Origin of the sequence: Candidatus Solirubrobacter pratensis (assembly GCF_000425945.1) — a bacterium.
Lineage (GTDB): Bacteria > Actinomycetota > Thermoleophilia > Solirubrobacterales > Solirubrobacteraceae > Solirubrobacter > Solirubrobacter pratensis.
Genome location: NZ_AUEK01000008.1, coordinates 390,289 through 500,268, shown reverse-complemented (window position 1 = coordinate 500,268; position 109,980 = coordinate 390,289). Strand labels below are relative to the sequence as shown.

The following is a 109,980-nucleotide window of genomic DNA, read 5'->3' as shown; positions in this document are numbered from 1 at the left end:
GAGCTCGATGAGTGATTCCATGTCGAGAAGCTCTGACCGGCTCCGCTCACAAGGTGAAGGGCCACGACAGGCGCGGCCCGCGACACCAGGAGACCACCATGCCGAAGTACCTGCTCCTCAAGCGCTACCGCGGCGGCCCGGAGCCGCACCATCCCTTCCCCCCGATGGACCAGTGGGCCCCCGAGGACGTCGAGGCGCATATGGCCTTCCAGAAGCACGTCAGCGAGCTGCTGGAGGAGAACGGCGAGTACGTCGACGCGCGGGCGCTCACGCCGGCGCGCACGTGGGTGAGCTACGGCGGCCCGGACGCCGCGCCGGTCACCACCGACGGCCCGCATCCCGAGACGAGCGACCTGGTCGCCGGCTGGTACATGATCGACGTGGAGTGCCGCGAGCGTGCGCTCGAGCTCGCGGCCTACGTCTCCTCCGCGCCCGGCCCCGGCGGCGAGCCGCTGTGCGAGTGGATCGACGTCCGGGAGGTCATGTGGGAGCGTCCCCGGACGACTGACGCGGCGTGATCGACGAGCCGACGCGACGGCTGGACGAGGGCGCGCTGCGCGGGTTCGGGCGGGATCTCATTCCTCAGGTGCTCGCGGGCCTGGTCCGGCGGGGCGAGGACTTCGACGCCGCCGAGGACGCGCTGCAGGAGGCGCTGCTGGAGGCGCTGCGGGTGTGGCCCGAGCACCCGCCGCGCGACCCGCGCGCGTGGCTGGCGACGGTCGCGACCCGGCGGCTCGTCGACGCCCGCCGCAGCGAGGCCGCCCGTCACCGCCGCGAGGAGGCGACGTACGCCGAGCCGCGGGCCGCCGCCACCGAGGAGGGCGACGACACTCTCTTCCTGCTCTTCTGCTGCTGCCACCCCGAGCTCGCGCCCGCCTCCCAGGTGGCGCTGACCCTGCGCGCGGTCGGCGGCCTCAGCACCCGGGAGATCGCCGACGCCTTCTACGTGCCGGAGGCGACGATGGCGCAGCGGATCAGCCGGGCCAAGCGTGCCTTGAAGGGGCGCCGCCTGGACCAGCCGGGCGACCTCGCCGTCGTGCTGCGCGTGCTCTACCTCGTCTACACGGCCGGGCATATCGGCCCGCCCACCCGGGTGGACCTGGCCGGCGAGGCGATCCGGCTCGCCCGCCAGCTCACCCTCGCCACCGAGGAGCCGGAGGCGCGCGGGCTGCTCGCGCTGATGCTCCTCAACCACGCCCGCCTCCCGGCGCGACTCGACTCAGAGGGTCGCATCGTCACGCTCGACCGCCAGGACCGCGGCCTGTGGGACACCCGCGCGATCGCCGAGGGCGTGCGCGTCCTGCAGTCGGCGCTGGCCGTTCAGCGCCCCGGGCGCTACCAGATCGAGGCCGCCATCGCCGCCCTGCACGACGACGCGGCAAGCGCCGAGGAGACCGACTGGCCGCAGATCCTCGCCTGGTACGACGACCTCGTCGCCCTCACCGACGACCCGGTGCACCAGGACCCCGCCGCCGTGCTCGGCCGTGCGGTCGCGGTCGGCCACGTCCTCGGTCCCGCCGCGGGGCTGCGCGAGACCGACCGGCTGCGCGAGGTGCTCGGCGACCGCCACCGGTGGCATGCGGTCCGCGGCCATCTGCACGAGCTCGCCGGCGATCTGCCGGCCGCCGGCGCCGCGTACGCGGATGCCGCCCGCCGGGCCACGGACGTCGCCGAGCGCGACCACCTGGTCCGTCAGGCCGCCCGCGCCCGGGCCGGCGAGCTATGAACGAACAGTCGTCTCACTGAGCGTCCTCCCAGTCGACGACATCGACGCCGTCGTCGTGGCCGCCAACCGCCTCCCGCGTCAGTGGTCGCTCCGGGCAGGATGCTCAGATGGGGCGCCGACCGCTCCGGCTGCCGGGATTGATGCGGAAATCTCCCACGTCGCTCGCGCGGAGCGGAGGGGGCGGGATTCGAACCCGCGGTCCGCGTGAACGGACTCCGGTTTTCAAGACCGGTGCATTCGGCCGCTCTGCCACCCCTCCGGGGGGCTACAAGCGTACGAGTTTGTCCCGTCGCCGTACGCCACGGCTCCGCGACGGCGAGCTCGGCACCCGGCCCGGCGCCGGCTTCGGGCCCGGCGATGGTGCCGGTCGTGATCCGAGACGAGGCGGAGCGCCCGCTGCGTCACGACGTGTCACGGTCACGACCGAGCGCTGACCCGGTCAGATCCCGCCCTCGCTGCGCGCTCCGTGGCTCCCCCCGGGCATCCATGCGGTCGAGCCGGCGTGGCGGGAGCGTGACGCGTCGCCGCTCCTGCACCGGTTCTTGGAGCTCGCGGGGCCCTCGTGTGCTTGAGTGAGCCGGCGAATGTCCTGGAACGGACTCTTCCGGGCGTCGGGTCGGCGGCGCTCCCCAGTCTCACGCCTCCGCTCCGGGGGCGACATCGCCGTCGACCTCGGCACGGCCAACACCGTCGTCTACGTGCGCGGGCGCGGCATCGTGCTCTCGGAGCCGTCCGTGGTCGCGATCGACCAGAGGACCGGCGAGGTCCACGCCGTGGGCGCCGACGCCCAGCGGATGATCGGCCGCACCCCCGCGACCATCTCCGCCGACCGGCCGCTGCGCCACGGCGTGATCGCGGACTTCGAGATCACCGAGGCGATGCTGCGGCAGTTCGTCGACAAGGTCCTGTCGAGCCGCTTCTCGCGCCCGCGGATGGTCATCTGCGCCCCATCGGGCATCACCGAGGTCGAGCGCCGCGCGGTGGAGGAGGCGACGTTGAGCGCGGGCGCGCGCGAGGTGCATCTGATCGAGGAGTCCCTGGCCGCCGCCATCGGCGCCGGGATCGACATCGCCGAGCCCGTCGGCCGCATGGTCGTGGACGTCGGCGGCGGCACGTCGGAGGTCGCCGTCATCTCGCTCGGCGGCCTGGTCGTCGCGCGGTCGCTGCGCGTCGGCGGCTACGACCTCGACGACGCGATCACGACCCACATCCGCCTCGAGCACCGGATGGCGATCGGCTCGCAGAGCGCCGAGGCGATCAAGCTGGCGGCCGGGAGCGCAACGCCGCTCACCGAGGAGATCGAGACGTCGATCCGCGGCCGCGACCTCGCCTCCGGCCTCCCGCGCGAGCTGGTCCTTACCTCCGACGAGGTACGCCAGGCGATCGCCGCGCCGCTCGCGGAGATCATGACCGCGATCCACGCGACCCTGGAGGAGACGCCGCCGGAGCTCGCCGCCGACATCACCTCCGAGGGCATCCTCCTGGCGGGCGGAGGCTCGCTCCTGCGGGGGTTCGAGAGCCGCGTCGCGGCGGAGACCGGGATGCCCGTCCGGATCGCCGACGACCCCCTCGCCTGCGTCGCCACCGGCGCCGGGATGTCGCTCGAGGAGCTCGACTCGATGGGGCGCGGACGCCGCAATCACACCGGTTGACCGCCCGATCTCTACACTCCGGGAACCCGCGGACAGGTGGCCGAGTGGCTGAAGGCACTCGCCTGCTAAGCGAGTATGGGGTTTATAGCTCCATCGCGGGTTCGAATCCCGCCCTGTCCGCCTGCATCACGGCCCGGCTAAACTGGTCGGCCGCACCAACTTGCGCCCGTAGCTCAGCTGGATAGAGCGTCGGTCTACGGAACCGAAGGTCAGAGGTTCGAATCCTCTCGGGCGCGTCACGAAAGCCCCGCTGATCGCGGGGTTTTCTCGTTTCAGGGCTCGTCAACAGCGGTCTCGGCCTGGCGCTAGCTCCGGACGACCAGCGAGAGCGTGGCTCGGTCTCGCCCGGATGCCTGCTTCGCCTGGCGGAGCAGGCGCCAACGACGCCATCGACGCCGGCCCCGCCGAACCAACGCTCCGTGAACTGCGCCACTCACGGCTCAAGCTCATAGCGCCGTGCTCGACCTCGCTTGGCGCTGTTGTCTCATCCCGAGAATCCGTCCCTCGCGTGCGCTGCGGAGCGGCGCGCCGAGCGGCTTCGGCGCGAGCGGTTGTGTCCGAGAAAGGGCATTCTCGGACGTGTTCGCTGCCCAGTGCTGCCCATTGCTCACGGCGTGGTTGTGGATCCAGGGCCGGTGAGCGGCTTGTCCTCGCCGGGCGGCGCCTCGTCGTCGCTGACGGCGCGGCGCAGCCAGAGCGTCATGGTGGGGGGACTGCGCTGGGTGATGGCGAGCCGTCCATTTTCGGCGTGAGCGAGCGCCTGTGCGAGGGCGAGGCCGATGCCGTGCCCGTCACGCGATGCGGTTCGGCGGGTGAAGACGTGGTCGCCGCCATCGGTGAAGCCGGGGCCCTGGTCGCTGACGTCAATGGCGAGCCAGTGATTGATGGCGCGAACGGTGATCGTGACAGGGCCGTGGCCGTGGCGGTGGGCGTTGTCGAGCAGTACGTCGAGGATCTCGGTGACGACGGCCGGGGTGGCGCGGGCGACGGGATGGCCGGTGCGTGTGAGTAGGTGGATCGGTCGGGCGTCGGCGGCGAGTGGGCCGCGCCAGCGGGTCTCGATGTCGCTGAGCAGCGCGGCGAGGTCGGTGTGCGCGGTGGGGCGCGGGGCGTCGCGCGCGACGGCGAGGAGCGTGTCGATGGTGGCTTGGAGGCGGTCGACCTGCGCGAGCGCGCCGGCCAGCTCGGGTGGGGGTTCGCCGCGCAGCTCGATCGCCTCGAGCTCGATGCGCAGCGCTGCGAGCGGGGTGCGCAGCTGGTGAGAGGCGTCGGCGCTGAAGGTGCGCTCGCGCGCGATGAGGCTGCCCAGCCGACGGGCGGTGTCGTCGAGCGCGGCGGCGATCTGGTCGGCTTCGAGCACGCCGCCGCGCGGTGCCCGGGCCGCGAAGTCGCCGTCGCCGAGGCGCCGGGCGGCCGCGGCGAGCCGCTCGAGCGGCCGTGCCAGGCGCCGGCCGAGAAGGGAGGCGGCGAGCACGGCGAGCGCGACGACGATCGCCGCCAGGCCGGCGAGCGCCAGCCAGGCGCGGTGCGTGTCGCGCATCGCGCCGGCGTCGCTGCGCTGCGCGCGCACGGCCCCGGTTACGCGCTCGCGCACGAGCAGGGGGACCGCGGCGAGCAGGCGCCCATCCTGGGCGCGGTCGGCGGGCGAGGCGGTGCGCAGCACCGCCCGCACGAGCTCGTCGGCGCGGGCGGGGCCGCTGCCGGCGACGCGCTGGCCGGCGGCGTTGTAGACGGCGAGCTGGTCGCGGGTGGGGGGCAGCTCGATGGGATCGCGGCCGGGGGCACCGAGGTCGATGGCGCGGGTGGCGGCGATCGTGTCGCGCTGCAGCCGCAGAAGCTCCTCATTGCGGTAGCTGCGTTGCAGCACGAGCGCCAGCGGGAGCGCGAAGAGCATGACCGCCGCGGCGGCGACGCCCGCGATGGCGATCATCAGGCGGCGCCTCATCGAGTCTCCAGGCGGTAGCCGACGCCGCGCAGCGTCGTGATCGCCTCGGCGCCCAGCTTATGGCGCAGCGCGAGCACGTGGGTGTCGAGCGTCTTGGTGGAGCCCAGCCAGTCGGTGTCCCAGATCTCGCGCATGATTCGTTCACGGGTGACGACGCGGCCGGCCTCGGCGACGAGCAGCGCCAGCAGCTCGAACTCCCTGGGGCGCAGCACCAGTTCGTCACCGTCTCGCCACGCGCGCCGCGCGCCGCGGTCGACCGTGACGGCGCCGGCGCGCAACGGCTCCTCGGCGCCGGGCCCGGCGGCGCCGCGGCGCAGGTGCGCGCGCACCCGGGCGAGCAGTTCGGCAAGGCGAAACGGCTTGACGAGGTAGTCGTCGGCGCCGGCGTCCAGGCCGGCGACGACGTCGAGCTCCTGGTCACGGGCGGTGAGGATGAGGATCGCCAGCTCGGGCCGAGCCGTGCGCAGGCGCCGGCAGACGTCGATGCCGTCAGCGTCGGGCAGCCCGAGGTCGAGGATGACCAGGCTCACCTCGCCGTCGGCGGCGGCGAGCGCGGGGCCGCCGCGCGCCAGCCGCCGCACGGCGTAGCCCTGGCTCTCCAGGACGCGCACGAGGCTGGAGGCGATCGCCTCGTCGTCTTCGACGAGCAGGATGCCGGAAGGGCTCACGGATGCTCGACGGTACCGGCGGGCGCTCGGTTTCTCGCGAGGTTTGACCTGACGTTGACCTGGCGAAGGCGGGGCGTTGACCCGTGTCTCCTACGGTCGCCGCACCATGCAGAACGCGTCCGATCGAGGAGTTCACATGTCCAAGCGCACAGCGCTCGCCGTAGGTGCGGCGATCGTGGTGATCGGCGCCGCCGGCTGTGGCGCCTCGTCGTCCGCGGGCGGCGGCCAGGCGCCTCAGACGGCGACCGCCAACGCCCCCGAGGTCAACCCGGCGGGCGACATCCCCGACAACCAGGCCTACGTCGCCTACGCGCCGCCCGGCGGTGGGTTCACGGTCAAGGTGCCCGAGGGCTGGTCGCGCAGCGCCACCGCCGGCGCTGTGGTCTTCACGGACAAGCTGAACACGATCCGCGTCGAGACCAAGGCGGCGCAGGCGCCGCTCACCGCGCGTGACGCCCGCCAGACCGAGCTTCCGAAGCTGGCGTCCTCGGTGTCCGGGTACCAGCCCGGCACGGTCAGCACGGTCGCGCGTAAGGCGGGCACCGCCGTGCGCATCACCTACCTAGCGAAGGCCAAGCCCGACCCGGTCACCGGCAAGACCGGTGTCGACGCCGTCGAGCGCTACGTGTTCTTCCACAACGGCAAGGACGTCATCCTCACGCTCTCTGGGCCGAAGGGCGCCGACAATGTCGACCCGTGGAAGATCGTCACCGACTCCGTGACGTGGTCGCGATGAGCGGCCTTCTGCAGGCCGAGAACCTGTACCGGTTCTTTCACGCCGGCGACGACGAGACGCTCGCGCTGCAAGGGGTGTCGCTCGCGATCCAGGGCGGCGAGGTCGTCGCCGTCACCGGACCCTCAGGATCGGGCAAGTCGACGCTGCTGGCCTGCCTGGCAGGCCTCGACGAGCCCGACGGCGGCATGGTCCGCGTTGACGGCGAGCGACTGTCGCGGCGCTCTGAGGAAGCGCGGGCGCGAGTCCGGAGCCGGCGCATCGGCATGCTCTTCCAGCAGGCCAACCTCGTCGGTCACCTCTCGGTGACCGACAACGTCGCCCTGGTGCGGCGGCTCGCCGGCTCCTCGACCACGCCGGCCTGGCGCGACGAGGTGCTCGAGTGCTGCGGGCTCACCGCGCGCGCCCACGCCCGTCCCGGTCAGCTGTCGGGCGGTGAGCTGGCCCGCGCCGGCCTGGCGGTCGCGCTGGCCAACGACCCCAAGGTCCTGCTCGCCGACGAGCCCACCGGCGAGCTGGACACGGTCACCGCCCGGCGCGTGCTCGACCTGCTGCATGATCGCGCCGCCGAGGGCGCCGCCGTGCTGATCGTCACCCACAGCCCCGAGGTCGCCGCCATCTCCGATCGGGAGATCCGCCTGCGCGACGGGAGGGTCCAGGCATGACCACCACCTCCGTGGACGTACTCGTGCTCTGCGAGGGTGCGGCGCGCACCTACGGCGACGGCAGCACCGCGACCGTCGCGCTGCAGCCGACCGACTGTCTGATCGCCCCGCGCGACCGGGTCGCCCTGATAGGCCCGTCGGGCTCGGGGAAGTCCACGCTGCTGCACCTGATGGCAGGGCTGGACGATCCGACCGTCGGCACGGTCAGCTGGCCGGGAATCGGACAGCGCGACAGCTTGCGGCCCGGACCGGTGGCCGTGATCTTCCAAGGGCCCAGCCTGCTGGCGCCCCTGACCGTCGAAGAGAACGTCGCGCTGCCGCTGATCCTCGGCGGCAGCGCCGACCGGCCAGCGCACTCGGCCGCGCGCGAAGCGCTCGCGCGGCTCGAGCTCGCCGAGCTCGCCGACAAGCTGCCGGAGGAGATCTCCGGCGGCCAGGCCCAGCGCGTCGCCGTCGCGCGGGCACTGGCGGGCGAGCCGAGCCTGATCCTGGCCGACGAGCCGACCGGGCAGCTGGACCGCGCCAACGGCGCGATCGTCGTCGACGTGCTGCTAGCCGCCGCCGCTCACGCCGGGGCGGCGCTGGTGGTCTCCACGCACGACCCGACGGTCGCCGAACGGCTGCCCGACGTGTGGGAGATCCACAGCGGGCGCCTCACCACCACCCGTCCGAAGGAGGCAGCATGGTCGCGCTGACCTGGCTGCGCGGACTGCTCGCCCACCGCCGCAGCCGCCTGCTGTCCACCGCCCTCGGCGTCGCCGTCGGCGTCGCGCTGCTCGCCTCGATCGGGACGTTCCTGTCGGCGACGACGTCGCAGATGACCCAGCGGGCGATCGCCCAGGTCCCCGTCGACTGGCAGGTCGAAACCCAGACCGGCGCCAACCCCGCCGCCATCCTGGCCAAGACGCGCCACCAGACCGGCGTCGCGCGCGCGCTGCCGGTGACGTTCGCGTCCACCACCGGACTGCAGGCCTCGACCGGCGGCTCGACCCAGCAGACCGGCCCCGGCCGCGTGCTCGGACTGCCCGACGGCTACGGCAAGGCGTTCCCCGGCGTCATCCGCGGACTCTCGGGCTCGCCCACCGGCGTCCTGCTCTATCAACAGACCGCCGCCAATCTGCACGCCAAGCCCGGCGACAGGATCACCATCGGACTCGCCGGCGGCAAGTCCGCCACTGTCAAGGTCGACGGCGTCGTCGACCTTCCGAGCATCGACTCGCTGTTCCAGAAGGTCGGCGCACCGGTTGGCGCCCAGCCGCAAGCGCCGCCGGACAACGTCGTCCTTCTGCCTCAACGCGCCTTCGCCGGCATCGAGCGCGACGCACCCGTCATCACGCAGATCCACGCGCAGCTGTCACACCGGCTGCCCGCTAGCCCGACCGCCGCGTTCACGCGGGTCTCGGGCACCGCGCGCAACCTCGAGACGCAGCTGACCGGCGGCGGCCTGGTCGGCGACAACCTCGGCACCGCACTGGACAGCGCCCGCCAGGATGCCCTCTACGCCGAGCTGCTGTTCCTGTTCCTCGGCGTCCCCGGCGCGATCCTCGCCGGCCTGGTAACCGCCTCGATCGCCTCGGCCGGCGCCGACCGCCGGCGCCGCGACGCGGCGCTGCTGCGCACCCGCGGCGCCTCCACCCGCCAGCTCGTGCGCGTCGCGCTCAGCGAGACCGCGCTCAGCGGCGGCGCCGGCGTGACGGTCGGACTGGCGGCGGCGCTGATCATCGGCTCCGCGGCGTTCGGAACCGCCAGCTTCGGCGCGTCGACGCTCTCCGCCGCGCTGTGGGCGGGCGGCGCCGCGCTCGCCGGGCTGCTGATCGCGACCAGCTCGATCGCCCTGCCCGCGTGGCGCGACGCCCGCTCGCTCACCGTCGCCGGTCAACGCGCGCAGCTCGGCCGCCGTGACCGAGCGCCGTGGTGGGCCCGCTACGGCTTGGACTTCGTCGCCCTGGCCGGCTCGGTGTTCGTGCTCTGGCAGGCGTCCAAGAACGGCTACAACCTCGTCCTGGTCCCCGAGGGGATCCCGCAGGTATCGGTCAACTGGTACGCGCTGCTGGCCCCGGTGCTCGGCTGGGTCGGCCTCGGCCTGCTCGCCTACCGCATCGCTGACCTCGTCCTCGTCCGCGGCCGCACGCCGCTCGCGCGGCTCCTGCGTCCGCTCGCCGGGGAGCTCGCGCCGACGGTCGCCGCGACGATGGGACGGCAGCGGCGGATGCTCGCGAAGGCGGTGACGCTGGTGGCGTTGACCGGCGCGTTCGCCGGTTCCACCGCGGTGTTCAACTCCACCTACCAGCAGCAGGCCGAAGCCGACGCGCGCCTGTCCAACGGCGCCGACGTCACGGTCACCGAGTCGCCGGGCGTGCAGGTCGGCCCGCAGGGCGCGGCGCGCCTGACCACGGTCGCGGGCGTCAAGAGCGTCGAGCCGCTCCAACACCGCTTCGCCTACGTCGGCGCCGATCTCCAGGACCTCTACGGTGTGCGGCCGCAGAGCATCGGCGCCGCCGGCAAGCTCCAGAACGGATGGTTCCAGGGCGGCAGCGCCAGGCAGCTCATGAGCGACCTGGGCCGGCGGCCCGACGGGATCCTCGTCTCCGCCGAGACAGTCAAGGACTTCCAGCTCACCCAGGGCGACCTGATCCGGCTCCGGCTCCAGGACGGCCGGACCAAGCAGTTCAAGACCGTCCCGTTTCATTACGTCGGCGTGGCCAAGGAGTTCCCGACCGCGCCGAAGGACTCGTTCTTCGTCGCCAACCAGAGCTACGTGACCAGGGCGACCGGCAGCGACGCGGTCGGCGCCTTCCTGGTCCAGACCGACGGCACCAACCCCGGCGTCGTGGCCCAGCGCCTGCGCACCCGGCTGGGCACCAGCGCCCAGGTCACCGACATCGTCAACCAGCGCAAGGTGATCGGCTCCAACCTGACCGCCGTCGAGCTGTCGGGCCTGACCAAGGTCGAGCTCGGCTTCGCGCTGGCGCTCGCCATCGCGGCGTCCGGCCTGACGCTCGGCCTCGGCTTCCAGGAACGCCGCCGAACGTTCGCCATCGCAAGCGCACTGGGAGCGAAGACCCGGCAACTCGGCGGCTTCGTGTGGGGCGAATCAGCATTTGTCACTGCGGGCGGCCTGATCCTCGGGACCGTGGCCGCCGTGGCGATCTCCGACATGCTCGTCAAAGTCCTCACCGGCGTCTTCGACCCGCCGCCCGACACGCTCTCGGTGCCGTGGGTCTACCTGGGCGGGGTGATCGTGCTGACCGTCGGCGCGGTCGGCGCGGCCGGGACCGCGACCCTGCGCGCACTCCGCCGGCCCGCCATCGAAGAGCTCCGCGACCTGTAACGGCGTGACTTCGATGCGGTGCCGCCTCCATCCCGCCGGCGCCCGAGCTCGCCGCCACGCCGCGTGCTCATCGGCCCCGAGAGGCTGTCGACGACGCGTTCGTGTTTCCGGGTCGCGCCGGCGGTGCATCCGATCAGGGCAGCCTGCGCCGCCGGGTGCTCGTGCCCGGAGCCCGACGGGCGGGCCTGTCGGGCGCGCCGTAGGAGGCGCTGCTCCACGGTTTCTTGGCTATTCCTCTCGAAGCGTGGTGTTGTTCCCCTGTCGGTCATCGGCGGGGCGCCGCGCGGCGGGTAGTTGCACCGTGACGCAGAGCCCGCCTGCGGCCCGGGGGGTGAGGGTGAGGGTTCCGTCGTGGGCTTCGGCGATGCTTTTGACGATGGCCAGGCCGAGGCCGACGCCTGCGTGGTCGGTGCGTATGCGGTTGGAGCCGCGCTGGAACGGCTCGGCGAGCATGGCGACCAGCGGCGGGGTGAGCTGCTCGCCCGTGTTCTCGACGGCGAGCACCACGGCCTTGGGGTGAGCGCTGGTCGTGACCCACACGGTGCCCTGTTCGGGCAGGTTGTAGATGATCGCGTTGTGCACGAGGTTCGTAGCCATCTGCACCAGGAGCGCGGGTGAGCCGATGGTGGGGGTCACGTCGCCGGAGGCCTCGATGGCGACGCCGCGCTCTTCGGCAAAGGGGAGGAGCGTCTCGGTGGCCTCTTCGGCGATGAGCGACAGGTCGACGTGTTCTGGGGCGAAGGACCGCTGGTCGGCGCGGCTGAGCAGGAGCAATGCTTCGGTGAGGTGGATCGCCCGGGTGTTGACGGCGTGGAGGCGGTCGACGAGCTCGTCGTTGCCGCGGCGCTGATCGTTGCGGGCGACGTCGAGCAGGGTTTGCGTGATCGCCAGCGGGGTGCGCAGTTCGTGCGAGGCGTTGGCGGCAAATCTCTGCTGTTCGGCTGCGAATCTCTGCTGTTCAGCGACGTGTGCCTCGAGCCGGGCGAGCATGGCATCGAAGGCGTCGGAGAGCTCGCGAAACTCGTCGCTGCGGCCGGGTAGCCGGATCCGGTGGGCAAGCGATCCAGTCGCGGCGACGCGTGTGGCGTCGGTGATCCGGTCCAGGGGAGCGAGCATCCGTCCGGCGAGAAACCACCCTCCCAGGAGACCGAATACCAGCAGGAACGCCAGCACTACGACTGCCGCCGAGCCGAAGGCGGCTGGGCCGAAGTTGTGTGGGTCGAGGGCGAGCGGGAAGTTGGAGAGCTTGGGAACGAGCCTGCTGGCGGGCACGCCTCGCAGCAGGAACACCCATACAGCGGCGAGCAGCAGGGCGCCTGCGAGCATGAGGAAGCCGGCGTAGCTGAGGGTGAGCTTGAGGCGAACGCTCAACCCGGGAGATCTATCCACGGCCTTGCCCCTCGGTCGCGGTATCGATGCGGTACCCGGCGCCGGCGACGAGGACCTCAAGCACGGCGAACTGTTTGCGAGTCAGCGTGACGTAACGGTCGTCGCGGTGGGCCTCTCGGCGGAAAGGGTCGAGCCGCAGGCCGGCGATCTCGTCACCGGATGGCCCGGAGATGTCTCGGTCGAGGACGGCGATGTCGTAGGCGTTGACGCTCAGCAGCTCCAGCGCCGTGTCGACGTCTCCGGCGATGTCGGCCGCGATCGCTTCCAGGCGCAGGCCGTCGCGGATCGCGCCCGCCATCAGGGGCTCGTCCTCAACCAGCAACACGCGCATGCGCCAAAGCTACGGGCTGGAACATATCGCCGGCATATCGAAAATCGCATACGTGCCGGCAACGCCACGCTGCGTTCACTGGCGCCGTGGCCTACACCGAGCGAGCACGAACAGCGCCCCGCCGGACCCGGATTCGCAAGTCCCGAGTCGCCGGCCTACTCGTCGTCATGGCGGCGATCACCGCCCTGAGCCTTGAGTGGCGTGCGTCGTCGTCGTCGAGGGATGCCTCGTCCTCCACGGCGGAAGCACCCATTCATGTCCACCGAGGTGAGCGCCCTGGTTCACCGAGTGAGACTGGCGGTGGCGCCTCCACCGGTCGCCTCGGGCTTGGCGAGGCTGACGGTGCCATCCCCGACGACACGACGGTCTTCGACGACGAGATTCCGGGCGTTGCCAAGCTGAACTCGGATCTGCTCGGTGCCGTACGCCGAGCAGCAACCGACGCGGCAGACGTCGGGGTCCAGTTCTACGTCGATAGCGGCTGGCGTTCCCCGGAGTACCAGGAGCGACTCCTCCGCGAGGCGGTCTCGAAGTACGGCTCAGAAGCGGAAGCGACCCGATGGGTCGCCACCCCGAACACGTCCGCGCACGTGAAGGGGGACGCCGTCGACATCGGGCCTTCCGCGGCCGCAGCGTGGCTGTCCGAGCACGGCGCCGCGTACGGGCTGTGCCAGATCTACGGCAACGAACCCTGGCACTACGAGCTGCGCCCCGAGGCCATCGCGCACGGTTGCTCTGCCATGTACGCCGACCCGACGCACGATCCAAGGATGCATCAATGACCAGGCACGCTCGCGATAGCGGCAACCCCGGGTCGAAGGGGTCGTCGGCGCCGGGGACGCTGCCGCCGAGAGGGTCCTCGGGGTGAAGGGGTCGCCGCTCGCGCCGGCGTCCTCTACGCACGCATCAAGGATGCAGCAGCGGACCGGCAAGCGTTCGCAAAGAACCGCTGACAACGCAACCCCTCATACATCTGGAGCAAACATGACTAGAAGACTGCGACCGTTGGTCGCTCTTTCGCTCGCCGGCCTGATTGGCCTGGTCAGCGCGGGCTGCGGATCGAACGCATCTTCCGAGACCGGCACCCCGAGCAGCACCGACACCACCGGTAGCACCAGCAGTTCGGGCACCAGCAGCACCGGCGACACCGGCAGCGATGCTGAGAAGAAGCTCACCAAACAGGAGAAGGCGGTGAAGTTCGCCGAGTGCATGCGGGCCAATGGCGTCCCCCATTTTCCGGACCCAGACGCGAACGGCGACTCCAACTTCGGGGTCGACGTGAGCAGAGAGGTGTGGCTGAAGGCCGTCGACGCATGTAAGGCCCTGAAGCCACCGGGCGCGTTGAGCTCAAAGCGGACTCCCAAGGAGCAGTCGGCGAGCCTGAGGTTCGCTCAGTGCGTTCGCGACAACGGCGTGAAGGACTTTCCGGACCCGGTCAACGGTGAGCCGCTGATCGACACCTACAAGATCCCGTCCTCCAATAAGCCCGGTGGCATGACCATTCTCAATGCCGCGACGCACAAGTGCGGTGGCATCCTGAAGTCGGCAGCCGGAGGCCAGGGGTGACGCGCAAGCGCTGGACGCCGGCCGCAGCGGCCGTGCTGGTCGCGGGGGTCTGCGGCGTGGTCGCGAGGTCGGGTGCGGAGCACCCGGCCGCGGCCGCCCAGCCGGCGGCTGACACCGAGAAGGTGGAGAAGGGCGAGCTCTCGGCACTGGTCTCCGGGGCCGGGACCCTGACATACCGCGCGCGGTCGGACGGCTCGCCGTACGCCGTAGTCAACCAGGCCGGCGGCGTGTACACCCAGCTACCCGAGGCCGGGGACAAGGTCGGCTGCGGCGGCGTGCTCTACCGGGTGGACAACCGGCCGGTGGTGCTGCTGTGCGGCACGATCCCGGCCTACCGCGCTCTGCACGTGGGCGTCACGGGCCCGGGCGTGCGTCAGCTCAACCGCAACCTGCACCAGCTCGGCTACGACACCGACGCCCATGTCCGCATCGACCCCGCCGGCAGCGCCTTCACGTCGAAGACGGAGCAGGCGCTCAGGGTGCTCCAGCGCAAGAAGGGCGTTGGCGTGACCGGCAAGCTCGCGACGGGTGACGCGGTCTTCCTGCCTGAGGCCATCCGGATCGCCAAGGTCACCGGCCAGCTCGGGGGATCGGCCCGGCCGGGCGCTCCGGTGCTGAGCGCCACCTCGGACAAGTTGCACGTTCGGGTGGACCTCGATGCGTCTCAGCAGGGCGAGGTCCACAAGGGCGACCGAGTCCAGATCACACTGCCGGGCAACACGCCGGTGACGGGACGCGTCAAGGGCTTCGGACGAGTCGCCCAGGCTGAACAAGGAAGTCAGGCGGCCGACGCGACCGTCCCGACCTTTATCGACCTCGACGACCCGGCCAAAGCGGACGGACTCGACCAGGCCCCGGTCGAGGTGGACATCACCACCAAGGGCGTCGACAACGCTCTGAGCGTCCCGGTCACCGCGCTGGTCGGCAAGTCCGGCGGCGGCTTTGCCGTCGAGGTGGTACGCCCTGGTGGGCGGCGCGAGCTGGTCGCCGTGAAGCTGGGCCTGTTCGACACCGGCGGCGGACGAGTCCAGGTCGACGGCGCTCTCCGCGCAGGCGATTCGGTGGCGGTGCCGTCAATATGAGCGACGCAGTCCTGGAGCTGGACGAGGTCACCAAGGTCTACGGCGACGAACCCCCGGTGTTCGCGTTGCGAGGTGTGTCCTTCTCCGTGGGGCGCGGCGAGCTGGTCGCGATCGTCGGGCCCTCCGGGTCTGGCAAGTCCACGCTGCTGCACGTCATCGGGACCCTCGAGCGGCCCAGCAGCGGCGTGGTCCGCATCGGCGCGATCGACGCGGCGGGCCTCGACGATCGCGAGGTGTCGCGACTGCGCGCCCGGGAGATCGGATTCGTCTTTCAGCAGTTCTTCCTGGCCGAACACGCCACGGTGCGCGAGAACGTCGCCGACGGGCTGCTCTACGCCGGCGCCCCCGCCGCCGAGCGGCACGCGCGCGCCGACGAGGCGCTTGAACGGGTCGGACTCTCCCACCGCGCGACGTTCAAGCCGACCAAGCTCTCCGGTGGCGAGCGCCAGCGGGTCGCGATCGCGCGGGCCCTCGTCGGGCGTCCCGCGGTCCTGCTCGCCGACGAGCCGACCGGCAACCTCGACAGCACCACCGGCGCGTCGATCATGGCGCTCGTCCGCGAGCTCAACGCTGCCGGCGCCACGATCGTCATGATCACCCACGACGCGGGCCTCGCCGACCAGCTGCCGCGCCAGATCCGGATGCTGGACGGCGAGGTGGTGTCCGACACCGCCCGTGACCGCAACGCCCCCGCGGCGCCCGTGGCGACGGAGGGACAGACGTCATGAGCGCCGACGCGGGACGCTTGCGCCTGAACGATGCGCTGCGGGTGACCAGCGTCGGCCTGCGCGCCCGGCCGCTGCGCGCCGCGCTGTCAGCGCTGGGAATCGCGATCGGCACGGCAGCGATCGTGGCGGTCCTCGGACTGTCGTCCTCCTCGCAAGCCGGGCTGCTCGTTGAGATCGACCGGCTCGGCACGAACATGCTGACCCTCGAGGCCGGCCAGAGCATCACCGGACAGCAAGCGCAGCTGCCGCGCGAAGCACCCGGGCGGATCACCCTCCTCGACAACGTCGAACAGGTCGCGCACACCGCGCTGATCAAGGACAAGGGCGTCTACCGGAGCCGGCTGATCCCGGCAACCGACACCGGGGGACTGCAGGTACGCGCCACCAGCCTGAACCTGCTCTCCGTCCTCAACACCGGCGTAGCGCGCGGCGCCTGGCTCAATCCCGGGACCGCCCGCGAGCCGGTCGCCGTGCTCGGTCGGGTCGCCGCGCAACGGCTGGGCATCGACCGGACCTTCCCCGACCAACGGATCTGGCTGGGAGGCCAGTGGTTCAACGTCGCAGGCGTTCTGCAGTCCTCACCGTTGGAGTCCGACATCGACAACAGCGCCTTGATCGGCTACCCGGCCGCCCAGCGGTACCTCGGCTACCTCAGCCTCGTCCAGGGTGAGCGGAAGGCCGGCCCGCCGAGCTCGATCTACGTGCGCTCGGACACCGACCACGTCGCCGAGGTGCAGGCGCTGCTCGCGCCGACCGCCAACCCCCAGGCAGCCGACGAGGTCAACGTCAGCCAGCCCTCAGACGCGCTCACCGCCCGCGCTGCCGCTGCTGGAGCGTTCGACAGCCTCTTCCTCGGACTCGGCATCGTCGCCCTGATCGTCGGCGCCGTCGGCGTCGCCAACATCATGATCATCTCCGTGCTGGAACGACGCTCGGAGATCGGCCTCCGTCGCGCCCTCGGCGCGACCAAGAACCAGATCCGCACCCAGTTCCTCGGCGAATCGATCCTGCTCGCCGCCGTCGGCGGCATCGTCGGCGTGCTCGCCGGAGTCACAGCAACGGTCATCTATGCCGGCTCGAAGAACTGGGCCATCGTAATCCCCGTCGAAGCGTGGACGGGCGGCATCGCCTCAGCCATCCTCATTGGCGCGGTCGCCGGCCTGACGCCGGCCATCCGAGCCTCCCGGCTACCGCCCACCGTGGCATTGCGGACGGCCTGAACTTGGTGCCAGCGGTCGAGCTCGACCTTGTCGAACGACCCGATTGCCGCCATCGCGGCGGCGTGGACGAGGACGTCGCACCTGCTGTGGGGCTCCAGCACCAGTCCAGCAGCTCGGCGCACGTCGTCGGCGTCGCCCTAGGTCGACGACCACATCTCCCGTGCGGTCGAGGACGACGACTGTGTGAGTGGATGCGAGCCGCGCTGCGATCGCCCCATCCATGGCGCCCGGCGCCGCCGGTCACGACTGCCACGCGATGCGGGCCATGGTCAGGCACCGGGCTCTCCTACCTGAGCCGGCGGTGCGGACGCGTACACCGGAGTGACGTCGATGTAGGTCCGGTAGTCCGCGACGGAGCCATTTCGTAGCCGGAACACGTTGCAGCAGGGGACGCTGACCTCTCTCCCGTCGAGGCGGATGTAGTGGACGTCAAGCTCCGCGATCAAGGTGTCGCCGTCGCGCCACACGTCGATGACATCGTGCCGGAAGCCCGCCACCGAGGCGAAGAAGCCGTTCACCGCTTCGGCGAATGCGGACTTGCCCGCGACCGTCTCCGCGTTCCCGAGGCGCAGGCGAACGTCGTCGCTCATGAGCGACCACAGCGCCGAGACATCTTTCGCGTCGAAGGCCTCGAAGATGGCGCGGGCGTGAGCGATCGCTTCGGCGTCATCGACTCGGGCTCGGCCGCTGTTGTCGAGGCGGTGCATATCGATGAGATCGAGGCCGAGCGCCTCGAGCCGAGCCAGTGCGCCGTAGAGCGCGGCGCTATCGGGCAGTTCGCCGGTGAGCGTTGTGATCGAGCCATCGATGTGACTCGCGAACTCGGGGAATGCGCCGAGCATAATCACGCCGAGGCCTCCGGCGACTCGGATCGTGTACCAGCTGCCTGACATGTGTCCAGGTTGCGATCACCGCGGGTGAGCGAGCGTCACGCGAATCGCGTGATCTGCGGTGGCGAGTGTCCTGAATCAAAAATTCGACGCGACTGGGCGGCGCCGAATTCCCGACTCAGGACACTAGCTGCGCGGCGAGCCGCCGAGCAGGCCGAGCGAGCGGGCCCGGTCGACCGCCTCGGAACGCGTGTGCCCGCCGAGCTTTGCGTAGATGTGGCGGATGTGGGTCCTGACGGTGTTGACCGAGAGGTACGGCTCGGCGGCGATCTCGGGCGTCGAGAGGTTGCTTGGCAGGTAGCCGAGGACCTTGAGCTCGCCTGCGCTGAGGGGTTCGTCGAGCGGATCGGCTACGGGCCTCCGCCGCGCGCGCCACGAGCGTGTGCGCCTGTACCGTCGTGAACTCGTGAATCAGCGGGGCGATTCCGTCGAAGATCGGTTGGAAGCTCAGCGCCTGGCCGCTGGCGATTCGCGTCGGCCACTGCCATCGCCTGGGCCGCGTTCATCCCAACTCGTTGACCCCATGTCTGAGGTAGGGGATGACGTCGCGACCCATCACCTCGAGTGGCCGGAGCCGCTCGCAGCCCCGCACGGTCCCGATGACGTGGTCGATGCCCAGCGCCTCGAGCTCCTCGAGGTGACGGAGGATCGGTCCTGAACGCTCACCACGGTCGCCGGGGTCCATGTGCGACACGACCGTCTTCTCGACGTCGTCGTAATCGCGATCAACAGCCTCGCAATGCCGACGTAGGACGCGGAGCTTGCGCGGAAGCTCGGGCGTGTCGAACAGGTTGCAGGCGTCGGCGTACTCCGCGACAAGGCGCAACGTCTTGCGCTCGCCGGAACCGCCGATGAGGATCGGCGGTCGCGGCCGGCGCACCGGCTGGGGAGAGTTGAGCGTGCGGCCGAGGCGGTAGTGGCGGCCCAAGTAGGGGTCCTGCGAGCCGCCCCACATCTGGAGACAGATCTGCAACGCCTCCTCCAGCCGCTCAAAGCGCTCGGTCAGCGGCGGGAACGGCAACCCCAGGCCATCCGCCTCACCCACATTGACCGGCGCGCCGGTGCCGATTCCCAGCATCGCCCGGCCGCCGGAGAGCACGTCCAGCGTCGTGGCGATCTTGGCCAGAAGGCCCGGCTCGCGATAGACCGCGGCAGTCACGAGCGTGAGCAGTTCCACGCGTGAGGTGCACGCGGCGAGGAAGCCGAGCGTGGTGTAGCCCTCGAGCATCTCCTCCTCGGCGACGGCGGGCGAGCCGACCTGCCAAAGGTGGTCCATCACCGCGATGCGGGTGAAGCCGACGTCCTCCGCCGCGACGCTGACAGCCCGCAGCGTCGCCGCGATGTCCTCCGTCCCGCCGGGCCAGCGGAAGTCTGCGATGGCAAGTCCGAGGTTCATTGCTCCCAACGGTGCCTGCCGCCTGGGTGACCCGACGTCACGCTATTCGCGTGATCGGGCGCATGGCCCCTGTGCGCGCCGGCGGAAGAGCCCATTGCGTGGCCGGCCGGTCGCCTCGGCCCGCAACGACCGAGATCACGCAGTTGACGTGAGGCGGCCTCACCCACCTCCGCCGCAACCTCAGCGTCGTAAGGCCCCGCCAACGCCGAACCAGGAGAACACGGTGACCGCCGTCACTTCCACCCCCGTTCCCGCCGCCACTCGCTGGACTCTCGACAAGGTCCATTCTTCCGTGGGATTCGCGGTCAAGCACATGATCGTCTCGACCTACCGCGGCCAGTTCGACGAGTACGACGCGACCCTCACGGCGAACCCGGACGGCACCCTCCGCCTTGATGGCGGCGTCAAGCCCGCCTCGATCGTCGTCAAGGACGAGAACCTCGCCGGCCACCTGGCGTCGCCGGACTTCTTCGACATCGCCAACCATCCCGAGATCCGCTTCAGCTCGACGTTGGTGCGCGTGGAGGGCGGCGTGCTGATGGTCGACGGCGAGCTCGCGATCAAGGGCCATACGCGTCCGATCGAGGCGCGCGGCACGATCACCGGGCCGGTCGTCGCGCTCGGCGACGTCGTCAAGCTCGGCATCACGCTCGAGGCGATCGTCGACCGCACCGAGTACGGCCTGACCTGGAACGCGCCGCTGCCCAAGGGCGGCCTCGCGCTCGCCAACGACGTCCAGCTCATCGCCGAGCTGCAGTTCGCCCAGGAGTGATTCGCATGAAGGTCCTGGGTCTATCCGGCAGCTTGCGCGCCGACTCCCACAACTCCCGGCTCCTGCGCGCGGCGGCGGAACTGCTGCCGCCGGGAGCGGAGCTGATCGTGTTCGGCGGGCTGAAGGCGATCCCGCCGTACGACCAGGACGACGAGCCCGCCGGGCACCAGGCCGTCGATGCGCTGCGCGCGGCGATCGTCGACGCCGACGCGGTACTCGTCGCGACGCCGGAGTACAACCACTCCCTCCCCGGCCACTTCAAGAATGCGCTGGACTGGGTGTCGCGGCCGATCACCGAATCGCCGCTACGTAGCAAGCCGACTGCAGTGGTCGGCGCCTCGACCGGCCTGTTGGGCGCCGTCTGGGCACAGGCGGAGGCCCGCAAGGTGCTCGCCGCGCTCGGCGCGCGCGTGATCGACCGCGAGCTACCCGCCGAGCTGAGCGTCGACGGCTCCTGGCTTCCATGCCCGTTGCCGAGTTCGCGGGCGATCTCGACGCTGAGATCCGCGTGGCAGCCGCGCTGTTCGCCGCCGGCGCACCGGTCGTCCCGCCGCTTTCGAACGTGCCCGCGGAAGTGTGGCGGTCGGCGCGTGGCGTCCTGCACGCGGCGGCGCGACGCATCTGGTTCACTGCTGCGCGTGAACGCGGAGGCCGTATATCCAAGCCTCGAGGGCCGCCGGGTGCTGGTCACCGGCGGCGGCTCCGGGATCGGCGCGGAAATGGTCCGCGGCTTCGCCCGCAACGGCTCGCAGGTGGCGGTCCTCGACATCGACCGCGAAGCGGGCGAGGCGGTGGCGGAGGAGCTCGGGCCGCGGGTGCGGTTCGTCGAGTGCGACATCACGGACGTCGGTGCCCTGCGCTCCGCTGCGGCGGACGCAGGCCCCGTCACGGTCCTGATCAACAACGCGGCCGACGACCAGCGCTATGAGTTCGAGGACATCACGCCGGAGCAGTGGGACGCCGCCCAGGCGGTCAACCTGCGCCACCAGTTCTTCATGGCGCAGGCGGTCGGCCCAGGGATGCGGGCCGCCGGCGGCGGGTCGATCGTGAATCTGTCCTCAGTCGCTTGGCGGCGTGGCCCCAGCGACCTCTTGACGTATGCGACGGCCAAGGCGGGGGTGATCGGCTTGACCAACGCGCTCGCCACCGCGCTGGGCGGCGACCGGATCCGCGTCAACGCCATCGCCCCGGGCGCTGTGATGACGCCCCGGCAGATGCGGCTCTGGCACACCCCCGAGAGCCGCGAGCGGCTGGTCGCCGCTCAGGCGATCCCGCGCGACGTCACCGAGCGCGACATCGCCGCGGCGGCCCTGTTCCTCGCCGCCGACGACTCAGGCATGATCACGCGCCAGTGCCTCTACGTCGACGGCGGCCTGGGGTGAAGCCGCCGGCGCCGGCCGCGCCGCCGGAGGAGGAGGAAGTGACGGCGCGGACCGGCGACGACGTTCGGGGGGGCGGCGCCGTGCCGCAGGTCGAACCAGTCGAAAAGGCGAGCAGGTCCTTGCGGTAGGCGTCGACGAGCCAGTGATCGAAGGATCCGGGTTGAACCCGGGCAGGATGAAGTTGTGCATCACTACCGGACGAGCGCCGCGACTCCGGGACGCCGCCGCGACACCGCGTCGATCGTCGCCGCGAGGATGAGCACACCGCCGGTCACCATGAACGTGATGCCGGCCGAGAGCCCCAGCAGGCCGAGCCCGTTGGTGATCATCGAGATCAGCAGCGCGCCGACCGCCGCCTGGGCCAGCCGGCCACGGCCGCCGAAGAGGCTGACGCCGCCGACCACCGCCGCGCCGACGCCGGACAGCACGATGTCCCGGCCGGTCGCGGCCTGGACGACGCCGACCTGGCTCACGGTGAACAGGCCGGAGATCACGGCCAGGGTGGAGCACACCAAGAAGCAGGCGATCCGGACCCGGGCCACGTTGATCCCCGCGCGCCGCGCCGCCTCGGGGTTCCCGCCCACGGCGAACATGTGAAGGCCGAAGCGCGAGCGATCGAGGACCGACTGTCCGATCCACACGATGCCGAGCGCGATCGGCACCACGATCGGCACCCCCTGGATCGGGAACACGCCGCTCGAGCGGTCCTGGCTCAGGAACCCGACGGCCAGCCCGCCCAGCACGATCCAGAGCCCCACGCGGATCCACAGCAGGGCGATCGGCCGCACCGCCACCCCGGCTGCGAGCCGGCGACGGCGGTCGTAGAGGCCGGTGCCCAGCGAGATCGCCACGACGACGGCCAGCATCGCCCAGCCGAGCCACACCGCCATCGGCTTGTTCATGATCGCGACGACCGCGGGGGTCTCGATGCGGTAGGTGCCGGCGCTGCCGAGCAGGACGAGCATGAGGCCCTGCAGGCCGAGGAAAAGGCCGAGGGTGATGACGAACGACGGGATGCCCACCTTGGCCACGAACACGCCGATCGACAGTCCGAGCGCGGCGCCGCAGAGGAGGGCGACGACCAGCGCCAGGACCCAGTTCCAGTGATGCGTGTTGACCAGCAGGATGAACACGGCCATCCCGAGCCCGCTGGTGACGCCGGCCGACAGGTCGATCTCGGCGATCACGATCACGAACGTGAGCGCGACCGACAGCATCATCAGCGCCCCCGTCTGCGTCAGCAGGTTCGCCACATTGGCCTTCGTGAGGAAGACCGAGCTCAGCGACGTGAACAGGACGCCGAGCACGACCAGGCCGGCGAGCGCGGGCAGCATGCCCATGTCGCCGCCGCGCACGCGTTGGACGTAGGCGCGCAACTGCTCGTTGAGCGTCCCCTCGTGCCCCGTGCCGATCAGCGGCGCGTCGGCCTGTGGAGTGTCGGTCTCGAGCGTGTGCTCAGCGCGGACGGTCGGCGGGTTCGTCGACTTCTCGTACTTGGTCACAGCGCCGGCTCCTCGAGCAACTGGTCCCGGATCTTGGTTCCCGTGATGTAGCCGACGACCTCGTCGCGGTTCGTCTTCGCCGCTTCGAGGCTGGCCACCATCTGGCCCAGGTAGAGGACGTTGATGTGGTCGGCCACCGCGAACACGTCGGCCAGGTTGTGGCTGATGATCAGCACGCCCACGCCGGAGTCGGCGAGCCGCCGCACGAGCTCCAGGACCTGCTCAGTCTGCACGACGCCGAGCGCGGCGGTCGGCTCGTCGAGAATGACGACGCGGGCCTTCTGGAGCACCGAGCGGGCGATCGCCACGGTCTGGCGCTGCCCGCCCGACAGCAAGGAGACCTTCTGGCGCACGGACTTGATCGTCCGCACCGAGAGCGACGCGAGCGTCGCCGCCGCGTGCCTCTCCATCTCCGGGCCGTTGAGCATGCGCTGGTGCATCTCCTCGCGCCCGAGGAACATGTTCTGGACGATGTCCAGGTTCTCGCACAGCGCGAGGTCCTGATAGACGACCTCGATGCCGAGCGCCGCGGCGTCGTGCGGTGAGCTCAGCGTGACCGGCTGCCCGTCGAAGAAGACTTCGCCCGAGTCATAGGACTGGGCACCCGCGAGCCCCTTGATCAACGTCGACTTGCCGGCGCCGTTGTCGCCGACCAGCGCGCTCACCCGCCCGGGGTGGACCTCCATGTCCACCCCCTTGAGCACCTCGACCGGGCCGAAGCTCTTGCGGATGTCACGCAGCTCGATGAGAGCCGTCATGGACGTGTCCTCAGCGCTACTGGATGTTGTACTTCGCGCAGGCCGACTTGACCGCGCTGGTGCACACGTCGGACGCCTTGGCGTTGCCGTCGTCGAACACCTTCTGCATGTTGTCGGTCGTCACGACGATGGGCGTCTCGGCGATGAACGGCGTCCCGTCAGGCGCCTTCTTGTCGATGGTCGGCTTCTCGCCGGCCGCCAGCTTCTTGGCCAGCTCCACGGTCTCCTGCGCCTCGAGCTGGAACGGCTTGTACACCGTGCCCACCTGCTTGCCCAGGAGCACGTTCTGCAGCCCTGGCGGCGTGGCGTCCTGGCCGCTCACCGGCAGCTTCTTGCCGTTCTTGTCGAGCACCGTGATGGCGGAGGCCGCGTTGGTGTCATTGGCCGCCCAGACTGCATCGACCTTGCCGTGCAGCGCCGTGTAGGCCTGCTCGAAGGACGTCTGCGCCTTGGTCTGATCCCAGGTGCCGGGCGTCTTGAACGCCGGCTTGATCCCCGCGGCCTTCATCACCTTGTCAGCGCCGCCGAGGAACTGCGCGGCATTGCCGTCGGTCGGGTCGCCGCCGAGATAGACGACCTTGGCGGTGGCCGGGTCCTTGCCCGCGGCCTTGAGCCCGTCGACGACCATCTGGCCCTCGAGCTCGCCGACGTGGAAGTTGTCGAACGAGATGTAGTAGTCGGCGCCCTTGATCGGCCGGTCGTACGCGATCACCGGGATGCCCTGGTTGTGCGCCTGCTGGGTGACCTGGATGCCGGCGCCGTTGAGGTCCGTGAGGACCATCACGGTGCACTTCGTGGCCAGTTCCTGCTGGGCGATCGTCGCGTACTTGTTCGTGTCGTTCTCGGCGTTCTGGATCGTCACCGTGTACCCGGCCGCCGTGAACTGCTTCTGCAGCGCGGGCGTGTCGCCGTTCACCCAGCGGCTCGAGCTGTCGGCGTCGGGCATGATCACGCATGCCCGCTTCGGCTTGGCCGCCGTCTTCTGCCCGCCGCCGCTGCTCGCAGAGCCGCCGTTGTCGCTGCTGCCGCAAGCCGCCACGGCCATCGCGCCGGCAGCCGCGAGCACAGCCATGCCCCCGAACGTGGACATGCTCATGTGGACCTCTCCTCCTCCGACGAACCAGTCGCACACTCTCGAAATGTGTCGAAAGTGTTTCGGTGGCAACGTATCCGCACCGCCGAGATCTGTCAAGGCCAAGCGCCAAAGGCCTCGAAACCTTTTCGCAGTTGATAACGTCGCTCGCATGAGTGCATCGGAGGCCGGAGGGCCGAAGCGCGCCACGCTGCGCGTCGTCGCCCGCGCGGCCGGCGTCTCCACGGCGACCGCCTCCAAGGTGCTCAACCACCGGCCCGACGTGGCGGAGGACACCCGCCGGCGCGTCGAGGCCGCCCTCAGAGAGCACGGCTACGAGCCCACGACCGGGCCGCGCGGACCCCGCGCCGACCAGGTCGTCAGCCTCGTGCTCGACACGCTGGAGAACACCTACTCGACGCAGGTCCTCCGCGGCGTCCTCGCCGCCGCCCAGGAGATGGAGATGGGCGTCATGGTGGAGGAGCTCTGCCCGGTCGACCGCGCCCGCGACGACGACCCGGGCGCGAGGCTGACGCCCGCCTGGATCCGCACGGCGGTGCGGCGACGCCGATTCGGGGTGCTCGCCGTCACGACCGCGCTCCAGCCCGCGCAGGTGCGAACGTTCGCGCGGGCCGGCCTCCCGCTGGTGGCCATCGACCCCCCGAGCTCCGACGGCTCCGTGGTCGGCGTCGCGTCGACCAACTTCACCGGCGGCGAGGAGGCGGCGAAGCACCTCGTGGAGCTCGGGCACCGCCGGATCGGCCTGGCCGGCGGCCCGGAGGGCTCCGTCACGGCGCGCGAGCGCAACCACGGCTATCGCAGCGCGCTGGAGACCGCGGGCATCCTTCCGGACGAGGCGCTGATGCTTCAGGGCGCGTACACCTACGAGGCGGGTGTCGCGATGGGTCTCGAGCTGCTCGGCCGCGACGCGCCGCCATCGGCCATCTTCGCCGCGTCCGACCTCACCGCCCTCGGTGTGCTCGAGGCCGCCCGCCAAGCAGGCCTGCGGGTGCCGCGCGACCTCTCCGTCGTCGGCTTCGACGACACGCCGGCGGCGCTGTGGAGTGCACCGCCGCTCACCACGGTCCGGCAGAACATGACCGGACTGGGCCGGGTCGCGCTGCGCACACTCGTCGAGCTGGCCGAAGGGCAGGAGCCGGTCTCGCACCGCATCGAGCTGGCGACGAGCCTCGTGCAGCGGCAGTCCACCGCCCCACCCCGGCCGGTTCGCCTCGCGAGCCGGCGGCGCAAGCGGATGGAACCTGCGCAATGAAGTTCAACGACGGCTACTGGCTGCTGCGCGACGGGGTCACTGCCCGCTACGCCACCGAGGCGCAGGACGTCCGGCCCGAAGCGGAGCGCTGCTCGATCGCCGTGCTGACCAAGCCCTTCGAGCACAGCGGATCCCACCTCGACACGCCGACGATCGCCGTCGCGCACGGCCTCGAGCAGCTCGCCGAGGGCTGGGCTCTGCGCTGGGTGACGGGTCCGCGGGGAGCGGGGCGCGGGCCGGCGGTGCGCGGCACGTCGAGCGAGCTGGAGCTGTCGCTGCGATGACGCTCGCCATCGGCCTCAATCCCTACGGCCTGACCTACACGCTCGGCCTGCAGGCCAATCCCCGCGGCACTGGCCTCGAGGGCTTCCTCGCCATCGCGGAGGAGATCGGTGCCCGCGTCGCGGAGCTCCATCAGCCGTGGCTCGCCGGGATGGACCTCGCTGCGCTCGCTGAGCGGCTGCAGGCGCTCGGGCTGACTCCCGTCGTCAGCTGCGGCCTGGACCCGGCGGACGACGACGCCGCGCTCGAGTGCGCAGCGCTCCTGCGCGCCCGCGTCGTGCGCATGGCGCTCACCCGGGTGCTGCAGGGCGACCGACACGCGGTCGACTGGCCACGGCTCGTCGACGGCGTCCGCGCGCGGCTGGCGCGCGTCGCCCCCCGGGCCGCCGCGGCGGGGCTGAGCGTCGCCATCGAGAACCACCAGGACTTCACGAGCGCCGACCTGATGGAGCTGTGCGAGGAGGCCGGCGAGGCCGTGGGGATCGCGCTCGATACCGGCAACGCGTTCGCTGTCGGCGAGGCGCCGCTCGAGTTCGCGCGCACCGTCGCCCCGCGGACGCGGCACGTGCACCTCAAGGACTACCGGGTGCAGCCCACCGACGAGGGATACCGCCTCGTGCGCTGCGCGATCGGCGACGGCGCGGTCCCGTTCCGAGAGCTCCTGCAGATCCTCGGCCGCGACCTGTCCGCCTCGCTGGAGCCGGGCGCGCTCGAGGCGCGCCACATCCGGCTGTTCACCGAGGAGTGGTGGCGCGGCTACCCGCCGGTGGACGCCCGCCGGCTCGCCGCGGCGCTGCGGGCCGCGCGCGTCAACCGTCTCGGAGAGGACGAGGACCACCGGACGCCGTGGGAGCGTGGCGACACCGGCAACGAGCTGATCCGATACGAGCGAGACATGATGCGAAGCAGCGCCGCGAACCTGCGTGCGCTCGGACTCATGGAGTGAGATGACAGACAGACCCCTGGCTGGCAGGATCGCCTTCGTCACCGGCTCGGGGCGCGGTCTCGGGCGCGCGATGGCGGACAAGCTGGCGGCGCTGGGCGCCGACGTGGCCATTCACGACCGGGACGCCGCGCAGCCCGCCAAGTACGGCGAGGCGAGCGGCCTCGACGAGGTGGCCCGGGAGATCGGCCGCCACGGCGGCCGGGTCACCGCGGTGCTGGGCACCATCGGCGACCCGGCGGCGGTGGACGCGATGTCGCGCACGATCGCCGCCGAGCTCGGCAGCGTGGACATCCTGGTGAACTGCGCCGGCGGCGACATCGGCGCCGCGGGCGGCAAGCCGGAGCCCAACAACGCGCTCGACGTCGCACTCGAGGACATCCAGGCCGAGACGACGAACAACCTGATCGGCACGATGCTGGTCACGCAAGCCTTCGTGCGCCCGATGCGCGACCGGCGCAGCGGCTGCGTGGTGAACATCGCGTCCGCGGCGGCCCATATGGGCCACACGCCCGAGGTCGTGTACTCCACGCTGAAGGCCGCCGTCGTGCACTACACCCGGTGCCTGGCCAGCGAGCTGCGGCCGTACGGCGTGCGCGTGAACGCGGTCAGCCCCGGGCCGACGAAGACGGCGCGCTTCCAGGCGACGCGCAAGACCGACCCCCAGAAGATGCGGGCCAACGGCTCTCTGGACCGCTACGCCGAGCCCGAGGAGATCGCGGATGCGGTGGCGTTCCTCGCCGGCCCGCAGGCGCGGTTCGTCAACGGGCAGATCCTGCGCGTGGACGGCGGCCTGACCCTGTACCCGGGCTGATGGCCGGCTCCCTGTTCGACCTGAACGGCCGGCGCGCGCTGATCACCGGCTCCTCGCAGGGCATCGGGCTCGCGCTGGCCCGCGGGCTCGCCGAGATGGGCGCGTCGGTGATCCTCAACGGCCGCGATCCGGACAAGCTCGCCGCCGCGGCCGCGGAGATCCCGCGCGCGGCAGTGCTCGCCTTCGACGTCACCGACCACTCTGCCGTCGCACAGGCCGTTGACGCGGCGGAGGCGGCGGACGGGGCGATCGACATCCTGGTCAACAATGCCGGCCTCCAGCACCGAGCCCCGCTCGAGGACTTCCCGCCGGATGCGTTCGCCCGATTGCTGGCGACGAACATCACCGGCGTCTTCAACGTCGCTCAGGCGTGCGCCCGCCATATGCTCCCGCGCGGCCGGGGAAAGATCGTCAACATCGCCTCCGTCAACGCGGCGCTGGCGCGGGCGACCATCGCGCCCTACACCGCTACCAAGGGGGCCGTGGCGAATCTGACGAAGGGCATGGCGACCGACTGGGCGCGCCACGGACTCAACTGCAACGCGATCGCGCCGGGATACATGAAGACCCCGTTGAACGAGGCCCTGTGGTCCGATCCCGCGTTCAACCAGTGGCTGGAGCACCGTACTCCGGCCGGCCGCTGGGGCGCCTCGGAGGAGCTCGTCGGCGCCTGTGTGTTCCTCGCCTCGGATGCCGCGTCGTTCGTCAACGGCCATGTCCTCTACGTCGACGGGGGTCTCACAGCCGCGCTCTGACCCACACCTCTCGGTCAGAGCCTCGAGCTGATCAATGCTGATCGACCGAGCTCGAAGTCAGAACCCGAGGCCGCGCGCCTCACGCGAGGCGCTCGAGATCGCCCGCGGTGACCGCGTGCGCGAACGGCTGCCCGGCGGCATAGCGTTCGATCTCCTCGATCGCCGCGTGCCCGAGGCGGTGCAGCTCGACGCCGAGGGCGCCCGCGATGTGCGGCGTCAGCACGACGTTGGGCAGGTCATAGAGGGGCGAGTCCGATGGGAGCACCTCGGGCTCGGTGACGTCGATGACGGCGTCGATCCGTCCCGACGTCAGCTCGGCGACGAGCGCGTCCTGATCGACGAGCGAGCCGCGAGCGGTGTTGATCAGGGTCGCGCCGTCGCGGAGAAGAGCGAGCCGGCGCGCGTCGAGCAGGTGCCGCGTCGAGGGCAGCGCGGGAGCGTGGAGGCTGACGACGTCGGAGGCGGCGAGCAGATCGTCGAGCTCGCGCCGCGCGACGCCGAGTCGCGCGGCCGTGTCGTCGTCGAGGTAGGGGTCGCTCGCGATCACATCGAGCTCGAACGGGCGCAGCAGCGCGATCAGGCGGCGGCCGATCCGCGACGCGCCGACGATGCCGACCGTCTTCCCGCGATTGCCGACCTCGGGGAACTCGGCGAGCAGGTCGATCCGAGTCCGTCGCTCGCGGTACGTCCGCGCCATCCGGTCGGCGGCCTTGTTGGCCAGCAGGATCCGGGAGAGGGTGTATTCGGCGACCGGCACGGCGTTCGCCGCGACGGCGGTCGAGACGCGGATCCCGCGCTCCCAGCAGGCGGGCGTGACATGGCCCTTCACGCCGCCGGCGGCGTGGACGATCGCGCGCAGTGCCGGCGCGGCCTCGAGAACATGCTCGTCGATCGGCGGGCAGCCCCAGCCGCTCAGGATGATCTGGGCCCGCTCAAGCTGCGCGCGGGCCGCGGGCGAGCGCAGGTCGCTGAGCACCAGCCGCGGGTCGACGGCGGCCACGGATCGCAGCCGCTCCATGGCGGCGGCCGAGAAGAGCCGCCGCGGCAGTCCCGGCTGCATGGCGAGCACCGTCTCAGGCTTGGTCGCGGCGGACATCCTCGAGCAACTGGACGAGCGTGCGAGCCTCCTCGGCGATCAGCGCCGGATCGTCGTCGGGAATGAACTCGAGCAGCGCGTCGACCGGGGCGCCGCGCAACGCGAGACACCCGAACGCAGTTCGCCAGAGGCCGGGGCGCTCGGCGAGGCGGCGCCGCGTGCTCCCCGGCCACCACGAGAACACGTGGACCGCCGAGACGTGCTCGAGCAGGCCTTGGAGCCCGGCCAGCGCATCGGGGTCGGGCAGATCCTCGGGCGGCTGCCAGTAGCTGTGGGCGCGACCGGGCCCCGGGCGCGCCTGCGCGACGGCCTTGAGCAATCCGAGCGCCGACTGCACCTCGTCGGTCAGCGTCCCGCCGTGGAATTCGAACGCGACCTCGATGCCTTCGGCGGCGGCCCGGTCAACAGCGTCGCGAGCCGCGACCGCCACTGCCGCGCGCTCGGCCGGCGCGGCGCCGGCCGAGGCGACGTCGCCGGCCCAGATGCGGATGCGGGGCGCGGCGAGTTCGCGGGCACTGCTCAGCACCGGCGCGAAGTCCGCCGGGTCATCGCGTCCCGCGCGGTAGTAAGAGCCGTACGAGGCGACTCGCAGCCCCGCGGCCGCGGTCGCCTCGCGAGCCGCCCGCGCGGCACCCCTGTCGCCCGGCGGGACATGGACGTCGGCGCCCCACTCGATGCCTTCTAGCCCGGCACCGGCGGCGACCGCGACGACGTCGTCGACCGCGAGCGCGCGCAGCGTCACCGAGCAGAGGCCGGTCGTGATCACCCGGGCAGCGTATTCGGCGCGGTCCCGTTCCGCGATCGTGGCAGTGCTCGCCCGCAGCGTGCGGGCGCAGGCTCGACATGGCGGCCGATGCGTTCGGATGGCTGCGGGCGTGGACGGCACGGGCGTTCTCTGTCTTGCGCGAGGCGGGCTAGGTCGCGTCGAGCCCGGCGGGTAGGCCCGGCAGGCGCCGCCCGCTAGCCTTCCAGGCAGCAGTCGTACGTGAGTGGTTTTCGCTCCTTCTCTCTTGCGCGCGAGACGTCGGCGAAGGAGCAGCGAGGATCGTCCTGGCATGACGACGCCCCCACCACCCCAACGCGCGCAGGCGGGCACCGCCTCCGAGCCAGTCGGCCGGCGGCCGCGAAGCCGCTTCCTCACGCCGGCGGGTAGCGCGTTGCGGCACGCCCAGAGCTCGCTGGCCGCCGCGCGGGCCCGCCTCGCGCAGCCGCCGCGGCCGGCGGCCGACCTACGTCCGCTCGTCGAGCGCATGGACGCGCTCGAGGCCATGATTGAAGGACTTCAGGACGCGGTAGATCGCGAATCGCGGCGCCACGACGCTCGGCTGGAAGAACTCACACGACGTCTCGAGCCCGCCGAGTTGGCCCGAGTGCTCAGCGAGGACGCCCGCAGGCGCGGCCTCTGAAGTGAGGAGTTCAACGGCGAGAGCCGACAGATCGTCGAGCGCGGGCGCGCTCCAACCGGACGCGTCGCACACGCAACCACGCGTGCGCCGGCCCCGCAGTCGATCCTGTTCGCCTCGGGGCGCGTTGCCTTGGCGCGTGGAAGCGGGTCGGCGTATCACCGCTCCGGGGCCGGGATCGTGGCCGCAGGGCCAGTAGCTGGAGGCTACTCCTTTCCTACGCCGACGCGCCGCGCCGCGTACTCTCTCGCCGGTACACACTTTCAGAGTCCGAGCCGTGCCCACCTTCCCTGTGCATCAGAATCAGTCGCCGCCCGAGCCCTCGGGGCCGTCCTACAGCGCCCGCGTGGCGCTGCGTTGCGAGCAGGGCCACGCGCCCGGGCAGGTGCTTCACGGTGTCCAGGAGCTGCGCGCGGTGATCGATGACCGGCTGCGCGGAGACCTCGGCGACCGCTATGACCAGCACCGGGCGCAATCCGCGGGCACCGACAAGCTGACCGTCACCTTCATGCTTCGTGCCGCCACGCCGGCGGAGGCCATTCGGTCGGCGGGGCTGGCGGCCGCGACGCTAGCCGAGCTCCTCGCGGCCAACAGCGCCGCCGTCGACCTCTCGGGCGTCGCACTCATCGTCCGAGCGCAGTAACGCCGCCGCACCACCGGTGGGGGTCGCGGTCGGCTCTTTTAGATCCGGACGCAGGGATACGCGTCGCGGATGTGGGCGCTGAAGTAGCGACCGACGCTGATGGCCGCGATCAGCTCGTTGCGCACGTACAGCGGCACGCCCGAGTACTGGTAGACCTCGCCGCTGTCCCTGAACTCGATTTCGAGGAGCATCGTGCGGGCGTCGTAGCCGATGCTCGCGATGCTGGAGGAGATGACGGGCCGGCGCTCCATCGGCGGGCATCTTCGCCCATCAGGGCGCCGTGCGAGACTCCCCGCCCGCATGCCTCCCGGTGACACGGCCCGCCTCTATCACCGCCTGACCTCGTACGCGCCCGAGCGGGAGTGGATGACCGCGATCGACGACCCGCGCGTGATGCAGGGGTTCGTCCAGAACGACATGGCCACGGTGCCCGAGCCGTGCAAGGCGTATCCGGCAGGGCTGCCGGCCGTCGAGCTGCCCCGCGAGTGGCCGGAGGTCTCCGCTCGGGCGACGGAGGTCCTCGGCGGCCGGTGCGCCGAGCCGTCGCCGCTCGATGTCCCCGCGCTGGCGCGGCTGCTGTACCTCTCCTCCGGTGTCGTGCGCGTCGCCGAGCGGCACGCGCGCCGGTGGCTCTTCCGTGCCGCGGGCTCGGCCGGCGGGCGCTTCCCGCTGGAGCTGTACGTGGCGGCCCGTGGCGTCGAAGGCGTCCCGGACGCCGTGTACTGGTACGACCCGGTCGGCCATGCGCTGCTGCAGATAGGCCCGGCTGCCGCCGGAGAGGCCACGACGCTCGTCGCGACCGGCGTGCCGTGGCGCACCGGCTGGCGCTACGCGGAGCGCGGCTTCCGCCATATCTACTGGGACGCCGGCACGATGCTGGCGCAGGCGCTGATGCTCGCCGGCTCGGGCGGTCTGCGGCCGCGGCTGTTCACGCGCTTCGCGGACGCGGACGTCGCGCGGCTGGTGGGCGCCGACGGCACGCACGAGTTCCCGGTGGCGGTCGTGGTCCTCGGGGACGGCGAGCCGGCGATCGAGCCGCAGGCCGATGCGGCGCGCGGCGCCGTCGACGCGGAGCCGCTGGAGTTCCCGCTCGTCACGCTCGCCCAGCACGCCGGCGACGCGGACGCGCTCGGCGAGCCGTGGCCGGAGGGAGCCCCGCTCGGCGGCGACGCTCCGCCGTCCGCCACGCTCGACGAGATCATCCTGCGGCGCGGCTCGACCCGCATCATGGACCCGGCCGCGACGATCCCGCGCGCCGTGCTCGACTTCTCCCTCGCCGCGTCGCTGCGGAGCACGCGGGTGCCGCACTTCATCGCGGTCCACGGCGTGGAGGGGCTCGCGCCGGGCCTCTACCGCTGGCCCGACCTGGACGCCCCGCGCCGTCACGGCAACCTGCGTGAGCAGGTGTTCCGCATCTGCATGGAGCAGGACCTGGCCCGCGACGCCGCGTTCGTCGTCATGGCCGCCGCCGACCTCGACCGACTCGACGACCGCGGCTACCGCGAGGCGCAGCTCGACGCCGGCCTGGTGGAGGGCCGCCTGCATCTCGCCGCGTATGCGCTCGGGATCGGCGCATCCGGGATGACGTTCTTCGACTCCGAGATCCCCACGCTGCTCGGCAAGCCGCTCTCCGCCCTGCTCTTCACCTGCATCGGCGTGCCCACCTACCGACACAAGGACGGCGGCCGGCCCGGCGAGCCGTCCACGGTCGTCCTGCCCCGGTCGCGCTGACCCGTAGCTCGCCGTCGATGTAGCCGGCCGCGTCGCGTGCACCGGCGAGCGTGCCGCGCAGGTATGAAGCGAAGTCGGGCTGCGCCGCCCGCCTCAGCGCGCCCCTTCGGCTCCTCTCAGTCCTCCTGGCGCCCGGGCGCCGTGAGGTCGAGGAAGGAGTAGAGACGCCGCGGGCGGCCGGATTCAACGGGTGAGCACGTCGACCAGGCCTGGGAAGCAGGCCTCGAGGTCATCGCGGCGCAGCGTGATCAGCCGCTGCGTGCCCTCGGCGCGCGCCCGCGTGATGCCGGCCTCGCGCAGGAGCTTGAGGTGATACGAGCAGGTCGACACCGGCTGCCCCATCGCGCCCGAGATCTCGCTGCACATGCGCGGCTCGTCGTCGGCCAGCAGACGCACGATGTCGAGCCGCACGGGATCGCCGAGCGTGCGCATGATCGTCGCAAGCTCGAGCGACTCGATCGAGGGGTGGTGGATCTTCTCGCGGGTTGCGCTCACGAAATCCCATGGTAGCCTGCTTCGAAACTTCGACGATCTTGGAACTATCGAAATGACGAACCGCACGCTCTCACCCGCCGCCGCCTACGGGCTCGTGGCCGCCGTGATCGGCCTGGCGCTGTTCGCCTCAGGCACGCCGTCTCCGCTCTACACCACGTATCGCGAGCTGTGGGGCTTCTCGCCCGCCGTCCTCACGCTCGTGTACGCGACGTACGCCTTCGGCGTGCTCGCCTCGCTGGTCCTCGCCGGTCGCGTCTCGGATGAAGTCGGGCGCCGCCCCGTCCTGCTGACCGCCCTAGCCACCCTGATGGGCGCGACCGTGGTGTTCATGCTCGCCGACTCGGTCGCCTGGCTGTTCGTCGCGCGCGGCATCCAGGGCCTCGCCACCGGCCTCGCGCTCGGCGCCGCCAGCGCCGCCCTGCTCGATCTTCATCCCCGCCGGGACGCCGCCGGGGTCGGATTGACCAACGGCGTCGTGAGCGCGGGCGGCATGGGGCTCGGCGTGCTCGTCTCCTCGGCGCTGGTCGAGCTCGCGCCCGCCCCGCGTGTGCTGCCCTACGTCGCGCTGCTGGTCCTCTTCGCGATCGTCTTCGCCGGTGCGCTGGCGATGCCGGAGCCGGTCCGGCGGACCGCAGGTCGCGCACGCCTGACGCCGCAGCGCCCGAGCGTGCCGCCGGCGGTGCGGCGCCCGTTCCTGCTCGCCGCGCTCGGCGTCGTCTCCTCGTGGTCGATCGGCGGGCTCTTCCTGTCGCTCGGCCCGCAGCTGTCAGCCGCCGTGTTCCACTCCACCGACCACTTCGTGACCGGCATCGGGATCTTCCTTCTCGCCGGCGCGGGGGCCGTCGCGCAGCTGCTCTTCGGCCGCGCCGCGCCCTGGCTGTGCGCGTCGCTCGGCTCGATCGCGCTGTCGGCCGGCATGGTGCTGATCGTGCTCGCCGCCGGCGCGGAGTCCGCCGCGCTTTACCTCGCCGGCGCCGTGGTCGGCGGCGGCGGCTTCGGCGTCGCGTTCCTCGGCGGCCTGCGGGTGCTGAGCGCCGCGATCCCGCCGGCGCACCGCGCGCAGGTGATGTCGGCGTTCTACATCGTCGCCTATGGCGCGATCTCGCTGCCGGCCGTCGCCGCGGGCATCGCCGTCACGCCGCTCGGCCTGCAGTCGACGTTCGAGATCTTCGGCAGCGTCGTCGCGGCGCTCGCGCTCGTCGTCGCGATCGAGGCCTACCGGCAGCGCCCGCAGGTCGCGCTCAGCCCGGCCTAACCCCCGAGCGGCGACGGAGGGATGCGGGTCTGCCCGGTGATCTGGGGGATCCGCATCCCGACCTCGTCCTCGTAGCACCAGCACCAGTCCTCGCCCGGCTCGAGCGAGCGGATGATCGGGTGCCCGCTGCCGCCCGCGTGCGCGGTCGCGTGGCGGTTGGGAGAGTCGTCGCAGCAGCCGACGTGCCCGCACGACAGGCAGAGGCGCAGGTGCAGCCACGCGCCGCCCGAGCGCAGGCAGTCCTCGCAGCCGTCGACCGACTCGGGGAGCTCGGTGATCTCGATCGAATCCAGGTGTGTGCAGGTGGGCATCAGCGAGCAGTGTCCTCGATCGGGAGCCAGACATGGAAGACGGTCCCGCTCTCGCCGGTGTCGACGCCGATCGAGCCGCGGTGGCGGTCCTCGACGATGCGCCGGCAGGTGTCCAGCCCGAGCCCGGTGCCGGTGCCGGCGGCCTTGGTGGTGAAGAAGGGATCGAAGATGTGACCGCGTGCGGTGTCGGGGATGCCGGGGCCGTCGTCGCCGATGTCGACCCGGACGCACGGGCCGTCGAGGCTCGTGCGGATCGTGATCGTTCCGGTCTCGCCGAGCGCCTGGATCGCGTTGTGGATCATGTTCGTCCACACCTGGTTGAGCTCGGAGCCGTGCACGGTCAGCTTCGGCAGCGACTTGTCGTAGTCGCGCACGAGCTTGATCTTCGTGTGCTTGAGCTTGTGGCCCATCATCACGATCGTCGACTCCAGCCCCTCATGGATGTCGGCCGTGACGAGCCCGCCGCGGTCCATGTAGGCGTAGGTCTTGACCGCCGCGACCAGCGTGCTCATGCGGCCCGTCGAGTCCAGCAGCTCGTCGGCGAGCTCGTTGGCGGTGACCGTCGCGGCGACCCAGCGCAGCGCCTTGGACGTCACGGGCCCGGCGACGGCATGAATGCGCTGCACCCAGTCGCCGTCGAGGAAGGCGAGCGGCTCCGCGAGGCGCCACGCTTCGTCGACGCCCAGGTCCTCGAGCAGGTCGAGCATCTCGTCCTCGGCGTCGGCGGCGGCGACCGCTTCGAGCGGCTCGCGCGTCTTGGCCCGCTCGATCGCCTCGCGCTGGAGCTCGAGCAGCCGCGCGGCGTCGGCGCGCTCGATCCCGCCCTCGACGAACGACTCGAGCGCGTGAGTCACGACCTCGAGCACGTCGACCAGCTCGCTCGCGGCGCGCTTGGCGGCGGCGGCCGGGTTGTTGAGCTCGTGCGCGAGCCCGGCCGCCATCGTGCCGAGCGAGGCGAGCCGCTCGCGGTTGGCCTCGCGCGCGCTGAGCCGGTTCATCACCGGCGCGACGCGGCGCATGATGCGCTTGTGGACGTCGCGGTTGCCGAAGACGAGCTCGACGAACGCCTCGCGCGGGATCAGCGCCACGCGGCAGTCGTCGGTCGCCTTGACGCCGACGGGCAGCGGGTCCCCGGTGAGCGAGGAGATCGCCGCGACCCACGTGGGCGCGATCTGGCGCGCGCTGGGCTCGAGCCGCCCGTCGGCGTCCGAGACCATGTCCAGCGTCCCCTCGAGCAGCAGGAACAGCCCGGCGGGGACGTCATGGATCTCGCTCAGCATCTCGCCCGGCTCGACCTCCAGCGGCTCGGCGGCGGCGAGCCACGGCTCGAGCTCCTCGTCGGTGCAGCCGTCGAACAGGTCGACGCTGCGCAGGTCCTCGCGCGTGATCGCCGCGGTGGTCACGGCGCCGCCAGGTACTCGTGGATCAGCGAGACGGCCATCGAGCCCTCGCCGACGGCGCTCGCGACGCGCTTGATCGACCGCGATCGCACGTCGCCCGCGACGAACACGCCCGGCACGCTCGTCTCCAGCACATAGGGATCGCGCTGCAACGACCAGCCGGCGACCTTGGCGTCGGCGCCGGCGAGGATGAAGCCGCGTTCGTCGCGCGCCACGACGCCGTCCAGCCAGCCGGTCCGCGGCGCGGCGCCGATGAACACGAAGCAGGCGTCGACCTGCTCCTCGGCCTCGCCGTTCTCGTCGCGGATGCGCAGGGAGTCGAGGCGGTCGTCGCCGTATGCCGCGATCACCTCGGCCTTGGTGCGCACGTGGATGTTCGGGATCGCGGCGATCTGCTCGATCAGGTAGTGCGACATCGACTTGCCGAGGCTGCCGGCGCGCACGACCATCGTCACCTTGCGGGCGAACGCGCTGAAGTGCACGGCGGCCTGGCCGGCGGAGTTGGCGCCGCCGATCACGACGACATGCTGGTTCTGGCAGGCGCGCGCCTCGCTCAGCGCGGCGCCGTAGTAGATGCCCTTGCCGTTGAGCTCGTCGAAGCCGGGGCACACGAGCTGGCGGTAGGAGACGCCGGACGCGACGAGCACGCAGTTCGCGCTGAGCATCTCGCCGCGCGAGAGCTCGACGAGCCGGCCCGCGCCCTCGACGTGGAGCGCGACGGCGTCCTGCACCGAGAGCAGCTCGGCGCCGAGCCGGCGCGCCTGGTCGGTCGCGCGGCGCGCGAGGTCGGAGCCCGAGAGGCCCGTGGGGAAGCCGAGGTAGTTCTCGATCCGGCTCGACATGCCGGCCTGGCCGCCGGGCGCCTCGCGCTCGACCATCACGGTGCGCAGGCCTTCGCTGGCGCCGTAGACGGCGGCCGCGAGGCCGGCGGGGCCGCCGCCCACGATTACGAGGTCGTAGTGGTCCACCGAGGGCCGCGCGGAGACGCCGAGGCGCTCGGCGAGCTCCAGCACGGTCGGCTTCTCCAGCACCGTGCCGTCCTCGAGCAGCGCGACCGGCAGGCCCTCGTCGCTGATGCCGGCGACGACCAGGAGCTCGCGCGCCTCGCCGTCGCGCTCGATGTCGAGGAAGCGGCCGGGGACGCGATTGCGGGCGAGGAAGTCGCGCAGGTCGTGCGAGTGGGAGGAGAAGCGGTGGCCGACGACGCGCACGCCGCCCGCCTCCAGCGCGGCGCCCGCCTCCCACGTCGTGAGCAGGTCCTCGACGACCGGGTACAGGCCCTCCTCGGGCGGATCCCACGGCTTGAGCAGGTAGTAGTCGAGCGCGACCTCGTTGATCGCCTGGATCGCCGCCTCGGTGTCGGCGTAGGCGGTCAGCAGCACGCGCTTGGCGGTCGGGACGATCCGTCGCGCATGGACCAGGTACTCGGTGCCCGCCATCCCGGGCATCCGCTGATCGGCGACCAGCAGCGCGACCTGCTCGCCGCGCGCGACGAGCTCCCTGAGCGCCTGGAGCGCCTCGTCGCCCGAATGCGCGCGGACGATCCGGTACTGCTCTCCGAACCGGCGCCGCAGGTCGCGCGCGACCGCCGCGAGCACCGCGGGCTCGTCGTCGACGGCGACGATCGCAGGCCGCCGCCGCCGCGCCTCGGGCTCGGCCTCGGCGGTGGGAGCGGTCTGCGCTGTCATGTGGGTGACGGTACCGAAGTCGATCGGCGGCTCCGGCGATCGCGTCGATCGCAGGCGCGTCGCTCACCAGGCCCGCGAGCTACGGGGCGAGCCAGCGCAGCAGCTGCTCGTGCACCGCGGGGTGGTTGAGCAGCGCGAGGTGATGCGTGCCGCCGAGCGCGAGGCCCGTCTCGTCCTCGAACAGGCGGCGCGCCTTGGAGCGGCCCGAGGCGCTGGGGGCGAGCACGAGCATGTCGCCGAGCAGGCGCCCGACGGGGTGGTCCGCCGAGCGCGTGATGGTGGCGGCGACGAAGCAGTGCGTCGCGCCCTCGAGCAACGGCACCTCGGCGAGCGCGCGGGCGCGCAGGGCGTCCGGGTCCTGGTCGCGCCAGTCCTCGTCGACGAGCGAGCCGCGGCGCAGGTCGCGGATGCCGGCGCTGCGGCGGCGCAGGAGGCGGGCGAACGGGCGTGTCTCGGGGACGGCGTGCAGCCCGGCGCTGGCGACGTGCACCAGCTGCTCGAGCGGCGCGCCGAAGTGGGGGGAGCCGAGCGAGACGGTCACGCGCATGCGCTTGGTCCACTCGCCGCCGACATGGCACGCGCTGCGCGCCACCAGGCCGCCCATCGAGTGGCCGATCAGCGCGATCTCCTCCGCGTCGACGTCCTCGAGCAGCGCCGCGAGCGACGCGCCGTTCTCGGAGATGTGGCGGCCCGTGTTGTACCGGAGGTACGCCGGCGTCCAGCCGGGCAGGCGGTCGCCGTAGGGCTCGCGGCCCCACGCGAACTCGGTCTCGCCGAGGCCGTGGACGAAGACGGCGAGGCGCTGCGCCGAGGGCAGCGCGACCGGCTCGCCGCCGCGACGGGCGCTCATCGGGAGCGCGAGCGGGCTGCCCTCGCGCTCCAGCACGTCGCCGCGCACGGCGTTGACCGCGGCGATCACTGCGGCACCGCGCGGCGTGGTGGAAAGCGGCGCCGCGCCGCACCAGCCCGCGCCGGCCGCACGGCCCGCGACCGTCATCCCCGCCCGCACGCCGAAGTAGCTCCCGCGCATGATGCCGTCGTGGAGCACGCGGACCGGCTCGGCCGCGGGACCGAGCGCGGAGAACACGCGCGACGCGATCGCCGCGTGCACGTTGCCGATCCCCCCGGGTGCGGCGGCCGCCTCGTCGGTCAGCAGTCGTGCGAGCGCGCGTCGCTCGGCATCAGCCATCGAGCTTCACATCTACCCACAACTCGGTCTTCGGATCGCCCTGCGCCTCGCCGATTCCGCTCCTTCGGGTGCCGCGCAGGAGCACGTCGACCGGCGCCGGCGACTTCAGGTTGCGCCACCAGACCTTCTTCTCCGGCCAGTCGATGTGGATCCGCAGGTGATCGGGCGCGTCCTGCTCGTAGGCGCACGGGAACGAGTGCCGCTTGCCGGTGCGCCGGCCCGTGACGGTCATCTCCACGAGCCGGCCGCTGAGCATGGAATGCGCGGGCGAGCGCAGGATCGCCTTCACCGCATGGTTGATCGTGCGGTTGTAGAAGGCGAATTGTGCGTGACCTTTAGGCATCGCTCGATTGCTGCCAGATGTTGATGCCGGACTCTACGGCGAACGTGTCGATCTCGGCGAGCTCGTCCGGCGTGAAGTCGAGCCGCTGCAGCGCCGCGACGTTGGCCTCGAGCTGACGCACCGACGACGCGCCGATCAGAGCGGACGTCACGCGCTCGTCGCGCAGCACCCAGGAGAGCGCCATCGCGGCGAGCGTCTGCTCGCGCCGCTGCGCGATCTCGTTCAGCCCGCGGACGCGAGCGAGGTTGTCCTCGTTGACGAAGTCGCGCTTGAGGAAGCCGTCCTTGGCGGCGCGCGAGTCCTCGGGGATGCCGTGGAGGTAGCGGTCGGTGAGCAGCCCCTGCCCGAGCGGCGAGAACGCGATGATGCCGAGCCCCTCCTCGCCGCAGGTCTCGAGCAGCTCCGGCTCGATCCAGCGGTTGAGCATCGAGTACGACGGCTGGTGGATCACGAGCGGGATGCGCGCCGTGCGGGCGATCGCGAGCGCCTCCTCGGTGCGCTCGGCCGAGTAGGACGAGATGCCGACGTAGAGCGCCTTGCCCTGGTGGACGGCGGTCTCCAGCGCGCCGATCGTCTCCTCCAGCGGCGTGTCGGGATCGAAGCGGTGCGAGTAGAAGATGTCGACGTAGTCCAGGCCCATGCGCGACAGGCTCTGGTCGAGGCTCGCGAGCAGGTACTTGCGCGAGCCCCATTCCCCGTACGGCCCGGGCCACATGTCGTAGCCCGCCTTGGTGGAGATGATCAGCTCGTCGCGGTACGGCGCGAGGTCCTCCTTGAAGACGCGGCCGAAGTTGATCTCGGCCGAGCCGGCCGGCGGGCCGTAGTTGTTCGCCAGGTCGATGTGCGTGATGCCGAGATCGAAGGCGCGGCGGATGATGTCGCGCTGCATCTGCAGCGGGCGGTCGTCGCCGAAGTTGTTCCAGAGGCCGAGCGAGATCGCCGGCAGCTTCAGGCCGCTGCGGCCGCAGCGGCGGTAGGGCATGTGGTCGTATCGATCCTCAGCGGCGGCGTATGGCATGCGGGGATTCTGACCAACGGCCCCCGCCTCGCCATCCCACGTGCACGATGTACATCGCCGCGAGGCCCTGCCATGGCCTGTAGCGGTCGAGGACCGCGGCGAACTCGTCCTCGGTCACGCTTCCGGTGCGCCGGCCCGAGATGCGGGCGTAGGCGTTGCGCATGCCGACGTCCTGCTCGAGCGCGACGTCATAGACGCCGCGGCCGAACAGGTCGAGGTGCGCGAGCGTCCACGGGCCGATGCCGGGGATCGCCTGCAGGCGCGCGCGGTCAGCGCTGCCCGGCGGCGCGCCGGGATCGATCTCTCCCCGCGCGACGGCGCGGGCGACGCGGGCGAGCGTGCGAGCGCGGGCGGGAGCGAGCCCGGCGCGCACGAGCGCGGGCGGGTTGTCGAGCGCGTCCGGCGCCGGGGCGATCCACGGGCCCATCGGGTGCCGGCGGCCGAGGGCGCGCGTGAGCGCCCAGACGATGTTCCCCGCCGCCTGGGTGTCGATCAGCTGCTCGCAGATCGCGTTGGCGAGCGCCTCGAACGGCGCCGGCTTGCGCAGCACGCGCAGCCGCGGGCCGGCCTTGATGGCGTGGCCGAGCAGCGGATCGGCGCGGAAGGCGCGGTGGAACGGCGCGAGGTCGTCGTCGAGGGCGAGGACGAACCGCAGCCGCCGTAGCGCGTCGCGCGCCTGCGCCTCGCTCTCCGCCTCGGCGCGCAGCAGCACCTCCGGCCCGCGCCAGGCGGCCTGGGCCAGCGCGCCCGACGGCATGGCGCGCGACACGACGTCGCCGCGGATCTGCAGGAGCCCGCCGGGTCCCGCGGAGCGCGGCGCCTCGCTCGGCCATACGGGCCGGACCACGTCTTCGAGCACCTGCATCCGTCTATGGTGCCGCGCATGGAAGCCGTCACCGAGCCGCTTGCCGTGGGCGGCTTCTCACTGGAGCTGAGCCAGGACCAGAAGGACGTGGTCGACTGGGTCCACGGCTTCGCCGCCAACGTCATCCGCCCCGCCGCCGCCGAGTGGGACGAGCACGAGGAGACGCCCTGGCCCCTGATCCAGGAGGCGGCCAAGATCGGGCTGTACTCGTTCGACGCGCTGGCCCAGTTCTACGCCGACGAGACGGGCCTGCTGCTGCCGATGGTCAACGAGGAGCTGTTCTGGGGCGACGCCGGCATCGGCATGTCGATCATGGGCACGACGCTCGCGGTCGCCGCGATCTTCTCCTCCGGCACCGGCGAGCAGCTCGGCGAGTGGGTCCCGCAGTGCTACGGGACGCCGGAGGATCCGAAGGTCGGCGCGTTCTGCGTCAGCGAGCCCGACGCCGGCTCCGACGTGTCCTCCCTGCGCACCCGCGCGCGCTACGAGGAGGCCAAGGACGAGTGGGTCATCAACGGCCAGAAGGCGTGGGCCACCAACGGCGGGATCGCCGACGTGCACGTCGTCGTCGCGTCCGTCGACCCCGAGCTCGGCGCCCGCGGCCAGGGGGCGTTCGTCATCCCGCCCGGCACGCCGGGCCTGGTGATGGGGACCAAGGTCAAGAAGCACGGCCTGCGCGCCTCGCACACCGCCGACGTCTTCCTCGACGACTGCCGCATCCCCGGCCGCTGCCTGCTCGGCGGCAAGGAGAAGCTCGACGAGCGTCTCGCGCGGGCGCGCGAGGGCTCCAGCGCCAAGGGGCAGGCGGCGATGGCGACGTTCGAGGCGACCCGGCCGACGGTCGGCGCGCAGGCGATCGGCATCGCCCGCGCCGCCTACGAGTACGCGCTCGGCTACGCGAAGGAGCGCACGCAGTTCGGCCGCCCGATCATCGAGAACCAGGCGATCGCGTTCACGCTGGCCGACATGAAGATGGAGATCGACGCGGCGCGGCTGCTGGTCTGGCGCGCCTCGTGGATGGGGCGGACCGGCCGTCCGTTCACAGCGGCCGAGGGCTCGATGAGCAAGCTCAAGGCCGGCGAGGTCGCGGTCTGGAGCACCGAGCGGGCGATCCAGATCCTCGGCGGCAACGGCTACACGCGCGAGTACCCGGTCGAGCGGATGCACCGCGACGCGAAGATCTACACGATCTTCGAGGGCACCTCGGAGATCCAGCGCCTCGTGATCGCCCGCGCGATCTCGGGCGTCCAGATCAGATGAGTTGCGCCTGCAAGGCGACCCGAGCCTTCGGCGTCGCCGGCCTTCGGCGAAGATACCGCGATGGACCTCGATCCCGTTGAGGTGCGCGTGCTCGGCTGCCTCATCGAGAAGCAGCGCACCACGCCCGACCAGTACCCGCTCAGCCTCAACGCGCTGAGGCTGGCCTGCAACCAGACGACCAACCGCGATCCGGTCGCGCAGTACGACGAGGAGACGATCCGCGGCAGCCTGCACCGGCTGGGCCGCCGCCGGTTCACCCGGCTCGCGAGCGGCCACTCGAGCCGCGCGGCCAAGTACCGCCACCTGCTCGATGACGAGCTGCATCTGGACCCCGCCGAGCAGGCCGTCCTCGCGGTGCTGATGCTGCGTGGGCCGCAGACGCCGGGCGAGCTCAAGCAGCGCACAGAGCGGATGCAGAGCTTCGCGGGCATCGCCGAGCTCCACGAGGTGCTGACGCGGCTGATCGACAAGCAGCTCGTCCACGAGCTGACGCGGCGACCGGGGCAGAAGGAGGAGCGCTACCAGCACCGGCTTTCCGAGGACCTCGAGGGCGAGGAGATCGCCGCCGCCCCGGCCCCGGCCGCGGTCGTGCCCCCACCGCCGCGGCGCGACGAGCGGCTCGAGCGGCTGGAGGCCGAGGTCGCCTCGCTGCGGGAGGAGATCGCCGCGATCAAGGCGGAGCTGGGGGTGTAGGGACCCGCGTTGTACGCTCGTGCCGAAGGGTCACTGCTACGGAGGGAAGTGGTCGTTGTGAAGGTCGGGCTGTCGTTCGCCAGGCGGCACGCGCTCGGTGCTGCCGCGCTGTTCATCGCGCTCGGAGGAACGTCCTACGCCGTCACCGGCGACATGACGCAGAAGCAGTCCAAGACGTACTACGCGTGCGTGACGGCGCACTTCCACACGCTCAATCTCTCGACCGAGAAGGGCAAGTGCGGGTCGGGAGAGCGCAAGATCTCCTTCAGCGCCGCGGGTCCGCGCGGCGAGAAGGGCGCTGCGGGCGCGCGTGGGCTCCAGGGCCTCGCGGGTCCGGGCGGCCCGTCGGGCGCCAAGGGCGACGCCGGCGAGCAGGGACCTCCCGGGCCGACGACGAGCGTGCTCGGCTCACCGGGCTCACCCGGCGCGAAGGGCGAGAAGGGCGACACGGGGGCGACCGGCGCGCCGGGCCCGAAGGGCGACACCGGAGCCCCCGGCCCGCAGGGCGCGAAGGGTGACAAGGGCGACACCGGCGCCACGGGTCCCGCCGGGCCGGCAGGCGGCGGCGTGCGCCTCATCGACGGCAACAACGTGACGCTCGGCACGGTCATCGCCAGCGGCTCCAGCTCGGCCACCGTGCTCACGTCCACGGGCTACCAGATGGACATCCCGTTCGACGGCAAGTTCTATCCGGCACAGATCTACTACACCGGCGGAAGCTGCAGCGGGACCGCGTACCTCAACGACGGACAGGGCGGCACGCCGCCGTTCGGCGCGATGAACGGGAAATGGGTCGTGTACTCCGGCTCGCTGAAGTCGCTGATGGCGCCGGCCGGCGTGTCCAACGGCGTCGCGACGGCCGAGGCGTTCACCGCCGCGACGATCGACAACCCCGACTGCGGCCCCGACACCGGCACGCGCTCCGGTTGGAAGCTCACGCCGATCACCCGGTCGGCGGCCGGCCTGCCCGACACGATCGCGATGCCGCTGCATCTGCAGTAGCCCCGGTGCCGGGCGGCCCGACCTCCGGGAAGGGCCGCCCATGCCGCGGGGTTGGCGCGTTGCCGCTGTCGATCTCGCCTCCGTCGTTCGTCCTGTGCATGATCCGCGGCAATGGTGGTCGCGGGAGACACGATGGAGGTGTGCCGATGAAGGTGCTGCTGACGCTCTACGGCGAGGAGACCGCGAGCGAGTTCTCGCCGGAGCAGATCGAGCAGTCGATGTCGGCGTGGCAGGAGTTCGGCGAGGCCGCGGCCGCGGCGGGCGTCCTGCTGGCCTGCGAGGGGCTCGCCGAATCGCACGCGGCGACGACGGTGCGCTACGCCGGCGGCAAGCGGCACGTGACCGACGGGCCGTTCATAGAGACCAAGGAGCAGCTCGGCGGGTTCGTCTTCCTCGAGGTGCGCGACCTCGACGAGGCGCTGGAATGGGCCGACCGGCTGCCGTGGACGACGGACGGCTGCTCGACCGAGATCCGTCCGATCATGGACTACGACGCATTCGCGGCGGGGGCGGAGAGCGCGACCGGGCAGCGCGCGGAGTCCTGAGCGAGCGGGCCGCAGCGGGCGCCGTCGACCGGCTGTTCCGGGAGCACTTCGGGCGGGCGGTCGCGGCGCTGATCCGCGCCGTGGGCGACTGGGACCTCGCCGAGGAGGCGGTCCAGGACGCGTTCACCACGGCGGTCGAGCGCTGGCCGCGCGAGGGCGTCCCGCGCGACCCTGCCGCGTGGGTGCTCACCGTGGCCCGCAACCGGGCGATCGACCGCACGCGGCGTGAGCGGGCGCTGCGCGCACGGATCCCGCAGCTGGCGGCGCTCGCCGCGATCGTCGGCGAGCCGGCCCCGGAGAAGCCGATGACCACGAGCGTGCCCGACGAGCGGCTGCGGCTGATCTTCGCGTGCTGCCATCCCGCGCTGGCGACGGAGGCGCAGGTCGCGCTGACGCTGCGGCTGCTCGGCGGGCTCTCGACCGCCGAGGTCGCGCGTGCGTTCCTCGTGCCCGAGGCGACGATGGCGCAGCGGCTGGCGCGCGCGAAGGCGAAGATACGCGACGCCGAGATCCCGTTCCGGATCCCGCCCGACCACGCGCTGCCCGCCCGGCTGCAGGCCGTCCTGGACGTCGTCTACCTCGTCTTCAACGAGGGCTACGCGGCGAGCGCAGGCGACCAGCACATCCGCCGCTCGCTGTGCGCGGAGGCGCTCCGCCTCGCCGGGGTGATCGCCGAGCTGCTGCCGGACGAGCCCGAGGTGCTCGGCCTGCAGGCGCTGCTGATCGCCCACGACGCCCGCCGCGACGCGCGAGTCGACGCCGCCGGAGCGATCGTGCTGCTCGAGGACCAGGATCGCGGGCGCTGGGACGCGGACGCGATCGAGCGCGCGACGCGCCTCGCCGCCCGCGCTCTGCGCCTCGGCCCGCCGGCCCGCTACGTGCTGCAGGCGGCGATCGCCGTCGAGCACGTCAACGCCGCGGACGCGGCCGCCACGCGCTGGGACCGGATCGCCGTGCTCTACGAGCGCCTGGCCGCGCTCGCGCCCGACCCGGTCGTCGAGCTCAACCGCGCGGCGGCGATCGCGCTCGCCGGCGACCTCGCCGGCGGCCTGGCCCGGATCGACGCGCTCGCCGGCACGCTCGACCGCTACCACTACTTCCATGCCGCGCGCGCCGACCTGCTGCGCCGGCTCGGCGCCCGCGAAGCGGCGGCCGACGCCTACGCCCGCGCACTCGAGCTCGCCGGCAACGCGGCTGAACGGGAGCTCCTCGCACGCCGGCTCGCGGAGGTCGCCGCCTGAGCCACGGAATTCTGCCTAGCGTGCGCGAACATCGCTCCGCGTTGAGCGAACTAAACGCATGGTCAGCGGTCAGGACGCGTACATCCGTGTACCGTCCGCCGTTGTGTTCGTCCTCGCGGTCGCGGACTGGGTGTGGTTCGGCGTCATCTTCGCCGTGGTGGCGCTGGGCGTCATCGCGCTCGCGCGCCGCGCGTAAGCGACCGTCTACCCCTCGAGGACTGCGCCGTCCGGCACATCCTCGCGTACTGTGACGTCCCCGCGGACCACGACGCCGGCGCCGAAGTGCACGTCGCCTTCGACGACCAGCCGTTCGCAGCCGACCAGCGAGGGCGGGCCGTCCGGGAAGCGCGCCTCGAAGTCGCGCATCAGCTTGAAGTGGTCGCTGTCGAGCGCCACGAACGGGGCGCGGCCGTCGCGCTCGGGGGCCAGCAGCACCTTCGCGCCGCCGTCGAGCACGTAGGCGTCCGAGCGCAGCGCCAGCAGGTCGTCGGTGGTCTTGACGGGCGCGAACCGCGTGCGCGGCACGCGCAGCGTGCGGGCGCCTTCGAAGACCTCGATCGCCGCGCCCATCGCGGTCTCCAGCTGGTACACCGCGGGTGAGGACTTGTCGGAGGGATCGACGGTCTTCTCGTTGCGGATCATCGGCAGCCCGAGCACGCCGTCGCGCTCGCGCATCGCCTCGTCGAGCGCGTGCAGGTCGAGCCAGAGGTTGTTGGTGTTGACGTAGCGGTGGCGCGTGATGTCCTGCAGCGCCGAGAGATCCTCCTCGGGCGTCTGCGCCGTCTCGCGCAGCACGAGCCGCCCGTCCTCGCGCCGGCGCGCGACGTGGCCGCCCTTGCGGTCGGCCTCCGTGCGGTCGGTGACCTCCATCAGGAACGGGATCCGCTCGGCGCGGAGCCAGGCGAGGATCCGCGGGTCGAGGACGGCGCCGAGGTTGTCGGAGTTCGCGACGAACGCGTACTCGTAGCCGCGCTCGAGCAGCTCGCCGAGCATCCCGGACGTCACCAGCGCGACATACAGGTCGCCGTGGCCCGGCGGGCACCACTCCAGCGACGGGTCGGCGGGCCACTCCACCGGCATCAGGTCGTCGACGCGGACCTTCGGCTCCTTGTTCTGGAGGAAGTCGGGCGGCACGTCGGCGCGCAGCTCGGCGTACTCCTCCAGCACGGCCAGCGAATCGTCGCGCGTGCTGAAGGAGTCCATCAGCACCAGCGGCAGGCGCGCGTCGTGCGCCTCGCGCAGTGCGAGCACCTGGCGGGCGATGATGTCGAGGAAGCTCAGCCCGTCCTTGGCCTCCAGCAGCGACTTGGCCGCGGTCAGGCCCATGCTCGTGCCGAGGCCGCCGTTGAGCCGCAGCACGATCGCCTGCTGCAGCGCCTCGCGCTCGGCCTCCGGGTCGCTCGCCAGGTCGTCGAGCGACGGGACGTCGGTGACGGGCTCGATCGAGTCCTCGGGGATCAGCCCTGTCTCGCCTGCCTCGAGCTGGCGGTAGTAGTGCTCGAAGGCGCGGATCGCGGCGTCCGCCACGCCCTCCTGCTGCATCTTCTCGATGCCGGCGCGCAGGCCTTCGTCGCTCACGGCGCTGATGCTAGCCGCGATCGGAACGTGCCGGCGCCCTCGACGCGCGCGCCCAGGGCGCGCACCCGCGCGGCGAGCTCGGCGTCGGAGGTCGCGACGGTCGTGTCGGCCGGATCGTACGTGGTCTCCAGCAGGCGGACGATCTCGTCGTCGGCAGCGTTGCGTCCGCGCCTCGGCGAGCGCACGACCTCGACGCCGCGCTCGGCACCCAGCAGGTCGTCCGGCCCGGCGTCGAGCACGACGATGACATCGTCTCCGTCCGCCCAGTCGCGAAGCTCGGCGATCAACCGCCGCGCCGCGCCGGCGCGGTCGCGCCACCAGCCGTCGGGACGGCTCCCGATGACGTTGCTCGCGTCGACCATCCAGCGCATGCCATCACCATGCCCCGGGAGGCGCGTCGGGAAGCACGACGCGCTCCTCGCGCCGGCCGGCGACGGAGAAGCCCGCACGCTCGTACGTGCGCAGCGCGGCAGGCCCGTCGAGGCTGCACGTGTTGACCGTCACCCGCGCCGGTCCCAGCTCCCACGCGCGCCGCACCGCCGCGTGCAGCAGCCGCGGGCCGATGCCGCGGCCGATGAAGTCGCCGAGCAGCCCGAAGTACGTGAGCTCGACGGTCGTCCCGTTCGGCGCGAGCTCCGCGTAGCCGGCCGGCGTGCCGCGCAGCGAGGCGATCCAGGTCTCGCAGCGCTCGAGCTCCTGCAGCCACCGCGCACGGTCCCAGTCGCGCCGGTCGAGCCAGTACCAGGGGCCTCCGACCGCCTCGTAGAGGAAGCGCGAGAGCTCGGGCGAGGGAATCTCCGCGCGCGTCACCGCGAGCTCGGGGTCGGGCGCGGGCGCGGGGGCGAGCTGCTCCGGCGCGGTCATCTCGAGGAACCAGCGCGTGACGATCTCCGTGGCCACGCGCGAGCACGCTAGACGGTCCGGAATCCGACGCGGTTCAAGTTCGCTGGACGAGTGGCCGATAGCCGGGGCATCCGATGACCGTCCATTCGTCCCAGATCGATGGCACCGCCGGGGCCACGGCCGCGCTGAAGTCCACCGGCGCGAGCAAGAAGTCCACCGGCACGTCGTTCTCGGCGGCGCTCAAGGACGCCAGCACGACGGCCGAGTCCACGACGAGCGCCAAGAAGGCGCCCGCGGGCGAGAAGACGCGCACCGTCGACGGTCACAGGTACGCCGACGTCATCGCCGGCCCACGCAAGGGCATGTACATCAACACGGGCTCGAACTCGCGCAGCGGCGAGGCGTTCGTGATGGTCAAGAAGAACGGCCGCGAGTACCACATCTACGGGACCGGCGAGAACCGCCGCGTGATCGGCCTCAAGCCCGCCGGCGACAAGGACAACGACGCGGTCTCGAGCACCGGCACGTCGAGCACCGACACGTCGGCGACGCCGACCGGCACCACCGGCACCACCGGCAAGATCAACACCGACGCGTCCACCACCAACTAGTCCCGCGTAGCGGCCATCACCGCGACGTCCACCGCGCCACCTCCTCGGGCGTGTTGAGACTGGTCACCAGCCGCGGCTCGACGTCGAGCTCGACCGCGTGCAGCTTCGCGAGCGTCGCCCGCATCGGCGCCTCCTCGCGCAGTGCCTGCACGAGGATCTCGCTCGGCTCGTAGCGGCCGGGGAACGGCTCCCCCTTGGCGATCGCGAAGCCGTCGTGCGCGGCCAGCGCCGCCAGTAGCTCGGGCGTCACGAACGGCTGGTCACACGCGACCGCGACGACGGGTCCGTGCTCCAGCGCCGTGACGAGGCCGGCGAGCGGATGCGAGGTGTCGTAGCGGTCCAGCCAGACCGGGACGCCGACGTCGAGCTCGCGCTTGGCCACCACGACGGGCTCCAGCCCGGCGGCGCGCGCGGCGGCGATCGGCCGCGCGATCAGCGGCCCATCGCCGAACGGGACCAGCGCCTTGTCGGTGCCCATCCGCCGGCTGCGCCCGCCGGCGAGGATCGCCGCGATCACGTCCCGGTGGCGTCCGCGCCGAGCAGCCTGCGCAGCTTGACCTGCAGCTGCAGCGGCGAGAACGGCGCCGAGAGCTTCTCGTCGGCGCCGGCGGCCAGCACCTCGCGGCTCGCGCCGTCGCGGTCGTCGACGAGCAGCAGCACCTTGGAGTCGCGCGTCAGCGGGTCGCTGCGCAGCGCGCCGATCACGTCGCTCCCCGTCGTCTTCCACGCGAGGATCACGAGGTCGGGGCGCGCGTCGCGCGCGACGTCGAGCGCCATGCCGAGCGTCGCCGCCTCGCGCACGTCGACCTTGTCGCCGAGCGCCACGCGGGCGATCGCGCGCGTGGAGGCGTCCATGCCCGCCAGCAGCACGCGCGCGCGGCGGGCGGCCGCGGCGGCGTCGCGCATGCCGGGGATCGCGCCGCTCACGTCGGACTCCACGCTGCCGGTGCGCCGCGGCGGCGACGTCTCCGCGAGCGGCCCCGCCGCGTCGACCGCCGAGCGCGCCGCCGCCATGAGGTCCCCGCAGGTCTGGAAGCGCCGCTCCGGCGCCTTGTCGAGCCCCTTGGCGATGACCGCGTCGAGGCCCTCCGGCAGATCGGCTCGGACCCGCGACGGACGCGGCGGATCCTCCGACAGGTGCGCGTAGATCACGCCGACGTCGGTGTCGCGCGCGAACGGCACCTGGCCCGTGAGGCAGTGGTAGAGCAGGCAGCCGAGCGAGTAGACGTCGGTCCGCGCGGAGACCGTCCCGCCCTCGATCTGCTCCGGGGCGACGTAGTGGATCGTGCCGACGACGTCGCCCGCGCGCGTGAGCGGCGCATGCGTGCCCTCGAGCCGCTTGGTGAGCCCGAAGTCGGTCAGGTAGGCGACGCGGCCCTCGATCAGCACGTTGGCGGGCTTGACGTCGCGGTGGATGAGTCCCTGCGCGTGGGCGGCGTCGAGCGCGGCGGCGATCTGGCGGCACGTGTCGATCGCGCGGTAGGGCCGCAGGCGGCCCTCGGCGCGCAGCATGGCGGCCAGGTCGGCGCCGTCGACGAGCTGCATCGCCAGGTACAGCGTGCCGTCGACCTCGCCGGCGTCGTAGACGGTGACGATGTTCGGGTGCTGCAGCCCGGCGGCGATCCGCGCCTCGCGCGAGAAGCGCTCGCGGAAGCCGGAGGACTCCGCCAGGTCGGGCGCGATGATCTTGACCGCCGCGCGCCGCTCGAGGTTGATGTGGTGGGCGCGGTAGACGACGCCCATCCCGCCGCGCCCGATGCGCGATTCGAGCCGGTAGCCGGCGATGGTCGTCCCGATCCGCCGGTCGTCGCTCCCTTCCGCCATGATGCCGCAGTATGGAGGACGCCGACGCCCTTGGAGGGATGACCGTGCTGGTCGCGGGGGACGACCTGGGCGCGGTGCAGGCCGTCCGCGCCCGCCTGCAGGCGCTCGGCGCCGACGCGACGGCGCTGGCCGGGGACGCCGACGCGATCGCCCGCGCCGCGGTCGCGGACCCGCCGGCGGCGGTGCTCGCCCTCGGCGGCGCCGAGGCCGCACTGCGCTTGCGCCTGGATCCGTTCGGCCTGGACGCGGGGCCGCCCGTGATCGGCGTCGAGGCGATCGCCGGCGGCGAGGACGGCGTCGGCCTGCTCGCGGCGTGGCGTCTGCGCGCGCTCGCCGAGCGCTCCGCGCTGCGCGTGCGCCAGTCGGAGATGGAGGGCGTGCTCGCCGCCCAGGCGGTGACGCGCCGGCGCGAGCTCGAGGCCGCGCGCGCCGACACGCTGCGGCGGCTGATCACCGCGGCGGGCTACCGCGACGACAACACGTACGAACACACCGAGCGCGTCGGACAGCTCGCCGCGCGGCTGGCGCGCGGGCTCGGGATGCCCGACCGCGAGGTGTCGCTGATCCGGCAGGCCGCGCCCCTGCACGACATCGGCAAGATCGCGATCCCGGACTCGATCCTGCTCAAGCCCGGCAAGCTGACCGACGAGGAGTTCGAGGTCGTCAAGACGCACGCCGTGCTCGGTGCGCGTGTGCTCGCCCGCGGCGGGTCGGACCTGCTCGAGACCGCCGAGACGATCGCCCGCCACCACCACGAGCGCTGGGACGGCGGCGGCTACCCGGACGGCCTGGCGGGCGAGGCGATCCCGATCGCGGCGCGGCTCGTGCACGTCGCCGACGTCTTCGACATCCTCGTCCACGAGCGCCCGTACAAGGAGTCCTGGACGGTCGAGGCGGCGGCTCTGGAGATCGCGGGCGGTGCGGGGACGCAGTTCGATCCGGAGGCGGTCGGCGCGTTCACCGCCCTGGGACCCACGGGCTGGAGCCACCCCTTCTAAAACCGCTGCGTCGGCGGCCGATAGAGGGAGTGTGCACCCTCGGTCCCGCACACTCGCTCGCCTGCCGTGTCTGCTGACGCTCCTGTTCCTGGTCGTTCCAGGACGGGCGCTCGCCGACGCATCGCTGTTCGCCGCGCCGACCGCCTGCGCCGGCGCGCCGGCGGGCGGGCTCACGACCGCGACCGACACGACGAGCGTCCCGGGGGGATGGCAGCGCTTCGACGTCAGCGTGACGATCACCGGCACGAACGTCGTCGCCTCGGAGTGGATGATCGACTGCGGCGCGTCGCAGCCCGGACCGACGGTCCCCACCTTCAACGTCAGCGGCATCCACGTCCTCAGCCACCGCGTGCAGGACTCCAACGGCATCTGGTCGGACTGGGTCGACGACACGGTCCAGATCGACAAGACGGTCCCGGTCAACAACTCGATCGTGCCGAGCGGATGGTCGCGCACGCCGGTGAACGTCACGATCGCCGGCGCCGACAGCGTCTCCTCGATCGATCACGTCGAGTACGACCTCGACGGCGCCGGCGTGCAGTCGGTCCCGTCGGGCACGAGCTTCAACGTCACCGGCGACGGCACGCACACGCTCGACACGCTCGTCGAGGACCTCGCGGGCAACCGCTCCACGCTGCGCAGCGACACGGTGCAGATCGACAGCGTCGCGCCGGTCGACACGACCGTCGTGCCCTCCACCTGGCAGTACACGCCGACGACGATCAACGTCACCGGCACGGATGCGCTGTCCGGGGTCGGGCACGTCGAGTGGAAGGTCGACGGCGCGCCGGTCGGCGGCAGCAGCGGCGCCAACGGCGCGGCCGTCGTGATCCCTGACGGCACCCACGCTCTCGAGACCAGGGTCGTCGACGTCGCCGGCAACGCCACGGGCTGGGTCACGCACACCGTGATGGTCGACACGACCGGCCCGCAGGACACGACCGCGGTGCCCACGCTGTGGCAGGGCAGCTCGCCCGTCGACATCACCGTGTCGGGGATCGACCCGCAGGGCTCGGGCATCGATCACGTCAACTGGAAGCTCGACGGCGTTCCCGGCACGGGCCCGAACGACAGCCACGTGCCGGTCTCCGGCGACGGCGTGCACACGCTCGAGACGCAGGTCGTCGACGGCGGCGCCGAGGCGTCCGGCTGGAACACGCGCTACGTGCGGATCGACACCGTGGTCCCGACCGACCAGACGTCGACCTCGAGCGGCTGGTTCACGTCGGCGCAGACCGTGCCGGTGACCGGCTACGACGCGCACTCCGGCGTGCAGAAGGTCGAGTGGAAGCTCGACAACGCCGGAACCCAGAGCTCGACCGGCAACCCGGCCAACGTGCTCGTCTCCGGCGACGGCAACCACACGCTCGTGACGCGCATCTACGACAACGCGGGCCACGTCTCCGGCTACAGGACGAACACGATCCGGATCGACGGGTCGGCGCCCGTCAACACCACGCCGGCGGCGAGCTCCGCCTGGCGCCGGACCCAGTACTCCGTCGTCCTGAGCGGCGCCGACAGCGTCTCCGGCATGTCGGAGATGACCTACACCGTCGACGGCGGGCCGCCGACGACGGGCCCTTCGGGCATCCAGACCGCGGTGGTCAGCGGCGCCGGCACGCACATGCTGCGCACATGGGCCACCGACGTCGCGGGCAACATGTCCGGCTATCGCGACGAGACGATCAACATCGACGACGTCGCGCCGTCGGACACGACGAGCGGCCCGAGCGGGGCGGTCGCGAACAACTATCCGATCACGCTGAGCGGGTCCGACGCGCACTCCGGCATCAGCGTCATCAAATACATGCTCGACGGCGGCGACGAGCACAGCGTCGCGGCGGGCTCGACGGTGCGCATCTCCGGCGCGGGGCCGCACACGCTCGAGACGCAGGCGGTCGACAATGCGGGCAACACGAGCGGCTGGAAGTCGATGACCGTCACCGTCGACCTCAGCCTCTCCGGTGACATCACCGCGCCGACCGACACGACCACGACCGTCGGCGTCGGGTGGCGGACGCGCGACGTCGTGCTGACCCTCAACGCCGACGACGGCGCGGGCGTCGGCGTGGACTACATGGAGTACCGCATCGGCGGCGTCAACATCCAGCGCGCCGCCGTCGGCTCGACCGTCACGATCACGGGCGACGGGCCGCACACGATCGAGACGCGCGCGTACGACCTGCTCGGCAACGTCTCCCTTTGGCGCGAGCAGACCGTCGGCATCGACACGGTCGTGCCGGTCGACACGTCCGCGATCACGCCCGCTCCCGCGTGGACGAACACGCGCAACATCGTGCTCGCGGGCACCGACCCGCCGCCCGGCTCGGGCATCGACAAGATCGAGTACCAGGTCGACGGCGGCGCCTCGCAGTACGTGGTGAGTGGCGGCAGCGTCACGCTGCCGAGCGACGGCGACCACACGATCCGCCATCGCGCGCTCGACGTCGCCGGGCAGGCGTCGGGCTGGACGCTCTCGTCGCTGAAGGTCGACACCGTCAACCCGGTCAACACGAGCGCCGCGGCGCCGACGGCGTGGCAGACCGCCTCGGGCCTCTCGCTCGCGCTGAGCGGCACCGACTCGCTGTCGGGCGTCGACCACGTCGAGTGGCGGATCGGCGGCGGCGCGACGCACACGGGCTCTCCCGCGGTCGTCGACGCCGACGGCGTGCAGCTGCTGGAGACGCAGGCGGTCGACAAGGCCGGCAACGTGTCGGGCTGGCGCGGGGAGGCGGTGAAGGTCGATCGCACGAAGCCTTCGAATACGACCGCGGTGCCCGCGAGCGGCTGGCAGAACACGAACTTCACGACGGTCGTGACGGGATCCGACGCGACCTCCGGCGTGGCCGGCGTCGAGTGGAAGCTCGACGGCGGGGCGTCGCAGACGACCACCGCGGTCTCGATCGCGGCGTCCGGCTCGCACACGCTGTCGACGCGGATTCGCGACGCCGCGGGGAACTGGTCCGACTGGCGCGACGACCCGGTCGGGATCGACAAGGTCGCCCCGGCGCTGACGGCGAGCTGCGGCACGACGGAGTGGCGCTCGAGCCCGGCCGTGTGCTCGGTCACGGCCGATGGCGGCGCCTCGGGGCTGTCGGTGCTGACGGGGGCGCGCGGCGACGCGCCGGCGACCGCGGTGTCGGGCGGCAGCTACACCGTCGACACCGAGGGCTCCTACCCGCTCACGTTCCGGGCGGTCGACGGCGCGGGCAACGAGAAGCTGGCGCTTGCGCAGGTCAAGGTCGATCTCACGCCGCCGTCGGCGGGCGTCTCGTGTGCGCCGGACACGGGCACGGCGTACGTGTGCACGGCGACGGGCGGCGACACGCTCTCGGGACTGGCCGGGCTGACGTGGTCGGTCGACGGCTCCGCCGCGACGGGCGTCGGCAACGGCGCGACGTTCGCGGTCGCGAAGGGCACGATCACCGTCAGAGCGACCGATCGCGCGGGCAACGCGGCCACGTCGCCGGCGGTCGTGCTGGCGGAGCGCAAGGCGCCGCCGACAGGGCCGGCAAAGACGAAGGGCAAGCCGGCGCCGACGCCGCGCACGGCGAGCCGCGCGGTGCTGCGGCGCGGCAAGGGCACGGTCGCGGCACGCGCGCTCGGCCAGCTCGAGATCTCCGCGCTGCCGGAGTCCACGACCGCCACGCTGCGGCCGCTGGCGCTCGGCAGGGGCAGCTTCCGGGTCACCCTGAAGGTGACCGCGGATCGCAAGTCCAAGACCGTCAACAAGAAGGTCTCCAGCAGGTCGCGCTACTCGCCGCAGATCGTCGTGAAGGCCGGCGGCGCGGTGGACGTGACGGTCACGCTGACCGTCAAGCGCAAGTCCGGCGGACGCTGGATCACGTACGCGACGGGGACGACGAAGCTCTAGATCGCCGCCCGACGCTGAGGCCGGCGGCGATCCCGGCGGCGACGGCCAGGACGCCAGCAACGCGGCCGGCCGTCAGCTCCGAGTCTCCGAGCGCGGCGGCGCAGAGCAGCGCGGCGACGGGGAGGACGCCGGCGAACAGTCCCGCGCGCTCGACGCCGAGGGCGCGCACGGCGGAGTACCAGAGTACGAAGGCGAGCGCGGTGACGACGGCGGCGAGCCACGCCAGCGCGGCGACCTCGCTCAGCGTGGGCGCGGGGAACGCATCGGCGGGGCCCCCCGTCAGCAGCGCGAGGACCGCCAGCATCGGCACGGCCAGCCCGACCGCCCACGTGGAGACCGACACGGGGCCGAGCGTCGAGAGCAGCGGCGCCGCGAGCAGAGAGAAGGCGGCCTCGCAGGCGAGCGCGCCGAGCGCGGCGGCAAGCCCCGCGACCGTCACGTCTCCGCCGAGGCCCTGCACCGCGGCGGCGCCCGCCGCGACCATCGCGCCGGCCGCGATCACCCGCGGCTGCGGGCGTCGCCCGGCCTGAAGCGGGCCGGCGAGCGCGAGGAGGACCGGTACCGTCGCGACCACGACGCCGACGCTGCCAGGGTCCATCGAGGCCTCGGCGGCGAGTACCAGCAGATTGAACGCGGCCAGCCCGGTCGCCGCGAGGAGCGTGAGCCGCACGAGCTCCGTCCGCCGCGGGCGCCCGATCCGCCCGCGAGCGATCGCCGCGAGGATCAGCGCGCCGAGCGTGTACCGCAGCGCCTGGCCGCCCGCCGCCGGGTAGTCGCGGATCCCGTCGAGGACCGCGAACGAGGACCCGACCGCCGCCATCGCCCCGCACGCCGCAAGCCCGGCCCGGACCGCAGTACGCGCGTCTCCGCGCGCCGCCGTGCGGTCTCCGGATTCGCCGGTCGCGGTGGACATGGCGGCGACGATAGGCTCCCGGTGGTCCGATCACCAGGACCACCTCGATGCCCGTGAACAGGACCACTTCGGCGCCGGAGCTGCTGCTCGCCCTCGCGCGCGACGGGGCGGTGCCGCTCCGGGCGCAGCTGGAGGCGCAGGTGCGGGAGGCGGTCGGGTCAGGGCGACTCCCGGCCGGGATGCGCCTGCCTTCGTCGCGGGCGCTCGCCGCCGAGCTCGGCGTCTCACGTGGCGTCGTGGTGGAGGCGTATGGACAGTTGGTCGCCGAGGGCTACCTGGCGGTACGGCGAGGCTCGGCTCCGGTGGTCGCCGCGGTGGCCGAGCGGCGCCCGCAACCGGTGCCGGGCGCTCGCGAGGCCGCGCCCCGCTACGACCTGCGCCCGGGCACGCCGGACCTCGCGCTGTTCCCGCGTCGCGCGTGGGCGGCGGCCCAGCGGCGGGCACTGGCGGAGGCGCTCGACGCGGACCTCGGCTACCCCGATCCCGCCGGGCACCCGGCGCTGCGGACCGCGCTCGCGGAGTACCTCGGCCGGGTGCGCGGCGTCGACGCGGACCCGTCGCGGATCGTGGTGTGCGGTGGCGTCGCCGAGGTCCTTGCCCTCGTCGCCCGCGTGCTGCGCGCCCGCGGGGCGGTCCGGCTGGCCGTCGAGACCCCGTCGCACCACGCGACGCGCGCGCTGCTGACGCACCACGGGATGCAGCTCGTCGCGATCGGCGTCGACGAGGACGGCATCGACGTCGCCGCGCTCGCGGCCGCGGACGTGGACGCCGTGCTCGTCACGCCCGCGCATCAGTTCCCGACCGGCGTCGTGCTCTCCGCCGCGCGGCGTGCCGCGCTCGCCGCGTGGGCGCGGCGGACCGGCGCGCTGGTGATCGAGGACGACTACGACGCCGAGTACCGCTACGACCGGCAGCCGGTCGGCGCCGTCCAGGGGCTCGCGCCCGAGCACGTCGTCCACGCGCATTCGGTGTCCAAGACACTCGCGCCCGGCCTGCGTCTCGGCTGGGCGGTGCTGCCCTCGCACATGGCGGCCGAGGTGGCGGCGGAGAAGCGCCTGTCCGACCTCGGGACGCCGGTGCTCGAGCAACTCACGCTCGCCGCCTTCCTCGCTCGCGGCGAGCTCGATCGCCACCTGCGCCAGACGCGCCCGCTCTACCGCCGCCGGCGCGAAGCGCTGCTGCGCGAGCTGCCGGAGCTGCCCGCGGCGGGCTCCCCCGCTGGACTGCACGTTCTGGTCGGCCTCCCGGACGGCAGGGCCGAGGCGGACGTCGTCGCCGCCGCGGCGGCGAACGGCGTCGCGGTCGAGCCGCTCGGGCCGCACGGTATGCCCGGCACGGGCGGGCCGGCGCTGATCCTCGGCTACTCGCGGCTGCCCGAGGCCGCCCTGGCGGAGGCGGCGAGGCGCCTGCGCGCCGCGATCGCGAGGTGAGCAGCGCGGGCGGCGGTGCGGATCGCCGCCTGCCGGGCCTGATCGTGCCCTGCGGAGATCGCACGCGGACCTCTTCCTGTTGACGGTCTGGCTCGGCTTGCGACAATCAATACAAGCCCACCGAAGGGAGCGGTCAATGGAATCCGCTGCAAGAGTCCTGGTCGTCGCCAACCGCACGGCTGCCACGCCGGCGCTGATCGACGCGGTCAAGGAGCGGGCCGCGCGAGGTCGCGCCCAGTTCACCCTGCTGGTGCCGAACACGCCGCATGGCCTCCACCGGCTGGTGGATCCGGAAGACCAGTCGACCAGCGAGGCGGAGCAGACGCTCGAGCTCGCCGTCCCGCTGCTCGAGCGGGCGGCCGGGAGCCACGTCGAGGGCATCGTCGGCGATCCGGAGCCACTCGCCGCAATCCAGGACGCGATCAACGTCCACGGCTTCGACGAGATCATCATCTCGACGCTGCCGTCGCGCGTGTCGCGCTGGCTCAAGCTCGACCTGCCGAGCAAGGCCGCGGGCCTCGGGCTGCCGGTCACCACGGTCACCGCGAGCGGCCGCGCGGAGGCGCATGTCTGAAGGTCTCCGCGTGGCGCGGGGCGCGTGTCTAGGCTCTGAGGGCCTTGAACCCCTTCTGGATCTGGATGCAGGTCGCGATCGTCGTGCTGGTCATCATCAGCGCGATCATCGCCATCGTGAAGCTCTGAGGAACCGGCGAGCAGCGCCGCGGTGCCTGTTTATGATCGCGGCATGTTCCGGTCGATCGTGGTGGGCACTGACGGTTCCGACACGGCGCGCAAGGCGGTCCAGGATGCGATCGACCTCGCCAAGTCGGTCGGTGCGGCGGTATTCCTGGTGTCCGCCTACGAGCCCGTCCCGCAGGCGCGGCTGCGCGAGGAGGCGCGCCAGGCGCCCGAGGATCTGCAGTGGATGATCAACCCGCGCGAGGACGTCGACGCGACGCTCAGCGACGCCGCCGACGAGGTGCGCGAGGCGGGCCTGGACGTCGAGACGTTCGCGCGCGAGGGCGACCCCGCCGACGCGATCCTCGACGTGGCCGAGGAGCGCGACGCCGATCTGATCGTGGTCGGCAACAAGGGAATGACCGGCGCGCGCCGGTTCCTGCTCGGCTCCGTGCCGAACAAGGTCTCGCACCACGCGCCGTGCTCGGTGCTGATCGTGCGGACTACCTGACGGGGATCGCCGGGTCCGTCGCCGCGGCGGCGTCGATCAGCCCCCAGCCGTAGCGTGCGTCCTGTCCCGGCGCGCCGAGGTCGTGCGCCGTGGTCTCGAGCCGCCGCTCGATCGCCGCCGGCGACGGGTTGGGGCCGAGGATGCCCGACGCGACGACCAGCGCCGCCGTCGCGGCGGCGTGGGGCGCGGCCATCGAAGTGCCGATGTAGCCGCTCGGGAGGCCGAAGCGCCGCACGCTCCCGTCGTTGGCGAAGGTCATCTGGTAGATGTCGCCGCCCACGGGATCGTTCGGATGGCACGACGGGTCGCCCTCGAGCGGCGCGTCCGGACCGCCGCCGGGCGCCACCACGTCGAGGTCCTGCCCCTCGTTGGAGTAGTCGGCCTGGCAGCCGTGCTGGGTCGTCGCCCCGACCGACAGCACGTCGCTCGAGCGCGCCGGATAGGCGACGGCCTGCGCGGCCGCGTTGCCCGACGCGCCCACGACCAGCGTGCCCTTGGCGCGCGCGTGGCGCAGCGCGCTCAGGATGTCCGGGATCTGCTGGCGCGTCACGCCCGAGCCGAACTCGAACGAGAGGTTGATGATCTTCGCGCCGTGATCGGCCGCCCAGCGAATGCCCGACGAGATCGACGCCGAGTCGCCCTCGCCGTCGCGGTCCAGCACGCGCACCGGCATCAGCTTCACGCCGTAGGCGAGGCCGGTGACGCCGACGTTGTTGCCGGTGCCCTCGGCGATCGTCCCCGCGACGTGCGTCCCGTGGCCGTTCTCGTCGTTGGGGAACGCGTCGCGATCGACGAAGTCGTAGCCCTTCACGAAGCGGCCGTTCGGGAAGTCGGGCGAGCGCTTGAAGCGCTTGTGATCCGCATACGCGACGCCGGTGTCCAGCACCGCGACCGTCACGCCGCGGCCGCCGGGATGCCCGGCCGCGAGCAGGTGCTGCCACGCATCCGGCGCGTTGACGCCGGTGCCCGGCAGGAAGTTCCACTGCAGCTGCTGCCAGCCGGTCGGCGCGTTGGCGTTGCCGGGATCGGGCGGGATGTAGCCGGAGGCATGGGCAACCATGTTCGGCGTCGCGCTCAGCACGCCCGGCCGCCTGCGGAGCGCCCGCATCGCGCTCGCCAGGCTCTTGCCGGCGGCGACCTTGACCACGCGCGTGCGCGTGCCGTCCACGCCCACACGGGACGCGTGCGCCCCGGTGGCGGCGTAGCGGACCACGACCTCGCTCGGGCGGTAGCGGGCATCGGGGGGCCCGGCGAGACCGTCGTCGGCGGACGCGGCGGCGGGCAGCGCGCAAGCGAGCGCGAGCAGCAGAATGGGCGGCAGGAGGGCGCGAGGCATGGGCGTGGGGAGCTGACGGGCCGGAGCGGGGGAGCCCGTCGCGGTCTAGAACATGATCGACTGCCCAGAGTTCCGCGACAACCCCAACGTGTGCCGAAACTGTGACGAAACCGCGCCGAGACAGTGACAATCCGCCGCCGGCGGACGGGAGCCCGCCGGGCGCCGAGACGCCGCGCCGCGCGGGGATGCCGGCGGGTGCCGAGCTGCCGCCGGCGGCTGGGATGCCGGCGGACGGCGCGGTGCCGGCGGGCGCGAAGACGCCGACGCGCGCCGAGACGCCTGGCGCCGAATCGCCGGTCCGCGCAGAGACGCCGCCGGAGGCGGCGATCGCCGACGAGGCCCTCATGCGCCTGGCGATCCGGGAGGCGGAGCTCGCGATCGCCCACGACGACGTGCCCGTCGGAGCGATCGTCGTCGACGCGTCCGGCGAGGTGATCGCGCGCGGCCACAACGAGCGCGAGCTGCGGCAGGACCCCAGCGCGCACGCGGAGATGATCGCGCTGCGCGCCGCCGCCGAGGCGATCGGGCACTGGCGCCTGCTCGGCACGACGCTCTACGTCACGCTCGAGCCCTGCGCCATGTGCGCGGGGGCGATCGTGCTTGCGCGCGTCCCGCGCGTCGTCTACGGCACGACGGACCCGAAGGCGGGCGCCGCCGGCTCGGTCCTCGACATCCTCGCGGAGCCGCGCCTGAACCACCGCCCGAGCGTCACCGCCGGCGTGCTGCAGCCCGAGTGCGCGGCGCTCCTGAAGGATTTCTTCGCCGCCCGCCGCTGAGGATCGCTACCCTCACAACCCGCATCCGGAGGGGTGCGAGAGTGGTTGAATCGGGCGGTCTCGAAAACCGTTGTGCGGGCAACCGTACCGAGGGTTCGAATCCCTCCCCCTCCGCCTCAGACCCTGCGTATCCCGCCTAGACGGCGGGATCGCGGGGTTTCGGCAACCGTGCGTAGCTGCGGGCGGCGGGTGGACTCAGGCCAGCCTGAAGCGGCGATTTCAGGGTTCTCTTTCCCCGGGCTTTCCCCCGAAGGGGTCTGATCCCGGGGGACGTCGACCAGGAGCACAAGGCGGCCGAACAGCGGAGTAGGGCCAAGCGGTGTGCGCATCACCCGTTGGGGATGACGCGCGGTCATGCCCGGGCGCGGGAGGCTGTCGCCATGAGTGGGAGATCGGCTCGGGAGTCGCGTCGCATGCTCGCGCCGCTGGCGCTCGCGCAGTTCATCTGCAGCTTCGCGGGCTCGAACATGAACGTCATGATCAGCGACATCAGTCGCGATCTCGACACGACCGTCACCGGCGTGCAGCTGGCGATCACGCTGTTCCTGCTGGTCATGGCGATCCTGATGATCCCGTGCAGCAAGCTGACCGACCGCTTCGGCCGCAAGCGTTGCTTCATCGTCGGTCTCGCGCTCTATGGCGTCGGTGCGCTGCTGAGCGCGGCCGCGCCCGGGCTCGGGATCCTGATCCTCGGCAATTCGATCTTCGAGGGCGTCGGTACGGCGCTGCTGATCCCGCCGGTCTACATCCTCACGACGCTCGCGTTCGCCGACCTCACGTCGCGCGCGAGAGCGTTCGGCCTGATCAGCGGGATGGGCGGCATCGGCGCGGCGGCCGGGCCGCTGATCGGAGGCGTGATCACGAGTGCGATCAGCTGGCGCGCGGCCTTCATCTTCCAGGCGATGGTGATCGTCGCGATCATCGTCCTCAGCCGCCATGTCCGCGACCCGCTGCCGGCGGATCCGACGCGCACGTTCGACGTGCTCGGCGCGGTTCTGTCAGCCGTCGGGATGTTCTTCGTCGTGTTCGGGATCTTGCAGGCCGACACGGATCTCGTGCTGATGGTCGCGCTGATTGCCGCCGGTGTCGCGTTCCTGGTCTGGTTTTTCCTCTACACCCGCGGCCGCGAGCGTGCCGGGAAGGAGCCGCTGCTCACGCTGCGCCTGTTCCGCAACCGCACCTCGAACCTCGCGCTCGTGACCCAGAACCTTCAGTGGCTGCTGCTGATGGGCGTCTCATTCGTCGTCGCCGTGTTCCTGCAGGAGGTGCGCGGCTACAACGCGATCGAAACCGGTGTGATCTTCACGGCCGCGACGGTCGGTGTGCTCGTCTCGTCGCTCGCCGCCGAGCGGCTCGCCAAGCGGCACGCCCAGAGAACGCTGATCATGACCGGCTTCATCGTCACCGCGGCGGGGATCGGCGTGCTGCTCGCCCTCGTCGGTGCGTCCTCTCGCGTGATCGCGTTCGGGCCTGGCCTGCTGCTGATCGGACTCGGGACCGGGGTGATGCTGACGCCGTCGGTCAACGTCGTGCAGTCGAGCTTCCCCGAGGCGCTGCAGGGCGATATCTCCGGGCTCTCGCGCAGCGTCTCGAACCTCGGCTCGTCGTTCGGCACCGCGATCGCCGGCACGATCCTCGTCTCGGACCTCGCATCCGGGAACGGCACCTACGTCGCGGCGATGATCGTCCTCGCCGTGGTCTCGCTCGCGGGCATCGTGATCGCGATGCGAATCCCCGCGACATCCGGACAACCCGGCACGCCGCGAGAGCGCGGCCGGTCCGACGCGCCCCCCACGGCGGTTTCGCACACGTAACGCAATCTGCGGACGTGCCGAGCTCTCCGGCGGGGTGGCGAGGTGCGGTCGCTGCGACGGACGGGGTTGCGTAACCCGCGAGTTACGCCTAGAGTGTAACCCGTGAGTGACACATCGGTCAGGATCGCCCCGATCGCCGCGCCGAGTCACTCGTTCGTCGACGGCTACCTCAAGGAGCAAGCATCGCCATGAACGTCCCGCCGATCGTCTCGCCGCAGGAGTGGGAGGCCGCCCGCCGGCACCTGCTCGTGAAGGAGAAGGAGCTGACCCGCGCGCACGATGCGCTCGCCGCCGAGCGCCGCCGGATGCCGCGGATGGCCGTGGAGAAGGAGTACGCCTTCGAGGGCCCGAAGGGGCCGGTGACGCTGCTCGACCTGTTCGAGGGGCGCCGTCAGCTGATCGTCTACCGCTTCTTCTTCGAGCCCGGCGTGGGCGGCTGGCCGGAGAGCGGCTGCACCGGCTGCTCGATGATGGCCGACCAGGTCGCTCACCTCGCGCACCTGAACTCCCGCGACACCACGTTCGCGTACGCGTCGCGCGCGCCGCAGCCGGACATCGAGCGCTTGAAGCGACGGATGGGCTGGGACATCCCCTGGTACACGATCACCGACGACTTCGACGCCGACTTCGGCGTGGACGAGTGGCACGGCACCAACGTGTTCCTGCGCGACGGCGACCGGGTGTTCCGGACCTACTTCGTCAACAACCGCGGCGACGAGGCGCTGGGCAGCACGTGGAGCCACCTCGACCTCACGGCGCTCGGACGCCAGGAGGAGTGGGAGGACTCGCCCGAGGGCTACCCCCAGAACCCGCCGTACAAGTGGTGGCGGCTGCACGACGAGTACGGGTCCGAAGCCGGCAGGTGGGAGCAGCAGGTCGACGAGGCGCTCCCGTTGATCGACGAGCACGCGCGCCGCTCGGCCGGGGAGTGATCGCCCGCGCTCGATGAACCGGGCCTACACGTCCAGCACCGCGAGCCTCATGCGGCGAGGTCCGGTTCGTCGTCGTGCGGACGGTGGACGATCATCACCGGCACTCGCGCGTCGTGCATGACGTGGTTGGACACCGATCCGAGCAGCGCGGCGGTGACCCGCCCGCGCCCGCGCGAGCCCATCACGATCAGGTCGTGGTCGCCTTCGCGCGCTGCCCGGAGGATCTCGCGCGCGGGATCGCCGTCGAGCAGCCGCGTCGTCAGCGAGAGGTCGGCCGGGACGCCGTCCGCCGCCGCTCGCAGCCGCTGGTCCAGGTCCTGCTGCTGCGCGTCATGTGCGGCGCGCACGCCGCCGGGCGCCTGCCAGGCGAACGACGGCGGCGGAGCGACCACGGCCACGAGCGCCAGCCGGGCACGCACCGACTGCGCGAGCGCGACGGCGTGCTCGAGCGCGAGCTCCGCATCGGGCGAGCCGTCGAACGCGACGAGGACATGGCGATAGCGGGGCACCGCGGGGATCCTCGCACGCGTGTACTACGCTCGCCCACCCATGGATGACGTTACGCTCGCCCGTCTTGCGAAGCTGGCCGTCGAGTTCGGCGCCAATGTGCAACCCGGCCAGATCGTCTCGCTCTCCGGCGCGCCCGGGAAGGAGTACCTGGTCCGTGCGATCGCCGAGGAGGCCTACAAGCGCGGGGCGAAGTTCGTCGACGTCTCGTGGTTCGACCCGTGGGTCAAGCGCGCGCGGATCGAGCACGCCCCCGACGACACGCTCGAGTTCGTGCCCGAGTGGTACGGCGAGCGGCTGCTCGCGCTCGGGCGCGAACGCGGCGCCGCGATCACGCTCTCGGGGCCCGTCGCGCCCGGCCTGCTCGACGACCTCGACCCCGTGCGCTCCGGCCGCGACCGCCTGCCCGCGGTGCGCGAGTCCGGCGAGGTCGTGAGCCGGCGCGAGCTCAACTGGACGATCCTGCCGTGCCCGACGGTCCCGTGGGCCAAGCTCGTGCATCCGGACCTCGAGGACGAGGAGGCGCTGGCCAAGCTCGAGCAGCAGCTGATGCACGTGCTGCGGCTCGACGAGGAGGACCCGGTCGCCGTGTGGAAGCGGCGCGCGGACACGCTCATCGACGTCGCCGCCAAGCTCACCGAGCGCGGGTTCGACGCGCTGCACTACACCGGCCCGGGCACCGACCTGACGGTCGGCCTGCTCCCCGGCGCGACCTGGATGGCCGCGCGCTTCGAGACCGCCGACGGCATCACGCACATGCCGAACCTCCCGACCGAGGAGGTCTTCACGTCGCCGGACCCCGCGCGCGTGGACGGTCACGTCACCTCGTCCAAGCCGCTCGTGCTGGTCGACGGGACCGTCGTACGCGACCTCGCGGTGCGCTTCGAGAACGGACGCGCCGTCCAGCTCGATTCGAGCACGGCGCAGGAGACCATGCGCACGATCATCAAGCGCGACGAGGGCGCGGCGCGGCTCGGCGAGGTCGCGCTCGTGGACCGCGAGGGCCGCATCGGCGCGCTCGACACCGTCTTCTATGACACGCTGATCGACGAGAACGCCGCCTCGCACCTCGCGCTCGGCCGGGCGTTCCCGTTCCTGGCCCCGGACGAGGAGGTCGCGGGGCGGATGAACGAGTCCGACATCCACATCGACTTCATGATCGGGCGCCCGGACCTGACCGTGACGGGCGTCACGAGCGCGGGCGAACAGGTACCCGTGCTGGTCGAGGGCGCGTGGCAGCTCTGACTTCGCGCTAGCCTTTCGCGCGTTCCAGGAGAGGTGCCGGAGCGGTTGAACGGGCACGACTGGAAATCGTGTGACGGGGGTTGACTTCGTCCGAGGGTTCGAATCCCTCCCTCTCCGCTTGAGGGCCGTCAGCGAGCCGACGGCGACGCCGCCGTGAGCGCGGCGTACAGCGCTTCGGCGGCGGCGAGCACGCGGTGCTCGCCTCCCGCCGGGCCGGTGAGCTGGACGCCGACCGGCAGGCCGTCGTCGTCGACGCCCGCAGGGACTGCGACCGCGGGAAGGCCCGCCATGTCCTGCGGGACGGTGTAGGTCAGCACGCGCTCGCGGAAGTCGGGTGGCTGCTGGGCGATCGGCGCGGGCGCGGTCGCGGCGATCGGCGTGAGCAGCATGTCGGCGTGCTCGAAGAGGGCCGCGAACGTGGAGTGGACGGCGGCGCGGGCGGCCGTGGCGGTGACGTAGTCGTCGAGGCTCACGTCGCGCGCCCGCTCGAGCCGCATCTTCACATCCGCGCCGTAGCGGTCCGCGTGGGCGGGGAAGAGGCTGCGATGGGAGTGCCGGGCCTCGGCGGCCTGGATCCTCTGGAACGCGGGGTGGATGCGCTCGGCGCCCGGGAAGTTGAGCTCCACGAGGTCGGCGTCGAGCGCGGCGACGGCGGCGTCGAACGCGCGCTGGATCCCGGGGTCGGGCGCGTGCAGGTGCAGGTCGGGGCAGAGCGCGATCCGGGTCGCGGGCTGCACCTCGGCGCGCTGCTGCGTGAGGGCGTCGTAGAGCAGGCGCACGTCGGCGGGCGTGCGCGCCATCGGACCCGCGTGGTCGAGCGAGGGCGCGAGCGGGAACACGCCCCGCATGGAGATGCGGCCGTAGGTCGGCTTGAGGCCCGAGACGCCGCAGAACGCGGCCGGGATGCGGATCGAGCCGCCGGTGTCGGAGCCGAGCGCGAGCGCGCACATCCCGGCCGCGAGCGCCGCGGCCGAGCCGCCTGACGACCCGCCGGGCACGCGCTCGGTGTCGTGGGGGTTGCGGCAGGGCCCGAAGTGCGGGTTCGCGCTCGTGATCCCCCACGCGAACTCGTGCGTCAGCGTCTTGCCGACGATCATCGCGCCGGCTTGCTTGAGGATGCGCACGGCGTCCGCGTCCTGATCGGGGACGTGATCGTCGAAGATGACGCTGCCGTAGGTGGTGCGCACGCCGGCCGTGTCGAACAGGTCCTTGACCGCGACGGGGATCCCGGCGAGTGCCTCGGCGGTGCCGTCGCGGTACGCGCGCTCCGCGGCGCGCGCCTGATCGCGGGCGGCGTCGAGCGTGAGCGTGATGAACGCGTTCAGCTCGGGCTCGCGCTCGGCGATCCGCGCCTCGGTGGCGTCGAGCACCTCCACGGGGCTCAACTCGCGCGCGAGGAAGCGTGCGCGCATCTCGACGGCGGAGAGATCGGCGAGCGACGACACCCGCCGCGAGTCTACGCGGCTCGCCGCGCGGCACATATTCGGACTGACGTCCGCTTGCCGCGCTTGTATGTAGGGGTAGCCCCGAAGTGTGGAGGGATCTCAACGACGGGTGGGCATAGAGTGCGGCATGTGAAGGGCAGCGAGACGCGCGAACGAGTCGTCGTGCGGATGGCCGGAGACTCCGGCGACGGCATGCAGCTTGCCGGCAGCCGCTTCACCGACGCGACCGCGGTGCTCGGCAACGACCTCGCCACGCTGCCCGACTTCCCGGCCGAGATCCGCGCCCCCGCCGGCACCGTCGCCGGCGTGTCCGCGTTCCAGATCCACTTCGCGAGCCGCGACATCCTCACGCCCGGCGACGCGCCCGACGTCCTGGTCGCGATGAACCCCGCGGCGCTGAAGGCCAACCTCGGGCTGATGCGCCGCGGCGCGACGATCGTCGTCAACGAGGACGCGTTCAGCGTGCGCGCGATCCAGAAGGCGGGGTACGAGGCCAATCCGCTCGAGGACGGCACGCTCGAGCCCTACACCGTCAAGCGCATCCCGATGAGCTCGCTCACCCAGCGCGCCGTCGAGCACCTCGACGAGGTCACGAGCCGCGACGCGCAGAAGGCGAAGAACCTGTTCGCGCTCGGCGTCCTCAGCTGGCTCTACGACCGCCCGACCGAGGTCACCGAGCGCTGGGTGCGCGCGAAGTTCGGGGAGGGCCACGTGGCCGAGGCCAATCTCGCCGCGTTCCGCGCCGGCTGGAGCTTCGGCGAGACCTCCGAGCTGATCGACGTCCAGGTCAAGGTCAGCCCGAACATCGACGTCGCGCCCGGGACCTACCGCAACGTCAACGGCACGGAGGCGACCGCGCTCGGGCTGATCGCGGCGAGCGCCAAGAGCGGCCTCCCGCTCGTGTTCGGCGCGTATCCGATCACGCCCGCGTCCGACCTCCTGCACAGCCTGAGCCGCCACGGAAAGGACGGCGTGCGCACGGTGCAGGCCGAGGACGAGATCGCGGCCGCGTCGATCGCGCTCGGCGCCGCGTTCGGCGGGTCGCTCGGCGTCAGCTGCACGAGCGGCCCGGGCCTCGATCTGAAGACCGAGACGATCGGCCTTGCCGTCACGCTCGAGCTGCCGATGCTGATCATCGACGTCCAGCGCGCGGGCCCCTCGACCGGGATGCCGACCAAGACAGAGCAGTCGGACCTGCTGCAGGCGCTGCACGGGCGCCACGGCGAGTCGCCGCTGCCGGTCGTCGCCGCCCAGAGCCCCGGGCAGTGCTTCGACGCGGTGTACGAGGCGGTCAGGATCGCCGTGACGTACCGCACGCCGGTGATCCTCCTGAGCGACCTCTTCCTCGCCAACTCGAGCGAGCCCTGGCGGATCCCGAAGGCGCGCGACCTCCCGCCGATCGACCCGCGCTTCCGCACCACGTGTCCGCACGACGCCCCGTTCCTTCCATACACGCGCGACGACAACCTCGCGCGCCCGTGGGCGATTCCCGGCACGCCGGGACTGCAGCACCGGATCGGCGGGCTGGAGAAGCTCGACGGCGCCGGCTCGATCTCCTATGACGGCGCCAACCACCAGCGCATGACCGACCTGCGCGCCGCCAAGGTCGCGGGCGTCGAGGTGCCGGACGTCGAGGTCGCCGACGACGCGGACGCCGATCTGCTCGTCCTCGGCTGGGGCTCGAGCTACGGGACCATCCGCGCCGGCGCGCGGCGTGTGCGCGAGCGCGGGGGACGGGTCGCGACGGCGCATCTGCGCCACCTGCATCCGTTCCCGGCCAACCTCGGGGAGCTGCTGCGCTCCTACGACCGCGTGCTCGTGCCGGAGATGAACTCGGGCCAGCTCGCGCACGAGCTGCGTGCGCGCTACCTGGTCGACGTCGAGACGTACGCGAAGGTCCAGGGGCAGCCGCTGCTGCCGTCGGAGATGGAGCGGGAGATATGGCAGCGACTCAGCTGACGAAGGCGGACTTCCAGTCCGATCAGGAGACGCGCTGGTGCCCGGGCTGCGGCGACTACGCGGTGCTCGCGGCCGTGCAGTCGTTCTTCCCCGAGCTCGGCATCCCGCCCGAGCGCATCGTGTTCGTCTCCGGCATCGGCTGCGCCGGCCGCTTCGCGTACTACATGGACACCTACGGGATGCACGGCATCCACGGCCGCGGCCCGGCGCTCGCGACCGGCCTGGCCGCCGCTCGCGAGGACCTCTCCATCTGGATCGTGACCGGCGACGGCGACGCGCTGTCGATCGGCGGCAACCACCTGATCCACGCGCTGCGCCGCAACGTGCCGGTCAAGATCCTGCTCTTCAACAACCAGATCTACGGGCTCACCAAGGGCCAGGCGTCGCCGACCTCCGAGCTCGGCAAGGTGACGAAGTCGACCCCGTTCGGCTCGATCGACGCGCCGTTCAACCCGGTCAGCCTCGCGCTGGGCGCCGAGGCGAGCCTCGTCGCGCGCACGATCGACACCGACAAGCAGCACCTGCCGGCGATGCTGCGGGCGGCTGCCGAGCACGAGGGCGCGGCGCTCGTCGAGATCTACCAGAACTGCCCCGTGTTCAACGACGGCGCGTTCGACGCGCTGCGCGACAAGAAGCGCGGGGCGGAGAACCGGATCGAGCTCGTGCACGGCGAGCCGATCCGCGGCGTCGTCCGCGCGCCCGACGGCAGCCTGCGGATCGGGGACGAGGGTGAGCCCGTCGTCCACGACGCGCATCGCGAGGATCCCAGCTTCGCGTTCGCGCTCAGTCGCCTCTCGCTCACGCCCGACGGGCCCACGCCGATCGGCATCTTCCGCGCCGTGAAGCGACCCGTCTGGAGCCGCGACCTTCCGCCGGCCCGCGCGCTCGCCGAGCAGGACCTCGACGCGCTGCTCGGCGCCGGCGACACGTGGACCGTGGCGGGCTAGAGGCGCGCAGCAGCGCGAAGTGGGCGGTCTACCCGCCCGACGTCCTGCCGGCGTGGGTGGCGGAGATGGACTTCCCGCTCGCGGAGCCGGTCAAGGCCGCGCATCGTGACCGCGGCCGGCGAGCCGCGCGACGTCCTGCAGACGCTCGACGGCAACCGCGCGCTGCTCGGCGAGGACCCGGCCGCCGCGTTCCTCGAGCGCGGCCGCGTCGCGCTCAGCCGCGGGCTGGACTTCGGCGCCCAGGGCGCCGGCCTCGCGCGGCTGAACATCGGGACGCGCCCGGAGCTGGTCGAGGAGGCCGTGGCGCGGATGGGCGCGGCGGTCTAGGACCCGGGGGGCGGGGCGGAGGCGCCGAAGGCCTCGACGGCCGGCGGCTCTCCCGCCTCGTCGAACACGCCGAGGGTCTCGAGCTCGACGACCATCACCACGTGACGGGCGGCGACGGCGATGAAGTCGTGCCGCTCGGGCGCGCGCGCACCGTCGAGCCAGGTGACGTCGGCGTCGGTCAGCGCGAGGAAGTCGTCCCCGTTGGCGTTGAGGAAGTCCGTGGTGCGAGAGCGGAAGCCCTCGTTGGGCAGCTGCAGCGTGCCCACGATCTCATGGCGCGCCGTCTCGACCCGGACGCGCTCCCGGCGAAAATGCATACCGCCAGTATCGGCGTTCGCCCGCCGCGTCTGTAGGGTTCCGCGCCCCATGCTGGACATCGACGCCGTCAATCGCCCGTTCTGGGATCTGCTGAGCGCCGGGCACGGACCGCTCGCCCTCTTCGACACGCACACGCACATCGGCTCCAACGATCCGGATGGCTTCAAGCAGTCGCCCGCGGAGCTGATGAGCGTGATGGAGAAGGCCGGCGCGCGCGCCGTCGTCTTCCCCATGCATGAGCCGGACGGCTACCCGCCCGCCAACGACGCCGCGCTGGCGGCCGCGGAGGCGTCGGACGGCCGGCTCGTCGCCTTCGCGCGCATCGACCCGAAGCTCCCGGGTGCCGTCGAGGAGGCGCGCCGCTGCCTGGACGCCGGCGCGCGGGGCCTGAAGTTCCACCCGCGCGCGGAGCGCTTCGCGCTGTCGGAGCCGCTGGTCCGCGACGTGGTCGCGCTCGCGCATGAGCGCAAGGTGCCGATCCTCATCCACGCGGGCCGCGGCATCCCGGCGCTCGGGCGCGACACGGTCGAGCTCTCGGGCGAGTTCCCGGACGCGCGGCTGATCCTCGCGCACGCGGCGATCTCCGACCTCGCATGGCTGTGGAAGGTGCTGCCTGAGCACCCGAACGTCTTCATCGACACGGCGTGGTGGAACCCGGCCGACCTGATCGCGCTGTTCGCGCTCGTGGCGCCGTCGCAGATCCTGTGGGCGAGCGACTCCCCGTACGGGCTCCCGCTCAGCTCGTTCGTGATGCACGCGCGCTGCGCGCTGCAGGCGGGCGTGCCGGACGATGCGCTGCGGTCGATCGCCGGCGCCCAGACCGAGCGGCTCGTGAACGGCGAGGACCCGGTCTGGATCGGCCCGCCTCCGGGGCCTCCGGCGGCTCCGCAGGATCCGCTGCTGGAGCGGGTCGTCGCGCATCTGACGTCGGCGATCGGCCGGATGTTCGGCGGCGGCGATCCCGACGAGCCGGTCGCGCTCGCGCGGCTCGCGTGTGCGGTCGGCGATGACGGCCCGCACGCGGACGTCTGCGCCGCCGTGCTCGAGCAACTCGACCTCTTCCGCGAGCACCTCGCGCCGCCGCCGCCCGGGCGCCCGATCCCGGTCGCCGGCCGCTTCGTGGTCGGGGCGCTGACGATCGCGCGCACGGCCGACGTGCCGCTGCCCGCTCGTCCGGGCGCGCCGCATCCGACGCGCGAGGGCGCCGACGCCTGAGCGCCCGGCCGAGCCTTCGCCGCCGCGGTCGTGGGGACCTCTCATTGGTGGCTAGCCTCACGATGCAACCGATGCCGGGGTCGTTCGGTCTATTCCTGCTGCGTCGCGCGATCGGGGTCGTGGTGGTATCGGTCGCCGTCACCGCGGTCACATACGTCACGCTCAACGGATTCCACGCGGGCGACCTGCTCGACTACCTCAACCGGGCGTTCCTGCACTTCGACCTCGGCGTCTCGCGCGGGCGCCCGTTCCGGCCGGTGACCGACATGCTCCGCGAGTCGGTGCCGGCCGACCTCTCGCTGATCGCCGGCGCGCTGGTGATCGGCGTGGGCGCCGGGGTCGCCGGCGGCGCCGTCTGCGCGCAGCGGCCGGGGACGCTGCTCTCGAAGGCGCTGCAGGGCACCGCCGCCGTGCTGCTGTGCGCGCCGGTCTACGTCGTGGGCATGATCGCCATCCTCGTCTTCGGCAAGTCGGTCGGCGCGCCGGTCCCGCTGCCGTTCGTCTCACCCAACAGCTACCGGCCGCTCACGCACGACCCGCTCGCGTGGCTGAACTCGCTCGCGATCCCGTGGCTGATCGCGGCGGGGCCGCTCGCCGCGATGTACCTGCGCATGACGCGCGCGACGCTGCCGGAGGCGGCGAGCGCCGACTTCGTCCGCACGGCCACCGCGAAGGGGCTGACGCCGGCGCAGGTGACCGTGCGCCACACGCTTCCCGCCGCGGTCGCGCCGACGCTGTCGCTCGCCGGCGCGTCGATCCCGCTGCTGGTCGGCAACGTCGTGCTGATCGAGGCGGTGTTCGGGATCCCGGGCGTCTACCGGCTGATCCCGGGCGCGATCGACAACGGCAACTTCCCGGTCCTGCAGGGGATCGTGATCGTGGGCGCGGTCTTCGTCGTGCTCGCCAACGCGCTCGCGGACGTCACGCTGGCGCTGCTCGATCCGCGCGTGCGCGACGCCTGAGCGGGAACGTCGCGCAGCGCGGCTCGCCGCTATCGCTTGGGCGCCACCGACTCGGGCATCTCCCCGACCGCCAGCTCGGCCATCGTCGCCGCGACCCGACGGGGGCCGTGGCCGCCGCCGATGACCAGCGTGAAGTGGTTGACGTCCGGGACCAGCTCGACCGAGACGTGCGGATGCTCGCGCAGGAAGTCGTCGAGCTCGCTCAGCGGGATGAGCGGGTCGTCGTCATACATCCCGCGCTCGGCCCGCATCAGCCGGACCGGCGCCGACACCCGCGTGACCGCTCTCCACGTCACGCCGTCGTAGGTCAGATCCGCGACGTCGGCGAGCACGACGTCCACGTTTGTGAGGCAGTGCGCGCCGTTCTCGTCCTCGACGAAGTCGTGGTGGACGAACTCGTCGACGTCCTCGTCCCAGGCGTCCTTGAGCCCCGGGTGGCCGCGCCAGTACGCGAGGTACTCCCTGCCGCTGGGGAACGTCGCCTCGAACCGGTCGAACAGGCCAGGCGTTCCTTCTGAAGCGACCTTCTCGGGCAGGATCGGCACGCCGCTGTCGAGCAGGATCACGGCCGCCGTGCGCGCGGGATGGTCGGCCGCGAACCGCGCCACCACGTTGCAGCCCATCGAGTGGCCGACGAGGACGGCGGTCTCGACGCCCACGTGGTCGAGCACCGCGACCAGGTCGGCGACGTGGGCCGCCATGCCGTGGGGCTCGGGCAGGTGGGCGCTGCGGCCGCGGCCGCGCAGGTCGGGCGCGAGCACGCAGATGCCGCGCTCGTCGTCGCAGAGCTCGCGCGCCACGGTCCGGTAGATCATGTGGGTCCCGGTCATCCCGTGCAGCGCGAGCACGACCGCCTGAGCGGTGTCGGGCGGCTGGCCGGCGCGAGCCACCGTCAGCGCACCGCCGGCGACCGGCACGTCGAAGTAGGTCTGGAAGGGCTCGCTCTTCCGTCGTAAGCAACGGCCGCTGTCGCCTCTGGTCATCTGGGGCACTCGAACGTCTCCCTCTCGTTCTCGCAGGGGTCCGAGAGTGTGGTCGCGGTCGAGGTGGCGGCGCGACTGCCCGTCGTGCCAGCCGCCGCTGTCCTCCAGGGACACTCCGCCGCCGCGCCGGCGCGAGTGGCGGGTCGGCCAGCCGCAACCGTGCCGCGGGACAGATCACCCCGGTTCGCCCAGGACGCAGCATTCCCCGAACGTCAGACCTGCCCGGCCTCGGCCCCCTTCGACGACCTTGCCTGTCCGTGACGGCGTCGTCGGCGCCGCCGGGACGTCAAGCAAGCCAACTGAGAAGGACCGGGATGCCCGTTCACCCGCACTCGACCGGCCCGGATGCGGCCGCCGAGGACCTTGAGCGCCTGCGGGCGCAGCTCGACGCGCTCGACCAGGTCCTCCTCGACACCGTGCGCGACCGCATTCGCTGCTGCGTGCGCATCGCCGGCGTCAAACGCCGGCACAGCGTCCCGATGATGCAGCCGCACCGCATCGCGATCGTCCAGGAGCGTGCCGCGGCGTTCGCCGCCGAGAACGACATCGACGCGGACTTCCTGCACCGCCTCTATGACCTGATCATCGACGAGACCTGCCGGGTCGAGGACCTCGTCATGGCCGGCGAGGACGGGTGATCTCGCATGCGCACGCTGCTCATCGACAACTACGACTCCTTCACCTACAACCTCTACCAGCTGCTCGGCGAGGTGAACGGCCGCCCGCCCGTCGTCGTCCGCAACGACGCCGACTGGTCGGAGATCGAGCTCGACCGGTTCGACGCCATCGTCATCTCTCCGGGGCCCGGCCGGCCTGAGCGGCCGGGGGACTTCGGGATCAGCGCCCGCGCGGTGCGCGAGACGGGGCTGCCGGTGCTCGGCGTCTGCCTCGGCCACCAGGGCATCTGCCATCTGCTCGGCGGCGTCGTCGGCCACGCGCCCACGCCGATGCACGGGCGCGTCACGCCGGTGCACCACACGGGAGTCGACGTGTTCGAAGGGCTGCCGTCGCCGCTGCTGGCGGTCCGCTACCACTCGCTCGCCGCCACCGAGGTGCCGGATGAGCTCGAGGTCGTCGCCTGGACCGAGGACGGCATCGTGATGGGCGTCCGCCACCGCGAGCGGCCGCTGTGGGGTGTGCAGTTCCATCCGGAGTCGATCCGCACCGAGTACGGCCGCGAGCTGCTCGCGAACTTCCGCGATCTCGCGCTCGCCCGCGGCCGCGCCGTGGCGGGCCCGAAGCCCGCGGAGGACCGGCACCCGTACCGCGTGCACGTGCGCCGCGTCCCGGTCCTGCCCGACGCCGAGGCGGCGTTCGGCGAGCTGTTCTCCGGCGACGCGCACCGCTTCTGGCTCGACAGCAGCGCGGTGATCCCGGGGCTCTCGCGCTTCTCGTTCATGGGCGACGGCTCTGGTCCGCTCGCCGAGTTCGTGACGTTCGACGTCGCAGAGGGCGTCGTGGACGTGCAGCGGGCGGGGAGGCACGAGCGCATCCGCCGGCCGTTCTTCGACTACCTCGACGATCAGCTGCGCCGGCGCGCCACGCCGGCCCCGGCCGAGTTGCCGTTCGACTTCAACCTCGGCTACGTCGGCTGCCTCGGCTATGAGCTGAAGGCCGAGACCGGCGGCCAGGCCGCCCACCGCGCCGGCACGCCCGACGCGGCGCTGATCTTCGCCGACCGGATGCTCGCAATCGACCACGTCGAAGGGACGTCGTACCTGCTCGCGCTCAGCGACGGCCGCGACGACGCCGGCACCCGCGCCTGGCTGGACGACGCGAGCCGCCGGCTGCGGGAGCTCCCGGCCCGGATCGCGGCCGCGCCGGCGATCTCAGGGGCGCTGGTCGGCATGACGCATCCGACCGTCCGCGGCATGGTGCATCCGCGCCACGACCGGGACGCCTACGTCGACCGGATCGATGCCTGCCTGGACGAGATCAACGACGGCGAGACCTACGAGGTCTGCCTCACCAACGCCGTCACGGCGCCGGTCTCGATCGACCCGCCGCGGACGTTCTCGTGGCTGCGGCGCAAGAGCCCGGTCCCCTACGGGGCGCTGCTCGAGCTCGGGGACGTCGCGATCCTCAGCGCATCGCCGGAGCGGTTCCTGACCGTCGGCCGCGACCGCGTCGTGGAATCCAAGCCGATCAAGGGCACGCGCCCGCGCGGCGCCACGCCCGCCGATGACGCCGCGCTGCACGACGACCTCGCCTCCAACACGAAGGACCAGGCCGAGAACCTGATGATCGTCGACCTGATCCGCAACGACCTCAACCGGGTCTGCGAGATCGGCACGGTGCACGTCCCGAAGCTCTTCGACGTCGAGACCTACGCGCCGGTGCACCAGCTCGTGTCGACGATCCGCGGGACTCTGCGCCCGGAGGTCTCGGCCGTCGACTGCGTGCGGGCGACCTTCCCCGGCGGCTCGATGACGGGCGCGCCGAAGATCCGGACGATGCAGATCATCGACCGGCTGGAGGAGGGCCCGCGCGGGTTCTACTCCGGCGCGCTCGGCTGGTTCGCCCTCGGCGGCGCCGCGGACCTGAGCATCGTGATCCGGACCCTCACCGCGACGAAGGACGACGTGAGCTTCGGCGTCGGCGGCGCCATCGTCGCGCTCTCGGACGCCGAAGAAGAGTTCGAGGAGACCGTCGTCAAGTCGCGGGCGATGGTGAGCGCGCTGCTCGCCACGGCCGAGCGCCCCGCGTTGCGGGAGGCGGCGTGAGCGGCGGCCCGCTCCAGGGCATGCGCGGCATCGTGGCCGGCGGAGCGGGCGCGGTGGGCGGCCTGATGGTCGACCTCCTCCGCGGCGCGGGCGCCGACGTCCTCGTGGTGGACGTGGCCGAGCCGCCGGCCGGCATCCCGTACGTCGGCGGCGACCTGCGCGCCCTGGACGCGCGGGTCATCGCCGAGCTGCGTCGCGCGGACATCGTCGTGCTCGCGGTGCCCGAGCGGGTCGCGCTGGCGGCGGTGCCCGCCGTCGCGCCGCAGCTCCCGCCCGGCGCGCTGCTCGCGGACATGCTGTCGGTCAAGACCGGCATCGTCGCGGCGCTCGCCGATCACGCGGCGAACCTCGAGGCGCTCAGCCTCAACCCCATGTTCGCGCCGGCGCTCGGCTTCGACGGCCGGCCGGTCGCCGCGGTCGTGGTGCGCGACGGCTCGCGGGCGCGGGCGCTGCTGAGGGCCGTCGCCGATCGCGGCGCCCTCGTCGCGGAGCTCGGCGCCGACGAGCACGACCGCATCGTCGCCGTGACGCAGGCGCTCACGCACGCGACGGTGCTCGCGTTCGGCCTCGCCATGGACGAGCTCGGCGTCGGTGCCGACGACACCCGCGCGCTGGCGACGCCGCCGCATCTCACGCTGCTGGCCCTGCTCGCCCGCATCGCCTCCGGGCAGCCGGAGACCTACTGGGACGTGCAGGCCGCCAACCCGCACGCCCGCCGCGCCCGCGCGGCGCTCGCCGGGGGGCTCGCCACCCTCTCCGGCGCCGCCGCCGAGGGATGCGGAGCCGACTTCGCCGCAGTCCTCGAGCGTGCGCACCGGCGCCTCGGGGCCGACTGCGGCGCGTACACCCGCATGTGCGAGGAGCTGTTCGCCGCTGCTCGCCCGCGGAGCACCATCGAACTCTTCAGAAGCGCCTAGCGACGAAGGTGACCAGCATGATGATCGTGATGAAGCAGGACGCGACGGAGGACGAGATCTGCTCCGTCATGGAGCGGATCGAATCGGTCGGCGCTTGTGCGCGCCGCTCCCCCGGCGAGGTGGTGACCGTCATCGGGGCGATCGGGGACCGCAGCCACATCGCACGCCTCAACCTCGAAGGCTCGGCGGGGGTCGAGCGCGTGGTGCCGATCCTGAAGCCGTACAAGCTCGCATCGGCCGAGATCCGCCACGGCGAGCGCTCCGTGCTCGACATCTGCGGGCGCAGGATCGGCGGCGACCACTTCGCGCTGATCGCCGGGCCGTGCACGGTCGAGTCGCGCGACCAGCTGTTGACCGCGGCCCACAGCGTCAACGCCGGCGGCGCGACGATGCTGCGCGGCGGCGCATACAAGCCGCGCACGAGCCCGTACGCCTTCCACGGCCTCGGGATCGAAGGCCTGTGGCTGCTGGCCGAGGCCAAGGCCCAGACCGGGCTGCCGATCGTGACCGAGCTGATGGACGCGCGCGACCTCGAGCCGGTGCTCGAGGTGGCCGACGTGCTCCAGATCGGCGCGCGCAACATGCAGAACTACGCGCTGTTGAGCGAGGTCGGGCGCTCCGGGCGCCCGGTGCTGATCAAGCGCGGCCTCTCGAGCACGCTCGAGGAGCTGCTGATGGCCGCCGAGTACGTGCTCAAGGAGGGCAACGAGGACGTGATCCTGTGCGAGCGCGGCATCCGCACGTTCGAGACCGCGTACCGCTTCACGCTCGACCTCACGGCGGTGCCGATGCTCAAGGAGCTCAGCCACCTGCCGGTCGTCGTCGACCCCAGCCACGCGCCGGGCCGGCGCGACCTCGTCGAGCCGCTCAGCTTGGCGGCGGCCGCCGCGGGCGCCGACGGCATCATCGTCGAGGTCCACCCGGCGCCGGAGGAGGCGATCTGCGACGGACCGCAGCAGCTGCGCACCGAGGACTTCGCCCGCTATGCCCAGAAGGTCGAGGCGGCGGCGGCGGTCGCGGGCAAGGTCCCGTTCATCCCCGCGACCGTGTGACGGCCCATCTCAGCCACGCCCGAGGCCGGGTTCCGGGTCCGCCGCCGTCATGGCAGGACGACGGCGGACGCTGGACAACCACATGAGTCCCGGTGCACGAACCTCGCCTGCAGCCGCTCGGTGCGCGGCGGCAGCGACGGATCGACCAGCCGGGACAGCAGCAGCTCCACCGCGCGCTCGCCGAGCTGCGCCGTCGGCTGGGCGATCACCGTCAGGCGGGGCGAGAAGAGGTCGGCCCACTCGAAGTCGTCGAACGCGACGAGCGCGATGTCGCCGGGGACCTTCAGCCCGCGCGCCTTGAGCGCCCGCAGCACGCCGATCGTCATGTGGTTGTTGCCGCTGACGAGCGCGGTCGGCGGATCGGGGAGGTCGAGCAGCGCGTCGACCGCCTCGCGCGCGCGATCGGCGTGCGAGCCGCCGTCGGCGATCAGCTCGCCGTCGTCCGGGAGCCCGGCGGCGCGCAGCCCCGCGCGGTACCCGCGCACGCGCTCGACGGTCGTGCTCAGGCCGGCGATGCCGACGACCATGCCGATCCGCGTGTGCCCGCACGAGACGAGGTGCGCGACGAGCTCCTGGGTCGGCCGCTCGTTCTCACTCCCTACCTGGTCGAGCGCGTCGTCGGCGAAGCGGTCGAGCAGCACGACCGGGATCTCCTGTGTGCGCAGGTAGGGGAGGGCGAGCTCCGCCGCTCCGGGCGACGGCGCCAGCAGCAGCCCGTCGACGCGGCGCTCGACCAGCGCGCGCACCGCCTTGAGCTCCTGCTCGGGGTCGTCGCGCGTCTCGGCCAGCAGCAGCGTGTCGCCCGCGTTGGTCGCGGTCGCCTCGACCGCCGCGATCACGTCGGAGAAGTACGGGTTCGAGAGGCCGCTGATCGCGAGGCCGAGCGACTGCGTCCGCTGCCGGGCGAGCGCCCGCGCGAGCACGTTCTGGCTGTAGCCGGTGCGCTCGATCGCGGCCCGCACCGCGCGCGTCGTCCGCTCGCTCGCCGGCCGCGTGCCGTTGATGACGTGCGAGACCGTCGTCACCGAGACGCCCGCCAAACGCGCCACATCGGCCATCGTGACCATTTCAGACGCCCGATCCTAGCGGCGCCCGCGCGCCGGCTCGCCGGCTCCGCCGGCGGTCGGCGCCCGCGGCGCCGAGTGCGGTCACCCGATCGGGGGGAGCGCTTCGCAAGCGCTTGCACGCAAGCGCTTGCGCCGGTAGCTTCCCGCCCTCGCCACGACCCCCTGCCTTCCGGAGGACCCGTGACCCTGCACCCTGTCGTCGCCGATGTGACGGCGCGCATCGAAGCGCGCAGCGCCGCCACCCGCTCGGCCTACCTGGCGCGGCTCGGCGAGGCCGCCCAGCGCGGCCCCGCGCGCACCGCGCACGGCTGCGCGAACCTCGCCCACGGCCTCGCCGCCTGCGGTGCGGATGAGAAGCTGCTGCTCAAGGCCGCCGAGCGGCGCAACATCGCGATCGTCTCCGCCTACAACGACATGCTCTCGGCCCACCAGCCGCTGGAGCGCTACCCGCAACTGCTCAAGCGCGCCGTCAAGGACGCCGGCGGGATCGCCCAGTTCGCGGGCGGCGTGCCGGCGATGTGCGACGGCATCACGCAGGGCCGCGCGGGGATGGAGCTGTCGCTCTTCAGCCGCGACGTCGTCGCGATGGCGACCGCGGTCGCGCTCGCGCACGACATGTTCGACGGCGCGCTGCTGCTCGGCGTGTGCGACAAGATCGTGCCCGGGCTGCTGATCGGCGCGCTCTCCTTCGGCCGGCTGCCGGCCGTCCTCGTGCCCGCCGGGCCGATGCCGTCCGGGCTGCCCAACCGCGAGAAGAGCCGCATCCGCCAGCTGCATGCGGAGGGCAAGATCGGCAAGCCGGAGCTGCTCGAGGCCGAGCTGCAGTCCTACCACTCGCCCGGCACCTGCACGTTCTACGGCACGGCGAACACCAACCAGATGGTCGTCGAGGCGATGGGCCTGCACCTCCCCGGCGCGAGCTTCGTCAACCCCGGCACGCCGCTGCGCGAGGCGCTCACGCGCGCGGCCGGCCGGCGCGTCGTCGAGCTCGACCACGGCATCGGCGAGATCGTCGACGAGCGCGCCGTCGTCAACGGGCTCGTGGCGCTGCTCGCCACCGGCGGCTCGACCAACCACACGATGCACCTCGTCGCGATCGCGGCCGCCGCGGGCATCGCGCTCACGTGGGACGACTTCGCCGAGCTCTCGCCGGTCGTGCCGCAGCTCGCCACCGTCTACCCCAACGGCGCGGCCGACATCAACCACTTCCACGCCGCGGGCGGCGTCCAGTTCCTGGTCGGCGAGCTGCTCGACCACGGGCTCATGCACGCCGACGTGCGCACCGTCGCCGGCGAGGGGCTGGAGCGCTACCGCGAGGCGCCGGCGCTGGTCGACGGCGAGCTGGTCTGGAGCCGCGTCGGCCAGGCGTCCTCGGACGAGTCGGTCCTGCGGCCGGTGCGCGCGCCGTTCGCGCCGGACGGCGGGATCCGCGTGCTGGACGGTACGCTCGGCCGTGCCGTGATCAAGGTCTCGACCGTCGCCCCTGAGCTGCGCGTGATCGAGGCGCCCGCGCGCGTCTTCGACCACCAGTCGGAGTTCCTCGCGGCCTTCGAGGCGGGCGGGCTCGACGGCGACTTCGTCGCCGTCGTGCGCCACCAGGGCCCGCGCGCGAACGGGATGCCCGAGCTGCACAAGCTCACGCCCGCGCTCGGCGTGCTGATCGATCGCGGCCACCGCGTCGCGCTGGTCACCGACGGGCGCATGTCGGGCGCGTCGGGCAAGGTCCCGGCGGCGATCCACTGCACGCCCGAGGCGGCCGGAGGCGGCCCGCTCGCGTACCTGCGCGACGGCGACCTCGTCCGCGTCGATGCCGACGCCGGAACGCTGGACGTCCTCGCCGACCTCGGCGGCCGCGAGCCGGCGGGCCCTGCGGTCGACGCGACGCTCGGCACCGGCCGCGAGCTGTTCGGCGCCTTCCGCCACCTCGTCGGCCGCGCCGACGACGGCGCCTCGGTCTTCGCTCCCGCGTTCGAGCCGGTGGCCGCATGACTCGCGCTGGGCGCTCGCATGCTCCGGCGGGAACTCGCCCGGGGGCTCGCTCCCGCGGCACGATGACAGGAGGGCCGCATGACGGCTGACGAGCTGCTCGATCTCGGGCCGGTGATCCCGGTCGTCGTGCTCGAGGACGCCGGCGCGGCGGTCCCGCTCGCGCGCACGCTGGTCGACGCCGGCATGCGGGCGATCGAGATCACGCTGCGGACCCCCGCCGCGCTGGAGGCGATCGCGAACGTCGCGGCGGACGTGCCCGACGCGGTCGTCGGCGCCGGCACGGTGCTCTCGCCGGCGCAGGCGCAGGACGCGCTGGCGGCGGGCGCGCAGTTCCTCGTCGCTCCCGGCTCGACGCCGGCGCTGCTCGACCGGCTCGCCGGCATGCCGCTGCTGCCCGGCGCGGTCACCGCCTCGGAGGTGATGGCACTGCTCGAGCGCGGCATCACGTGGGCGAAGTTCTTCCCCGCGGAGTCCAGCGGCGGAGTGCGGGCACTCAAGGCGCTCGCCGGCCCGTTCCCGCAGATGCGCTTCTGCCCGACCGGCGGCATCGACGCGGCGAAGGCGAAGGACTATCTCGCGCTGCCGAACGTCGCGTGCGTCGGCGGGTCCTGGATGCTCCCCCCGCCCGCCGTCCAGGCGGGCGACTGGGAGCGGATCCGGGAGCTGGCTACGGCGCCGTCGTCGACAGCGTGAAGGTCAGCGTCTTGCTGTACTGACCGGTGCGCAGGCCGTCGGTGGCGGCGACCACGGCCGCCAGTAGGACTCTTTTCATGCGCGGCACACTCGCCGGCGCCGGACCGTGAGCTGTGACGGCGCCGTGAGGGCCGTGTGAAGGCGCGGTCACCCGCGGTTGTGGTTGACGAGCTCGATGTTGTTGCCGTCGGGGTCGAGCACGTACGCGCCGTAGTAGCCGGGGTGGTAGATCGCGCGCTCCCCGGGCTCGCCGTTGCTCCGGTGCCCGGCTTCGATGGCGGCGGCGTGGAAGGCGTCGACGGTCGCGTTCTCGTCCGCCGGGAACGCGATGTGGACGTGCTCGGTCGGCGTGCCCTCGACGAGCGTGAACGACGACTGCGGGCCGCGGAAGTGCGCGTCCTGGGCGAGCGCGAACCCGCTGTAGGGCGCGATCGCCGCGTAGAAGTCGCGCGCCGCCGGCACGTCGGCGACCCGGATCCACAGGTGGTCGATGCCGCCGCCACGCATGTCGCCGTGGTGCACGGCCTCGACGCTGTTGCCGTCGGGGTCCAGCAGGAAGCCGCCGTAGTAGTCGTCGCGGTACTGCGGCCGCGGCCCGGGGGGGCCGTCGCTGCGGTAGCCCGCGGCGACGCCGATCCCGTGGAACTCGTCGACGGCCTCGCGTGACGGGGCGACGAACCCGACGTGGAGGCCGCGGGTCACCTTGCCCGGGTCGGCGCCGAGCGAGAAGTCGTCCCACTCGGCGTACCACTCGTCACTGACCGTCTTGGCGATGCCGAGCGTGCCGAGGACGATGTCGTAGAAGCGCTCGGAGGCGTCGCGATCGGCGACGCGGATCGTCACGTGATCGAACACTCCTTGAGAACTATGCAGGCTGGAGCACTCGGATCGCGTTGCCGAACGGGTCGCGCCTGGCCGAAGTCGATGCCGTGGGGCTGCTCAGTCGGCGGCCCGGCTCATCGCGCGGCGAGGCCGCGCAGCGCGAGCTCGGCGAGGCGGCGGGCTCCGCCGGGCTCGAGGCCGTCGGCCTGCTTGGCGACGGCGAGGACGAGGCCGAGGTCGTCGACGGTGGCGTCCGGCCGCAGCGCGCCGGCGGCGCGGGCACGCTCGACGGCGCGGGCGAGCGCGACGCGGGCGGCGCGCCGGACCGGCTGCACGTCCTCGCGGGCGCTCAGGTCCCAGGCGCGCGCGGCGAGGTGGTCGCGCGCGGCCGAGTCGACGCTCTCGAGCGTCGCCTCACGCAGCGCCTCCCATGGGTCATCCGCGTGCGCGGTCGCCTCGAACCGCGCGCGGACCGCCTCGATGCGCGCGATCACGAGCGCCGCGAGCACGTCCTCCTTGCAGCCGAACTGGCGGTAGATGCTCCCGACCCCCACGCCGATCGCCTCGGCCAGCGCCGGCATCGGCACCTCGACGCCCTTGCGCGCGAACAGCTCGTCGGCGACCGCCAGCGTGCGCGCGCGCTTCGCCTCGGGGCTGAGCTCGGCCCATGGGCGTTCCGTGAGGGCCGGAATTGCCATTCCGCTAGGGTACCCGGCTGGCGCGGAATGCTCGTTCCGCTCCTCATGAAACCCTCCCCAGGAACCCGATACCGGTGACGACCACCCACGCTCAACGCACGAACCCGAACCTCACGCTCGCCGTCCTCGCGCTCGGCGGGGTCGCCTACGCCCTGCTCCAGTCGCTCGTCGCCCCAGCGTTGCCGGAGATGCAGCGCGCGCTGCACACGAGCGAGTCCGCGATCTCCTGGGTCCTGACCGGTTACCTCTTGAGCGCGTCGGTCGCGACGCCGGTCATCGGCCGGCTGGGGGACATGTTCGGCAAGGAGCGGATGCTCGCGGTCATCCTCGTCGTGCTCGCGTTCGGGACGCTGCTGGCGGCGGTCGCGCCGTCGGTCGGCGTGCTCGTCCTCGCGCGCGTCATCCAGGGTGCCGGCGGCGGGATCTTCCCGCTCGCCTTCGGGATCATCCGCGACGAGTTCCCGCGCGAGAAGGTCGCCGGCAGCATCGGCATCGTCTCCGCGCTGCTCGGCATCGGCGGCGGCCTGGGCGTCGTGCTCGCGGGCCTGATCGTCGACAACATGAGCTACCACTGGCTCTTCTGGTTCCCGCTGATCGCGATCGTCGTCGCGATCGCTGCGACGCACCTCTACGTGCCGGAGTCGCCGATCAAGTCGCCGGGGTCGATCAACTGGTCCGGCGCGCTGCTGATGTCCTTCGGCCTGGCGGGCGTGCTGCTGGCGATCAGCGAGGGCAACGACTGGGGCTGGGGCTCCGGCCGCACGCTCGGGCTCTTCGCCGGAGGCCTGATCCTGCTCGTGCTGTGGGTGCGCGTCGAGCTCGCCGCGCGCGAGCCGCTGGTCGACATGCGGATGATGCAGGTGCGAGGCGTCTGGACCACCAACCTCGTCGCCTTCATGCTCGGCGTCGGGATGTACTCCTCGTTCATCCTGTTGCCGCAGTTCGTGCAGCTGCCGGAGAGCACCGGGTTCGGTTTCGGCGACACGGTGACCGGCGCCGGTCTGATCCTGCTCCCGTGTTCGGCGATGATGCTCGTCGCCGGGTCCTTCACCGGCGCGCTCGAGCGCCGCTACGGCTCCAAGCCTCCGCTGATGGCCGGGACCGTGTTCTCGGCGGCCTGCTTTGTGCTGCTGGCGCTCGCGCACGGCTCGTCGGCCACGCTCTACATCGCTTCCGGACTGCTCGGCATCGGCATCGGCCTCGCGTTCGCGTCGATGGCGAACCTCATCGTCCAGAACGTCCGCCAGGAGCAGACGGGCGTCGCGACCGGCATGAACACCGTCACGCGTACGCTCGGCGGCGCGGTCGGCGGCCAGGTGGCGGCGACGATCCTCGCCAACAGCCTCGCGGCCGACGGCCTCCCGGGCGAGGGAGGGTTCACCGCGGCGTTCTGGTTCTGCGGCGCGGCGCTCATCCTCGGCCTCATCGTCACGCTGGCGATCCCGGGGCGCCGGTCGTCGGAGTCGCCGGCAGGGGCGCTGGCGGCGCGGCCGGCGGAGTCGTAGGGCGCAGGAGGGCGCGGCAGCCGGAGCCGCCGCGCCCTGAGTCGCTATCGCACGGCCTTCTCGCCGAGGAAGTCCTGCTTCGCGTTGCCCTTGGGCTTGATCGGGCGCCCGTCCCGGATCGGGCCCTGGATCATCGCGAGCTGGAGCACGAGCTGCTTTGCGCTCACGCAGCGAGCGGCGCTGTCGTCCAGTCCCGCGCCGGCGATGACAGTTCCGGCAACAGGCGGTCGACGACCTCACCGTCCAGCCTCTGCGCGATCGCCGCGGTGGGGGATCCAGCGAGGATTTGCAACAGCCATGTCCCCTGCGGTCCGGTTCGTTCGTCGTATCGACGACAAGCCTGCTTGACCGCCGTGGTCGAGCACCAACGAGAGAGGCAGCTGACATGACCGAGTACTCCGGCACCGAGCGCGACGAGGCCATCGCCGAGGTCCGTGCGCTGTTCACCGAGATCTACGCCGCCTGGTCCGACAACGACGCCGATGCGTTTGCGACCTTCTATCGCGAGGACGCGACGGTCGTCATGCCCGGTGTGCGGCATATCGGCAGGTCCGCGATCCGCGACTCAATGGCCGCCGGCTTCGAAGGTCGGTTGAAGGGCTCCAGCGCGGTCGATGAGCCGGTGGACCTTCGCTTCGTCGACGAGGACACCGCGATCGTCATCAGCAAAGCTGGGATCCTGATGGCCGGCGAGGCGGATGTGCCGGCGGAGCGCGAGGTGAACGCGACGTGGGTCCTGACCAAGCAGGACGAGGGGTGGCTGGTGGCTGCCTACGCGAACGCCCCGGCCACCGTCTAGCCGTCAACCGTCGATGCGCGACCCGAGGAGACCACGATGAAGTACGCCTTGCTGATCAACGAGCGCGTCGGCGCCTACGAGCAGCTCAGCGCGGACCAGCGCGCGACCGTCACGGCCGAGTACGTGGAGCTCGTGCAGGACGAGCGGGTGCTCGGCAGCGAGCAGCTGCAGCCGGCCACGACCGCGACCACCCTCCGCGTCCAGGACGGTGAGGTCCTGCTGACCGACGGGCCGTTCGCCGAGACCAAGGAGATCTTCGGCGGGTACTACATCCTCGACGCGCACGACCTCGACGAGGCGTTGGCGTTCGCGGCTCGGATGCCCGCCGCACGGTTTGGCGGGTCGATCGAGGTGCGACCGGTGGTCGAGCGCTAGCTCCTTGCTGGACAGGGTCTTCCGCGACGAGTGGGGACGCGTCCTCGCGGCCCTCGTGGGGCACTTCGGCGACTTCGAGGTCGCCGAGGACGCCGCCCAGGACGCGTTTGCCATCGCGGCCGAGCGCTGGCCGGGCGATGGGGCTCCGGACAATCCGGGGGCCTGGCTGATGATGACCGCGCGCAACCGGGCGGTCGATCGTCTCCGGCGCGAGCGCACCCTCGAGCGCAAGACCCGTCAGCTGGAGCTGCCCGAACCCGTCGAGCTCACGCTGGAGGAGCCGGTGATCCCTGATGAGCGCCTCGAGCTGGTCTTCACGTGCTGCCATCCGGCGCTGGGGACCGAGGCGCAGGTCGCGTTGACGCTGCGCGCGCTCGGCGGCCTGACCACCGCCGAGATCGCGCGCGCGTTCATGGTCGCCGAGGAGACCATGAAGCGCCGGCTGTCGCGCGCGCGCACGAAGATCAAAGCGGCAGGGATCCCGTTCGAGGTCCCGGCCGACCGCGTGCTTCCCGGGCGCCTGGGCACGGTCCTGGCCGTGGTGTATCTCATCTTCAACCAGGGCTACGGCGACGGCCGCGTCGACCTCGCCGACGAGGCGATCCGGCTGGGTCGGGTGCTCGTGGATCTCATGCCCGACGAGCCCGAAGCGGCGGCGTTGCTGGCGCTCATGCTGTTGCACGACGCGCGCCGCGACGCACGCGTCCGCGACGGCGAGATCGTCCTGCTCCACGAACAGGATCGAGCGTTGTGGAGCGCTGAGCAGATCGCCGCCGGCCGAGCGCTGCTCGATCGCGCGATCGCGCTCCGTGGACGCGGGCCGTACACGGTCCAGGCGGCGATCGCCGCCGAGCAGGTCGAGACGCCGATCGACTGGCCGGCCGTCGTTGCGCTCTACGGTCGGCTCGGCGAGCTGACCGGATCGCCCGTCGTCGCGCTCAACCGCGCGGTCGCCGTCGCCGAGGTCGAAGGCCCGGGCGCCGCGCTGGCCATCGTCGACGCGCTCGAGATCGGCGACTACCGCTACCTGCACTCCACTCGGGCGGAGCTGCTCCGGCGGCTCGGCGACCACGACGCCGCAAGGGGCGCCTACCAGCGCGCGCTAGCGCTTACCGTCACCGACGCCGAACGACGTTTCCTCGAGCGTCGTCTGCGCGAGCTCTAGCGTCGAATGCATACTCATGGCCGAGCGCGGGGAGTGGGCCGCCGTGAATCTGGCCGTCCTCGAACGCGAGCCCTCCCTCGTGGATCGCAGCGAGCTGGTCACGCAGTGTCGAGGCGTCGACGATGGTGCTCTCAGTGAAGCGTGGGAGATCGCACGACAGCAAGACCGACGCCGGCGTCCGCGAGGTCGACATGACTCCGCGTCGTGGTGACCCCGCACACGCTCCGCCGAACCTACATCAGCCTCATGCTGAGCGCCGGCGCCGAAGTGCCGTACGTGCAGGCCCAGGTCGGACGCACCGATCCCAAGCTCACCCTCGAGATCTATGCCATCGTGCTCAAGCGGCGCGAACGCGGCCGGTTCGCCCCTGCGTTCGACGCCCTGATGCGGGACGCCATTCCGTCCATGCACCAGGCCAGAATGCTCGCCACGGGGCGCTCCGCGCCCCGATCACGCGACCACTCGAATCCCCGGGATGGGCGCGTAAGTAGCTCGATTTGGGCCCGTATTTGGGCCGGGCCGACCGCTCACGACGTCTTGATGACAGCTCCACGCGAAGCCCAGAACGCAGAAAAGCCCGCAAGTGCGGGCCTTTCGAGTCATGGGCGCGGCGGGTTTCGAACCTGCGACCTCTCGCGTGTGAAGGGGAGACAGGGGTTCGCGCATGGCTCGTTTGGCTCTACAGCGCAGTTCTCCGCTGTGTGGAGCGCGCGTTTCCTCGTTCCCGCGGGCACGTAGTGGGCACGGCCGGCACCCAGCACTCGGGCGCCAGCCCTCTTACGTCGCCCGTGAGCGCAGCGGGCCGCGCGCTGTCAAGGCCAGTCCGTCAGGACCTCGCGGCAGCGAGTCGCGAAGCGATGGCCTTGACGGTCCGCCGGCCCGTGGAGCTACTCGTTCGGGCACGGCGGCATCGTATCGCCCCGCATCGGCCACCAAGGGGAAGAATCAGTTCGGACCGGGAGGCCAGATAGTGTCGGCTCAACAGTTCCTTCCGAGACCGTCACGCCTTCGTCAATCGAAGATCTCCACGAGGCCGTATTTGGCTTCCGACCTGCCAAGCAGGGTGTGGCCTACGAGCGAATCGCCGCAGTCGTGTCCGCCATGCTCGGCTTGCAGGACGTACGGCACGATGTCGTCGAGCGCCCAGCCGGTCGGGCCGCCGCGCATCAACTCGACGTCACCGCTCGAGACCAAGAGGGGCGTATCTCGCGCGTCGTCATCGAGTGCAAGGACTGGGACAAGAAGGTCGGCAAGGGCGTCCTCGACGCTCTCGTCGGCGTTCGTCTGCAAATTAGCGCCACAGAGGCGGCTGTCATGACAACCGCGGAGTTCACGCGCGGGGCCCGGATGGTGGCCGCAGATGAGAGCATCGCGCTTCTCCGTCTCCGAAGCTACGACGAGGCGAGAGACGGCTCTGGATTCATTCGCTCGATCCATCTGACTCTCGACGCATACGCGAGCCACCGATCCGACTTTGGCGTCGAACCCGCTCCGGATCATGGCTTCCCGCCGGGGGACGTGCGGATCGGGATGGGAGCGGAGGACCGATTTCAGCGGCTCGATGGCCGCCCGGCGGAAACCTTGAAGGAGGTTCTGCAAGCCAACGGAGCGCCACGAGTCGACGGTGTCTACCAGCAGCGAGCGGAATTCGACGGAGGTCGCCTGATGTCAACGGCTGACGGCAGGCAACTACCGATTAAGGCGCTGACTTGGACCGAGACCGTCGGCCACTCGACTTCAACCACGGTCAGCCGCATGCAGGGAGAACCCGTGTTGGTGGTCGAGCAATTCGATGTGGCGGGGAATGTCGCAGACGGTCGTCTGGTCGTCGATCGAGACCTCTACGCCTGGGAGATACGTCCTGATGGACACGTGGTGGCGCGCGGCGACCTGGACGCGAGCGTCGTGCCGTAGTCCCCGCAGCCGCCCTGGGCGCCGAGTCGCGCCACGCGACCGCGCGCGCATGTGTGCGTTGTGGGCGTCCGAGAAGACGGTCGTGGGCGTCCGCGAGGACGGCCGCCTGCGGCCGCCCGCAGCGGGCGCCGGCGGCGAGCGAAGCGAGCCGCCCTTGATGCTGTAGAGGATCTCTTCACCCGTCCGGACGTCGTGCGAGGCTTAGCTCGTGGCCCATCGTGCCTTCGTCAGCTTCGAAATGGAAGATCGCTGGGCCCGCGACTTCCTGCGCCAGCATGCGCGCCAGAAGGGCATCGGCTTCGAGTTCGTGGACTACTCGATCAAGGAGCCGTTCGAGAATAAGTGGAAGACGAACGCAAAGGCCCGAATCGCACTCACGCGAGGGACGATCGTGCTGATCGGACCGACGACCTACGCATCAGACGCGGTCCTCTGGGAGATTGCTGAGACGACGCGGCAGGGCCACCCGGTTTTCGGCGTCCAGATTAATTCGGACAAGACGTACCGGGTCCCAACGGGGATCGCGACTTCACGCGTAACTCGATGGGACTTCTCGGCAATCGCTCGTGAGCTCAACCGCTGGTGAGCGACTACATCTCGACGATTGCGACGGAGATCTGCGAACTCGTCCCTGCGACTCAGCGACCTGGGACCGATGACGATCTGCGCCTTTTCCGTCTGTACGCCGTGCTCGCGCTAGTGAAGGGCACGGACGTTTCAGCTGAGGATGTTCATGACGCATGGTGCGCCTGGATAGTGGACCAAGACCCTGATCACCAAGCCCTGGTGCCGTACGCCATGCTGGGCGCGGATCAGCAACGCCAAGATGAGCCGTTCGTCCGCGCGATCGTGGCCGTCGCGAGCGTGATCAACCGGTCTCGATGACTCCGAAGATTCCGAGGAGGCCGACCACGATGATGACCACGTGGAGGGCGCCAAAGATGAACGGCACACGTCGCTCGATCAAGGTGAACGGCTTGTAGCCGCGGCTTTCGGCGGCGTCCCACTCGGCGCCGAACATGCGGACGGGAAGCTGCGCCTCAAACTCCTCGATGACATCGAACTTCGCGCGGTTGAGGGTCTTGTAGGAGCCGATGATCGAGAACCACGCGACGCAAAGGGCGAGACCCGCCATGGCCAACAGCGTGATACCGACCGAGGCCTGCTTGTCCGAGATGCCCTGCCGCAGGAGCACGCCGACGACAGTGACCACGAGTGCGTTGATCGAGAGAAAGAACCGATTCTCTTCCTGCCGTCGCGACACCAGGCGTTCCTCGGTCTCGACAAACAGCTTGTATTGCTCGAGCGTGTGCGCATCGAAGTTCTCGCCGTAATCGGCGCGACTTCGACTGAACGAACCGCCGGCCACACGCAATATTCTGGCTCGTGCCGCGGCGGTGCCGAGGCCTCAGTAGCGTAGGCGCCTACTTGCCCGGCGACTTGCTCGACGGGGGAGCGACATTGACCGGGCCTGTCGGTCTCGGATGCGACTTCGTCGGCTGACGCCCAGCTTCCTTCTTACCGCGGCCTCCAGGGGCGGGTTTCGGCGTGGGCGGGCGGGGGCGCTTCTCCGCCATGTCGTCTATTCGCCCTTGCTGACGGGCTTGGCGATCGGAACCGGTGCCGTCGGCTTGGTGTGCGTAACCGTCGGCTGACGTCCGCGCTCCTCTGTGCCTGGAGGCGCCGACCGAGGCGGTGAGCTAGGTGCGGTCGGGCGACCGTTCCTCGATGTCTCGCTTGTGTTCATCGCTCATAGCGTAGTGATCGATCAGACGGATGTTGGACGCCTCGATCCAGATGCCCACGCTGCGCCGTTCGGTGGGCGGCGGGCTTATCGATCCGTCGTCATCGGAGATATCCCAGCGTTCCTCAAGAAAGAGGTCACGTGTCCTCGTTCCGTATCCGGAATGGCTTCGTGTTCCGTAGTAGCCCGCGATGCGATCGCCGTCATTGAGCTCGATGACGAGCAGCAGATCCTGCTCATGGTTGAACGCGAAATCCCAAGAGGTCTGGGTCCGGTGCTCGGCGTTCAGCCGCTCACTCGAGTCAAACAGACGCCGACGCAAGCCGGAACCCATCCATCTCCACGCTGCGAGGGCCGCGAGAGCGGGGATCACGAGCAGGACCGCGAGGGCAACGAGGGCTGTTAGCCAGATTGCAGCCTCACCGCGCAGAAAGCGAGAGAGTTCGTCGCGGTCGAGGACGCCCACCACGTCGAGCAGGATCACGCAGAGCGCCGGCAGCAAGTAGACGAGCAGCGAGTAGTAGACGGTCGTGAGCAACCGATCGAAGGCCGTCTCCTCACCGCGGACTTCATACAGTCGCTCTTTGAGAAGGACGGCTACGAAGCCCGGTAGGACAAACCCGATGAGAATGAGCAGGGCGGTCCCAGTCGCTGGCGTCGGCATCGCGACCCAGGTCTACGCGATCGGCCGGACGTTGCGCGGATCGCCCCGACGTTGCTGAAAGCGAGGGCTGACGATCAGAACGCGGCCGCGGTGGTAGCGGGTCCGACCGTCGCGCGCCCTACGTCTTCGGCTGACGCGTCCTGCGGACGGTTTCGGCGCGAACCCAGGAGAGATAAGCGCCGTTCCCGCCGATGAGAGCCACCGCCGTGATGTTGGGTACGTCGTACGGGTGACGCTCAACGACGTAGGCGGTTACCTCGTCGAGGAGAAGGGCTCGGGAGCGGAGGAACGCGCGGGCCTCCGTGGTCTCGTGGACGGACCCGTCCCATCGGTAGATGCTCGTGACGGGGTGGATGACGTGGGCGGAGGAGGCGAGGCGGGCGTCGACGAGCTGGTGGCAGAGGTCGATGAGCCAGTCGCGGTCAGGTGCGGTGATCGTGACTTCGACGAGCTGGTCGGTATCGGTCATGCCGGCGCCTGGGCTTCGTCGAGGAGGCGGGTCATGGCCGCCTGGGCGGCGTCTTGGGTGCGGGCGAGGGTTGCGTAGCCGCTGATGACGGGGCCGTCGTAGGAGAGGCCGACCCAGCGGCCGTGGGCGTGTTCGCCTTGGGCGTGGAGGATGAAGAACATGGTCCCCTTGGATCGGACGTTGCCGTCGGCGGCGGCGTAGTAGCCCATGAGGACTTGGCCGTCCCAGAGGCGGAGCTCGCCGCGCCAGAGGTAGCCGCCGCGTTCGTTCTCGGTACTGCGTTCTAGCGCCTCGATGGAGATCGTGGAGCCGTGCTGGCTGAGGCCGACGGGCTGGGTGGCGATGATCTGCTGGCCGTCGCTGAACGTCTGCCAGGCGGCCCACCAGGTGCCGTCGAGCGTGACGCGGTCGCTTGAGCCGCCGGCGAGCTCGTCGAGCGTGACGCCGAGTGCTGAGGCCATGCGTTGGGCGACGCCGAGAGCGGGCTGTTGCTCGCCGCTTTCGTAGCGGTGGATCTGGCGGAGGTGGATGCCGGCCGCCGCCGCGAGCCCGGCCTGGGAGAGGCCGGCTTCTTGCCTGAGGCGGCGGATGACGTCGCCGAAGTGGGGCTGTTCTTCGCTGGCTTCCAAGGCACGGGTCATGATACGGACGGATACGTCATTGACAAGATGACGGATTAGTCGCTACGGTGGCGGACGGATTCGTCGTCCATGCAGTGACTAGGAGGTCGTACGTCGTGAGGTTGCCGATCGATACGAGCCGGTTGCAGTTCCTCGTCGTCGCCGCGGCTGAGCCGCTGCGCAAGTTCGAGGCGGACAAGCCGCGCGAGAGTCGTGCGCCGCGCACCGATACCAACGGCGAAGTGCTGTGGGGTGTGCAGTTGGTCGCGCTCGGCGACGGTGAGGCGGAGGTCATCAAGGTCTCGATCGTCGGCGACCCGGGCGTGGCGCAGGGCGAGATGGTCCGGGTCGAGGGGATGACGGCGCAGCCGTGGAAGATGGAGGACCGCACGGGCATGTCGTTCCGCGCGGCCGCGATCCACTCGGCCAAGCTGCGCCCGGCCGGCGGGGAGAAGGCGGCGGCCTGAGATGGTCTTCTTCGGCGTCAACCTGTCAGACGTCGGCCGGATCGAGCCGCTGCCGATCGTGCGCGGCGACGGGCGCGGCGTGCTGTGGGTCGAGATCATGGGCGCCGCGGACGACCTCGTGCTTGTCGGCAGCTCGGCGGACCTGCGCTACCTCGCCGCCTCGGCGACGGCCGCGGCCGAGCGCGTCGACCGGCTGCGCGCCGACGTGCACGAGCTGCTCGCCGCGCGGGAGTCGACCGGCCAAGCGTGATGACGATGCGGCGGCGGGAGACGGTGGCGGACTTGTGGGCGGGGTTCGTTGTGGAGCTGCTCGGCGGCGTGTGGCGTTGTCGGCTCGAGCTGGCTCTTGTCGGCGTGCCGCTGGTCGCGTGGTGGCTGGTCTCCCGTCCGCTCGGCAATGTCGGCGCTGGGGTCGTCGTCGGCGCGACCGTCGCTGCGGTGATCGTGTCTCCGGGTGCGCGTCGTGCGTTGTGGCGGTGGCTGAAGGCGAATCGCGTGCGGCGGGCGTGGCGTCGGGCGTGGCTTGACGTCGGTCTCCCTCGTGTCTCCGCGCGCCGTGTGCGGCAGGTGCCTGCGGGCGAGCTGGTCCGCATCCGCTGCTCGCGCGGCTCGTCGATCCCGACGGTCGCCGCGCACGCCGAGCAGCTCGCCGCCTGCTTCGGCACGCGTGAGGTCCGCGTTCACCGTGACCCCGAGCACGCGGCCTGGGGCACCGCGCTGCTGGTCCGGCGCGATCCGCTGGACGGCGTGACGGCGGACGGGCCGTGGGCGGACGCGACCTGCCCGCTGTCGCTGTGGGACGCGTTCCCGGTCGGCGTCGACGAGCTGGGCGGCACGGTCACGGTCTCGCTGCCCGAGCGCAACCTGCTCCTCGGTGGCGAGCCCGGCGCGGGAAAGAGCGCCGCGATGAGTCTCGTGCTCGCCACCGCGGCAATGGACCCCACCGTGAAGCTGTGGTTGCTCGACGGCAAGCTCGTTGAGCTGGCGGCGTGGCAGCCGTGCGCGGAACGGCTGGCGGGCCCGAACCTCGACGACGCGATCGCGTTGCTCCAAGCGGTGCGAGACGAGATGGAACGCCGCTACCGCGAGCTACTCGCTACCGGCGTGCGCAAGATCACGCGCGACGCCGGACTCCCGCTGCACGCCATCGCGTGCGACGAGCTGGCGTTCTACCTGACCGCCGAGGACCGGAAGCAACGCACGCGCTTCGCCGAGCTGCTGCGCGACCTCGTCGCCCGCGGCCGCGCCGCCGGCGTCATCGTCATCGCCGCCACCCAGAAGCCCGCGGCCGACGTCGTCCCGTCCGCGCTGCGCGACCTGTTCGGTTTCCGGCTCGCGCTTCGGTGCACGACGCCGCAGGCCTCCGACACGATCCTCGGCCAGGGCTGGGCGAGCCTCGGACACACCGCCGCGACCATCGCGCCCACCCAACGCGGCATCGGCCTGCTGCTCGCCGAGGACGGCGTGCCCGTCCGGCTGCGCTGCTTCTACCTCGACGACCAGGCCATCGACCAGCTCGCCCGACGCGCGCTGCTGATCCGCATGGACGCCGCGCTCGACGCGGAGACACCGTCATGAGACAGCGCGACCGCAACCGCGCGAACGCGCACCGGCTACGCGTCGACGGGCACTCGATCCGCCAGATCGCCAAGCAACTCCAGGTCCCCCGCAGCACCATCGCCGCCTGGATACGCGACGAGGGCGAATGGCACGAGTACCGCAACTGCCAGCTCTGCGGCAGCGCATTCCGCGTCAACGGCGGCAACCACCGCTTCTGCACCCGCCAACACGCCGAGAAGTACGCACGCATGTACCTCGCCGGCCGCAAGCCCAAGCAGGAGCGCTACCGAGAACGCATCCGCGAACTCGAGGCCGAGGTCTACGTCCTCCGCGCAGCCCTCGAAATCCGCGACGCAGCATGACCGCGGCCGCGATCACGCCCGAGCTGCTCGACGCGTTCGTCGAGCGCGCCGGCGAGGCGAACATCGCCAAGCTGGAGAAGCAGCTGCGGAGCGCGAACTACTGTGCGCGCCCGATCCGACTGCGTGGGCGGATCGAGACGTGCGACGCGCACGGGAAGAAGCGGGTGTGGTCGACCGCGGGCGAGCCGGACGGCGTGCTCCGCAAGGCGTGTGGGAACCGTCGCGAGGCGGTGTGCCCGTCGTGCGCTGAGCGGTATCGGTACGACGCGCTCCATCTGATCGGCGCAGGGCTGCGCGGCGGCAAGGGCGTGCCGGAGACCGTGGCGGGCCATCCGCTCGTGTTCCTGACCCTGACCGCGCCGACGTTCGGCTTCGTGCACACGTGCCCGGGCGAGGGTCGGCGCTGCCGGCCGCGGCGCGACGCCGAGACCTGCCCGCACGGCGTGCGGCTGAGCTGCGGGAAGGTGCACGCCGAGGACGACCCGTGTCTTGGGGAACCGATCTGCCTGGAGTGCTTCGACCATGACGGCGCGCTGCTGTGGAACAACCTGCTCGGCGAGCTGTGGCGGCGCACGACCATCTACCTGCCGCGCACGATGGCGCACCTGACGCGCCGGACGCAGAAGCGGCTGAAGCGGCTGGTGCGGTTCTCCTACGTCAAGGTCGCCGAGTACCAGCGGCGCGGACTGATCCATCTGCACGTCGTGATCCGCCTCGACCGCGCGATGCCGAAGTACCGCGCGCACGAGCTGCACCCGCCCGCGCGCGAGTTCGACCTCGAGCTGCTCGAGCAGACGATCCGCGGCACCGTCGAAACGGTCTCGGCGCCCATGTCCGACGAGCTCGGCGGCGGCCGCGTCACGTGGGGGCCGGAGCTGGACATCCAGCGCGTCGGCGAGTCGTTCGACGCGCAGCGGTGCGCGCGGTATCTGGCCAAGTACGCGACCAAGGCGACCGAGCAGGCCGGCGGCGTCCTGCATCGTGTGACCGAACGCGAGGTCGACGCGCTCCCCGTGCGCCCGCACGTGCGCGAGTACCTCCGTCGCGCCTTCGTGCTCGACGGCCACGCGAGCGATCGGCGGCTCGGCAAGACCGCGCACGCCTTCGGCTACCGCGGCCACTGCCTCACCAAGAGCCGCCGCTACTCGACGACCTTCAAGGCACTGCGCGAAGCGCGCGAGGCGTTCGTGCATGAGGAGCTGCTCGCGCGAACCAAGGACGCGACGCAACTCGCGATCGCGGCCGGCGGCGACCGCTTCGTGTTCATGGACTTCGTCGGTCAGGGCCACATCACAGCTCTTGACGACTGGCTGGCCGAGAAGGGACGCGAGAAACGCCGTGAAGACCGGTTGGCGGCGGTCGAAGCGCTCGCCGACCACCACTCACTCCGAAGGGAGCAGGCATGCACGACCCCACAGTGAGCGCCCCTGCGCCGCTCGCTGAGTTCGAGCAATTTCTGACGGCCCGCGAGGTCGCCGAGCGGCTCCGGATCGCTCCGTGCACGGTCCTCCGCTACTTCGAGGAGGGCGTCCTTCCGGGCAGGCGGCTGCGCATCGGCCGCGGTCGTCCGGTGCGGTTCCGGTGGAGCGAGATCGAGGCGGCACTGATCGAAGGCCGGGACTGATGCCGTCTCCGCGGGGCCGCGCGAGGACGGGCGAAATCAAGCGCACGGAGGCCGGCTGGGCGATCCGGTGGCGTGACGCGCGCGGGATCCGCCGACAGAAGGGCGGGTTCCGCACCAAGGGTGAGGCCAAGGACGTGCTCGACGACGAGCTGCGCAAGGCGCGGCTCGGCCCGCTCTACCGGCCCGACGTGACGCTGCAGCAGCTCGTCGACGCGTTCCTGGAGCAGTACCAGGGCGCGCCGTCGAGCAAGAGCTGGCTGCGGTACTACCTGATCAAGGCCACGGATCGCTTCGGCGACGAGCCGATCGGGGAGCTGCACGCGCTCGACATCGCGCGCTGGCGGGCCAAGATGCCAGAGACGATGCGGCACGGCGCGCATCGTGCGCTGCGCCAGGTGCTCGCGGCCGCGGTGCGGTGGCAGTGGATCGAGCGCAACGCGGCGCTCGACGTGAAGAACCCGCAGCACCCGCGGCCGGAGTTCGTGCCGTTCGAGAGCTGGGATGAGGTCGATGTGGTCGCGGCCGAGCTCGGGCCCTTCGGTCCGGTGGCGGTGTTCGGTGTAGGCACCGGAGCCAGGCCCGAGGAGGCGTTCGGCGCCGACTGGACCGACGTCGACCTGGTCGGCGGCGTGTTCACGATCCGCCGCGCGTACGCCAAAGGCAAGCTGAAGACCTACGCGAAGACCGCCCGCTCGCGCCGGCGCGTGCCGATCCGCCGCAAGGTGCTCGCCTCGCTCGAGACGCTGCCGCGCCGCGAAGGCGCGCTGTTCCCGGCTGTCGAGGGCGGCCGGATCGACATCAACAACTGGCGCTCGCGCGAATGGACGCCGGCGCTCAAGGCGGCCGGCATCGAGCACCGGCGCATCTACGACATGCGGCACACCTTCGCGACGTGGAGCCTCGCGGCCGGCATGAGCATCTTCACGCTCGCTCGCCGGATGGGCACGAGCGTGGCCGTCATCGACGCGACCTACGGGCATCTCGCGCGCGACGCCGACGGGAACGATCGCGAGCTGCTCGACGCCTACGACGAGGCCAATGGGCACGTAGTGGGCACGAATCCGGACGACCTCGACGACGACACCGAGCCCGAAGACGACGAAACCGCGCCGGAGCGCGGTTCGTGAGGGATGGGCGCGGCGGGTTTCGAACCTGCGACCTCTCGCGTGTGAAGCGAGCGCTCTCCCACTGAGCTACGCGCCCTCGGGCCTGCAAAACGATCTGTTTCGTCACGACAACTTGACGACGCGACTTCCCTGTGCTCCCCCTCGGCCACCCCTGGGTTGAGCGGATCATCCGCCTTTCCCAACGGCCGCAGAAAGCGGCTTGCACCGGACCGTCCTCGGTGGCAGTTTAGCCGGAGGGCGCGAGGCGAGGGACTTGCGGCGAGAACTGTGGCACCCGTGTCGCTCTGGTGATGCCGTGGCTCATGGAGAGCTCCTTCTCGAGGAAGGGCCCCGACGGGCGCGGGGCCGTCGTCAAGGCCGGTGCGCGGACGGAGTCCGTGCGAGAAGCTCGTCGGGGAGCTAGCGGGACCCGACCCCGGCGGGACCGGGCGGTCGCGCAGCGTCCGTCGGCTCAGCGGGTGCGGCGACTGAGCAGACCGAGCTCGCGCGCCCGTCGCACGGCCTCGGAGCGGTTGTGCGCCCCGAGCTTCCTGTAGATGTGGCGCATGTGGGTCTTGACCGTGTTGGCCGACACGAAGAGCTCGGCTGCGATCTCGGGCGCGGACAGGTTGCTCGGAAGATGCCCGAGCACGCGCAACTCCCCGCGGCTCAAGGGCTCGCTGAGCGGGTCGACCTGGGACGCCTCCGTCACCACGCCACCTTCGAGGATCTGCACGACGTCGGTGAGCAGCTTTGCGTGGGCGGTGCCGTGACGCGGGTGGCGCGCGAGCAGCTCGCCACCGTCCGCCATGGTGAATGGCAGCACGAGCCGGTCACGCTCGGCGAGGTCGAGGGCGTCCTCGACGGCCGCTTCGGACGCCGCGCGGTCCGCCAGCTCGACCCACGCCCGCGCGGCGAGCATCTTGGCCTGGACCGCCGTGAACTCGTGGATGATGGGCGCGTTGCCCGCGAAGATCGCTGCGAGCGCGTCGAGCGCTTCCTGCGGCTTCTCTTCGGCCAGGCGCACGGTCGCGACCGCGGTGAGCGACTCACCCCAGAGCGGATCGTCACGCTCGATGTTCGCGACCGACGACCGCGCCTCGTCGAGCAGCCCGATGCGCACCTGCGCGGCGACCCGGAAGCCGCGAAGCTGCGCCGCGAGCGCGTGTTGCGTCACGAGCAACGCCTGCATCTGCTCGCCCGCCCGGAACTGCGCCACCGCCTCGCCCCAACGCCCGGTGCCGCAGCACCACATCCCGCGGCTCAGCCGCAGCAACAGCGCCGTCGCCGGCTCGACGTCGGGGCGCAGCGCGGTGTCGGCGGTCTCCAGCAGCGCCTCGGCGCGTGCGTACTCGCCGGAGAACGTCAGCACGCCCGCGTAGGCGGCAAGGGCCACCGCGATCACGTGGTCCCGCCCCCACCCGTACGTGTCTGCGAGCGCGATCGCCTCGGCGCAGCGCTCCCGGCCCAAGGCGAACGAGGACCCGTTGGACGCGAAGCCGAGGTGTGCGCGCGCTGCCACCTCGAGATAGCGACGGCCGATCCGATGCGCCAGCTCAGCCGCTTCCAGGAGATGATCGCGGGCCTCGTCGAGCCGCAGCGACCACATCTCGACGATGCCGACGTCCATGAGCGCCACCGCGCGCAGCTCTCCGCCGAGCGCGACGTCGGCCGACGATCGCACGCCGTCCCGCCGTGCCAAGAGCTCGACCTGCTTCATGACGTCGGTGAAGTCGCCCCGGCGCCGGGCCAGGGACACCTTCGCGGCCGCCAACGCGACGTCGAAGCGCGAGCGTCGCTCGGCGGGGACCGACGCGGCTTCGCGCTCGGCCACCGCCAGGTAGCCCTCGGCCTCGAGCAGCGACCCGCGCTCGAGCTGGTCGGACGCGAGGACGATCGCGAGCTCCGAGTGCGCGTCCAGCGCCGCCGGCGGGAACGCCTTCAACAACGCCTCGATCACCGGCTGCTCCCCATCGAGCGACAGGCTCAGCGCGTGGTCGACAAGGAGCCTCGTCGCCCACGGCCAGTCCTCGGCCGCCTGCGCATGGCGCACCGCCTCTACCGGCAGCCCGTGCTCTTCCAACCACGTCGCGGCGCGGCGGTGCAGCTCGGCGATCTCGTCCGGGGCGGTGCGCCGCAGCTCGAGCCGCAGGAGATCTCCGAAGAGATGGTGGTAGCGGAACCAGGTCCGCCCGGGGTCCAGCGAGACCACGAACGCGTTGGCGTCCTCCAGGGCCCGGAACGTCGCCTCGGAGCCGACGCCGCCCGTCAGCACGTCGGCGAGCGATCCGTTCACGCGATCGACGATCGACGTGCGCAGGAGCAGGCGCCGGGACTCCTCGGGCTGGCGCTCGAGCATCTCGGCCAGCAGGTACTCGGACACGGTTCGGTCGCTCCCGGAGAAGGCGGCGACGAACGCGCCGGGATCCGGGTGGTCGGCCAGGGCGATCGCCGCGAGGCGCACACCGGCCGCCCATCCCTCCGTTCGCTCGTGCAGGATCGCCGCGTCAGCCTCGGCCAGGTCGACGCCCGCGCCGGCGAGCAGCTCCTTCGTCTCGTCCGGCCTGAGGCGCAGGTCGGACGCGCGGATCTCCACCAGCTCGCCTTCGAGCCTCAGGTGATGCAGCCGGAGCCGCGGATCCCGGCGACTCGACAGGACGACGCGGACGTCCGGCGGCAGGCGCTCGATCAGATCCTTTAACGCGCTGTAGGCCTCCGGCGCGTCGAGCTCGTGCACGTCGTCGATCACGATGACCAGCTGGTCGTCCATGCGCACGAGCGCCTCGAGGATCCGCTCGACGATCGCCGCGGGATCGAACTCGGGCGTCGCGGCGATCTCGGGCTCGACGACGCCGTCGGCCAGGCGGCTCACGATCGCCTGCAACAGTGCGAGCAGGAAGGCCTGGGCGTTGCGCTCGCCACGGCGCACCGCGACCGTGACGACGCGCCGCGACGCGACCGTCACGTCCGCCCACTGGCGCAAGAGGAACGTCTTGCCGCTCCCTGGGGGAGCCGAGATGACCGTGACCCGGTGGGTCGTTGCTCGCTCCAGAGCTGCGACGAGGTCGGCCCTCGGCAACACGACGGCCGATGCGCGACGGCTTGCACGCGGGCCGTTGGCCATCAGGCGCTCTTCTCACACATCACGGTCATGGATGGACCTGGCCACCGTAGCCGAGGTCGAGACCGGCCAATCACCCGATCTGGACGAGCGCTCCTCACCCGCGGTCCAACCAGCATCTCGCGGTACTCGACGACGTGAGAGCACTCAGACCATGACCAAGACGTCTTCAACGACGGAGCAACCTTCATGAAAGCCATCCAGATGACCGAGACCGGAGGACCCGAGGTCCTCCAGCTCGCCGAGATCCCCGACCCGACGCCCGCACCCGGCGAGATCCTGATAAGGGTCGAGTCCGCCGCCGTCAACTTCGCAGACGTCGTCCGCCGCCGCGGCGACCCGTTCGACCTGCCGAGCCCGCTGCCCTTCACGCCGGGCATCGAGGTCGCCGGCACCGTGGTCGCACTCGGCGAGGGCGTCGAGGGCCCGCCGGTCGGCAGCACGGTGTTCGCCACGGCCGGTCCCTACGCCAACGGGGGCTACGCCGAGCTGGCCGTCGCCCAGCAGGCCAACGTGATCCCCGCCCCCGAGGGCATGGACCCCGACGTCGCCGCCAGCCTGCTGGCCGTGGGCCTCACCGCCACGCTCATGCTCACCGAGGTCGGCCACGTCGGCACGAGCAGCACGGTCTTCATCCCCGCCGCCGCCGGCGGCCTGGGCAGCTACGCGGTCCAGATCGCCAAGGCGCTGGGCGCCGCCACGATCATCGCCGGCGCCTCCACCCCACAGAAGCGCCAGATCGCTCTCGACTCCGGAGCCCACCACGCCGTCGACTACCGCGGAGGCGCGTGGACGGAGGACGTGCTCGAGCTCACCGACGGCCGCGGCGTCGACCTCGCGCTCGAGATGACCGGCCCCGAGCACCTCGGCCAGACCGCCCGCATCCTCGCGCCGTTCGGCCGCATGATCGTCTTCGGCGCCGTCGCCGGACGCGCCGGCAAGGTCAACGGCGCCGACCTCGACGAGGTCTTCTACGCACCGGCGCTCGGCCAGGCCATCTTCGGCTTCAACCTCACCAGTTGGTTCGAGCACCGCCTCGCGCCGACGATCGGTGCGCTGCAGCGACTCATCGGCTGGATCGCCGACGGCACCATCGCCGGCCCGCCCATCCAGGCGTTCCCGCTGGCCGAGGCCGCTGAGACCCACCGGCTGCTCGAGACCGGCGAGTCGACCGGCAAGCTGGTGCTCAAGCCATGACCAGCGTCGCGGTGGTCACGGGTGGCGCGGGAGCCATCGGCGGGGCGATCGCCCGCCGCCTCGAGGAGGACGGCCACACGGTCGTCGTCGTGGACCGCGCGGCCGAGCTTTCGTGCGACCTCGGCAGCGCCGAGGAGGTCCGCGACGCCGCCCGAAGGGTGCTCGACCTCCACGGCCGTTGTGACGTCCTGGTGCACGCGGCCGCCGCGTTCGACCGGTTCACGATCGACCAGTTCGAGCCCGACACCTGGCGCCATGTCCAGGCGGTCAACGTCGAGTCGCTCCTGCTGCTCGCCCAGGCGTTCGCGCCCGGGATGCGCGAGCGAGGATTCGGGCGGATCATCTCGGTCGTCTCGAACACCTTCTGGAGCCCGCCGAGCCCGGACCTTCTGGCGTACGTCGCGAGCAAGGGCGCTCTGGTCGGGATCACCCGGTCGCTGGCCAAGGCTCTCGGACCCGATGGCATCGCCGCGATGGCCGTCGCGCCCGGGCTGACCCGAACTCCGGGCACGAGTGCCATACCCGAGGCCGAGTTCGAGGCGGTTGCGTCCCAACAGGCGCTCGCGCGCCCACTGATCCCAGACGATGTCGCCGAGACCGTCGGCTTCCTTGCCGGCCGCCATTCCGCGGCGCTCACCGGCCAGACGCTGATCACCGACGGTGGGCTGGTCCTGTCGTGATGATGCACGGTCATCCTGCGCGAGCTGACCCGCCCCCCATGCAGTTCGGCATCTTCTCCGTCAGCGACATCACGCGCGACCCGGTCTCCGGCCACACGCCAAGCGAGGCGGAGCGCATCGACGCCATCGCGCGCATCGCGCAGCGTGCCGACGAGGTCGGCCTCGACGTCTTCGCGATCGGCGAGCACCACAACCCGCCCTTCTTCTCGTCGTCGCCCACGACGCTGCTCGGGCACATCGCGGCCCTCACCCAGCGGATCGTGCTGAGCACGTCGGTGACGCTCATCACGACCAACGATCCGGTGAAGATCGCCGAGGACTACGCGATGCTGCAGCACCTCGCCAAGGGGCGCGTGGACCTCATGCTGGGACGCGGCAACACCGTCCCGGTGTACCCCTGGTTCGGGCAGGACATCAACAAGGGGCTGCCGCTGGCGCTCGAGCACTACAACCTGCTGCACCGCCTCTGGCGCGAGGACGTGGTCAACTGGGACGGCAGCTTCCGAACGCCGCTGCAGGGCTTCACGTCGGTCCCGCGGCCGCTGGACGACGTCCCGCCCTTCGTGTGGCACGGCGCGATCCGCACGCCGGAGATCGCCGAGCAGGCCGCCTACTACGGCAACGGCTACTTCGCCAACAACATCCTCGCGCCCAACCTCCACTTCCGGCCGCTGGTCGAGCTGTACCGGCGGCGCTTCGCCCACCACGGCCACGGGACGCCCGAGCAGGCCATCGTCGGACTCGGTGGGCATGCGTTCATCGCCAGGCGGTCGCAGGACGCGGTCGGCGCCTTTCGCCCCTACTTCGAGGGCTTCCCGATCTATGGCACGAGCTACGAGCTCGAGGACTTCATGAACGCAACGCCACTGAGCGTCGGCAGCCCGCAGGAGGTCATCGAGAAGACGCTCTCTTTCCGCGAGGGGTTCGGGGACTACCAGCGCCAGCTGTGGAACATCGACGCCATGGGGCTGCCGCTCGAGATGGCGCTCGAGCAGGTCGAGCTGCTCGGGACGGAGGTGGTGCCCGTGTTGCGCAGGGAGATGGAGGCTCGCAGGATGCCCGGCGTGGCCGAGGCCCCGACGCACGGGACCCTCGTCAGGGCCAAGTACGGAGACGCCGAGCCGCGCCGACCGCGGCCGAACCCGAACCGAGGCGACAACCTCACCGGTGCCTCGCCTTACCAGGACAGCGACCGTGCGCCCGTGCCGAGCGCCGGCGAAGGTCGCGCATGAGTGATCTGGCCGCCACGCGCCGGCCCGACGCCGAGGTGACGCACGTCGTCGTCGTGACCGCGGGGACAAGCGAGCGATCCTCGACCCGTCTCCTCGCCGACCGCGCCGCCCAAGCGACCCTCGACGCGCTCGGCGACGGCGGGCCCCCGGGCGCGCTGAGCGTCATCGAGGTCGGTCCTCTCGCCGTCGACATCGCCCGAGCTACGGTCGCCGGATTCCCGGGCGATGCGTTGGCCGCCGCCATCGAGGAGCTTGCGACGGCGGACGCCGTCATCGCCGCCACGCCGATCTACAAGGCAGGCATCAGCGGCTTGTTCAAGTCGTTCGTCGACCTCTTGGACAACGACCTGCTGGTCGCGACACCCGTGCTCCTCGCCGCGACCGCCGGCAGCGCCCGGCACGCCCTCGTGGTCGACGATCACCTTCGACCGCTGTTCGCGTACATGCGTGCCATCACCGTGCCGACCTCCCTGTTCGCCGCACCGGAGGACTGGAGCTCCACGGAGCTGACCGAGCGCATCACCCGAGCCGCACGCGAGATCGCGGTCCTGCTGCGCGCCGGGGTCGCCGGCCAGATCGCCGATCGCGGCTGGTCTGCCTACCAGCATCAGTTCGCCGGCAACGCCACGCGTGCCGAACGTACGGCGGACGACATCGACTTCGACGCGCCGCTGATGCGCCTCGCGGCCGGCGGCCGCGTCGCGTGATCACCCGATCGAAGTGACGACTCCTCATCAACGAATGAGCCGATGATCGGCATCATGTTGATCAAGATCACCAACGCAAGGTGACCGATATGCACGCCATGGTGCTGACCGACGACCGCGCGATCGAGCTCCAGGAGCGGCCGGCGCCGGCACGGGCCCTCGGACCCGGCGAGGTCCTGCTCGACATCGATCTCTGCGGCATCTGCGGGAGCGACCTGCACGCCGCCGACCTGACACAGGTCTATACCGCCGGGCACATCCTCGGACACGAGGCCGTCGGACGGATCCGCGAAGTCGGCCCCGGCGTCACCCAGTGGCAGGTCGGCCGGCGGGCGAGCGTCAACCCGAACGGCAACACCGATGGCACCTGCGAGCAGTGCCTCGCGGGACGGCCGAACCACTGCGTGCAGGCCACGCTCGAGCTGGCTGTCGGCATGCAGGCCGACGGTGGACTGGCGCCACAGCTCGTGACGACGGCCAAGACGCTGCACGCGATCCCCGACAACATGGGGCGCGTCGAGTCGGGCTGGATCGAGCCGGCCGCCACCGCCCTGCGCGCGGTCCGGCTCGCCGGCGACCTGAGGGGCCGCTCGGTGCTCGTGGTCGGCGGCGGACCGATCGGGCAGCTGGCTTGCCGCCTCGCGCGGCACTTCGGCGCCGCCTCCGTGTGGCTGGCCGAGCCGTCGGCCGAGCGCCGCAGCTATGCGGGCGCCTCGAAGGTCGATGGCGTCTTCGACCCGGCCGTCGAGCGGGAGGCCGTCGAGGCGCTGGCGGTCGACGTGGTCATCGAGTGCTCGGGCAACGAGCACGGCACGCGCATGGGCCTCGCCGCGCTGCAACCGCAGGGCACGATGATCGTCGTCGGCGGCGGCGTGCATGCCGGGCTCGATCCCATGGTGATCCTCCTCAAGGAGCTCCGTGTCCAGGGGTCGTTCACCTACGTCGACGAGTTCGACGAGGTCACGCAGCTGCTGGCCGAGGGCGACCTCGAGGTGGCCGACCTCACCACCGCGATCGTTCCCATCGAGGAGGCGCCGAAGGCGTTCGAGCTGCTGCGCGAGGCGGGGACGATGAAGGTCCTGGTGGCGCCGAACGGCTGAGGAGCGCGACGAGCAGGGCGATCACCCGGATCACGCCACGCGCGATCACCCCGGCGGCCCGGACGATCCGGGACATGACCACGCTCCCGCAGTCCCTCGACCTGGCACGCGGCGCCGCTGCCGCGCTCGACGCCGGCGACGTCGCCGCGCTCGCCGCGCTGATGACCGACGACGTCAGGCTGCAGTTCGGCAGCCAGGAGGCGATCGTCGGTAAGGAGGCGTTCATCGCCGCCGTCGAGGCGTCCTTGGCCTCGGTCGCCGGGTTCCGGCACGAGATCCTCGAGGCGTGGGACGTCGGCGAGGCGGTCGTGCTCGAGATGACCGTGCACTACCGGCGCCTCGACGGCAGCGAGATCCGGCTTCCCTGCTGCAACATCTTCCGCCTCTCGGGCGGCCGGATCGCGGACTACCGCGTCTACATGGACATCGCCCCGGTCTATGCCGGGTAGCGCCCGTCGAGCGCGATCGCGGCGCTGATCACTCGACGTCGCGATCACACGGATCACAGGAGGCGCGATCAGCCGGGCGCGCCGGATGTCGGGGACCAGCAGCGCCCCCATCACCCGACAGGAGACCAACGCGATGCCCGAGACCCGCACCACCGCCACCGAGTCCGCCGCCGTCCGCATCGTCGGCGGAGCTTCTGCCGGGCGCCGTCCTACGGTTCAGGCGGTTGAACGGGAAAGGAGCGCGGCTCGATGGCAGGCGTGGCGATGACGCCGGAGGCGCGGATGGTGCGCGCGGAGGTCTACGGGACGTTCGCTCGGGAGGGGCGCGCTCCGTCGCCGGCGGAGCTTGCCGCGGGCCTCGGGTTGGCGCCGAGCGCGGCGCAGGCGGCGCTGCGCGAGCTGCACGACATGCACGCGCTCGTGCTCACGCGCGCGGGCGACGGAGTTCGGATGGCGCATCCGTTCTCCGCGTGGCCGATGGGGTTCGTCCTGCGTGCCGGGGACCGGTTCTGGTGGGGCGGGTGCGCGTGGGACAGCTTCGGGATCGTGGCGGCGCTCAAGGAAAGGCTGGAGATCCTGACGGTGTGCCCGAGCTGCGGTGCGGAGCTTCGCTACGCCGCCTCGGACACCGAAGCGCCGGAGGCGTCGTATGTCGTGCGGCTCCCCCGGCCGGCCGCCGAGTGGTGGGAGGATGTCGTCGCGACGTGCACGAACATCCGGACGTTCTGCTCGCCCGAGCATGTCGAGGCCTGGCGCGACAAGACCGGCGCGGCTCCCGGCTATGTGACGGGCCTCCACACGCTGTGGCGCCTCGCGTTGCCCTGGTACGGAGACCGCCTGGACCCGAATTGGGAGCCGCACTCCCGCGCCCAGAATCAGCGGCTGCTCGAGGACGTCGGGCTGACCGGGCCGTTCTGGGCTCTCCCATGATGCGTGGGCACCGCGCGACGGGCGAGCGGCCGCCGGCAAACGGAGGGACGGTGTGGTGATCGCGCGGCAGGCCCAAAAGGGCTACGCCGCGGCGCCGAGGATCGGCAGGACGTCCGACAGCGACGAGACGACGTGCGTCGCGCCTGCCTCGACCAGCGCCGTCGCGTCGCCGTCGCGGTCGATGCCGATCCGCACGCGCACGCCGAACTCCGCGCCCAGCCGCATGTCGCGCGGGCTGTCGCCGATCGTGACGGCATGCGACGCCCAGTCCGGCGTCGGCGCCTCGGCCGTGATGGTCTCGTAGTGCGCCGCGCCCTTGACGCAGTCGCGCTCGGAGCCGAGGACGAGCGCGAACGCGTCCCAGCCCTCCTGCTCGAGCACCCGCTGCGCCCGCGCGGGGGAGGAGCCGGTGGAGAGCATCAGGGTCGAGCCGGAGGCCTCGAGCGCTCGCAGGGTGTCGGCGGCGTCGGGGTAGGCGACCGTCGGAAGCTCGTCGTTGAGCTCGTGCAGCACGCTCAGGAACCGGCCGGCCGCGGCGCGGGCGGCGGACCGGCGCAGCCCCAGGGCCTCGAAGATCTCGAACGCGGGACGTCCCGGCATGGCATCGAGGAGGTCCGACATGAAGTCGCGGTCCGCGCCCAGCTCGCGCGCGACGGTGGCGAACGCCGTCCGCACCGCCGGCGAGTGCACGAGCGTGTCGTCGAGATCGAAGATCACGTAGCGCGCCTGCTCCATCGATCCGGGTAATCGACCGCTCGCCCGGCATCCGGAGCCGGCCTTCTCAACCGACGCCCAGGTCGCGCTCAATCTCCGACGCGACCAGCGGCAGGCACCGTCTCCCCGGGCCGCCGCGGAAGCTAGGGTGCGCCGGATGCGTGTCGAGGTCCGTCCCCTTGCGAGCCTCGATGCGGCCGATGTCCAGCGCTGGCGCCACCTGGCCGCGACGGCGGCGGAGCCCAACCCGTTCTACGAGCCCGCGTTCGTGTATCCGGCCGCGCGCAACCTCACCGATCACCAGACGCGGCTGCTGATCGCAACCGACGGGGACGAGTGGACCGCCTGCATGCCGGTCGTCCGGAGCGCGCGCTTCCGCAAGGTCCCCGGGCCCGCGGTGCTCAACTGGGTCCACACGCACTGCTATCTCGGGACG

General features: G+C 71.8%; 113 protein-coding genes, 6 tRNA genes and 2 pseudogenes (1 of these 121 only partly in view). 76 read left to right on the top strand and 45 right to left on the bottom strand.

The window, feature by feature from the left end; translation table 11 throughout:
- The first annotated feature begins 98 nt into the window (after positions 1-98).
- Both H958_RS0112980 and H958_RS0112975 read left to right on the top strand, forming a co-directional pair.
- On the top strand, positions 99-518 hold the full coding sequence (locus H958_RS0112980; protein WP_028058983.1) for a YciI family protein: 420 nt from the start codon (positions 99-101) through the stop codon (positions 516-518).
- Positions 515-1,726 (top strand): RNA polymerase sigma factor, encoded by a 1,212-nt coding sequence (locus H958_RS0112975; protein ID WP_028058982.1) that lies wholly within the window; start codon positions 515-517, stop codon positions 1,724-1,726. Before H958_RS0112980 ends, H958_RS0112975 begins: the two co-directional genes overlap by 4 nt.
- A 172-nt stretch (positions 1,727-1,898) precedes the next feature.
- On the opposite strand, the gene H958_RS0112970 is transcribed toward H958_RS0112975, so the two are convergent.
- A tRNA-Ser gene (locus H958_RS0112970) sits at positions 1,899-1,985 on the bottom strand.
- Between the two features lie 325 nt (positions 1,986-2,310).
- On the opposite strand from H958_RS0112970, the gene mreB reads away from it, so the two are divergent.
- From mreB to H958_RS0112955, 3 genes are all read left to right on the top strand, one after another.
- Positions 2,311-3,378 (top strand): rod shape-determining protein, encoded by a 1,068-nt coding sequence (gene mreB, locus H958_RS0112965; RefSeq protein ID WP_081685830.1) that lies wholly within the window; start codon positions 2,311-2,313, stop codon positions 3,376-3,378.
- A 30-nt stretch (positions 3,379-3,408) separates the two neighbouring features.
- A tRNA-Ser gene (locus H958_RS0112960) sits at positions 3,409-3,498 on the top strand.
- A 42-nt stretch (positions 3,499-3,540) separates the two neighbouring features.
- Positions 3,541-3,614: transfer RNA gene (locus H958_RS0112955), tRNA-Arg, on the top strand.
- Between the two features lie 371 nt (positions 3,615-3,985).
- Here H958_RS0112955 and H958_RS36945 read toward each other — a convergent pair.
- Both H958_RS36945 and H958_RS0112945 read right to left on the bottom strand, forming a co-directional pair.
- On the bottom strand, positions 3,986-5,323 hold the full coding sequence (locus tag H958_RS36945) for a sensor histidine kinase (RefSeq protein WP_156027957.1): 1,338 nt from the start codon (positions 5,321-5,323) through the stop codon (positions 3,986-3,988).
- Entirely contained in the window at positions 5,320-5,991 is a 672-nt protein-coding gene (locus H958_RS0112945; RefSeq protein WP_028058980.1) for a response regulator transcription factor, read from the bottom strand. Before H958_RS0112945 ends, H958_RS36945 begins: the two co-directional genes overlap by 4 nt.
- Positions 5,992-6,127: 136 nt before the next feature.
- On the opposite strand from H958_RS0112945, the gene H958_RS0112940 reads away from it, so the two are divergent.
- The 4 genes from H958_RS0112940 to H958_RS0112925 are packed head-to-tail and all read left to right on the top strand — an operon-like array spanning position 6,128 to position 10,720.
- Positions 6,128-6,727 carry a hypothetical protein gene (locus H958_RS0112940; RefSeq protein ID WP_028058979.1) on the top strand — a complete coding sequence of 200 codons (600 nt, stop codon included), beginning with the start codon at positions 6,128-6,130 and terminating at the stop codon, positions 6,725-6,727.
- Positions 6,724-7,389 (top strand): ABC transporter ATP-binding protein, encoded by a 666-nt coding sequence (locus H958_RS0112935; RefSeq protein WP_037410054.1) that lies wholly within the window; start codon positions 6,724-6,726, stop codon positions 7,387-7,389. Before H958_RS0112940 ends, H958_RS0112935 begins: the two co-directional genes overlap by 4 nt.
- A complete protein-coding gene (locus H958_RS0112930; RefSeq protein WP_028058977.1) occupies positions 7,386-8,084 on the top strand; it encodes an ABC transporter ATP-binding protein in 699 nt (232 codons plus the stop codon). Before H958_RS0112935 ends, H958_RS0112930 begins: the two co-directional genes overlap by 4 nt.
- Positions 8,072-10,720: an ABC transporter permease gene (locus H958_RS0112925; RefSeq protein ID WP_028058976.1), complete on the top strand. Its 2,649-nt coding sequence runs from the start codon at positions 8,072-8,074 to the stop codon at positions 10,718-10,720. Before H958_RS0112930 ends, H958_RS0112925 begins: the two co-directional genes overlap by 13 nt.
- Positions 10,721-10,948: 228 nt before the next feature.
- Here H958_RS0112925 and H958_RS0112920 read toward each other — a convergent pair whose 3' ends face one another.
- On the bottom strand, positions 10,949-12,109 hold the full coding sequence (locus H958_RS0112920) for a sensor histidine kinase (RefSeq protein WP_028058975.1): 1,161 nt from the start codon (positions 12,107-12,109) through the stop codon (positions 10,949-10,951).
- 34 nt (positions 12,110-12,143) lie between these two features.
- A pseudogene (locus H958_RS0112915) lies at positions 12,144-12,440 on the bottom strand (response regulator transcription factor); the annotation flags it as partial.
- A 167-nt stretch (positions 12,441-12,607) separates the two neighbouring features.
- On the opposite strand from H958_RS0112915, the gene H958_RS0112910 reads away from it, so the two are divergent.
- The 5 genes from H958_RS0112910 to H958_RS0112890 all read left to right on the top strand — a co-directional run bounded on the left by H958_RS0112910 (position 12,608) and on the right by H958_RS0112890 (position 17,036).
- Positions 12,608-13,222, top strand: a complete 615-nt coding sequence (locus H958_RS0112910) for a M15 family metallopeptidase (protein ID WP_051324182.1) — start codon at positions 12,608-12,610, stop codon at positions 13,220-13,222.
- A 223-nt stretch (positions 13,223-13,445) separates the two neighbouring features.
- On the top strand, positions 13,446-14,006 hold the full coding sequence (locus H958_RS0112905) for a hypothetical protein (RefSeq protein WP_028058972.1): 561 nt from the start codon (positions 13,446-13,448) through the stop codon (positions 14,004-14,006).
- Positions 14,003-15,088, top strand: a complete 1,086-nt coding sequence (locus H958_RS36940; RefSeq protein WP_051324181.1) for a peptidoglycan-binding protein — start codon at positions 14,003-14,005, stop codon at positions 15,086-15,088. The genes H958_RS0112905 and H958_RS36940 overlap by 4 nt, the downstream gene beginning before the upstream one ends.
- Entirely contained in the window at positions 15,085-15,816 is a 732-nt protein-coding gene (locus tag H958_RS0112895; protein WP_028058971.1) for an ABC transporter ATP-binding protein, read from the top strand. Before H958_RS36940 ends, H958_RS0112895 begins: the two co-directional genes overlap by 4 nt.
- Positions 15,813-17,036 carry an ABC transporter permease gene (locus tag H958_RS0112890; RefSeq protein ID WP_028058970.1) on the top strand — a complete coding sequence of 408 codons (1,224 nt, stop codon included), beginning with the start codon at positions 15,813-15,815 and terminating at the stop codon, positions 17,034-17,036. Before H958_RS0112895 ends, H958_RS0112890 begins: the two co-directional genes overlap by 4 nt.
- A gap of 269 nt (positions 17,037-17,305) precedes the next feature.
- On the opposite strand, the gene H958_RS43310 is transcribed toward H958_RS0112890, so the two are convergent.
- From H958_RS43310 to H958_RS0112875, 3 genes are all read right to left on the bottom strand, one after another.
- The gene (locus tag H958_RS43310) at positions 17,306-17,929 is read right to left on the bottom strand and encodes a nuclear transport factor 2 family protein (protein ID WP_081685828.1); all 624 of its coding nucleotides are present in this window, start codon (positions 17,927-17,929) and stop codon (positions 17,306-17,308) included.
- A gap of 123 nt (positions 17,930-18,052) precedes the next feature.
- Positions 18,053-18,223 (bottom strand): helix-turn-helix transcriptional regulator, encoded by a 171-nt coding sequence (locus tag H958_RS49065; RefSeq protein ID WP_081685850.1) that lies wholly within the window; start codon positions 18,221-18,223, stop codon positions 18,053-18,055.
- Between the two features lie 205 nt (positions 18,224-18,428).
- Positions 18,429-19,322, bottom strand: a complete 894-nt coding sequence (locus H958_RS0112875; protein WP_028058969.1) for an LLM class F420-dependent oxidoreductase — start codon at positions 19,320-19,322, stop codon at positions 18,429-18,431.
- Here H958_RS0112875 and H958_RS48700 point away from each other — a divergent pair.
- Complete coding sequence (locus H958_RS48700) at positions 19,210-20,094, top strand: YceI family protein (RefSeq protein ID WP_081685827.1); 885 nt, start codon at positions 19,210-19,212, stop codon at positions 20,092-20,094. The two genes, H958_RS0112875 and H958_RS48700, sit on opposite strands and share 113 nt — an antisense overlap.
- Positions 20,095-20,099: 5 nt before the next feature.
- Positions 20,100-21,476, top strand: a complete 1,377-nt coding sequence (locus tag H958_RS45080) for an SDR family oxidoreductase (protein WP_081685826.1) — start codon at positions 20,100-20,102, stop codon at positions 21,474-21,476.
- 191 nt (positions 21,477-21,667) lie between these two features.
- On the opposite strand, the gene H958_RS0112860 is transcribed toward H958_RS45080, so the two are convergent.
- The 3 genes from H958_RS0112860 to H958_RS0112850 are packed head-to-tail and all read right to left on the bottom strand — an operon-like array spanning position 21,668 to position 24,832.
- Positions 21,668-22,978 carry a sugar ABC transporter permease gene (locus H958_RS0112860; RefSeq protein WP_196807332.1) on the bottom strand — a complete coding sequence of 437 codons (1,311 nt, stop codon included), beginning with the start codon at positions 22,976-22,978 and terminating at the stop codon, positions 21,668-21,670.
- A complete protein-coding gene (locus tag H958_RS0112855) occupies positions 22,975-23,736 on the bottom strand; it encodes an ATP-binding cassette domain-containing protein (RefSeq protein WP_028058965.1) in 762 nt (253 codons plus the stop codon). The genes H958_RS0112860 and H958_RS0112855 overlap by 4 nt, the downstream gene beginning before the upstream one ends.
- 16 nt (positions 23,737-23,752) lie before the next feature.
- Complete coding sequence (locus tag H958_RS0112850) at positions 23,753-24,832, bottom strand: sugar ABC transporter substrate-binding protein (RefSeq protein ID WP_196807331.1); 1,080 nt, start codon at positions 24,830-24,832, stop codon at positions 23,753-23,755.
- Between the two features lie 148 nt (positions 24,833-24,980).
- On the opposite strand from H958_RS0112850, the gene H958_RS0112845 reads away from it, so the two are divergent.
- Genes H958_RS0112845 through H958_RS0112825 form a run of 5 tightly spaced genes read left to right on the top strand, consistent with a single transcriptional unit; the run spans position 24,981 to position 28,875 of the window.
- The gene (locus tag H958_RS0112845) at positions 24,981-26,081 is read left to right on the top strand and encodes a LacI family DNA-binding transcriptional regulator (RefSeq protein ID WP_028058963.1); all 1,101 of its coding nucleotides are present in this window, start codon (positions 24,981-24,983) and stop codon (positions 26,079-26,081) included.
- The gene (locus tag H958_RS0112840; protein ID WP_028058962.1) at positions 26,078-26,365 is read left to right on the top strand and encodes a hypothetical protein; all 288 of its coding nucleotides are present in this window, start codon (positions 26,078-26,080) and stop codon (positions 26,363-26,365) included. Before H958_RS0112845 ends, H958_RS0112840 begins: the two co-directional genes overlap by 4 nt.
- Positions 26,362-27,309 (top strand): sugar phosphate isomerase/epimerase family protein, encoded by a 948-nt coding sequence (locus tag H958_RS0112835; protein WP_028058961.1) that lies wholly within the window; start codon positions 26,362-26,364, stop codon positions 27,307-27,309. The genes H958_RS0112840 and H958_RS0112835 overlap by 4 nt, the downstream gene beginning before the upstream one ends.
- Before the next feature lies 1 nt (position 27,310).
- Positions 27,311-28,120 (top strand): SDR family NAD(P)-dependent oxidoreductase, encoded by an 810-nt coding sequence (locus H958_RS0112830; protein ID WP_028058960.1) that lies wholly within the window; start codon positions 27,311-27,313, stop codon positions 28,118-28,120.
- The gene (locus H958_RS0112825) at positions 28,120-28,875 is read left to right on the top strand and encodes an SDR family oxidoreductase (RefSeq protein ID WP_028058959.1); all 756 of its coding nucleotides are present in this window, start codon (positions 28,120-28,122) and stop codon (positions 28,873-28,875) included. Before H958_RS0112830 ends, H958_RS0112825 begins: the two co-directional genes overlap by 1 nt.
- Before the next feature lie 79 nt (positions 28,876-28,954).
- Here the strand turns inward: H958_RS0112825 and H958_RS0112820 are convergent, their stop codons facing one another.
- Together H958_RS0112820 and H958_RS0112815 are read right to left on the bottom strand one after the other, a co-directional pair.
- The gene (locus tag H958_RS0112820) at positions 28,955-29,971 is read right to left on the bottom strand and encodes a hydroxyacid dehydrogenase (protein ID WP_028058958.1); all 1,017 of its coding nucleotides are present in this window, start codon (positions 29,969-29,971) and stop codon (positions 28,955-28,957) included.
- Positions 29,949-30,737: a TIM barrel protein gene (locus H958_RS0112815; protein ID WP_028058957.1), complete on the bottom strand. Its 789-nt coding sequence runs from the start codon at positions 30,735-30,737 to the stop codon at positions 29,949-29,951. Before H958_RS0112815 ends, H958_RS0112820 begins: the two co-directional genes overlap by 23 nt.
- Positions 30,738-31,026: 289 nt before the next feature.
- Between H958_RS0112815 and H958_RS46255 the strand changes: the two genes are divergently transcribed.
- A complete protein-coding gene (locus H958_RS46255; RefSeq protein WP_156027956.1) occupies positions 31,027-31,377 on the top strand; it encodes a hypothetical protein in 351 nt (116 codons plus the stop codon).
- 274 nt (positions 31,378-31,651) lie between these two features.
- Positions 31,652-32,017: a hypothetical protein gene (locus tag H958_RS0112805; RefSeq protein ID WP_156027955.1), complete on the top strand. Its 366-nt coding sequence runs from the start codon at positions 31,652-31,654 to the stop codon at positions 32,015-32,017.
- A gap of 38 nt (positions 32,018-32,055) precedes the next feature.
- Here H958_RS0112805 and H958_RS0112800 read toward each other — a convergent pair whose 3' ends face one another.
- Positions 32,056-32,268 (bottom strand): KTSC domain-containing protein, encoded by a 213-nt coding sequence (locus H958_RS0112800; protein WP_028058954.1) that lies wholly within the window; start codon positions 32,266-32,268, stop codon positions 32,056-32,058.
- Positions 32,269-32,317: 49 nt separating this feature from the next.
- Between H958_RS0112800 and H958_RS0112795 the strand changes: the two genes are divergently transcribed.
- Positions 32,318-33,748, top strand: coding sequence for a nitroreductase family protein (locus tag H958_RS0112795; RefSeq protein ID WP_028058953.1), 1,431 nt, complete (start codon positions 32,318-32,320; stop codon positions 33,746-33,748).
- Positions 33,749-33,931: 183 nt separating this feature from the next.
- Here the strand turns inward: H958_RS0112795 and H958_RS0112790 are convergent, their stop codons facing one another.
- Positions 33,932-34,243 (bottom strand): ArsR/SmtB family transcription factor, encoded by a 312-nt coding sequence (locus H958_RS0112790; protein WP_028058952.1) that lies wholly within the window; start codon positions 34,241-34,243, stop codon positions 33,932-33,934.
- Positions 34,244-34,295: 52 nt separating this feature from the next.
- Between H958_RS0112790 and H958_RS0112785 the strand changes: the two genes are divergently transcribed.
- Positions 34,296-35,498: an MFS transporter gene (locus H958_RS0112785; protein WP_037409918.1), complete on the top strand. Its 1,203-nt coding sequence runs from the start codon at positions 34,296-34,298 to the stop codon at positions 35,496-35,498.
- On the opposite strand, the gene H958_RS0112780 is transcribed toward H958_RS0112785, so the two are convergent.
- From H958_RS0112780 to H958_RS36930, 7 genes are all read right to left on the bottom strand, one after another.
- A complete protein-coding gene (locus tag H958_RS0112780; protein ID WP_028058950.1) occupies positions 35,495-35,809 on the bottom strand; it encodes a UBP-type zinc finger domain-containing protein in 315 nt (104 codons plus the stop codon). The genes H958_RS0112785 and H958_RS0112780 overlap by 4 nt on opposite strands.
- Positions 35,809-37,212, bottom strand: coding sequence for a sensor histidine kinase (locus H958_RS0112775; RefSeq protein ID WP_028058949.1), 1,404 nt, complete (start codon positions 37,210-37,212; stop codon positions 35,809-35,811). The genes H958_RS0112780 and H958_RS0112775 overlap by 1 nt, the downstream gene beginning before the upstream one ends.
- A complete protein-coding gene (locus H958_RS0112770) occupies positions 37,209-38,897 on the bottom strand; it encodes an FAD-dependent oxidoreductase (RefSeq protein WP_028058948.1) in 1,689 nt (562 codons plus the stop codon). The genes H958_RS0112775 and H958_RS0112770 overlap by 4 nt, the downstream gene beginning before the upstream one ends.
- Before the next feature lie 79 nt (positions 38,898-38,976).
- The gene (locus tag H958_RS0112765) at positions 38,977-40,086 is read right to left on the bottom strand and encodes a lipase family alpha/beta hydrolase (RefSeq protein ID WP_028058947.1); all 1,110 of its coding nucleotides are present in this window, start codon (positions 40,084-40,086) and stop codon (positions 38,977-38,979) included.
- Entirely contained in the window at positions 40,079-40,429 is a 351-nt protein-coding gene (locus tag H958_RS0112760) for a PNPOx family protein (protein WP_156027954.1), read from the bottom strand. The genes H958_RS0112765 and H958_RS0112760 overlap by 8 nt, the downstream gene beginning before the upstream one ends.
- Positions 40,422-41,447 carry an L-glyceraldehyde 3-phosphate reductase gene (gene mgrA, locus H958_RS0112755; RefSeq protein ID WP_028058945.1) on the bottom strand — a complete coding sequence of 342 codons (1,026 nt, stop codon included), beginning with the start codon at positions 41,445-41,447 and terminating at the stop codon, positions 40,422-40,424. The genes H958_RS0112760 and mgrA overlap by 8 nt, the downstream gene beginning before the upstream one ends.
- The gene (locus H958_RS36930) at positions 41,428-42,312 is read right to left on the bottom strand and encodes a DNA-3-methyladenine glycosylase family protein (protein WP_037409917.1); all 885 of its coding nucleotides are present in this window, start codon (positions 42,310-42,312) and stop codon (positions 41,428-41,430) included. Before H958_RS36930 ends, mgrA begins: the two co-directional genes overlap by 20 nt.
- A gap of 18 nt (positions 42,313-42,330) precedes the next feature.
- Here H958_RS36930 and H958_RS0112745 point away from each other — a divergent pair, with 18 nt between their 5' ends.
- The 5 genes from H958_RS0112745 to H958_RS0112725 all read left to right on the top strand — a co-directional run bounded on the left by H958_RS0112745 (position 42,331) and on the right by H958_RS0112725 (position 47,053).
- Positions 42,331-43,572, top strand: coding sequence for an acyl-CoA dehydrogenase family protein (locus H958_RS0112745; protein WP_037410046.1), 1,242 nt, complete (start codon positions 42,331-42,333; stop codon positions 43,570-43,572).
- A 60-nt stretch (positions 43,573-43,632) separates the two neighbouring features.
- On the top strand, positions 43,633-44,265 hold the full coding sequence (locus H958_RS0112740; protein WP_028058943.1) for a YceH family protein: 633 nt from the start codon (positions 43,633-43,635) through the stop codon (positions 44,263-44,265).
- A 57-nt stretch (positions 44,266-44,322) separates the two neighbouring features.
- Positions 44,323-45,267 (top strand): collagen-like domain-containing protein, encoded by a 945-nt coding sequence (locus H958_RS48875; protein ID WP_037409916.1) that lies wholly within the window; start codon positions 44,323-44,325, stop codon positions 45,265-45,267.
- 146 nt (positions 45,268-45,413) lie between these two features.
- Positions 45,414-45,812, top strand: a complete 399-nt coding sequence (locus H958_RS48190) for a YciI family protein (RefSeq protein WP_051324178.1) — start codon at positions 45,414-45,416, stop codon at positions 45,810-45,812.
- Positions 45,809-47,053, top strand: coding sequence for an RNA polymerase sigma factor (locus tag H958_RS0112725; RefSeq protein WP_028058942.1), 1,245 nt, complete (start codon positions 45,809-45,811; stop codon positions 47,051-47,053). Before H958_RS48190 ends, H958_RS0112725 begins: the two co-directional genes overlap by 4 nt.
- Positions 47,054-47,257: 204 nt before the next feature.
- Here the strand turns inward: H958_RS0112725 and H958_RS0112715 are convergent, their stop codons facing one another.
- Genes H958_RS0112715 through H958_RS36915 form a run of 3 tightly spaced genes read right to left on the bottom strand, consistent with a single transcriptional unit; the run spans position 47,258 to position 49,531 of the window.
- Positions 47,258-48,631, bottom strand: a complete 1,374-nt coding sequence (locus H958_RS0112715) for a UTP--glucose-1-phosphate uridylyltransferase (protein ID WP_028058941.1) — start codon at positions 48,629-48,631, stop codon at positions 47,258-47,260.
- On the bottom strand, positions 48,628-49,002 hold the full coding sequence (locus H958_RS0112710) for an NYN domain-containing protein (RefSeq protein WP_028058940.1): 375 nt from the start codon (positions 49,000-49,002) through the stop codon (positions 48,628-48,630). Before H958_RS0112710 ends, H958_RS0112715 begins: the two co-directional genes overlap by 4 nt.
- A 4-nt stretch (positions 49,003-49,006) precedes the next feature.
- The gene (locus H958_RS36915; protein ID WP_196807330.1) at positions 49,007-49,531 is read right to left on the bottom strand and encodes a GNAT family N-acetyltransferase; all 525 of its coding nucleotides are present in this window, start codon (positions 49,529-49,531) and stop codon (positions 49,007-49,009) included.
- A 77-nt stretch (positions 49,532-49,608) separates the two neighbouring features.
- On the opposite strand from H958_RS36915, the gene H958_RS0112700 reads away from it, so the two are divergent.
- Positions 49,609-50,085 carry a hypothetical protein gene (locus H958_RS0112700; RefSeq protein ID WP_028058939.1) on the top strand — a complete coding sequence of 159 codons (477 nt, stop codon included), beginning with the start codon at positions 49,609-49,611 and terminating at the stop codon, positions 50,083-50,085.
- 16 nt (positions 50,086-50,101) lie between these two features.
- Here H958_RS0112700 and mobA read toward each other — a convergent pair whose 3' ends face one another.
- Together mobA and H958_RS36905 are read right to left on the bottom strand one after the other, a co-directional pair.
- Positions 50,102-50,602 carry a molybdenum cofactor guanylyltransferase gene (mobA, locus tag H958_RS43305; protein ID WP_051324177.1) on the bottom strand — a complete coding sequence of 167 codons (501 nt, stop codon included), beginning with the start codon at positions 50,600-50,602 and terminating at the stop codon, positions 50,102-50,104.
- Positions 50,599-51,909: a serine/threonine-protein kinase gene (locus H958_RS36905; RefSeq protein ID WP_081685824.1), complete on the bottom strand. Its 1,311-nt coding sequence runs from the start codon at positions 51,907-51,909 to the stop codon at positions 50,599-50,601. The genes mobA and H958_RS36905 overlap by 4 nt, the downstream gene beginning before the upstream one ends.
- An 11-nt stretch (positions 51,910-51,920) precedes the next feature.
- Here H958_RS36905 and H958_RS47510 point away from each other — a divergent pair, with 11 nt between their 5' ends.
- Both H958_RS47510 and H958_RS0112680 read left to right on the top strand, forming a co-directional pair.
- Positions 51,921-52,907 carry an HD-GYP domain-containing protein gene (locus H958_RS47510; RefSeq protein ID WP_051324176.1) on the top strand — a complete coding sequence of 329 codons (987 nt, stop codon included), beginning with the start codon at positions 51,921-51,923 and terminating at the stop codon, positions 52,905-52,907.
- 31 nt (positions 52,908-52,938) lie between these two features.
- Positions 52,939-56,781 (top strand): OmpL47-type beta-barrel domain-containing protein, encoded by a 3,843-nt coding sequence (locus tag H958_RS0112680; protein WP_028058938.1) that lies wholly within the window; start codon positions 52,939-52,941, stop codon positions 56,779-56,781.
- Here H958_RS0112680 and H958_RS36895 read toward each other — a convergent pair.
- Positions 56,750-57,694, bottom strand: coding sequence for an EamA family transporter (locus H958_RS36895; RefSeq protein ID WP_081685823.1), 945 nt, complete (start codon positions 57,692-57,694; stop codon positions 56,750-56,752). The two genes, H958_RS0112680 and H958_RS36895, sit on opposite strands and share 32 nt — an antisense overlap.
- 47 nt (positions 57,695-57,741) lie before the next feature.
- On the opposite strand from H958_RS36895, the gene pdxR reads away from it, so the two are divergent.
- The 3 genes from pdxR (at position 57,742) to H958_RS0112655 (ending at position 60,313) form a co-directional block, all read left to right on the top strand.
- Complete coding sequence (pdxR, locus tag H958_RS0112670) at positions 57,742-59,124, top strand: MocR-like pyridoxine biosynthesis transcription factor PdxR (protein ID WP_028058937.1); 1,383 nt, start codon at positions 57,742-57,744, stop codon at positions 59,122-59,124.
- A gap of 136 nt (positions 59,125-59,260) precedes the next feature.
- The gene (locus H958_RS0112665) at positions 59,261-59,698 is read left to right on the top strand and encodes a hypothetical protein (protein WP_028058936.1); all 438 of its coding nucleotides are present in this window, start codon (positions 59,261-59,263) and stop codon (positions 59,696-59,698) included.
- Between the two features lie 171 nt (positions 59,699-59,869).
- Positions 59,870-60,313 (top strand): universal stress protein, encoded by a 444-nt coding sequence (locus H958_RS0112655; protein ID WP_028058935.1) that lies wholly within the window; start codon positions 59,870-59,872, stop codon positions 60,311-60,313.
- On the opposite strand, the gene H958_RS36890 is transcribed toward H958_RS0112655, so the two are convergent.
- Positions 60,306-61,649, bottom strand: coding sequence for a S8 family serine peptidase (locus H958_RS36890; protein ID WP_051324175.1), 1,344 nt, complete (start codon positions 61,647-61,649; stop codon positions 60,306-60,308). The two genes, H958_RS0112655 and H958_RS36890, sit on opposite strands and share 8 nt — an antisense overlap.
- A gap of 185 nt (positions 61,650-61,834) precedes the next feature.
- Between H958_RS36890 and tadA the strand changes: the two genes are divergently transcribed.
- From tadA to H958_RS36880, 4 genes are all read left to right on the top strand, one after another.
- The gene (tadA, locus tag H958_RS0112645; RefSeq protein ID WP_231379238.1) at positions 61,835-62,425 is read left to right on the top strand and encodes a tRNA adenosine(34) deaminase TadA; all 591 of its coding nucleotides are present in this window, start codon (positions 61,835-61,837) and stop codon (positions 62,423-62,425) included.
- Between the two features lie 27 nt (positions 62,426-62,452).
- Positions 62,453-62,539, top strand: a tRNA-Ser gene (locus tag H958_RS0112640).
- A 299-nt stretch (positions 62,540-62,838) separates the two neighbouring features.
- Positions 62,839-64,239: an MFS transporter gene (locus H958_RS36885; protein WP_156027952.1), complete on the top strand. Its 1,401-nt coding sequence runs from the start codon at positions 62,839-62,841 to the stop codon at positions 64,237-64,239.
- 188 nt (positions 64,240-64,427) lie between these two features.
- Positions 64,428-65,171, top strand: a complete 744-nt coding sequence (locus H958_RS36880; protein ID WP_051324173.1) for a DUF899 domain-containing protein — start codon at positions 64,428-64,430, stop codon at positions 65,169-65,171.
- Positions 65,172-65,218: 47 nt separating this feature from the next.
- Here H958_RS36880 and H958_RS36875 read toward each other — a convergent pair whose 3' ends face one another.
- A complete protein-coding gene (locus H958_RS36875) occupies positions 65,219-65,680 on the bottom strand; it encodes a universal stress protein (RefSeq protein WP_051324172.1) in 462 nt (153 codons plus the stop codon).
- A 40-nt stretch (positions 65,681-65,720) separates the two neighbouring features.
- Here H958_RS36875 and H958_RS0112620 point away from each other — a divergent pair, with 40 nt between their 5' ends.
- Both H958_RS0112620 and H958_RS0112615 read left to right on the top strand, forming a co-directional pair.
- Positions 65,721-66,923, top strand: coding sequence for an aminopeptidase (locus H958_RS0112620; protein WP_028058933.1), 1,203 nt, complete (start codon positions 65,721-65,723; stop codon positions 66,921-66,923).
- A 27-nt stretch (positions 66,924-66,950) separates the two neighbouring features.
- Positions 66,951-67,040: transfer RNA gene (locus H958_RS0112615), tRNA-Ser, on the top strand.
- 11 nt (positions 67,041-67,051) lie between these two features.
- Here H958_RS0112615 and H958_RS36870 read toward each other — a convergent pair.
- A complete protein-coding gene (locus H958_RS36870) occupies positions 67,052-68,368 on the bottom strand; it encodes an amidase (RefSeq protein ID WP_051324171.1) in 1,317 nt (438 codons plus the stop codon).
- A gap of 168 nt (positions 68,369-68,536) precedes the next feature.
- Between H958_RS36870 and H958_RS0112605 the strand changes: the two genes are divergently transcribed.
- From H958_RS0112605 to H958_RS0112595, 3 genes are all read left to right on the top strand, one after another.
- Positions 68,537-70,327: a 2-oxoacid:acceptor oxidoreductase subunit alpha gene (locus H958_RS0112605; RefSeq protein WP_051324206.1), complete on the top strand. Its 1,791-nt coding sequence runs from the start codon at positions 68,537-68,539 to the stop codon at positions 70,325-70,327.
- On the top strand, positions 70,309-71,274 hold the full coding sequence (locus tag H958_RS0112600) for a 2-oxoacid:ferredoxin oxidoreductase subunit beta (protein ID WP_028058931.1): 966 nt from the start codon (positions 70,309-70,311) through the stop codon (positions 71,272-71,274). The genes H958_RS0112605 and H958_RS0112600 overlap by 19 nt, the downstream gene beginning before the upstream one ends.
- Before the next feature lie 105 nt (positions 71,275-71,379).
- The gene (locus H958_RS0112595; RefSeq protein WP_028058930.1) at positions 71,380-71,601 is read left to right on the top strand and encodes a hypothetical protein; all 222 of its coding nucleotides are present in this window, start codon (positions 71,380-71,382) and stop codon (positions 71,599-71,601) included.
- On the opposite strand, the gene H958_RS47505 is transcribed toward H958_RS0112595, so the two are convergent.
- Entirely contained in the window at positions 71,598-71,918 is a 321-nt protein-coding gene (locus tag H958_RS47505) for a DUF6812 domain-containing protein (RefSeq protein ID WP_028058929.1), read from the bottom strand. The genes H958_RS0112595 and H958_RS47505 overlap by 4 nt on opposite strands.
- 49 nt (positions 71,919-71,967) lie before the next feature.
- Between H958_RS47505 and H958_RS43295 the strand changes: the two genes are divergently transcribed.
- Positions 71,968-73,134 carry an amidohydrolase family protein gene (locus H958_RS43295; protein WP_051324170.1) on the top strand — a complete coding sequence of 389 codons (1,167 nt, stop codon included), beginning with the start codon at positions 71,968-71,970 and terminating at the stop codon, positions 73,132-73,134.
- A gap of 71 nt (positions 73,135-73,205) precedes the next feature.
- On the top strand, positions 73,206-74,096 hold the full coding sequence (locus tag H958_RS36860) for an ABC transporter permease (RefSeq protein ID WP_051324169.1): 891 nt from the start codon (positions 73,206-73,208) through the stop codon (positions 74,094-74,096).
- 29 nt (positions 74,097-74,125) lie between these two features.
- Here H958_RS36860 and H958_RS36855 read toward each other — a convergent pair whose 3' ends face one another.
- Entirely contained in the window at positions 74,126-75,079 is a 954-nt protein-coding gene (locus H958_RS36855) for an alpha/beta fold hydrolase (RefSeq protein ID WP_081685819.1), read from the bottom strand.
- A gap of 314 nt (positions 75,080-75,393) precedes the next feature.
- Between H958_RS36855 and H958_RS0112570 the strand changes: the two genes are divergently transcribed.
- The 4 genes from H958_RS0112570 to aroF are packed head-to-tail and all read left to right on the top strand — an operon-like array spanning position 75,394 to position 79,771.
- Entirely contained in the window at positions 75,394-75,717 is a 324-nt protein-coding gene (locus H958_RS0112570; RefSeq protein ID WP_028058928.1) for a chorismate mutase family protein, read from the top strand.
- A gap of 6 nt (positions 75,718-75,723) precedes the next feature.
- On the top strand, positions 75,724-77,802 hold the full coding sequence (gene pabB, locus H958_RS0112565) for an aminodeoxychorismate synthase component I (RefSeq protein WP_028058927.1): 2,079 nt from the start codon (positions 75,724-75,726) through the stop codon (positions 77,800-77,802).
- On the top strand, positions 77,799-78,719 hold the full coding sequence (locus tag H958_RS0112560) for a prephenate dehydrogenase/arogenate dehydrogenase family protein (protein ID WP_028058926.1): 921 nt from the start codon (positions 77,799-77,801) through the stop codon (positions 78,717-78,719). The genes pabB and H958_RS0112560 overlap by 4 nt, the downstream gene beginning before the upstream one ends.
- Positions 78,720-78,736: 17 nt before the next feature.
- On the top strand, positions 78,737-79,771 hold the full coding sequence (gene aroF, locus H958_RS0112555) for a 3-deoxy-7-phosphoheptulonate synthase (protein WP_028058925.1): 1,035 nt from the start codon (positions 78,737-78,739) through the stop codon (positions 79,769-79,771).
- A 47-nt stretch (positions 79,772-79,818) separates the two neighbouring features.
- On the opposite strand, the gene H958_RS0112550 is transcribed toward aroF, so the two are convergent.
- Complete coding sequence (locus H958_RS0112550) at positions 79,819-80,829, bottom strand: LacI family DNA-binding transcriptional regulator (protein ID WP_196807329.1); 1,011 nt, start codon at positions 80,827-80,829, stop codon at positions 79,819-79,821.
- A 189-nt stretch (positions 80,830-81,018) separates the two neighbouring features.
- Between H958_RS0112550 and edd the strand changes: the two genes are divergently transcribed.
- Positions 81,019-82,827: a phosphogluconate dehydratase gene (edd, locus tag H958_RS0112545; RefSeq protein WP_051324167.1), complete on the top strand. Its 1,809-nt coding sequence runs from the start codon at positions 81,019-81,021 to the stop codon at positions 82,825-82,827.
- 78 nt (positions 82,828-82,905) lie between these two features.
- On the top strand, positions 82,906-83,520 hold the full coding sequence (eda, locus tag H958_RS0112540) for a bifunctional 4-hydroxy-2-oxoglutarate aldolase/2-dehydro-3-deoxy-phosphogluconate aldolase (protein ID WP_028058922.1): 615 nt from the start codon (positions 82,906-82,908) through the stop codon (positions 83,518-83,520).
- A 147-nt stretch (positions 83,521-83,667) separates the two neighbouring features.
- On the opposite strand, the gene H958_RS49060 is transcribed toward eda, so the two are convergent.
- The 3 genes and pseudogenes from H958_RS49060 to H958_RS0112520 form a co-directional block, all read right to left on the bottom strand.
- Positions 83,668-84,027: a VOC family protein gene (locus tag H958_RS49060; protein WP_028059034.1), complete on the bottom strand. Its 360-nt coding sequence runs from the start codon at positions 84,025-84,027 to the stop codon at positions 83,668-83,670.
- Between the two features lie 30 nt (positions 84,028-84,057).
- A pseudogene (locus H958_RS49055) lies at positions 84,058-84,363 on the bottom strand (VOC family protein); the annotation flags it as partial.
- A 113-nt stretch (positions 84,364-84,476) separates the two neighbouring features.
- Positions 84,477-85,040 (bottom strand): TetR/AcrR family transcriptional regulator, encoded by a 564-nt coding sequence (locus H958_RS0112520; protein ID WP_028058921.1) that lies wholly within the window; start codon positions 85,038-85,040, stop codon positions 84,477-84,479.
- A gap of 74 nt (positions 85,041-85,114) precedes the next feature.
- Here H958_RS0112520 and H958_RS36845 point away from each other — a divergent pair, with 74 nt between their 5' ends.
- Positions 85,115-86,545 carry an MFS transporter gene (locus H958_RS36845; protein ID WP_037409914.1) on the top strand — a complete coding sequence of 477 codons (1,431 nt, stop codon included), beginning with the start codon at positions 85,115-85,117 and terminating at the stop codon, positions 86,543-86,545.
- 44 nt (positions 86,546-86,589) lie between these two features.
- Here H958_RS36845 and H958_RS48695 read toward each other — a convergent pair whose 3' ends face one another.
- Positions 86,590-86,712, bottom strand: coding sequence for a hypothetical protein (locus H958_RS48695; protein ID WP_255325418.1), 123 nt, complete (start codon positions 86,710-86,712; stop codon positions 86,590-86,592).
- Positions 86,713-86,930: 218 nt separating this feature from the next.
- Between H958_RS48695 and H958_RS0112505 the strand changes: the two genes are divergently transcribed.
- The 7 genes from H958_RS0112505 (at position 86,931) to H958_RS0112465 (ending at position 91,683) form a co-directional block, all read left to right on the top strand.
- Complete coding sequence (locus H958_RS0112505; RefSeq protein ID WP_028058920.1) at positions 86,931-87,344, top strand: SgcJ/EcaC family oxidoreductase; 414 nt, start codon at positions 86,931-86,933, stop codon at positions 87,342-87,344.
- Between the two features lie 36 nt (positions 87,345-87,380).
- Positions 87,381-87,719, top strand: coding sequence for a YciI family protein (locus H958_RS0112500; protein ID WP_028058919.1), 339 nt, complete (start codon positions 87,381-87,383; stop codon positions 87,717-87,719).
- Between the two features lie 4 nt (positions 87,720-87,723).
- A complete protein-coding gene (locus H958_RS0112495) occupies positions 87,724-88,884 on the top strand; it encodes an RNA polymerase sigma factor (protein WP_028058918.1) in 1,161 nt (386 codons plus the stop codon).
- A gap of 207 nt (positions 88,885-89,091) precedes the next feature.
- Positions 89,092-89,622 (top strand): site-specific integrase, encoded by a 531-nt coding sequence (locus H958_RS0112490; RefSeq protein ID WP_231379236.1) that lies wholly within the window; start codon positions 89,092-89,094, stop codon positions 89,620-89,622.
- Between the two features lie 363 nt (positions 89,623-89,985).
- Positions 89,986-90,798 carry a restriction endonuclease gene (locus H958_RS0112480; protein WP_231379244.1) on the top strand — a complete coding sequence of 271 codons (813 nt, stop codon included), beginning with the start codon at positions 89,986-89,988 and terminating at the stop codon, positions 90,796-90,798.
- Between the two features lie 208 nt (positions 90,799-91,006).
- Complete coding sequence (locus H958_RS0112470) at positions 91,007-91,384, top strand: TIR domain-containing protein (RefSeq protein ID WP_028058914.1); 378 nt, start codon at positions 91,007-91,009, stop codon at positions 91,382-91,384.
- On the top strand, positions 91,381-91,683 hold the full coding sequence (locus H958_RS0112465; RefSeq protein ID WP_051324165.1) for a DUF7701 domain-containing protein: 303 nt from the start codon (positions 91,381-91,383) through the stop codon (positions 91,681-91,683). Before H958_RS0112470 ends, H958_RS0112465 begins: the two co-directional genes overlap by 4 nt.
- Here the strand turns inward: H958_RS0112465 and H958_RS0112460 are convergent.
- From H958_RS0112460 to H958_RS36840, 4 genes are all read right to left on the bottom strand, one after another.
- Complete coding sequence (locus tag H958_RS0112460; protein WP_028058912.1) at positions 91,667-92,167, bottom strand: RipA family octameric membrane protein; 501 nt, start codon at positions 92,165-92,167, stop codon at positions 91,667-91,669. The genes H958_RS0112465 and H958_RS0112460 overlap by 17 nt on opposite strands.
- A gap of 331 nt (positions 92,168-92,498) precedes the next feature.
- Complete coding sequence (locus H958_RS0112455) at positions 92,499-93,206, bottom strand: DUF6338 family protein (RefSeq protein WP_028058911.1); 708 nt, start codon at positions 93,204-93,206, stop codon at positions 92,499-92,501.
- A 118-nt stretch (positions 93,207-93,324) separates the two neighbouring features.
- On the bottom strand, positions 93,325-93,675 hold the full coding sequence (cutA, locus tag H958_RS0112450; protein WP_028058910.1) for a divalent-cation tolerance protein CutA: 351 nt from the start codon (positions 93,673-93,675) through the stop codon (positions 93,325-93,327).
- Positions 93,672-94,316, bottom strand: a complete 645-nt coding sequence (locus H958_RS36840; protein ID WP_051324164.1) for a helix-turn-helix domain-containing protein — start codon at positions 94,314-94,316, stop codon at positions 93,672-93,674. The genes cutA and H958_RS36840 overlap by 4 nt, the downstream gene beginning before the upstream one ends.
- A gap of 95 nt (positions 94,317-94,411) precedes the next feature.
- Here H958_RS36840 and H958_RS36835 point away from each other — a divergent pair, with 95 nt between their 5' ends.
- The 7 genes from H958_RS36835 (at position 94,412) to H958_RS0112405 (ending at position 99,435) form a co-directional block, all read left to right on the top strand.
- A complete protein-coding gene (locus H958_RS36835) occupies positions 94,412-94,762 on the top strand; it encodes a hypothetical protein (RefSeq protein WP_156027948.1) in 351 nt (116 codons plus the stop codon).
- 1 nt (position 94,763) lies between these two features.
- Complete coding sequence (locus H958_RS0112430; protein WP_028058909.1) at positions 94,764-95,012, top strand: hypothetical protein; 249 nt, start codon at positions 94,764-94,766, stop codon at positions 95,010-95,012.
- 317 nt (positions 95,013-95,329) lie between these two features.
- Positions 95,330-96,340, top strand: a complete 1,011-nt coding sequence (locus tag H958_RS45060; RefSeq protein ID WP_196807328.1) for an FtsK/SpoIIIE domain-containing protein — start codon at positions 95,330-95,332, stop codon at positions 96,338-96,340.
- Positions 96,337-96,684 carry a helix-turn-helix domain-containing protein gene (locus tag H958_RS0112420; RefSeq protein WP_028058908.1) on the top strand — a complete coding sequence of 116 codons (348 nt, stop codon included), beginning with the start codon at positions 96,337-96,339 and terminating at the stop codon, positions 96,682-96,684. The genes H958_RS45060 and H958_RS0112420 overlap by 4 nt, the downstream gene beginning before the upstream one ends.
- Positions 96,681-98,105, top strand: coding sequence for a replication initiator (locus H958_RS36825; protein ID WP_051324162.1), 1,425 nt, complete (start codon positions 96,681-96,683; stop codon positions 98,103-98,105). The genes H958_RS0112420 and H958_RS36825 overlap by 4 nt, the downstream gene beginning before the upstream one ends.
- Positions 98,087-98,308, top strand: a complete 222-nt coding sequence (locus H958_RS0112410; RefSeq protein WP_156027947.1) for a helix-turn-helix domain-containing protein — start codon at positions 98,087-98,089, stop codon at positions 98,306-98,308. The genes H958_RS36825 and H958_RS0112410 overlap by 19 nt, the downstream gene beginning before the upstream one ends.
- Positions 98,308-99,435, top strand: coding sequence for a tyrosine-type recombinase/integrase (locus H958_RS0112405; RefSeq protein WP_028058906.1), 1,128 nt, complete (start codon positions 98,308-98,310; stop codon positions 99,433-99,435). Before H958_RS0112410 ends, H958_RS0112405 begins: the two co-directional genes overlap by 1 nt.
- 4 nt (positions 99,436-99,439) lie before the next feature.
- Here the strand turns inward: H958_RS0112405 and H958_RS0112400 are convergent.
- Both H958_RS0112400 and H958_RS0112395 read right to left on the bottom strand, forming a co-directional pair.
- Positions 99,440-99,511: transfer RNA gene (locus H958_RS0112400), tRNA-Val, on the bottom strand.
- 375 nt (positions 99,512-99,886) lie between these two features.
- Positions 99,887-102,496, bottom strand: a complete 2,610-nt coding sequence (locus H958_RS0112395; RefSeq protein ID WP_028058905.1) for a LuxR C-terminal-related transcriptional regulator — start codon at positions 102,494-102,496, stop codon at positions 99,887-99,889.
- 228 nt (positions 102,497-102,724) lie between these two features.
- Between H958_RS0112395 and H958_RS0112390 the strand changes: the two genes are divergently transcribed.
- From H958_RS0112390 to H958_RS36815, 7 genes are all read left to right on the top strand, one after another.
- Positions 102,725-103,732, top strand: a complete 1,008-nt coding sequence (locus H958_RS0112390) for a quinone oxidoreductase family protein (RefSeq protein WP_028058904.1) — start codon at positions 102,725-102,727, stop codon at positions 103,730-103,732.
- On the top strand, positions 103,729-104,412 hold the full coding sequence (locus tag H958_RS0112385) for an SDR family NAD(P)-dependent oxidoreductase (protein WP_028058903.1): 684 nt from the start codon (positions 103,729-103,731) through the stop codon (positions 104,410-104,412). The genes H958_RS0112390 and H958_RS0112385 overlap by 4 nt, the downstream gene beginning before the upstream one ends.
- A 38-nt stretch (positions 104,413-104,450) precedes the next feature.
- A complete protein-coding gene (locus tag H958_RS0112380) occupies positions 104,451-105,644 on the top strand; it encodes a CE1758 family FMN-dependent luciferase-like monooxygenase (RefSeq protein ID WP_028058902.1) in 1,194 nt (397 codons plus the stop codon).
- Positions 105,641-106,351 carry a CE1759 family FMN reductase gene (locus H958_RS0112375; RefSeq protein WP_051324160.1) on the top strand — a complete coding sequence of 237 codons (711 nt, stop codon included), beginning with the start codon at positions 105,641-105,643 and terminating at the stop codon, positions 106,349-106,351. The genes H958_RS0112380 and H958_RS0112375 overlap by 4 nt, the downstream gene beginning before the upstream one ends.
- Positions 106,352-106,440: 89 nt before the next feature.
- Positions 106,441-107,451 carry a zinc-dependent alcohol dehydrogenase gene (locus tag H958_RS0112370; protein WP_081685817.1) on the top strand — a complete coding sequence of 337 codons (1,011 nt, stop codon included), beginning with the start codon at positions 106,441-106,443 and terminating at the stop codon, positions 107,449-107,451.
- A 74-nt stretch (positions 107,452-107,525) separates the two neighbouring features.
- Entirely contained in the window at positions 107,526-107,900 is a 375-nt protein-coding gene (locus H958_RS36820; protein WP_051324159.1) for a nuclear transport factor 2 family protein, read from the top strand.
- Between the two features lie 249 nt (positions 107,901-108,149).
- Positions 108,150-108,830: an alkylmercury lyase family protein gene (locus H958_RS36815; RefSeq protein ID WP_051324158.1), complete on the top strand. Its 681-nt coding sequence runs from the start codon at positions 108,150-108,152 to the stop codon at positions 108,828-108,830.
- A gap of 81 nt (positions 108,831-108,911) precedes the next feature.
- Here H958_RS36815 and H958_RS0112355 read toward each other — a convergent pair whose 3' ends face one another.
- Positions 108,912-109,565 carry an HAD family hydrolase gene (locus tag H958_RS0112355; RefSeq protein WP_028058899.1) on the bottom strand — a complete coding sequence of 218 codons (654 nt, stop codon included), beginning with the start codon at positions 109,563-109,565 and terminating at the stop codon, positions 108,912-108,914.
- A gap of 136 nt (positions 109,566-109,701) precedes the next feature.
- Here H958_RS0112355 and H958_RS0112350 point away from each other — a divergent pair, with 136 nt between their 5' ends.
- On the top strand, positions 109,702-109,980 hold the beginning of the coding sequence (locus H958_RS0112350) for a GNAT family N-acetyltransferase (RefSeq protein ID WP_028058898.1). 798 nt of this gene lie beyond the right edge of the window; 279 of the gene's 1,077 nt are visible here — the first part of the coding sequence; it begins with the start codon at positions 109,702-109,704; its stop codon lies beyond the right edge, outside the window.

Excerpts from the sequence above, each read along its gene's own strand:
- H958_RS0112980 (WP_028058983.1), top strand. The coding sequence starts at position 99 with ATGCCGAAGTACCTGCTCCTCAAGCGCTACCGCGGCGGCCCGGAGCCG.
- mreB (WP_081685830.1), top strand. The coding sequence starts at position 2,311 with ATGTCCTGGAACGGACTCTTCCGGGCGTCGGGTCGGCGGCGCTCCCCA.
- H958_RS36945 (WP_156027957.1), bottom strand. The coding sequence starts at position 5,323 with ATGAGGCGCCGCCTGATGATCGCCATCGCGGGCGTCGCCGCCGCGGCG.
- H958_RS0112940 (WP_028058979.1), top strand. The coding sequence starts at position 6,128 with ATGTCCAAGCGCACAGCGCTCGCCGTAGGTGCGGCGATCGTGGTGATC.
- H958_RS0112935 (WP_037410054.1), top strand. The coding sequence starts at position 6,724 with ATGAGCGGCCTTCTGCAGGCCGAGAACCTGTACCGGTTCTTTCACGCC.
- H958_RS0112930 (WP_028058977.1), top strand. The coding sequence starts at position 7,386 with ATGACCACCACCTCCGTGGACGTACTCGTGCTCTGCGAGGGTGCGGCG.
- H958_RS0112925 (WP_028058976.1), top strand. The coding sequence starts at position 8,072 with ATGGTCGCGCTGACCTGGCTGCGCGGACTGCTCGCCCACCGCCGCAGC.
- H958_RS0112910 (WP_051324182.1), top strand. The coding sequence starts at position 12,608 with ATGGCGGCGATCACCGCCCTGAGCCTTGAGTGGCGTGCGTCGTCGTCG.
- H958_RS0112895 (WP_028058971.1), top strand. The coding sequence starts at position 15,085 with ATGAGCGACGCAGTCCTGGAGCTGGACGAGGTCACCAAGGTCTACGGC.
- H958_RS0112890 (WP_028058970.1), top strand. The coding sequence starts at position 15,813 with ATGAGCGCCGACGCGGGACGCTTGCGCCTGAACGATGCGCTGCGGGTG.
- H958_RS43310 (WP_081685828.1), bottom strand. The coding sequence starts at position 17,929 with ATGTCAGGCAGCTGGTACACGATCCGAGTCGCCGGAGGCCTCGGCGTG.
- H958_RS48700 (WP_081685827.1), top strand. The coding sequence starts at position 19,210 with ATGCGGGTGAAGCCGACGTCCTCCGCCGCGACGCTGACAGCCCGCAGC.
- H958_RS0112875 (WP_028058969.1), bottom strand. The coding sequence starts at position 19,322 with ATGAACCTCGGACTTGCCATCGCAGACTTCCGCTGGCCCGGCGGGACG.
- H958_RS45080 (WP_081685826.1), top strand. The coding sequence starts at position 20,100 with ATGAAGGTCCTGGGTCTATCCGGCAGCTTGCGCGCCGACTCCCACAAC.
- H958_RS0112855 (WP_028058965.1), bottom strand. The coding sequence starts at position 23,736 with ATGACGGCTCTCATCGAGCTGCGTGACATCCGCAAGAGCTTCGGCCCG.
- H958_RS0112850 (WP_196807331.1), bottom strand. The coding sequence starts at position 24,832 with ATGAGCATGTCCACGTTCGGGGGCATGGCTGTGCTCGCGGCTGCCGGC.
- H958_RS0112845 (WP_028058963.1), top strand. The coding sequence starts at position 24,981 with ATGAGTGCATCGGAGGCCGGAGGGCCGAAGCGCGCCACGCTGCGCGTC.
- H958_RS0112840 (WP_028058962.1), top strand. The coding sequence starts at position 26,078 with ATGAAGTTCAACGACGGCTACTGGCTGCTGCGCGACGGGGTCACTGCC.
- H958_RS0112835 (WP_028058961.1), top strand. The coding sequence starts at position 26,362 with ATGACGCTCGCCATCGGCCTCAATCCCTACGGCCTGACCTACACGCTC.
- H958_RS0112830 (WP_028058960.1), top strand. The coding sequence starts at position 27,311 with ATGACAGACAGACCCCTGGCTGGCAGGATCGCCTTCGTCACCGGCTCG.
- H958_RS0112825 (WP_028058959.1), top strand. The coding sequence starts at position 28,120 with ATGGCCGGCTCCCTGTTCGACCTGAACGGCCGGCGCGCGCTGATCACC.
- H958_RS0112820 (WP_028058958.1), bottom strand. The coding sequence starts at position 29,971 with ATGTCCGCCGCGACCAAGCCTGAGACGGTGCTCGCCATGCAGCCGGGA.
- H958_RS46255 (WP_156027956.1), top strand. The coding sequence starts at position 31,027 with ATGACGACGCCCCCACCACCCCAACGCGCGCAGGCGGGCACCGCCTCC.
- H958_RS0112800 (WP_028058954.1), bottom strand. The coding sequence starts at position 32,268 with ATGGAGCGCCGGCCCGTCATCTCCTCCAGCATCGCGAGCATCGGCTAC.
- H958_RS0112795 (WP_028058953.1), top strand. The coding sequence starts at position 32,318 with ATGCCTCCCGGTGACACGGCCCGCCTCTATCACCGCCTGACCTCGTAC.
- H958_RS0112785 (WP_037409918.1), top strand. The coding sequence starts at position 34,296 with ATGACGAACCGCACGCTCTCACCCGCCGCCGCCTACGGGCTCGTGGCC.
- H958_RS0112780 (WP_028058950.1), bottom strand. The coding sequence starts at position 35,809 with ATGCCCACCTGCACACACCTGGATTCGATCGAGATCACCGAGCTCCCC.
- H958_RS0112770 (WP_028058948.1), bottom strand. The coding sequence starts at position 38,897 with ATGACAGCGCAGACCGCTCCCACCGCCGAGGCCGAGCCCGAGGCGCGG.
- H958_RS0112765 (WP_028058947.1), bottom strand. The coding sequence starts at position 40,086 with ATGGCTGATGCCGAGCGACGCGCGCTCGCACGACTGCTGACCGACGAG.
- H958_RS0112760 (WP_156027954.1), bottom strand. The coding sequence starts at position 40,429 with ATGCCTAAAGGTCACGCACAATTCGCCTTCTACAACCGCACGATCAAC.
- mgrA (WP_028058945.1), bottom strand. The coding sequence starts at position 41,447 with ATGCCATACGCCGCCGCTGAGGATCGATACGACCACATGCCCTACCGC.
- H958_RS36930 (WP_037409917.1), bottom strand. The coding sequence starts at position 42,312 with ATGCAGGTGCTCGAAGACGTGGTCCGGCCCGTATGGCCGAGCGAGGCG.
- H958_RS0112745 (WP_037410046.1), top strand. The coding sequence starts at position 42,331 with ATGGAAGCCGTCACCGAGCCGCTTGCCGTGGGCGGCTTCTCACTGGAG.
- H958_RS0112740 (WP_028058943.1), top strand. The coding sequence starts at position 43,633 with ATGGACCTCGATCCCGTTGAGGTGCGCGTGCTCGGCTGCCTCATCGAG.
- H958_RS48190 (WP_051324178.1), top strand. The coding sequence starts at position 45,414 with ATGAAGGTGCTGCTGACGCTCTACGGCGAGGAGACCGCGAGCGAGTTC.
- H958_RS0112710 (WP_028058940.1), bottom strand. The coding sequence starts at position 49,002 with ATGCGCTGGATGGTCGACGCGAGCAACGTCATCGGGAGCCGTCCCGAC.
- H958_RS0112700 (WP_028058939.1), top strand. The coding sequence starts at position 49,609 with ATGACCGTCCATTCGTCCCAGATCGATGGCACCGCCGGGGCCACGGCC.
- H958_RS36905 (WP_081685824.1), bottom strand. The coding sequence starts at position 51,909 with ATGGCGGAAGGGAGCGACGACCGGCGGATCGGGACGACCATCGCCGGC.
- H958_RS47510 (WP_051324176.1), top strand. The coding sequence starts at position 51,921 with ATGGAGGACGCCGACGCCCTTGGAGGGATGACCGTGCTGGTCGCGGGG.
- H958_RS36895 (WP_081685823.1), bottom strand. The coding sequence starts at position 57,694 with ATGTCCACCGCGACCGGCGAATCCGGAGACCGCACGGCGGCGCGCGGA.
- pdxR (WP_028058937.1), top strand. The coding sequence starts at position 57,742 with ATGCCCGTGAACAGGACCACTTCGGCGCCGGAGCTGCTGCTCGCCCTC.
- H958_RS0112665 (WP_028058936.1), top strand. The coding sequence starts at position 59,261 with ATGGAATCCGCTGCAAGAGTCCTGGTCGTCGCCAACCGCACGGCTGCC.
- H958_RS0112655 (WP_028058935.1), top strand. The coding sequence starts at position 59,870 with ATGTTCCGGTCGATCGTGGTGGGCACTGACGGTTCCGACACGGCGCGC.
- H958_RS36890 (WP_051324175.1), bottom strand. The coding sequence starts at position 61,649 with ATGCCTCGCGCCCTCCTGCCGCCCATTCTGCTGCTCGCGCTCGCTTGC.
- tadA (WP_231379238.1), top strand. The coding sequence starts at position 61,835 with ATGCCGGCGGGTGCCGAGCTGCCGCCGGCGGCTGGGATGCCGGCGGAC.
- H958_RS36885 (WP_156027952.1), top strand. The coding sequence starts at position 62,839 with ATGCTCGCGCCGCTGGCGCTCGCGCAGTTCATCTGCAGCTTCGCGGGC.
- H958_RS36880 (WP_051324173.1), top strand. The coding sequence starts at position 64,428 with ATGAACGTCCCGCCGATCGTCTCGCCGCAGGAGTGGGAGGCCGCCCGC.
- H958_RS0112620 (WP_028058933.1), top strand. The coding sequence starts at position 65,721 with ATGGATGACGTTACGCTCGCCCGTCTTGCGAAGCTGGCCGTCGAGTTC.
- H958_RS0112605 (WP_051324206.1), top strand. The coding sequence starts at position 68,537 with ATGGCCGGAGACTCCGGCGACGGCATGCAGCTTGCCGGCAGCCGCTTC.
- H958_RS0112600 (WP_028058931.1), top strand. The coding sequence starts at position 70,309 with ATGGCAGCGACTCAGCTGACGAAGGCGGACTTCCAGTCCGATCAGGAG.
- H958_RS47505 (WP_028058929.1), bottom strand. The coding sequence starts at position 71,918 with ATGCATTTTCGCCGGGAGCGCGTCCGGGTCGAGACGGCGCGCCATGAG.
- H958_RS43295 (WP_051324170.1), top strand. The coding sequence starts at position 71,968 with ATGCTGGACATCGACGCCGTCAATCGCCCGTTCTGGGATCTGCTGAGC.
- H958_RS36860 (WP_051324169.1), top strand. The coding sequence starts at position 73,206 with ATGCCGGGGTCGTTCGGTCTATTCCTGCTGCGTCGCGCGATCGGGGTC.
- H958_RS36855 (WP_081685819.1), bottom strand. The coding sequence starts at position 75,079 with ATGACCAGAGGCGACAGCGGCCGTTGCTTACGACGGAAGAGCGAGCCC.
- H958_RS0112570 (WP_028058928.1), top strand. The coding sequence starts at position 75,394 with ATGCCCGTTCACCCGCACTCGACCGGCCCGGATGCGGCCGCCGAGGAC.
- pabB (WP_028058927.1), top strand. The coding sequence starts at position 75,724 with ATGCGCACGCTGCTCATCGACAACTACGACTCCTTCACCTACAACCTC.
- aroF (WP_028058925.1), top strand. The coding sequence starts at position 78,737 with ATGATGATCGTGATGAAGCAGGACGCGACGGAGGACGAGATCTGCTCC.
- H958_RS0112550 (WP_196807329.1), bottom strand. The coding sequence starts at position 80,829 with ATGGCCGATGTGGCGCGTTTGGCGGGCGTCTCGGTGACGACGGTCTCG.
- eda (WP_028058922.1), top strand. The coding sequence starts at position 82,906 with ATGACGGCTGACGAGCTGCTCGATCTCGGGCCGGTGATCCCGGTCGTC.
- H958_RS49060 (WP_028059034.1), bottom strand. The coding sequence starts at position 84,027 with ATGCGTGGCGGCGGCATCGACCACCTGTGGATCCGGGTCGCCGACGTG.
- H958_RS0112520 (WP_028058921.1), bottom strand. The coding sequence starts at position 85,040 with ATGGCAATTCCGGCCCTCACGGAACGCCCATGGGCCGAGCTCAGCCCC.
- H958_RS0112505 (WP_028058920.1), top strand. The coding sequence starts at position 86,931 with ATGACCGAGTACTCCGGCACCGAGCGCGACGAGGCCATCGCCGAGGTC.
- H958_RS0112500 (WP_028058919.1), top strand. The coding sequence starts at position 87,381 with ATGAAGTACGCCTTGCTGATCAACGAGCGCGTCGGCGCCTACGAGCAG.
- H958_RS0112480 (WP_231379244.1), top strand. The coding sequence starts at position 89,986 with ATGCTCGGCTTGCAGGACGTACGGCACGATGTCGTCGAGCGCCCAGCC.
- H958_RS0112455 (WP_028058911.1), bottom strand. The coding sequence starts at position 93,206 with ATGCCGACGCCAGCGACTGGGACCGCCCTGCTCATTCTCATCGGGTTT.
- cutA (WP_028058910.1), bottom strand. The coding sequence starts at position 93,675 with ATGACCGATACCGACCAGCTCGTCGAAGTCACGATCACCGCACCTGAC.
- H958_RS36840 (WP_051324164.1), bottom strand. The coding sequence starts at position 94,316 with ATGACCCGTGCCTTGGAAGCCAGCGAAGAACAGCCCCACTTCGGCGAC.
- H958_RS0112430 (WP_028058909.1), top strand. The coding sequence starts at position 94,764 with ATGGTCTTCTTCGGCGTCAACCTGTCAGACGTCGGCCGGATCGAGCCG.
- H958_RS0112420 (WP_028058908.1), top strand. The coding sequence starts at position 96,337 with ATGAGACAGCGCGACCGCAACCGCGCGAACGCGCACCGGCTACGCGTC.
- H958_RS36825 (WP_051324162.1), top strand. The coding sequence starts at position 96,681 with ATGACCGCGGCCGCGATCACGCCCGAGCTGCTCGACGCGTTCGTCGAG.
- H958_RS0112410 (WP_156027947.1), top strand. The coding sequence starts at position 98,087 with ATGCACGACCCCACAGTGAGCGCCCCTGCGCCGCTCGCTGAGTTCGAG.
- H958_RS0112405 (WP_028058906.1), top strand. The coding sequence starts at position 98,308 with ATGCCGTCTCCGCGGGGCCGCGCGAGGACGGGCGAAATCAAGCGCACG.
- H958_RS0112390 (WP_028058904.1), top strand. The coding sequence starts at position 102,725 with ATGAAAGCCATCCAGATGACCGAGACCGGAGGACCCGAGGTCCTCCAG.
- H958_RS0112385 (WP_028058903.1), top strand. The coding sequence starts at position 103,729 with ATGACCAGCGTCGCGGTGGTCACGGGTGGCGCGGGAGCCATCGGCGGG.
- H958_RS0112380 (WP_028058902.1), top strand. The coding sequence starts at position 104,451 with ATGCAGTTCGGCATCTTCTCCGTCAGCGACATCACGCGCGACCCGGTC.
- H958_RS0112375 (WP_051324160.1), top strand. The coding sequence starts at position 105,641 with ATGAGTGATCTGGCCGCCACGCGCCGGCCCGACGCCGAGGTGACGCAC.
- H958_RS0112370 (WP_081685817.1), top strand. The coding sequence starts at position 106,441 with ATGCACGCCATGGTGCTGACCGACGACCGCGCGATCGAGCTCCAGGAG.
- H958_RS36820 (WP_051324159.1), top strand. The coding sequence starts at position 107,526 with ATGACCACGCTCCCGCAGTCCCTCGACCTGGCACGCGGCGCCGCTGCC.
- H958_RS36815 (WP_051324158.1), top strand. The coding sequence starts at position 108,150 with ATGGCAGGCGTGGCGATGACGCCGGAGGCGCGGATGGTGCGCGCGGAG.
- H958_RS0112355 (WP_028058899.1), bottom strand. The coding sequence starts at position 109,565 with ATGGAGCAGGCGCGCTACGTGATCTTCGATCTCGACGACACGCTCGTG.